Source organism: Chitinophaga pinensis DSM 2588 (genome assembly GCF_000024005.1).
GTDB classification, from domain to species: Bacteria; Bacteroidota; Bacteroidia; order Chitinophagales; family Chitinophagaceae; genus Chitinophaga; species Chitinophaga pinensis.
Genome location: NC_013132.1, coordinates 6,227,434 through 6,342,776, shown reverse-complemented (window position 1 = coordinate 6,342,776; position 115,343 = coordinate 6,227,434). Strand labels below are relative to the sequence as shown.

Annotated in this window: 113 protein-coding genes (1 of these 113 running past the window's edge); 56 read left to right on the top strand and 57 right to left on the bottom strand. The window is 46.3% G+C overall.

Translation table 11 applies throughout. The features are described 5' to 3' along the window. From CPIN_RS25250 to CPIN_RS25220, 7 genes are all read left to right on the top strand, one after another. Positions 1-2,663: the 3' portion of a SusC/RagA family TonB-linked outer membrane protein gene (locus tag CPIN_RS25250; RefSeq protein WP_012792692.1), read on the top strand. It extends 304 nt beyond the left edge of the window; only the last 2,663 of its 2,967 coding nucleotides appear in the window; its start codon lies beyond the left edge, outside the window; it ends in the stop codon at positions 2,661-2,663. A 19-nt stretch (positions 2,664-2,682) separates the two neighbouring features. Continuing rightward, positions 2,683-4,275, top strand: a complete 1,593-nt coding sequence (locus CPIN_RS25245) for a RagB/SusD family nutrient uptake outer membrane protein (protein WP_012792691.1) — start codon at positions 2,683-2,685, stop codon at positions 4,273-4,275. Between the two features lie 42 nt (positions 4,276-4,317). After that, positions 4,318-5,355, top strand: a complete 1,038-nt coding sequence (locus CPIN_RS25240) for a SusE domain-containing protein (protein WP_012792690.1) — start codon at positions 4,318-4,320, stop codon at positions 5,353-5,355. A 68-nt stretch (positions 5,356-5,423) separates the two neighbouring features. Further along, positions 5,424-7,283, top strand: a complete 1,860-nt coding sequence (locus CPIN_RS25235; protein WP_012792689.1) for a glycoside hydrolase family 13 protein — start codon at positions 5,424-5,426, stop codon at positions 7,281-7,283. A 29-nt stretch (positions 7,284-7,312) separates the two neighbouring features. Beyond that, positions 7,313-7,972, top strand: a complete 660-nt coding sequence (pgmB, locus tag CPIN_RS25230; protein WP_012792688.1) for a beta-phosphoglucomutase — start codon at positions 7,313-7,315, stop codon at positions 7,970-7,972. Positions 7,973-8,016: 44 nt separating this feature from the next. Continuing rightward, on the top strand, positions 8,017-10,341 hold the full coding sequence (locus CPIN_RS25225; protein ID WP_012792687.1) for a glycoside hydrolase family 65 protein: 2,325 nt from the start codon (positions 8,017-8,019) through the stop codon (positions 10,339-10,341). 12 nt (positions 10,342-10,353) lie between these two features. Then, positions 10,354-11,727 (top strand): MFS transporter, encoded by a 1,374-nt coding sequence (locus CPIN_RS25220; RefSeq protein WP_012792686.1) that lies wholly within the window; start codon positions 10,354-10,356, stop codon positions 11,725-11,727. A gap of 124 nt (positions 11,728-11,851) precedes the next feature. Here CPIN_RS25220 and CPIN_RS25215 read toward each other — a convergent pair whose 3' ends face one another. Next, entirely contained in the window at positions 11,852-12,724 is an 873-nt protein-coding gene (locus CPIN_RS25215; protein ID WP_012792685.1) for a DNRLRE domain-containing protein, read from the bottom strand. A 138-nt stretch (positions 12,725-12,862) separates the two neighbouring features. Continuing rightward, on the bottom strand, positions 12,863-13,741 hold the full coding sequence (locus CPIN_RS25210; RefSeq protein ID WP_012792684.1) for a hypothetical protein: 879 nt from the start codon (positions 13,739-13,741) through the stop codon (positions 12,863-12,865). 222 nt (positions 13,742-13,963) lie between these two features. Between CPIN_RS25210 and CPIN_RS25205 the strand changes: the two genes are divergently transcribed. Further along, positions 13,964-14,842 carry an SDR family oxidoreductase gene (locus tag CPIN_RS25205; protein WP_012792683.1) on the top strand — a complete coding sequence of 293 codons (879 nt, stop codon included), beginning with the start codon at positions 13,964-13,966 and terminating at the stop codon, positions 14,840-14,842. Here CPIN_RS25205 and CPIN_RS25200 read toward each other — a convergent pair whose 3' ends face one another. Both CPIN_RS25200 and CPIN_RS25195 read right to left on the bottom strand, forming a co-directional pair. Then, a complete protein-coding gene (locus CPIN_RS25200) occupies positions 14,843-15,118 on the bottom strand; it encodes a hypothetical protein (protein WP_012792682.1) in 276 nt (91 codons plus the stop codon). A 227-nt stretch (positions 15,119-15,345) separates the two neighbouring features. Then, positions 15,346-16,986 carry a carboxylesterase/lipase family protein gene (locus CPIN_RS25195; protein WP_012792681.1) on the bottom strand — a complete coding sequence of 547 codons (1,641 nt, stop codon included), beginning with the start codon at positions 16,984-16,986 and terminating at the stop codon, positions 15,346-15,348. A gap of 121 nt (positions 16,987-17,107) precedes the next feature. On the opposite strand from CPIN_RS25195, the gene CPIN_RS25190 reads away from it, so the two are divergent. Together CPIN_RS25190 and CPIN_RS25185 are read left to right on the top strand one after the other, a co-directional pair. Next, on the top strand, positions 17,108-17,659 hold the full coding sequence (locus CPIN_RS25190) for a gluconate 2-dehydrogenase subunit 3 family protein (RefSeq protein WP_012792680.1): 552 nt from the start codon (positions 17,108-17,110) through the stop codon (positions 17,657-17,659). A 12-nt stretch (positions 17,660-17,671) separates the two neighbouring features. Next, positions 17,672-19,381: a GMC oxidoreductase gene (locus tag CPIN_RS25185; protein WP_012792679.1), complete on the top strand. Its 1,710-nt coding sequence runs from the start codon at positions 17,672-17,674 to the stop codon at positions 19,379-19,381. Positions 19,382-19,451: 70 nt separating this feature from the next. Here CPIN_RS25185 and CPIN_RS25180 read toward each other — a convergent pair whose 3' ends face one another. The 7 genes from CPIN_RS25180 to CPIN_RS25150 form a co-directional block, all read right to left on the bottom strand. Further along, positions 19,452-20,426 carry a hypothetical protein gene (locus CPIN_RS25180; protein ID WP_012792678.1) on the bottom strand — a complete coding sequence of 325 codons (975 nt, stop codon included), beginning with the start codon at positions 20,424-20,426 and terminating at the stop codon, positions 19,452-19,454. 97 nt (positions 20,427-20,523) lie between these two features. After that, positions 20,524-21,324 (bottom strand): hypothetical protein, encoded by an 801-nt coding sequence (locus CPIN_RS25175; RefSeq protein ID WP_012792677.1) that lies wholly within the window; start codon positions 21,322-21,324, stop codon positions 20,524-20,526. A gap of 281 nt (positions 21,325-21,605) precedes the next feature. Beyond that, positions 21,606-22,547, bottom strand: coding sequence for a hypothetical protein (locus CPIN_RS25170; protein WP_012792676.1), 942 nt, complete (start codon positions 22,545-22,547; stop codon positions 21,606-21,608). 7 nt (positions 22,548-22,554) lie between these two features. Further along, positions 22,555-23,190 carry a hypothetical protein gene (locus tag CPIN_RS25165; RefSeq protein ID WP_012792675.1) on the bottom strand — a complete coding sequence of 212 codons (636 nt, stop codon included), beginning with the start codon at positions 23,188-23,190 and terminating at the stop codon, positions 22,555-22,557. A gap of 44 nt (positions 23,191-23,234) precedes the next feature. Next, the gene (locus CPIN_RS25160) at positions 23,235-23,663 is read right to left on the bottom strand and encodes a hypothetical protein (protein WP_012792674.1); all 429 of its coding nucleotides are present in this window, start codon (positions 23,661-23,663) and stop codon (positions 23,235-23,237) included. An 11-nt stretch (positions 23,664-23,674) separates the two neighbouring features. After that, positions 23,675-24,448: a DUF899 domain-containing protein gene (locus tag CPIN_RS25155; protein ID WP_012792673.1), complete on the bottom strand. Its 774-nt coding sequence runs from the start codon at positions 24,446-24,448 to the stop codon at positions 23,675-23,677. Positions 24,449-24,591: 143 nt separating this feature from the next. After that, the gene (locus CPIN_RS25150) at positions 24,592-25,686 is read right to left on the bottom strand and encodes a DNA alkylation repair protein (RefSeq protein ID WP_012792672.1); all 1,095 of its coding nucleotides are present in this window, start codon (positions 25,684-25,686) and stop codon (positions 24,592-24,594) included. A 125-nt stretch (positions 25,687-25,811) separates the two neighbouring features. On the opposite strand from CPIN_RS25150, the gene CPIN_RS25145 reads away from it, so the two are divergent. The 3 genes from CPIN_RS25145 to CPIN_RS25135 are packed head-to-tail and all read left to right on the top strand — an operon-like array spanning position 25,812 to position 28,900. Next, the gene (locus CPIN_RS25145) at positions 25,812-26,078 is read left to right on the top strand and encodes a hypothetical protein (RefSeq protein ID WP_012792671.1); all 267 of its coding nucleotides are present in this window, start codon (positions 25,812-25,814) and stop codon (positions 26,076-26,078) included. A 34-nt stretch (positions 26,079-26,112) separates the two neighbouring features. Next, on the top strand, positions 26,113-27,726 hold the full coding sequence (gene treF / locus CPIN_RS25140) for an alpha,alpha-trehalase TreF (RefSeq protein WP_012792670.1): 1,614 nt from the start codon (positions 26,113-26,115) through the stop codon (positions 27,724-27,726). A gap of 1 nt (position 27,727) precedes the next feature. Next, on the top strand, positions 27,728-28,900 hold the full coding sequence (locus CPIN_RS25135; RefSeq protein ID WP_012792669.1) for a DUF5009 domain-containing protein: 1,173 nt from the start codon (positions 27,728-27,730) through the stop codon (positions 28,898-28,900). Here CPIN_RS25135 and CPIN_RS25130 read toward each other — a convergent pair. Continuing rightward, on the bottom strand, positions 28,884-30,230 hold the full coding sequence (locus CPIN_RS25130; RefSeq protein ID WP_012792668.1) for an NAD(P)/FAD-dependent oxidoreductase: 1,347 nt from the start codon (positions 30,228-30,230) through the stop codon (positions 28,884-28,886). The two genes, CPIN_RS25135 and CPIN_RS25130, sit on opposite strands and share 17 nt — an antisense overlap. A 123-nt stretch (positions 30,231-30,353) precedes the next feature. Here CPIN_RS25130 and CPIN_RS25125 point away from each other — a divergent pair, with 123 nt between their 5' ends. The 4 genes from CPIN_RS25125 (at position 30,354) to CPIN_RS25110 (ending at position 33,904) form a co-directional block, all read left to right on the top strand. After that, positions 30,354-30,866 carry an alpha-ketoglutarate-dependent dioxygenase AlkB gene (locus tag CPIN_RS25125; protein ID WP_012792667.1) on the top strand — a complete coding sequence of 171 codons (513 nt, stop codon included), beginning with the start codon at positions 30,354-30,356 and terminating at the stop codon, positions 30,864-30,866. A gap of 27 nt (positions 30,867-30,893) precedes the next feature. Continuing rightward, positions 30,894-31,547, top strand: a complete 654-nt coding sequence (locus CPIN_RS25120; protein ID WP_012792666.1) for a GDSL-type esterase/lipase family protein — start codon at positions 30,894-30,896, stop codon at positions 31,545-31,547. 526 nt (positions 31,548-32,073) lie between these two features. After that, positions 32,074-32,508 carry a hypothetical protein gene (locus CPIN_RS25115; protein WP_012792665.1) on the top strand — a complete coding sequence of 145 codons (435 nt, stop codon included), beginning with the start codon at positions 32,074-32,076 and terminating at the stop codon, positions 32,506-32,508. 127 nt (positions 32,509-32,635) lie between these two features. Further along, entirely contained in the window at positions 32,636-33,904 is a 1,269-nt protein-coding gene (locus CPIN_RS25110) for a PQQ-dependent sugar dehydrogenase (RefSeq protein WP_012792664.1), read from the top strand. A gap of 180 nt (positions 33,905-34,084) precedes the next feature. Here the strand turns inward: CPIN_RS25110 and CPIN_RS39050 are convergent, their stop codons facing one another. The 3 genes from CPIN_RS39050 to CPIN_RS25095 are packed head-to-tail and all read right to left on the bottom strand — an operon-like array spanning position 34,085 to position 35,468. Further along, positions 34,085-34,222 carry a hypothetical protein gene (locus tag CPIN_RS39050; RefSeq protein WP_187294797.1) on the bottom strand — a complete coding sequence of 46 codons (138 nt, stop codon included), beginning with the start codon at positions 34,220-34,222 and terminating at the stop codon, positions 34,085-34,087. Positions 34,223-34,252: 30 nt separating this feature from the next. Beyond that, on the bottom strand, positions 34,253-34,546 hold the full coding sequence (locus tag CPIN_RS25100) for a chaperone modulator CbpM (RefSeq protein ID WP_012792662.1): 294 nt from the start codon (positions 34,544-34,546) through the stop codon (positions 34,253-34,255). A gap of 10 nt (positions 34,547-34,556) precedes the next feature. Next, the gene (locus CPIN_RS25095) at positions 34,557-35,468 is read right to left on the bottom strand and encodes a DnaJ C-terminal domain-containing protein (protein ID WP_012792661.1); all 912 of its coding nucleotides are present in this window, start codon (positions 35,466-35,468) and stop codon (positions 34,557-34,559) included. A gap of 90 nt (positions 35,469-35,558) precedes the next feature. Here CPIN_RS25095 and CPIN_RS25090 point away from each other — a divergent pair, with 90 nt between their 5' ends. From CPIN_RS25090 to CPIN_RS25075, 4 genes are all read left to right on the top strand, one after another. After that, positions 35,559-36,029 carry a hypothetical protein gene (locus tag CPIN_RS25090; protein ID WP_012792660.1) on the top strand — a complete coding sequence of 157 codons (471 nt, stop codon included), beginning with the start codon at positions 35,559-35,561 and terminating at the stop codon, positions 36,027-36,029. Between the two features lie 5 nt (positions 36,030-36,034). Continuing rightward, positions 36,035-37,879, top strand: coding sequence for a sensor histidine kinase (locus tag CPIN_RS25085; protein WP_012792659.1), 1,845 nt, complete (start codon positions 36,035-36,037; stop codon positions 37,877-37,879). Next, a complete protein-coding gene (locus tag CPIN_RS25080) occupies positions 37,845-38,588 on the top strand; it encodes a LytR/AlgR family response regulator transcription factor (protein ID WP_012792658.1) in 744 nt (247 codons plus the stop codon). The genes CPIN_RS25085 and CPIN_RS25080 overlap by 35 nt, the downstream gene beginning before the upstream one ends. 312 nt (positions 38,589-38,900) lie before the next feature. Then, entirely contained in the window at positions 38,901-40,052 is a 1,152-nt protein-coding gene (locus CPIN_RS25075) for a putative sensor domain DACNV-containing protein (RefSeq protein WP_012792657.1), read from the top strand. Positions 40,053-40,254: 202 nt separating this feature from the next. Here the strand turns inward: CPIN_RS25075 and CPIN_RS25070 are convergent, their stop codons facing one another. Beyond that, complete coding sequence (locus tag CPIN_RS25070; RefSeq protein ID WP_012792656.1) at positions 40,255-41,013, bottom strand: 4'-phosphopantetheinyl transferase family protein; 759 nt, start codon at positions 41,011-41,013, stop codon at positions 40,255-40,257. A gap of 429 nt (positions 41,014-41,442) precedes the next feature. Between CPIN_RS25070 and CPIN_RS25065 the strand changes: the two genes are divergently transcribed. Then, on the top strand, positions 41,443-41,817 hold the full coding sequence (locus tag CPIN_RS25065) for a response regulator (protein WP_012792655.1): 375 nt from the start codon (positions 41,443-41,445) through the stop codon (positions 41,815-41,817). Between the two features lie 39 nt (positions 41,818-41,856). Here the strand turns inward: CPIN_RS25065 and CPIN_RS25060 are convergent, their stop codons facing one another. Further along, positions 41,857-43,245 carry an MFS transporter gene (locus CPIN_RS25060; RefSeq protein WP_012792654.1) on the bottom strand — a complete coding sequence of 463 codons (1,389 nt, stop codon included), beginning with the start codon at positions 43,243-43,245 and terminating at the stop codon, positions 41,857-41,859. Positions 43,246-43,635: 390 nt separating this feature from the next. Here CPIN_RS25060 and CPIN_RS37010 point away from each other — a divergent pair, with 390 nt between their 5' ends. After that, positions 43,636-44,172: a hypothetical protein gene (locus CPIN_RS37010; protein ID WP_012792652.1), complete on the top strand. Its 537-nt coding sequence runs from the start codon at positions 43,636-43,638 to the stop codon at positions 44,170-44,172. 64 nt (positions 44,173-44,236) lie between these two features. Here CPIN_RS37010 and CPIN_RS25050 read toward each other — a convergent pair whose 3' ends face one another. Genes CPIN_RS25050 through CPIN_RS25040 form a run of 3 tightly spaced genes read right to left on the bottom strand, consistent with a single transcriptional unit; the run spans position 44,237 to position 46,550 of the window. Next, positions 44,237-44,461 carry a hypothetical protein gene (locus CPIN_RS25050; RefSeq protein WP_012792651.1) on the bottom strand — a complete coding sequence of 75 codons (225 nt, stop codon included), beginning with the start codon at positions 44,459-44,461 and terminating at the stop codon, positions 44,237-44,239. A gap of 47 nt (positions 44,462-44,508) precedes the next feature. Next, positions 44,509-45,012 (bottom strand): CinA family protein, encoded by a 504-nt coding sequence (locus tag CPIN_RS25045; RefSeq protein ID WP_012792650.1) that lies wholly within the window; start codon positions 45,010-45,012, stop codon positions 44,509-44,511. Next, on the bottom strand, positions 45,009-46,550 hold the full coding sequence (locus CPIN_RS25040; protein ID WP_012792649.1) for an FAD-dependent oxidoreductase: 1,542 nt from the start codon (positions 46,548-46,550) through the stop codon (positions 45,009-45,011). Before CPIN_RS25040 ends, CPIN_RS25045 begins: the two co-directional genes overlap by 4 nt. A 115-nt stretch (positions 46,551-46,665) precedes the next feature. Between CPIN_RS25040 and CPIN_RS25035 the strand changes: the two genes are divergently transcribed. Next, positions 46,666-47,199, top strand: coding sequence for an MmgE/PrpD family protein (locus CPIN_RS25035; protein WP_052306873.1), 534 nt, complete (start codon positions 46,666-46,668; stop codon positions 47,197-47,199). Between the two features lie 67 nt (positions 47,200-47,266). On the opposite strand, the gene CPIN_RS25030 is transcribed toward CPIN_RS25035, so the two are convergent. Beyond that, positions 47,267-48,424 (bottom strand): zinc-dependent alcohol dehydrogenase, encoded by a 1,158-nt coding sequence (locus CPIN_RS25030; RefSeq protein ID WP_012792648.1) that lies wholly within the window; start codon positions 48,422-48,424, stop codon positions 47,267-47,269. A 461-nt stretch (positions 48,425-48,885) separates the two neighbouring features. Here CPIN_RS25030 and CPIN_RS25025 point away from each other — a divergent pair, with 461 nt between their 5' ends. From CPIN_RS25025 to CPIN_RS25005, 5 genes are read left to right on the top strand one after another with little or no spacing between them, the layout of a single operon-like run. Then, positions 48,886-49,929, top strand: a complete 1,044-nt coding sequence (locus CPIN_RS25025; RefSeq protein WP_012792647.1) for a glycosyltransferase — start codon at positions 48,886-48,888, stop codon at positions 49,927-49,929. A gap of 14 nt (positions 49,930-49,943) precedes the next feature. Then, complete coding sequence (locus CPIN_RS25020; RefSeq protein ID WP_012792646.1) at positions 49,944-51,212, top strand: glycosyltransferase family 4 protein; 1,269 nt, start codon at positions 49,944-49,946, stop codon at positions 51,210-51,212. Continuing rightward, positions 51,209-51,805 carry a D-glycero-alpha-D-manno-heptose-1,7-bisphosphate 7-phosphatase gene (locus tag CPIN_RS25015; RefSeq protein ID WP_012792645.1) on the top strand — a complete coding sequence of 199 codons (597 nt, stop codon included), beginning with the start codon at positions 51,209-51,211 and terminating at the stop codon, positions 51,803-51,805. The genes CPIN_RS25020 and CPIN_RS25015 overlap by 4 nt, the downstream gene beginning before the upstream one ends. Further along, positions 51,781-53,265 (top strand): D-glycero-beta-D-manno-heptose 1-phosphate adenylyltransferase, encoded by a 1,485-nt coding sequence (rfaE2, locus tag CPIN_RS25010; RefSeq protein ID WP_012792644.1) that lies wholly within the window; start codon positions 51,781-51,783, stop codon positions 53,263-53,265. The genes CPIN_RS25015 and rfaE2 overlap by 25 nt, the downstream gene beginning before the upstream one ends. Continuing rightward, on the top strand, positions 53,266-54,384 hold the full coding sequence (locus CPIN_RS25005; RefSeq protein WP_012792643.1) for a glycosyltransferase family 9 protein: 1,119 nt from the start codon (positions 53,266-53,268) through the stop codon (positions 54,382-54,384). On the opposite strand, the gene CPIN_RS25000 is transcribed toward CPIN_RS25005, so the two are convergent. The 4 genes from CPIN_RS25000 to CPIN_RS24985 form a co-directional block, all read right to left on the bottom strand. Beyond that, positions 54,349-55,329, bottom strand: a complete 981-nt coding sequence (locus CPIN_RS25000) for a glycosyltransferase family 9 protein (protein ID WP_012792642.1) — start codon at positions 55,327-55,329, stop codon at positions 54,349-54,351. The two genes, CPIN_RS25005 and CPIN_RS25000, sit on opposite strands and share 36 nt — an antisense overlap. A 2-nt stretch (positions 55,330-55,331) precedes the next feature. Beyond that, entirely contained in the window at positions 55,332-56,303 is a 972-nt protein-coding gene (locus CPIN_RS24995) for a glycosyltransferase family 2 protein (RefSeq protein WP_012792641.1), read from the bottom strand. A 10-nt stretch (positions 56,304-56,313) separates the two neighbouring features. Continuing rightward, positions 56,314-58,032, bottom strand: coding sequence for a carbamoyltransferase family protein (locus tag CPIN_RS24990; RefSeq protein ID WP_012792640.1), 1,719 nt, complete (start codon positions 58,030-58,032; stop codon positions 56,314-56,316). A gap of 100 nt (positions 58,033-58,132) precedes the next feature. Beyond that, entirely contained in the window at positions 58,133-58,408 is a 276-nt protein-coding gene (locus tag CPIN_RS24985; RefSeq protein WP_012792639.1) for a hypothetical protein, read from the bottom strand. 242 nt (positions 58,409-58,650) lie between these two features. On the opposite strand from CPIN_RS24985, the gene CPIN_RS24980 reads away from it, so the two are divergent. Beyond that, complete coding sequence (locus CPIN_RS24980) at positions 58,651-59,583, top strand: manganese catalase family protein (RefSeq protein WP_012792638.1); 933 nt, start codon at positions 58,651-58,653, stop codon at positions 59,581-59,583. 72 nt (positions 59,584-59,655) lie between these two features. On the opposite strand, the gene CPIN_RS24975 is transcribed toward CPIN_RS24980, so the two are convergent. Next, positions 59,656-60,573, bottom strand: coding sequence for a bestrophin family protein (locus CPIN_RS24975; protein WP_012792637.1), 918 nt, complete (start codon positions 60,571-60,573; stop codon positions 59,656-59,658). Positions 60,574-60,708: 135 nt separating this feature from the next. Between CPIN_RS24975 and CPIN_RS24970 the strand changes: the two genes are divergently transcribed. From CPIN_RS24970 to CPIN_RS24920, 11 genes are read left to right on the top strand one after another with little or no spacing between them, the layout of a single operon-like run. Next, a complete protein-coding gene (locus CPIN_RS24970) occupies positions 60,709-61,833 on the top strand; it encodes an NAD(P)/FAD-dependent oxidoreductase (RefSeq protein WP_012792636.1) in 1,125 nt (374 codons plus the stop codon). 6 nt (positions 61,834-61,839) lie between these two features. Continuing rightward, complete coding sequence (locus tag CPIN_RS24965; protein WP_012792635.1) at positions 61,840-62,553, top strand: methyltransferase domain-containing protein; 714 nt, start codon at positions 61,840-61,842, stop codon at positions 62,551-62,553. Further along, positions 62,550-63,602 carry a type III polyketide synthase gene (locus tag CPIN_RS24960; RefSeq protein WP_012792634.1) on the top strand — a complete coding sequence of 351 codons (1,053 nt, stop codon included), beginning with the start codon at positions 62,550-62,552 and terminating at the stop codon, positions 63,600-63,602. Before CPIN_RS24965 ends, CPIN_RS24960 begins: the two co-directional genes overlap by 4 nt. Then, a complete protein-coding gene (locus tag CPIN_RS24955; RefSeq protein ID WP_012792633.1) occupies positions 63,596-64,393 on the top strand; it encodes an SDR family NAD(P)-dependent oxidoreductase in 798 nt (265 codons plus the stop codon). Before CPIN_RS24960 ends, CPIN_RS24955 begins: the two co-directional genes overlap by 7 nt. 3 nt (positions 64,394-64,396) lie before the next feature. Further along, a complete protein-coding gene (locus CPIN_RS24950) occupies positions 64,397-64,843 on the top strand; it encodes a 3-hydroxyacyl-ACP dehydratase FabZ family protein (RefSeq protein WP_012792632.1) in 447 nt (148 codons plus the stop codon). Next, positions 64,836-66,107, top strand: a complete 1,272-nt coding sequence (locus tag CPIN_RS24945) for a beta-ketoacyl-[acyl-carrier-protein] synthase family protein (RefSeq protein ID WP_012792631.1) — start codon at positions 64,836-64,838, stop codon at positions 66,105-66,107. The genes CPIN_RS24950 and CPIN_RS24945 overlap by 8 nt, the downstream gene beginning before the upstream one ends. Positions 66,108-66,112: 5 nt before the next feature. Beyond that, a complete protein-coding gene (locus CPIN_RS24940) occupies positions 66,113-66,367 on the top strand; it encodes an acyl carrier protein (protein WP_012792630.1) in 255 nt (84 codons plus the stop codon). After that, positions 66,364-66,903 (top strand): 4'-phosphopantetheinyl transferase family protein, encoded by a 540-nt coding sequence (locus CPIN_RS24935; protein ID WP_012792629.1) that lies wholly within the window; start codon positions 66,364-66,366, stop codon positions 66,901-66,903. The genes CPIN_RS24940 and CPIN_RS24935 overlap by 4 nt, the downstream gene beginning before the upstream one ends. Positions 66,904-66,944: 41 nt before the next feature. After that, on the top strand, positions 66,945-67,196 hold the full coding sequence (locus CPIN_RS24930) for a hypothetical protein (protein WP_012792628.1): 252 nt from the start codon (positions 66,945-66,947) through the stop codon (positions 67,194-67,196). 42 nt (positions 67,197-67,238) lie between these two features. Then, entirely contained in the window at positions 67,239-68,219 is a 981-nt protein-coding gene (locus tag CPIN_RS24925) for a TIGR03885 family FMN-dependent LLM class oxidoreductase (RefSeq protein WP_012792627.1), read from the top strand. Further along, positions 68,206-68,604 (top strand): DUF6766 family protein, encoded by a 399-nt coding sequence (locus tag CPIN_RS24920; protein ID WP_012792626.1) that lies wholly within the window; start codon positions 68,206-68,208, stop codon positions 68,602-68,604. Before CPIN_RS24925 ends, CPIN_RS24920 begins: the two co-directional genes overlap by 14 nt. Position 68,605: 1 nt before the next feature. Here CPIN_RS24920 and CPIN_RS24915 read toward each other — a convergent pair whose 3' ends face one another. Both CPIN_RS24915 and CPIN_RS24910 read right to left on the bottom strand, forming a co-directional pair. Then, positions 68,606-68,998, bottom strand: coding sequence for an SPW repeat domain-containing protein (locus CPIN_RS24915; protein WP_012792625.1), 393 nt, complete (start codon positions 68,996-68,998; stop codon positions 68,606-68,608). Positions 68,999-69,011: 13 nt separating this feature from the next. Then, positions 69,012-69,617, bottom strand: coding sequence for a DUF4142 domain-containing protein (locus CPIN_RS24910; RefSeq protein ID WP_012792624.1), 606 nt, complete (start codon positions 69,615-69,617; stop codon positions 69,012-69,014). 107 nt (positions 69,618-69,724) lie between these two features. Between CPIN_RS24910 and CPIN_RS24905 the strand changes: the two genes are divergently transcribed. Beyond that, positions 69,725-69,964 carry a hypothetical protein gene (locus CPIN_RS24905; RefSeq protein WP_012792623.1) on the top strand — a complete coding sequence of 80 codons (240 nt, stop codon included), beginning with the start codon at positions 69,725-69,727 and terminating at the stop codon, positions 69,962-69,964. A 186-nt stretch (positions 69,965-70,150) separates the two neighbouring features. Here the strand turns inward: CPIN_RS24905 and CPIN_RS24900 are convergent, their stop codons facing one another. The 3 genes from CPIN_RS24900 to CPIN_RS24890 form a co-directional block, all read right to left on the bottom strand. Beyond that, positions 70,151-70,822, bottom strand: coding sequence for an HAD-IA family hydrolase (locus CPIN_RS24900; protein ID WP_012792622.1), 672 nt, complete (start codon positions 70,820-70,822; stop codon positions 70,151-70,153). Between the two features lie 2 nt (positions 70,823-70,824). Beyond that, positions 70,825-71,997 (bottom strand): MFS transporter, encoded by a 1,173-nt coding sequence (locus tag CPIN_RS24895; RefSeq protein ID WP_012792621.1) that lies wholly within the window; start codon positions 71,995-71,997, stop codon positions 70,825-70,827. A 447-nt stretch (positions 71,998-72,444) separates the two neighbouring features. Next, positions 72,445-74,892, bottom strand: a complete 2,448-nt coding sequence (locus CPIN_RS24890; protein WP_012792620.1) for an MG2 domain-containing protein — start codon at positions 74,890-74,892, stop codon at positions 72,445-72,447. 118 nt (positions 74,893-75,010) lie between these two features. Here CPIN_RS24890 and CPIN_RS24885 point away from each other — a divergent pair, with 118 nt between their 5' ends. Further along, complete coding sequence (locus CPIN_RS24885) at positions 75,011-75,595, top strand: Crp/Fnr family transcriptional regulator (protein ID WP_012792619.1); 585 nt, start codon at positions 75,011-75,013, stop codon at positions 75,593-75,595. A gap of 269 nt (positions 75,596-75,864) precedes the next feature. On the opposite strand, the gene CPIN_RS24880 is transcribed toward CPIN_RS24885, so the two are convergent. From CPIN_RS24880 to CPIN_RS24850, 7 genes are all read right to left on the bottom strand, one after another. Continuing rightward, the gene (locus CPIN_RS24880) at positions 75,865-76,482 is read right to left on the bottom strand and encodes an alpha/beta hydrolase (protein WP_012792618.1); all 618 of its coding nucleotides are present in this window, start codon (positions 76,480-76,482) and stop codon (positions 75,865-75,867) included. Between the two features lie 17 nt (positions 76,483-76,499). Beyond that, complete coding sequence (locus CPIN_RS24875; protein WP_012792617.1) at positions 76,500-76,802, bottom strand: GNAT family N-acetyltransferase; 303 nt, start codon at positions 76,800-76,802, stop codon at positions 76,500-76,502. A 10-nt stretch (positions 76,803-76,812) separates the two neighbouring features. Further along, the gene (locus CPIN_RS24870) at positions 76,813-77,745 is read right to left on the bottom strand and encodes a ring-cleaving dioxygenase (protein ID WP_012792616.1); all 933 of its coding nucleotides are present in this window, start codon (positions 77,743-77,745) and stop codon (positions 76,813-76,815) included. A 17-nt stretch (positions 77,746-77,762) separates the two neighbouring features. Continuing rightward, positions 77,763-78,623 carry a pirin family protein gene (locus tag CPIN_RS24865; protein ID WP_012792615.1) on the bottom strand — a complete coding sequence of 287 codons (861 nt, stop codon included), beginning with the start codon at positions 78,621-78,623 and terminating at the stop codon, positions 77,763-77,765. A gap of 23 nt (positions 78,624-78,646) precedes the next feature. Next, positions 78,647-78,958 (bottom strand): hypothetical protein, encoded by a 312-nt coding sequence (locus CPIN_RS24860; RefSeq protein ID WP_012792614.1) that lies wholly within the window; start codon positions 78,956-78,958, stop codon positions 78,647-78,649. Between the two features lie 10 nt (positions 78,959-78,968). Next, the gene (locus CPIN_RS24855; protein WP_012792613.1) at positions 78,969-79,544 is read right to left on the bottom strand and encodes a nitroreductase family protein; all 576 of its coding nucleotides are present in this window, start codon (positions 79,542-79,544) and stop codon (positions 78,969-78,971) included. Between the two features lie 82 nt (positions 79,545-79,626). Next, positions 79,627-80,346 (bottom strand): pirin family protein, encoded by a 720-nt coding sequence (locus CPIN_RS24850; protein ID WP_012792612.1) that lies wholly within the window; start codon positions 80,344-80,346, stop codon positions 79,627-79,629. A 327-nt stretch (positions 80,347-80,673) separates the two neighbouring features. Between CPIN_RS24850 and CPIN_RS24845 the strand changes: the two genes are divergently transcribed. The 3 genes from CPIN_RS24845 to CPIN_RS24835 all read left to right on the top strand — a co-directional run bounded on the left by CPIN_RS24845 (position 80,674) and on the right by CPIN_RS24835 (position 82,358). Beyond that, positions 80,674-81,066, top strand: a complete 393-nt coding sequence (locus CPIN_RS24845) for a hypothetical protein (RefSeq protein WP_012792611.1) — start codon at positions 80,674-80,676, stop codon at positions 81,064-81,066. A 162-nt stretch (positions 81,067-81,228) separates the two neighbouring features. After that, positions 81,229-81,441 (top strand): hypothetical protein, encoded by a 213-nt coding sequence (locus CPIN_RS24840; protein WP_012792610.1) that lies wholly within the window; start codon positions 81,229-81,231, stop codon positions 81,439-81,441. 20 nt (positions 81,442-81,461) lie between these two features. After that, complete coding sequence (locus CPIN_RS24835) at positions 81,462-82,358, top strand: SDR family NAD(P)-dependent oxidoreductase (protein ID WP_012792609.1); 897 nt, start codon at positions 81,462-81,464, stop codon at positions 82,356-82,358. Between the two features lie 29 nt (positions 82,359-82,387). Here CPIN_RS24835 and CPIN_RS24830 read toward each other — a convergent pair whose 3' ends face one another. From CPIN_RS24830 to CPIN_RS24815, 4 genes are all read right to left on the bottom strand, one after another. After that, on the bottom strand, positions 82,388-83,032 hold the full coding sequence (locus tag CPIN_RS24830; protein WP_012792608.1) for a class I SAM-dependent methyltransferase: 645 nt from the start codon (positions 83,030-83,032) through the stop codon (positions 82,388-82,390). 79 nt (positions 83,033-83,111) lie between these two features. After that, positions 83,112-84,653 (bottom strand): DHA2 family efflux MFS transporter permease subunit, encoded by a 1,542-nt coding sequence (locus CPIN_RS24825; protein ID WP_012792607.1) that lies wholly within the window; start codon positions 84,651-84,653, stop codon positions 83,112-83,114. A 67-nt stretch (positions 84,654-84,720) separates the two neighbouring features. Beyond that, the gene (locus tag CPIN_RS24820; RefSeq protein WP_012792606.1) at positions 84,721-85,461 is read right to left on the bottom strand and encodes an SDR family oxidoreductase; all 741 of its coding nucleotides are present in this window, start codon (positions 85,459-85,461) and stop codon (positions 84,721-84,723) included. 63 nt (positions 85,462-85,524) lie between these two features. Next, a complete protein-coding gene (locus CPIN_RS24815; protein WP_012792605.1) occupies positions 85,525-86,109 on the bottom strand; it encodes a TetR/AcrR family transcriptional regulator in 585 nt (194 codons plus the stop codon). A gap of 274 nt (positions 86,110-86,383) precedes the next feature. Between CPIN_RS24815 and CPIN_RS24810 the strand changes: the two genes are divergently transcribed. Continuing rightward, positions 86,384-87,385, top strand: coding sequence for a YeiH family protein (locus tag CPIN_RS24810; RefSeq protein ID WP_012792604.1), 1,002 nt, complete (start codon positions 86,384-86,386; stop codon positions 87,383-87,385). 77 nt (positions 87,386-87,462) lie between these two features. Here CPIN_RS24810 and CPIN_RS24805 read toward each other — a convergent pair whose 3' ends face one another. The 3 genes from CPIN_RS24805 to CPIN_RS24795 all read right to left on the bottom strand — a co-directional run bounded on the left by CPIN_RS24805 (position 87,463) and on the right by CPIN_RS24795 (position 90,810). Next, positions 87,463-88,794 carry a S41 family peptidase gene (locus CPIN_RS24805; RefSeq protein ID WP_012792603.1) on the bottom strand — a complete coding sequence of 444 codons (1,332 nt, stop codon included), beginning with the start codon at positions 88,792-88,794 and terminating at the stop codon, positions 87,463-87,465. Between the two features lie 24 nt (positions 88,795-88,818). Further along, positions 88,819-89,877: a winged helix DNA-binding domain-containing protein gene (locus CPIN_RS24800; RefSeq protein WP_012792602.1), complete on the bottom strand. Its 1,059-nt coding sequence runs from the start codon at positions 89,875-89,877 to the stop codon at positions 88,819-88,821. Positions 89,878-90,090: 213 nt separating this feature from the next. Further along, on the bottom strand, positions 90,091-90,810 hold the full coding sequence (locus CPIN_RS24795; protein ID WP_148230636.1) for a DsbA family oxidoreductase: 720 nt from the start codon (positions 90,808-90,810) through the stop codon (positions 90,091-90,093). Between the two features lie 99 nt (positions 90,811-90,909). On the opposite strand from CPIN_RS24795, the gene CPIN_RS24790 reads away from it, so the two are divergent. Beyond that, complete coding sequence (locus tag CPIN_RS24790; protein ID WP_012792600.1) at positions 90,910-91,308, top strand: winged helix-turn-helix transcriptional regulator; 399 nt, start codon at positions 90,910-90,912, stop codon at positions 91,306-91,308. A gap of 3 nt (positions 91,309-91,311) precedes the next feature. On the opposite strand, the gene CPIN_RS24785 is transcribed toward CPIN_RS24790, so the two are convergent. The 3 genes from CPIN_RS24785 to CPIN_RS24775 all read right to left on the bottom strand — a co-directional run bounded on the left by CPIN_RS24785 (position 91,312) and on the right by CPIN_RS24775 (position 95,951). After that, the gene (locus tag CPIN_RS24785) at positions 91,312-92,610 is read right to left on the bottom strand and encodes an acetyl-CoA hydrolase/transferase family protein (RefSeq protein WP_012792599.1); all 1,299 of its coding nucleotides are present in this window, start codon (positions 92,608-92,610) and stop codon (positions 91,312-91,314) included. An 88-nt stretch (positions 92,611-92,698) separates the two neighbouring features. Beyond that, complete coding sequence (locus tag CPIN_RS24780) at positions 92,699-93,520, bottom strand: MBL fold metallo-hydrolase (RefSeq protein ID WP_012792598.1); 822 nt, start codon at positions 93,518-93,520, stop codon at positions 92,699-92,701. A 28-nt stretch (positions 93,521-93,548) separates the two neighbouring features. After that, positions 93,549-95,951: a glycoside hydrolase family 127 protein gene (locus tag CPIN_RS24775; protein WP_012792597.1), complete on the bottom strand. Its 2,403-nt coding sequence runs from the start codon at positions 95,949-95,951 to the stop codon at positions 93,549-93,551. A 173-nt stretch (positions 95,952-96,124) separates the two neighbouring features. Between CPIN_RS24775 and CPIN_RS24770 the strand changes: the two genes are divergently transcribed. Beyond that, a complete protein-coding gene (locus tag CPIN_RS24770) occupies positions 96,125-96,763 on the top strand; it encodes a pseudouridine synthase (protein WP_012792596.1) in 639 nt (212 codons plus the stop codon). 75 nt (positions 96,764-96,838) lie between these two features. Next, a complete protein-coding gene (locus CPIN_RS24765) occupies positions 96,839-99,157 on the top strand; it encodes a family 20 glycosylhydrolase (protein WP_063715338.1) in 2,319 nt (772 codons plus the stop codon). Between the two features lie 54 nt (positions 99,158-99,211). Here the strand turns inward: CPIN_RS24765 and CPIN_RS24760 are convergent, their stop codons facing one another. Both CPIN_RS24760 and CPIN_RS24755 read right to left on the bottom strand, forming a co-directional pair. After that, a complete protein-coding gene (locus tag CPIN_RS24760; RefSeq protein ID WP_012792594.1) occupies positions 99,212-101,020 on the bottom strand; it encodes a RagB/SusD family nutrient uptake outer membrane protein in 1,809 nt (602 codons plus the stop codon). 11 nt (positions 101,021-101,031) lie between these two features. Beyond that, positions 101,032-104,133, bottom strand: a complete 3,102-nt coding sequence (locus CPIN_RS24755) for a SusC/RagA family TonB-linked outer membrane protein (protein ID WP_012792593.1) — start codon at positions 104,131-104,133, stop codon at positions 101,032-101,034. A 561-nt stretch (positions 104,134-104,694) separates the two neighbouring features. On the opposite strand from CPIN_RS24755, the gene CPIN_RS24750 reads away from it, so the two are divergent. Beyond that, positions 104,695-105,099, top strand: coding sequence for a DUF5071 domain-containing protein (locus CPIN_RS24750; RefSeq protein ID WP_012792591.1), 405 nt, complete (start codon positions 104,695-104,697; stop codon positions 105,097-105,099). A gap of 5 nt (positions 105,100-105,104) precedes the next feature. On the opposite strand, the gene CPIN_RS24745 is transcribed toward CPIN_RS24750, so the two are convergent. The 3 genes from CPIN_RS24745 to CPIN_RS24735 all read right to left on the bottom strand — a co-directional run bounded on the left by CPIN_RS24745 (position 105,105) and on the right by CPIN_RS24735 (position 106,614). After that, entirely contained in the window at positions 105,105-105,653 is a 549-nt protein-coding gene (locus CPIN_RS24745) for a hypothetical protein (protein ID WP_012792590.1), read from the bottom strand. A gap of 3 nt (positions 105,654-105,656) precedes the next feature. Continuing rightward, positions 105,657-106,133 (bottom strand): RNA polymerase sigma factor, encoded by a 477-nt coding sequence (locus CPIN_RS24740; RefSeq protein WP_012792589.1) that lies wholly within the window; start codon positions 106,131-106,133, stop codon positions 105,657-105,659. Positions 106,134-106,236: 103 nt separating this feature from the next. Continuing rightward, positions 106,237-106,614: a winged helix-turn-helix transcriptional regulator gene (locus tag CPIN_RS24735; RefSeq protein ID WP_012792588.1), complete on the bottom strand. Its 378-nt coding sequence runs from the start codon at positions 106,612-106,614 to the stop codon at positions 106,237-106,239. Between the two features lie 100 nt (positions 106,615-106,714). On the opposite strand from CPIN_RS24735, the gene CPIN_RS24730 reads away from it, so the two are divergent. The 3 genes from CPIN_RS24730 to CPIN_RS24720 all read left to right on the top strand — a co-directional run bounded on the left by CPIN_RS24730 (position 106,715) and on the right by CPIN_RS24720 (position 108,415). Then, positions 106,715-107,383 (top strand): NAD(P)H-dependent oxidoreductase, encoded by a 669-nt coding sequence (locus CPIN_RS24730; RefSeq protein WP_012792587.1) that lies wholly within the window; start codon positions 106,715-106,717, stop codon positions 107,381-107,383. A gap of 178 nt (positions 107,384-107,561) precedes the next feature. Beyond that, complete coding sequence (locus tag CPIN_RS24725; RefSeq protein ID WP_044222394.1) at positions 107,562-107,942, top strand: SRPBCC domain-containing protein; 381 nt, start codon at positions 107,562-107,564, stop codon at positions 107,940-107,942. Positions 107,943-107,944: 2 nt separating this feature from the next. Beyond that, complete coding sequence (locus CPIN_RS24720; protein ID WP_012792585.1) at positions 107,945-108,415, top strand: hypothetical protein; 471 nt, start codon at positions 107,945-107,947, stop codon at positions 108,413-108,415. A gap of 4 nt (positions 108,416-108,419) precedes the next feature. Here CPIN_RS24720 and CPIN_RS24715 read toward each other — a convergent pair whose 3' ends face one another. Then, positions 108,420-108,689: a hypothetical protein gene (locus tag CPIN_RS24715; protein ID WP_012792584.1), complete on the bottom strand. Its 270-nt coding sequence runs from the start codon at positions 108,687-108,689 to the stop codon at positions 108,420-108,422. Positions 108,690-108,767: 78 nt separating this feature from the next. Further along, the gene (locus CPIN_RS24710; protein WP_012792583.1) at positions 108,768-109,664 is read right to left on the bottom strand and encodes a LysR substrate-binding domain-containing protein; all 897 of its coding nucleotides are present in this window, start codon (positions 109,662-109,664) and stop codon (positions 108,768-108,770) included. Positions 109,665-109,865: 201 nt separating this feature from the next. Between CPIN_RS24710 and CPIN_RS24705 the strand changes: the two genes are divergently transcribed. Together CPIN_RS24705 and CPIN_RS24700 are read left to right on the top strand one after the other, a co-directional pair. Beyond that, the gene (locus CPIN_RS24705) at positions 109,866-110,219 is read left to right on the top strand and encodes a hypothetical protein (protein ID WP_012792582.1); all 354 of its coding nucleotides are present in this window, start codon (positions 109,866-109,868) and stop codon (positions 110,217-110,219) included. An 11-nt stretch (positions 110,220-110,230) separates the two neighbouring features. Beyond that, on the top strand, positions 110,231-110,623 hold the full coding sequence (locus CPIN_RS24700; protein ID WP_012792581.1) for a hypothetical protein: 393 nt from the start codon (positions 110,231-110,233) through the stop codon (positions 110,621-110,623). Positions 110,624-110,840: 217 nt separating this feature from the next. Here CPIN_RS24700 and CPIN_RS24695 read toward each other — a convergent pair whose 3' ends face one another. Together CPIN_RS24695 and CPIN_RS39490 are read right to left on the bottom strand one after the other, a co-directional pair. After that, positions 110,841-114,965, bottom strand: coding sequence for a sugar-binding protein (locus tag CPIN_RS24695; protein ID WP_044219645.1), 4,125 nt, complete (start codon positions 114,963-114,965; stop codon positions 110,841-110,843). Positions 114,966-115,179: 214 nt separating this feature from the next. Continuing rightward, entirely contained in the window at positions 115,180-115,311 is a 132-nt protein-coding gene (locus CPIN_RS39490) for a hypothetical protein (RefSeq protein ID WP_272867902.1), read from the bottom strand. Positions 115,312-115,343: the final 32 nt, after the last annotated feature.

Here is a 115,343-nt window from a genome sequence, read left to right as displayed (position 1 = left end):
TGAAAGCTGACACCAAAGGTCTGAACGAAATAGTAGTAGTAGGTTACGGTACCCAGAAAAAGAGTGACCTGACAGGTGCGATCGCTGTTGTTTCTTCCAAAGACTTTAACAAAGGACCTATCAGCTCTGCTGATCAGCTGATCACTGGTAAAGTACCTGGTGTACAGATCACCTCCAATGGTGGTGCACCTGGCGCTGGTAGTACCATCCGCGTACGTGGTGGCGCTTCCCTGAACGCTACCAATGATCCGCTGATCATCATAGACGGCGTACCTGTTGACAACAACAATATCAGCGGTGCTTCTAATGCACTCGCCCTGATCAATCCAAATGATATTGAATCATTTAACGTACTGAAAGATGCATCTGCAACCGCTATCTACGGTTCCCGTGCCTCCAATGGTGTCATCATCATTACCACTAAAAAGGGACGTCTGGGTGATCAGCTCCATGTTTCTTTCAGTTCAACGAATGCCATTTCCAAAGTAACCAGCTTCTCTCCGGTACTGAATGCCAGCCAGTTCTCTGATGTTGTAAAACAGAACGGTACTGCTGCACAGATCGCACTGCTGGGTACTGATAATACTGACTGGCAGAAACAGATCTACCAGTCCGCTTTCAGCACCGATAACAACCTGGCCCTCAGCGGATCCTGGAAGAAACTGCCTTACCGCATTTCTGTTGGTTACCTGAACCAGGACGGTATCCTGAAAACATCCAACCTGGAAAGAAACTCAGCTTCCATTAACCTGTCTCCAAGTTTATTTGATGATCACCTGAAAATCAACATGAATGTAAAGGGTTCTATTGCTGATTACCGTTTTGCGGACCAGGGAGCCATTAATGCCGCTATCGCATACGATCCGACCAAACCTTTGCGCTCCGGCAACAGCAATGACTTTGGGGGTTACTACGAATGGCTGTACAACGGCAAACTGTACGACCTCGCTACTAAAAACCCGGCGGCGATGCTGGAACAGAAAATGGACAAATCCCAGGTAAAAAGGAGCATCGGTAACATCCAGTTTGACTATAAATTTCACTTTCTCCCTGAACTGCGTGCTAACCTGAATCTGGGTTACGACTATCAGAAAGGTGATGGTAATACAAACATTCCGAAGTATGCAGCACTGTCCTACTACAATGGTACCGGTGGTTCTTACAAGCACTACTCCCAGGAAATGAAGAACAAACTGTTTGACTTCTACCTGAACTATGTAAAAGAGCTGAAAGGTATTAAAAGCCGTATTGATGTAATGGGTGGTTATTCTTACCAGGATTTTATCACTGCTACTCCTGGTTATCCTACTCTGGATGAATCCGGCGATACCACCACCGCTGCGGGTAACTACAGCGAAGCACAGCACACACTGGTATCTTTCTTCGGTCGTCTGAACTATACTTTCAATGATAAATATCTCCTCACTTTCACCATGCGTCGTGACGGTACTTCCCGTTTCCGCCAGCACTGGGGTAACTTCCCTTCGGTAGCATTCGCGTGGAAACTGAAGGACGAGCCTTTCCTGAAGAATACAAAGACTTTATCTGATCTGAAACTGAGACTCGGTTACGGTGTGACTGGTCAGGAAAATATTGGTGTGGGTAAAGAATATGCAGCATTGTCCCGCTACACTTACGGCGATGCGAACTCCTCTTACCAGTTGGGTGATGTGTTCTACAAAACACTGCGTGCCGCCGGTTATGACCAGAACATCAAATGGGAACAGACAGCTACTTATAACGTAGCGGTAGACTACGGTTTCCTGGATAATAAGATCACCGGTAGCGTAGACTTTTACTACAAGAAAACCACCGACCTGCTGGCAGATGTAACGGCTCCTACTGGTACCAATCTGACCAACACGCTGTATACCAATATCGGTAGTCTGGAAAACAGGGGCGTGGAATTCATTATCAATGCTACGCCAGTAGAAACAAAAGACTTCCGTTGGGACGCTGGTTTCAACATTACCTATAACAAAAACAAGATCCTGTCGCTTTCCAAAGCACAGACAGATACTTCTGTAGGCATCGCAACAGGTGGTATCAGCGGTGGTACCGGTAACACGATTCAGATCAATACTGCCGGGAACCAGATCAATTCCTTCTATGTATACAAACAGATCTACGATAAAGCCGGTAATCCGATCGAAGGGGTGTATGAAGATACCAACGGCGATGGCGTCGTGGATGCGGATGATAAATATCGCTACAAATCATCCAATCCGGTGGTATACCTGAACTTTAATTCAAGTTTCAACTATAAGAAATGGACCCTTGGTTTCAGTATGCGTAGCAACATCGGTAACTACATCTACAACAACCAGGCATCCAACAACGGTTCTTACAAAACATTCCAGAATAGTAACTACCTGGCCAACCTGTCTACCAGCGTACTGAAAACTAAATTCAGAAACACGCAGTACTGGTCCGATTACTATGTAGAAAACGGTTCGTTCCTGCGTATGGACTACCTGAACCTGGGTTACGATTTCGGAAGAGTGATCAGTAAAAAAGTAGGTCTGCGCGCCAACTTCAACGTACAGAACGTATTTGTGATTACTAAATACAGCGGTCAGGATCCTGAGGTGTTCAGTGGTATAGATGATAAATTCTATCCTCGTCCGCGTGTATATTCTTTGGGTGTTAACCTTGATTTTTAATTAACAAACAGGAAACGTTATGACTAAGCAATTCATATATCAGGTAGTACTGGCAGGCGCAATGGTATGGGGACTTACTTCCTGTACCAAAGATCTGGACCGTACACCGATCACAGAGGCTACATCAGCCAGCGTGTATAAAGACTTTTCCAATTATAAAGCCATCCTGGCTAAATTATATGGTGGTTTCTCTGTTACCGGACAGGTTGGTCCGACAGGTAGCCCCGATATCAGCGGTATCGATGAAGGTACATCCAGTTATATCCGCGGATATTATCAGATGCAGGAACTGCCTACTGACGAAGCAGTGATTGGCTGGAATGACGGTACATTACAGGATTTTCACCAGATGGACTGGACGCCTGATGATAACTTCATCAATGCCATGTTTGCCCGTCTGTTCTATCAGATCGCACAGTGTAATGAATTTATCAGACAGACCAGCGATGATAAACTAAGCAGCAACGGTATCGCAGAAAAAGATCGCGAAACAGCACATACCTTCCGTGCAGAAGCACGCTTTCTGCGTGCATTGAGTTACTATCACGCGATGGACCTCTTCGGTAGTGTACCATTTGTGACAGATAGTAATGAAGTGGCCTACTATTATCCCAACCAGATCTCCCGTACTGACCTGTTCTCTTACATAGAACGTGAATTGTTAGCAATTGAAGGAGAAATGGCAGAAGCCCGTGCAAATGAGTATGGTCGTGCTGATAAAGCCTGCGTATGGGGATTGCTCGCAAAATTATACCTGAACGCTGAAGTGTACACAGGTACTGCCCGTTATACCGATGCGGTTACCTATAGCGCTAAAGTGATCAATTCCGGTTACACACTGGCTAATAGCTATGCTAATATGTTCAAGGCTGATAACAACGTAACCTCGGAATCAGAATTGATGCTCACGGCCAACTTTGACGGCGCCCGCACACAGACATATGGTGGTACCACTTACCTGATACATGCTGCTGTCGGTGGTAGTATGAATGCTGCTGAATTTGGTGTAAACAGTGGCTGGGGTGGTTTACGTACCACCAGTGCATTTGTGGCACTGTTCAGCGATATTACCGGCGCTACTGATAAACGCGCCATGTTCTACACTGCTGGCCAGAACCGTGAGATAGCTGATCTGGGTACATTCACCGATGGTTATGCCATCACAAAATGGTCTAATAAGACTTCTAAAAATACAGATGGTTCCAACTCCACTTTCGTGGATACCGACTTCCCGCTGATGCGTCTGGCAGAAATGCATCTGACCTATGCAGAAGCCGTATTACGGGGCGGTACAGGTGGTTCCACCAACCAGGCCGTGACATATATCAATGATCTGCGTCAGCGTGCATATGGCAATACTTCCGGCAACATTACCGCTGCTCAGCTGAACCTGAGATTTATCCTGGATGAAAGAGGTCGTGAGTTGTATTGGGAAGGACACCGCAGAACTGACCTGATCCGCTACGGACTGTTTACCGGTGCTGCTTATGTATGGCCGTTCAAAGGCGGCGTAGCAGCAGGAGCGGCAGTAGGTGATTTCCGTACGGTATATCCGATTCCAACTACTGCAAGGGTGGCTAATCCCAACCTGAAACAGAACGACGGTTATTAATTCAAGAACAGCATTTAACCACAATACCAAAATACTTGCATCATGAATGCCTGGTTGAATAAAATTATTGCAGGAAGTTTATGTGTGTTGGCGCTCGCCTCCTGTGAAAAACAGGACAGCTTCACACAGGTGAAGACAGGTACAACGCCTGCCTTTTCTGCGACAGCAACTGAATTTGTGTTTTCTGCGGATAAGGCTTCAGAAAATGCGGTAACCTATACGTGGACCGCTTCTCAGGACTGGGGATACAGAGCCGTAGTAAACTATACGCTGGAAGTAGCTGAAAAAGGAAATGGTTTCAGAAACGCTTCGGAAATATTCAGTGCTAATAACGGACTGACTAAAACCTTCACTGTTGCGCAGCTAAATCAGGCGATCAATAATATGGGCCTGGCTGCCGGTCGTGAACACCAGTTGGTGATCCGTGTAAAAGCAGCGGTAGATACAATAGGAGATAAGGTATACTCTGACAGCGTACTGCTGAATGTAACGCCTTACTATGTGCCAAAGATCTATCCGGCTATTTATGTACCTGGTGGTTATCAGGGATGGTCATTTGATAACGACGGTCTTGGTGCACTCGCATCAGTAAACAATGACAAGAAATACGAAGGCTACCTGAACTTCCCGGATGCCAATACAGAGTTTAAAATCACGCCTGCAAAAAGCTGGGACCTGAACTACGGTGATGCCGGCGGCGGTTCCCTTGTGAGCAACGGTGGTAATATCAAGGCGGCTGAAGCAGGTTATTACCGGCTTACAGTTGACCTGAATGCACTCAGTTTTACTATCAGCCGTACTACCTGGAGTGTGACCGGTAGCGCTGCAGGTGGCGCGGATAAGGCAATGACCTTTAACGCCGCAACCAAGAAATGGAGCGTTACCACTCCGCTTGCTGCCGGTAGCTTCTACTTCAGAGCAAATAATGCCAACACCATCAGTCTGAGTGATGACGATAATAACGGGGTGCTGAATGCCGGTGCTGCTGGTGTGATCAACATCACTACTCCCGGAACTTATACCATTACCATGGATCTGAGCAATCCAGGCAACTACGTTTACACATTGAGCGTACAATAAGGAATGATATCAGCTGCAACCTGGTTATACAACCGGGTTGCAGCTCTTAAAACCATAGATTAATAAGCATGTTACAGACGAGAAGATTGTTATTGACCGCTATCCTGGCATTCACTACTGTTTCGTTATCACTGGCACAACTGCCTAAGCTGGAAAGGATAGAACCCGCTTTCTGGTGGACGGGTATGCAGGAACCATTCCTGCAACTGATCATCCATGGAGATAAGATCGCTGAAAAGGAAGTTTCCCTCAGTTATCCGGGTATTACCCTGCAGGAAGTACATAAAGTAGAGAATCCCAATTATTTGTTCGTCGATCTTAATATCACTTCTTCGGCTGTTGCCGGATCTTTCCCCATTAAGTTTAAGCAGAAAGGACAGAAAGACATTGTATATACCTATGAGCTAAAGAAAAGAGAGGGCGGTATCAAAGCGCAGGGCGTCAACAGCAGCGACTTTGTATACCTGATCATGCCGGATCGATTTGCAAATGGCGATAAGAACAATGATGTTATCAAAGGAATGCAGGAAACCTCATTGAACAGAGATTCCATGTATAAACGCCATGGTGGCGACATACAAGGTATCATTGATCACCTGGGATATCTGCAGCAGATGGGGGTAACAGCCTTGTGGATGACGCCGTTGGTGACCAACGACCAGCCTTCTGCTTCTTATCATGGTTATGCCGCAACGGAAAACTACCGTATTGATCCCCGCTTTGGTTCCAATGAACTGTATAAGGTGCTGGCTGATAGTCTGCATAAAAGAGGCATGAAACTGGTTCAGGATCTGGTACACAATCATATTGGCAGTCAGCATTGGACAATGAAAGATCTGCCTATGAAAAACTGGGTACACCAATGGCCTGCCTTTACCCGTTCCAGCTTCCGCGCAGCTCCTTTAATGGATCCATACGCGGCGCCCTCTGATCAGAAGATCATGACCGATGGCTGGTTCGATCTGCACATGCCTGATATGGACCAGAAAAATCCATATGTACGCAGGTATTTTACACAAAGTCATATCTGGTGGATTGAATACGCCGGGGTAGATGCCTTTCGTCTTGATACTTACCCTTATAACGATGCAGACTTCATGTCGGAGTGGGGCAAAGCTATTAAAGCGGCCTATCCCGGTTTTACTTTCTTTGGAGAAGTATGGGTACACAGCGGTCCTGAACAGGTCTTCTTTACACAGGGCAATACCGTGAACAGAGGCTTTGATACAAACCTCCCGGGTACTACAGATTTCCAGAGTCTCTGGGCTATCTCGGCTGCCCTTAATGAAAAACCAGGATGGGATGATGGTGTCGTAAAACTTTATGCGACGCTGATACAGGATTATCAGTATCAGGATCCTATGCGTAATGTGGTATTCCTTGACAATCACGACCTGAGCCGTTTCTATTCAGTAGTAAAGGAAAATAAGAACAAGTATAAAGCCGCCCTCGCCTGGTTACTCACTACTCGTGGTATCCCGCAACTGTACTATGGCGCAGAGATTGGTATGAAGAACTTCAGCGCGCCCGACGGACTGGTACGTGAAGACTTCAAAGGTGGATGGACTGGCGATACACAGAATAAATTTACTGCCGGTGGCCGTAATGCAGAAGAAAATGAGCTGTTCAACTATGTCAGCACAATAGCCAATTACAGAAAGAATAACCCGGTGTTACAAACGGGTAAACTGATGCAGTATGTACCACAGGATAATATCTATACTTATTTCCGCTACAACGGAGATAAGACTGTGATGATCGTACTCAATCCGAACGAAAAGGAAGCAGCTGTATCGCCCGCCCGTTTTACGGAAAGAGTGAGCGGCTTCACACAGGCCAGGGATATCGTCAGTGGTAAAACCTACCCGCTTGCCGACAGTCTGCGCATACCAGCAGAAACGACGCAGGTAATGGAATTGCTCAAGTAACAATTTTTCAAACGATTTTATCTGAATATATGCAAGTATTTGAAGCATGCATTTTTGACCTGGATGGGGTGATCGTAGATACCGCTGTCTATCATTTTAAAGCCTGGAAAAGGCTGGCTAATGAGTTAGGGTTCAATTTTACGGAAGCGCAGAATGAGAAGCTAAAAGGAATCAGCAGAGTTAAATCACTCGAACTGATCCTGGCATGGGGTGGTATGGAGAAATCTGCTGAGGAGCAACAGATACTTGCTACCCGTAAAAATGAGTGGTATGTTGACATGATCCATCATATGACGCCGGAGGAGATACTCCCGGGAACAAAAGAACTACTGGATAATCTGCGTGCTGCCGGTATTAAGACAGCCCTGGGATCAGCCAGTAAGAATGCAACTGTTATACTGGAGAAAGTAGGCATTCTGCCTTTGTTTGATGCATTGGTAGATGGGAATACTGTTTCCGCTTCCAAACCCGATCCGGAAGTCTTCCTGAAAGGGGCTGAAGCCCTGGGCATATCACCGGCAAAATGCATCGTTTTTGAAGATGCCATTGCCGGCGTTCAGGCGGCTAAAGCTGCTGGTATGAAGGTAGTCGGCATAGGAGAGGAGGACGTACTGGGAGAGGCTGACCTGGTAGTCAGCAGCCTGGAGCAGATCGATCTGCAAACACTGACCAACTTATACTCAAAATAAACAATGCCGATTGCATTTAGCAAAAGGTACCATTCAGGAGAGTCATGAAGCAATACATAAAAGTAGACGGGTGGAACATCATCGAAGAAGGTTTTGTACCACATTACAATAAAATATCTGAAAGCATATTCAGTCTGGGAAATGGTCGTATGGGCCAGCGCGCCAACTTTGAAGAAACCTATTCCGGCGAAACCTTACAGGGCAATTATGTGGCCGGTGTCTATTATCCCGATAAGACCCGGGTAGGTTGGTGGAAGAATGGTTACCCGGAGTATTTTGCCAAAGTATTGAACGCGGCCAACTGGATAGGTATCGGCATCCGTATTGAGGAGGAAGAACTGGATCTGCATAAAGCCCGGGTAACTGATTTCAGTCGTGTACTGAACATGCAGGAAGGGTACCTGCAACGTTCCTTTACAGCAACGCTGGAAAGCGGCAAACAGGTAAAAGTAACTGCTACGCGTTTCTGTAGTATTGTGGATGATGAAACGGGTGCGATCCGGTATAGTATCACCCCCCTGAACTTTGAGGGTAATGTGCAGGTAACAGCCTATATCGATGGCGATATCAAAAACCAGGATGCTAACTATGATGAGAAATTCTGGGAAGAAACAGGCGCCAGTATCCAGCATACAAGTGCGTATATCACACTGAAGACAAAAAAAACCGGTTTCCAGGTATGTACCGGTATGCAGTTCAATATATACCAGGATGCGAAGCCGGTAGTAATGCACGTAACGCCGGTACAGAAAGAAAAGTACGTAGGTGTGGTGACGACCGTGAAGGTGAAAAGTCAGCAGGAGACAGTTATTTACAAATACGCCGCAAATCTTTCTTCTGAAAATCATGCAGTAGCCGCATTAGCCAATAATTGTGAAATCTCGGTTGGTAAAGCAGCGGCAAAAGGCTTTGATGCCATGCTGAAAGAACAGGCGGCTGCCTGGGCGATGAAATGGAAAGAAAGCGATATCATCATTGAAGGCGATCCGGCTGCACAGCAGGGCATCCGTTTTAATATCTTCCAGCTGAACCAGACTTACACAGGTGAAGACGCCCGTCTGAATATCGGACCGAAAGGTTTTACCGGTGAAAAATATGGCGGTTCAACTTACTGGGATACGGAAGCCTATTGCATACCGTTTTATCTCGCAACTGCGGACCCACAGGTGGCCCGTAATCTGCTGATCTATCGTTATAAGCAGTTGGGCAAAGCCATCGAAAATGCGGCCAAATTAGGCTTTAATAACGGCGCAGCACTATATCCGATGGTGACCATGAACGGAGAAGAGTGTCACAACGAATGGGAGATCACTTTTGAAGAAATTCACCGTAACGCAGCGATCGCTTTTGCTATTTTCAATTACATTCGTTATACCGGCGATACAGCTTATCTGGCGGAATATGGTACGGAAGTACTGATCGGTATAGCCCGCTTCTGGGCACAGCGTGTTAACTGGAGCGAAGCACGCGGCCAGTACGTAATGCTGGGGGTGACCGGACCGAATGAATACGAGAACAATGTCAATAATAACTGGTATACCAGCACCATGGCAACCTGGTGTCTGCAGTACGCAACAGAAGCATTACAGTACGTAAAAGAGACGGCTGCTAACAGATATGACGCTATTATTAAAACGACCTTTTTTGACGCCGGTAAAGAACTGGAAAAATGGCAGCATGTGATTGATAATATGTATTATCCGGTTGATGAACAGTTGGGCGTGTTCCTGCAACAGGATGGTTATCTTGACAAAGAGCAGATCCTGGTAAAAGACCTGGATCCTGCACAGCGTCCGCTGAATCAGAAATGGAGCTGGGATCGTATTCTGCGTTCCTGCTTTATAAAACAGGCAGACGTTTTGCAGGGATTATATTTCCTGGAAGACAGGTACGATATCGATACACTGCGTCGTAACTTTGATTTCTACGAACCGCGCACTGTTCACGAAAGCTCCCTGTCTCCCTGTGTACATGCGATTCTGGCTGCGAAACTGGGTGACGAAAAAAGAGCGCATGAGTTCTATCTGCGCACTTCCCGTCTGGACCTGGACGATTATAACAACGATACAGAAGATGGGCTGCATATTACTTCCATGGCAGGTACCTGGATGAGTGTGGTAGAAGGTTTTGCCGGTATGCGTGTAAGAGATGGACAGTTGCAGTTCACACCATTCCTGCCAGGTAAGTGGCAATCATTTGCGTTCAGCATCCGTTTCCGCGGAAGAATACTGAAGGTGAAAGTGAGCAAACAGGATGTGACCATTGAAAATGATGCTGTGAATGACATCACCGTGTACATCTACGGAGAAGCGGTGGAAGTACCAGCTGGTGCAACAGTAACGGCTAAGCAAGGAAATTTAGTTAATTAAAATATTTATCCCATGAAAGGAATGGCTAAGCCGCGGTTGTCCGCTGCGCGCATATGGAACATGAGCATGGGCTTTTTCGGTATCCAGTTTGGTTTTGCTTTACAAAATGGAAATGCCTCCCGTATTTTGCAAACCTATGGAGCGGAAGTAGAGCACCTGTCCCTTTTCTGGCTGGCAGCTCCGCTGACCGGTATGATCGTACAGCCTATTATCGGCCACTATAGCGACCGCACCTGGAATAAACTGGGACGTCGCAGACCTTACTTTCTTGTAGGTGCTATCGCTACGGCACTGGCGCTGATGTTACTGCCTAATTCCTCATTACTGGCAGCTATGCTGCCGCCGGTATTGATAGGGGCGGGTATGCTGACATTGATGGATGCTTCTATCAACGTGGCCATGGAACCTTTCCGGGCACTGGTGGCGGATAACCTGCCGGATGAGCAGCGGAGCCAGGGATTCTCTGCCCAGACCTTTCTGATAGGGGCAGGGGCCGTACTGGGTTCCTCTTTGCCGTATCTGCTGGCAGAATACATGGGCGTATCCAAAACAGCGGCGCCGGGTGTAGTACCTGATAATGTGATCTATTCCTTTTATGTAGGCGCGCTTGTATTGCTTACTACGATTCTCTGGTCGATATTTACATCATCAGAATATTCTCCGGAGGAGTTTGCAAAATTCAATCCTGGACAGGCTGCAGAGCAGCATGGCGGCGGATTGAAAACGATCCTCAAGGATTTTTCCAATATGCCTTCGGCAATGAAACAACTGGGACTGGTACAATTCTGCTCCTGGTTCGCCTTATTCTCTATGTGGGTATTTACTACACCAGCAGTCGCGCACCACATTTATAAAGTAATGCCCGGCGATACTTCGTCTGCACTTTTTGCTGATGCCGGCAATAAGGTGGGTTTCCTGTTCAGTATCTACAGTGCGGTGTCAGCAGTATATGCGCTGGTACTACCGGCTATTGCCCGCAAAACTTCCCGCAGGGCCGCACATGCTATTTCCCTGACAGCAGGTGGATTATCACTCATTTCATTTTATTTTATACAGAACCCTGATCTGCTGATCTGGCCAATGATCGGTATTGGTATGGCATGGGGTAGTATCCTGTCAACACCATACGCGATATTGTCCGGGGTAATACCGTCTCACAAAACGGGTGTATACATGGGTATCTTTAATTTCTTCATCACCTTCCCGCAGATTGTCAATGGCATCTTCGGAGGACTGATCGTAAAGCACCTGTTCCAGGGAGAAGCTGTTTTCGCACTCGTGATGGGCGGCGCATTTATGATCATTGCTGCGATAGCGGTAATGTATGTGAAGGATAGAGAAAAGACAGCTGCGGAACAATTGGTGTCAACTTATGGTGTAGCGTAGGTCCGGTGAAGGTGAAACAAATCTAAACGTCGTTTAATTCAACCAATCAACAATCAATGGAAAAGGGTACGATGTCTGTTCATGACCATCGTACCCTCATTGTTTTTGTTATTTTGTAAATCAATTAGTTGGTCTTTTGCTGCTTCACCTTAACAGGCTTTGGTGCAGCTTTTTTATCCGCCTGTACAGGCTGTTCCTTCACCGTTTCCATAGGCGCGGCATATATGGCACCTTTGGTACCTGCGCCCATACCAGCTGGAGCTGTTTCCATCATCTTCATTTCATTATTTGGATGAATTACTTCCGGTGTATCCGGGATGGTCACTGTGAATGGTGATGGTCCGCAAGACGGGAATACCAGTTTTAACTGAGGACGTAATGCTTCTTCTGCATATTCGCTGGAGGCAAACAGGAGATTGCGGTAATAAGCCTCCTGCTGCAAACGGATACAGAAACCATAGCTGCTGTCCGCCGGAAGATTGATCATATCCTGCACCATATCTGTCACATCCACCGCTACATCGTAACGCCAGGTGGCGGTTTTGGAGTCCCGAATAATAGATTCATTTGCAAAGCTGATAGACGGCTTATTATTCCAGTTGACAGTATTTTCTTCCCATGGGCTGGTCACGCGATCAATAAAGCAGGCATTCGGACTAACGTTACCCTGTTCGATAAAGATGCTGCTGGTCTTTCCATAGAGGTACAGGGTAGCGCTGTAGATGGCCATACCTCTGGGTATTTTTTTCAGATCGACGAAATCGATAAAAGAACGTGAATAACCGTCTTGTCCTCCTTGTCCGCCATATGTCCATCCAGATGCAGATATTTCATCTCGATGGCCGAAATTTTTTTCTGACCATTGAGGAAGATTGGTTTTTACAAATACAGTGGCGTCTTTACCGTTGCAGGAATCTGGTCTGAAAGAAAGGGTCGTTTGGGAATAACCGGCATAGACCGACATTAACAGGCATAATGATAGTACCTGATGTTTCATGGGTATAGGTTTTATTTGGGGCGAAAATAGCAAGAAAAACCGATAGCCCAACCCGGTGCGAAACCGGGCCGGGCAATCTGCTTATTTACAATGCTGCCGGGCTTTACACAAGTACGGCAGTATTATATAGTTATGCAGTTACGGTTGAGGAGCGGCAGCTGTAGTTGTGTAAAGAACAGGCCATACATTTGGAGTAGGAACACTCACACCTTTGTTGGCGCCTCTTACTTTAGCGTCCTGGCCAAAGTAGTACATAGGCCATCCTTTATAAGTGATCTGTTTTTTACCCAATACGGTAATGATCGCAAAATCTGTTTTGGTAAAACCGGTAGGTACATTTTTCACTTCTGATACTTCGTAGATAGGCCAGATAGCATTGTGCGTATCATCGTTGTTGGTGAAGTTGTTAGTACCAGCTTTGTCGTTGGCAAATTTGTACAGTGTCAGACCATGATCATCCACCAGGTATTTGGATGCACCAGTACCTGCTGCAATCGCGCCTGTGTTGTTCAGTACATAATCTTTACCATCGTTGCCGTGCAACTGGAAATTAGCCACCATTACAGAGTAATCAGGTTTTGCTACAAACCAGATAGCACCTACGTTATCACCTTTCACTTCTTCTGCTGCAGCATCCTGCGCATAGTAGTATAAAGGCCATCCTTTGTATGCGGTTTGTTTAGTACCGTCAGGACGGGTTACAGTCGTGAAATCAGCCTTGTTCAGGGAACTATCAACGGTGAGTGCAGATTCTTCTACGTAGAAGGTAGGCCATACAGCAGCACAGCCATCTTTACAGGTAGGAGTGCCCTGTGCATCATTAGAAAAGAAGTATAAAGTTTTGCCTGTGCTGTCAGTCATAATAGCGCCGAAAGTTGTGTTATTGGCGACTTTCACGGTTTTCTGCGGAACTTGTGGTGGCGTTGGCGTAACTCCGTCGTTGTCATCATCGGAGCATGAGGTGGCCACTGTGGCAATTAAAAGCATTGCCACCATTGATTTCTTGAATAAATGCATGGTGATTAGAAAATTTTAAATAAGCAAATTGTGAGCACTTGTGTCAATTACTTAATACGAGGGTAGAAATAAAAAGGTTGCCTGGGGGTATAAAATTTTTTAACGGCCGCAGATGAGCGCCTCCAACCAGATAAATAGGCCGTTTTCGTTTTCTTACAATACCAGGGAATCAGCTGGTCTTAGTTTTGACATATAATTAGTCAAACAAAAAAATGAAAGAACATGTCAACACAAGGACCAGCTACTATTCTTATTACCGGGGCTACGGGCAACATCGGTAAAGAACTGATCAATTTACTGTCTGCAAAAGGGATCTCTTATAATGCAATGGTACGATCCATAGAGCGCGCCAAGGAACTGGAAGTATTACCCGGTATTACATTGGTACAGGGGAATTTTGATGATGAAGTCTCGCTGGATAAGGCATTGAGAGGTATAGAAAAGGCATTTCTGCTGACTAACTCTTCTGAACATGCAGAAGAACAACAGCTCCGCTTTGTTAATGCCGCCAAAAGAGCTGGTGTAAAACATATTGTGAAGTTGTCCCAATGGGCGGCAGATGTCAGTTCACCTGTACGCTTTCTGCGTTATCATGCCGCTGTTGAAGCTGCTATAACAGCTGCCGGTATGACATATACCTTCCTGCGCCCTAATCTGTTTATGCAGGGACTATTAGGCTTTAAGGAAGTAATCCGGTCAGAGCACAAATTTTTCGCTGCTGCCGGTGAAGCAAGAATCTCCCTCATCGATATAAGGGATATCGCAGCAGTAGCAGCCGTTGCGCTGACGGCAGACGGACATGAAAATAAAGTCTATGACCTTACCGGCCCCGAATCATTGACACATCAGCAGCTGGCAACCACCTTCTCTCAGGTACTCGCGCACCCGATACACTTCATTAACGTGCCGGAAGAGGATATGAAAAATGCACTGCTGGGTGTCGGATTTCCCGAATGGCAGGCAGATGGTTTGTTGGAAGATTATGCGCATTACCGGCTCAATGAAGCGGCTGCAGTGACAGATATCGTGCAGGATGTAACAGGCGAGAAAGCCCGTACATTTAGTCAGTTCGTAACAGATTATGCGTCTCTGTTTAAATAGTTACGCCTTGCCTCCCTTGAACTGAGGAGGGAATAAACTGATCTGCTGCCATAAAACATCGGCAATCTGTTTTCCTTCCTCATTTAATGCCTTTACATCGTATTGCGGTTGTTCACTGTCATCCGATTTGATGATATCGAAGTGTTCAGGAAAGGCGACGGCAGATTTTTTATGCGGTTTAATATGATAAACAGTCGCATTGTCCTGCCGCTCAAAAGCTACATCATACATGTAGTGCTGATCATTGTAGGATACGGTGATTTGACGGGTCATCATAAGTATTGTTTTTATACAAAACAACACGCAACAACCAGACCATGGCGCATAACTGTCGAGACAGTTATGCGCTAATTAGGAATGGTCAATTAGGAATTAGGAATTCGTTAGTCTGAACAATGTTCGCTGCCGAATAGCATATTTATGAGCTTTTGAATTAAAGGACAATTGAATAGTTAATTGGCTATAATGGCTCAATTCCTATTTCCTAATTCCTAATTGTATTGTTAGTTCTCCTTATACATTTTATCGAGAAAAATATACCTCGCCTTTGTAGTCTCTTTCTTCATGGATGACTGTACATCAATATTCATATATTGTGAATTCTGCGTACCATCCTGCTCCCATTTCGGTAGTCCCGGGCCATTAGGATTACCTGTTTTCACAAAGTTGGCAAAGTAGTTCAGCATCGTATTGGAAACAGCATAATCGGCTTTTGTCCAGGCATACACCTGATTGTACTGAAGATTCCCCATAGCATATTCAATTTCAGCCGCATGTGGAGCTCCTTTTACCGGGTCCGGCTGTTTGGGCTGAGGAGCACTGGTTTTGATCACGCCGCCTGCCAGTCCGGCTTGTGCATTACCCATTTTAGGGACCATATCCGGACGTGGATGCGAGAAGATATAACGGTAGACAGGCTGCCGGGTCATTTTATGCAGATCTGCCCATTTCCAGGTGCTGTACACAATAAAGCGGTCGCTGGCCAGGTCTGTGGCTGAGGCAATCACCTGCTGTTCTGTTCCGCCCGGATAGAGCTGTAATACCTCGTCCGTGTTCTTAGGATAGAGTTCTGTTATCTTTTTGACATAATTCTCCGTTGTAGGGTCATCTTTCCACAATAAGGCCCTATAGGGCACTTCTGTGGAGTTCCAGCCTACCAGCAGGGGGATATGTGCCTGCTCGCCGGCGGCATAAATATCCACCGGTTTTTTAGGCAATACATAGCCATCCACATTACAGGCCATATGCGGTACGCCGGGACCGGAAGCTTTACGAAGTAATTCCTCTGCCGGGATCGCTCTTAATGCCTCCAGACTGGAAGCACCTAATACATTGGCCATCGCCACACCGTTCTGTTCCGCTTCCTCTTTGCTGATAGGGGCCATCGTGGGATTGATCATCGCACCACTTTCTCCGATAGCGCCATGCATCAGACCTTTGGACAGGGGAGAGGCCATCAAGGCGGAAACTGAAATAGAGCCCGCTGATTCTCCGGCGATGGTCACCCGGTTCGGATCACCGCCAAAAGCCGCAATATTCTTCTTTACCCATGCCAGGGCTGCCTGCTGATCCAGCAGCGTATAGTTGCCCGACGTATGATAAGCCGCTTCCTTAGACAGTTCCGGATGGGCCAGCAGACCAAATACGCCCAAACGGTAGTTGACCGTCAGGGACACAATTCCCTTTCTGGCCATGCTTTCCCCGTCATAACGGGTTTCCGAACCGTCTCCGGCTACCATGCCGCCACCATAGAAATAAACCAGTACCGGCAATTGCTGTTTGCCAGGATTGGCCGGCGCCCAGACGTTCAGGTACAGACAGTCCTCGCTCATACCATCTGAACGGAAGCCCATATCACCGAAAATATTGCCCTGCATCGCCCTGGGACCAAAATGATCGGCCTTCAGGATCGTATCCCAGGTTTTCTCAGGTTGAGGGGCTTTCCAGCGGAGATTGCCGACGGGCGCCTGGGCATAAGGGATACCCTTATAGCTTCTGATACCGGTGGTACGGGAAATGACACCCTGAATACGGCCACTTTCAATCTTTACCAAAGCAGGAGAAACAGCGTTCTTTTTCTGGGCCATTCCGGGTAGCCAGCCCAGCTGACAGAGCATGAGCAGCGACAAACAGTATGATTTCATAACATGTATATTATTATAATGTAGAATACCTCAATTTACTACATCGAAAATTATCAAACAATTGGCTTGGAAATATTAATTATTACGTATACCTTATCGCCAGTTATGTAAAAACCTTTTCATGCTTATAAACAGACGAACCGCATTAAAACAGGTCCTGGTCGTCTCCGCTGGTCTGGCGTTCCTGCCGTCCTGTGTACGGAAAACGACTCCAGCTTCTATTTCATTAAAGAATATAGCGGTAGATGGTGAGGGCGAGAATATGCTGGCATTGCTGGCAGACACATTAATTCCCACTACTTCGACACCTGGTGCGAAGGACGTCAAGGCGCACTTGTTTGCACTGACGATGGTGGATGATTGCTTTAATAAGGAAGACCAGCAGAAATGGACAGCTGGTATGAAGGCATTTGCTGAACTGAGTGACAAAAAGAATGGTAAATCATTCGAGAAAAGCACTCCCGAAGCAAGGACGGCCCTTTTGGAACAACTCGATAAATCCAAAGCAGAAGAAGGGGGCGCTGCTTATTTCTATCACGCTACCAAAAATCTGATCATCAGAGGTTATACCAATTCAGAATTTTATCTTACTAAAGTGCAGGTATACGAGCTGGTTCCCGGCCGTTTTCATGGAAGCGTACCTGTAAAACCAGTCGGCAGAAGAACTGCTTAACAGAGAATAGTTATGGCGAATATTAATACGAGTGCTCAGGACCGCACATTTGATGCGATTGTGATAGGATCAGGTATCAGTGGAGGATGGGCAGCAAAAGAGTTCACGGAGAAAGGTTTGAAAACGCTGGTACTGGAAAGAGGCCGCGACGTAAAGCACCTGAAAGACTATCCCACAACAAACAAATATCCCTGGGAATTTCCACACGGCGGACAAATACCGGAAGCGATCAAGGAAGAAGCGCCTGTCGTAAGCCGTTGTTATGCCTTTAAAGAGGATGCGATGCATTTCTTTGTAAAGGATAAAGAACATCCTTATGAGCAGGATAAACCATTTGACTGGATCCGTGGATACCAGGTCGGTGGTAAATCATTGCTCTGGGCAAGACAGACACAACGCTGGAGTGACTATGACTTCGAAGGGCCTGCAAGGGACGGCTTCGCAGTAGACTGGCCGATCCGCTATGCAGATATCGCTCCCTGGTATAGCTACGTAGAGAAATTTGTAGGTATTTCAGGTAATAAGGATGGTATCGATAACCTCCCTGATGGCGAATTCCTGCCACCTATGGAGCTGACTGCCGTTGAGCAATACTTTCAAAAGTTTGTAAAAGACAATTATAAAGATCGTCACGTTATATATGGCCGCTGCGCGCATCTTTCCGAGCCGCAGCAAATCCACATCGAACAGGGTAGGGTACAATGCCAGAAGAGAAATCTTTGTCAGCGTGGATGTCCCTTCGGCGGATATTTCAGCAGTAACTCCTCTACACTGCCATGGGCAGAAAAAACGGGTAATCTGACACTCCGCCCGCATTCCGTTGTACACTCTGTTATCTACGATGAAAAGAAAGGTAAGGCAACCGGCGTGCGTGTGGTAGACGCGAAAACCAAGGAAATGACCGAGTACTATGCCCGTGTCATCTTCGTAAACGCATCTGCGATCAACTCAAACCTGATCCTGCTCAATTCCACTTCCAGCCGTTTCCCGAATGGATTGGGTAATGACAGCGGGGTATTGGGTAAATACTTCGCTTTCCATAACTACCGCGCTACCATTTACGCAGACCATGATGGTCATATGGACGTTACCACCGATGGCCGTCGTCCTACCAGCGCATACATTCCCCGCTTCCGGAACGTGAAGAAACAGGAGACAGACTTCCTGCGTGGATATGCTGCCGGATTTGATACTGGCCGCCGTAAATGGAATAGCCATGATGGTATTGGTAAGAGCCTGAAGGATAATCTGTTCAACGAAGAAATGGGTAACTGGTACGTAGGATCTCATATGATGGGTGAAACCATCCCGAAAGAGATCAGTCAGCTGACCCTCGATAAAGATAAAAAGGATGAATGGGGGATGCCTGTTATCCATGTCAATATCGGCTACGATGATAACGATGAGAAGATGGTGAAGGACTTCCATGAGCAGATGACTGAAATGTACACCAAAGCCGGTTTCACCAATATCCGTACAGGCGATTCCAAACAGGCGCCAGGGCTCGATATTCATGAAATGGGTGGTGCGCGCATGGGGAAAGATCCGAAGACATCCGTACTCAATAAATGGAATCAGTTGCACGACGTGAATAACGTATTTGTGACCGATGGAGCTTGTATGACTTCTACTTCTACGCAGAACCCATCACTGACTTATATGGCACTTACTGCCAGGGCAGTGGACTATGCGGTTAGCCAGATGAAGAAAGGTGAAATATAATATTGCTGCTAAATGATAAAAGGCCTTCCTCATGGGGAAGGCCTTTTATCATTTGTAGAAATGAGGTACATCAGATCTTAATCATTTCAATCACAAATCCCCGTGTGCCATTGTTGTTTTGCAGGAACTGTATCAATACATTGTCGCCAGGTTGAAACGGCATATTGGTAATATGTACCAGCGTACCGTCTCCCAGTCTGTAGAAGGTATCCTTACTACTCGATTTCCCGCTTCTTATCCAGAACACCACCACTTCCGTGATCGTTGTTCGGATGGTTATTTTATTCGTCGCCTGCCTGGCTTTCCAGCTCATGTAGGAGATTACCCCAAAGCCAATTGCGATCATAGGTCCCACGCCGAAAATGAGAATGAGCGGAAACGTTTTACTATCAAAGCCTGTCATAAAGCCAAACACAATACCAAGAAATACCGCTATTCCAAGAATACAGCCGGCGGCACCGGCATTGCCGCTCAGACTCTTTTTCCGGTCTTCCTCGGTGATCGGTAAAACCGTCTCCGAATAGCTGTTATATTGCCTGTAAGCGATATCTAATAAGACCTTTTCTCCTGGTATATACTCCACATAGGATAATTGAACAGGTGTATTACGTAGTGTCCTGACTTCATCGATTGGACGTTTGTGCCGGAAGCTGGCTGGATGGTGGCCTATGCCACTGGCCACATAAAGCTCCAGCTCATAGCCGTTAAAACAATAACGGAGTACTTTTTTATTAATGAGTTCTACGCGCAAGAGTTGGTCATTCACTACCTGCTTCATATTGCCATGTGGCGGATTGGCGAAATAGGTGTTTGTCTTCCATCGCATCCGCGCACCTGCGAAGGTAATACCTGCTCCCATCAGCAGCACAATCAATCCCAGTATGATCAGGAATTCTTCTGAAATGGAAATGATACAGATAGCTATACCCATTATGAACAGGGCTACGCCCATTATCAGTAAAGCTTTTATAGATACACCATCGGGTTGCTTGAGGTCTTTCAGTATTTTAATGTCCCGGTCTGTTAGAAGGGTTGTTGTTTGCATTGGTTATGATATGGGCTATACTTAATGATTCGTCAGACCGGAAAGATAAATATTATCCGGCAAATGGACACACTGATCATATATGGAAGAAATTAGCTTATTTTCTTGAAATGCTTATCAGGCGATCGTTGTTACCATTTTTATGCTGCATGAATGTTACGATAACGGTATCGCCAGGTTTAAACCGTTTATCATTCGTGTAGAAGATATGTCCGTCGGCAAGTCTGTAATAAGTATCGTGTTTATTGGATTTTATGTGGGGTTCCAATACAGTTATTTTTTCACTGATAGTCGTGGTGATAATGTTCTTATTTTTTGCCTGTGTGACGGGACGTCTCTGAAAATACCAGATGGCATAAGACAGTAGCGTAATGGGTACTACAATAGCCAGCATGACAAAGATTGTCTGCGAATCGAAGCGGGATGCTGCTATACCGGTGAATGTAACCAGCAACAGGAAGCCCCAGAAGAGGCCAAAGCCCAGGTTAACCCACGTCAATAGATTTTTCCTGTCTTTTTCCGTTAACGGTGCAACGGAAGTATTAGGCAGGTATTGATCGTATACGAGATCAAGAAGTACATGAACGCCCGAAGGATAGGTGGTATAAGTCAGTTTTACAGGTGTGTTGATAAGCGATTCCGCCTCATAGAGCCTCCTGTCATAATGAACAGTATGATAAGTTTTACCACAAGGGATATGCAGATCAATCTGTTGACTGGGAAAGTGATAGCGTATGCACTTTTTGTCAATAACTTCAATACGCATCAACGGTTCCTGAATAGTTGACGCTGCGTCTGGATGTTTGTTTGCACCGGGATTCAGGACATTCCACACTATCAGCACCATCGTTTTTACAAAGAAAAGTAGTCCTGCGCCCAGGAGCAATACGCCTGCCATATCGTGTTTCTTTAGGTGTGATCCCCTGGTTAGCCAGACCAATCCTGTTCCCAGCAGGATAAAAATAATTGAATGTATAAGATCCTTGCCTAAAGCCCTGCGCTCGTTATTCCTTATGGATTGTAGCAATGAAAGGGATTTTTGTGATAAAGCCTGCGTATGCGTCATAGTATTTCAAATGAGATAAAACCAGAAAACAACCCCTGGTATTTAAACTGTTATAAGGGAAAGATAAAGATCATTTTTTAATAGTGGTGTATGCCATCCGGGATTATCATCCCTTATATCGTTATCTCTCTTATAAATGTCTCCTTACCGCCCTGACTGTTCTCCACGATCTGTATTTCTATCCTATCTCCCGGATCATATTTTCTGTTCGATACATGAAATAGCGTACCATCTGCCAGCCGGTAATAAATAAATTCATCTTCAGATAACAGGTGTAGTACTTCGGTAACTGTTGTACGTATAACCAGTTTGTTCCGTGCCAGCTTTTTCTTCGAATTGGAATAAAACATCACAGGTATGATAGCAATAAAAAAGAGAAAGATCAGCAAAGTTCTTCCTGCACTAAACCCTGTATCGAGACCCCATAATATTGTTATTACAGTAGCAGTTCCCAGGCAAATCCAGGTGTTTTTATAGTTTATGCCCTCAAATTTTTCAATGTCTGTTGCATTAACAGGAATAAGGGATTCAACATGACTGTATTCGTCATAATGGATATCCAGTAAAATATTAACGCCAGGTCTGAGTGTTAAGTAGGACAGGGTTACAGATGTCCCTGTCAGTATATCCGCTTTATCAATCAGACTTTTATAGCTGAAAGACTCATATCTGTTAAGGCTATTTGTGGTAGGGATGTAAAGTTCTACCTGGCAATCTCTGAAGGTATAGCAGATGACACCATGGCTGACCAGCTCAGCGTACACTAATATACCTGACACTTCCTGTTTGGTATTGTGCTGTGAGAGGCTGTATTGTTTGCTTTTTCGCCGCTTTATGATGGCGAAGATCGTGAAAAATAAACCAGGGATCAATAACAGCATTCCTACAGAACGTACATTGATATCATACCAGCCCGATATGGTGATCAGTACAGCTGCCAGCAGCAATATCAAACCAAATTTGAGTCTTGTTTTCCCAATACTTTGTTCCCTGGCATGAAGTTCCTCCAATAATTCGATCTCCGTTGTTGTAAGTGCAGTTGTATTCCTTTGCATCGCTTATTTATCTCTGTTGAAGCATTAAACTGGCGTCTGCGTAATAAAGCGGTGATCTGACAGTATCTTCTCTTATAAATCGCTTACTGATCAGTTTCACGTTGAATGTACTGTTGTCAATCCTATATCTCATTAGTGAGCCCCATTCTTTCACACCGTTATTTTGTGTCCATCTCATCGCGTCAGCATGGTAAATCCCTTTCTGTCGGGTGGGTGTAAAATGGTAGAAGACAGTATCGCCCCGTGCCCCGAATGCCTTCGTTACATCCCAGGTTTCCATCAAACTAAGTATGGAGAGTATATACATTGTTTGTGGACTGGCGCCCATGATACACATCTCCCGGTTGAATTTGACTGCCCAGTTTTTGCCGTATTTTTTAATGAGTGGACGGGTAGCAATTTCGTTTAACCGTGTCAATGAATCAATGGCTGCCTGGTCCAGGGTGCAGTTGCCTACCGGGTCATAGTAGAATCCCCATTTTCTCGACAGTTCATACCTGGCTTCCGCGAAGTCACCATCAGGGTACCCCCAGGCCGTAATACGTACCAATGTATCGGAAGAAGTAGCGGAGGAGCGGGAAGATTGTGCGGTACGGCAATTGCACAACAACACGACTAGTATAAAAAGGTATAGGTATTTCATCAAATATCAGGGCTCAGTTGCCCAAAGGTAGCAAAATCCCTGACTCAGAACAGCCATAATAAACTACAGCCGATTAACATGCCCAACAGGCTGATAAACAATAGCTGCTGTTGCCGTAGTATGGAAGCAGCCAGGTGGTCTTTATAGAGATAATTGCCAATCCTGATGGCAGCAAACAGGGACAATGGTATGATCGCTGCGCCTAGCAGGGTGATATGCAGCCAGCGGGCGCTGGTTACCGACAGACCAACACCCGTACCCAGCGCCACATAAGCGGCCAGACAAAATGGGCATTTAGGGATGATCGCAAGCAGAAAGGCTGGTAACAGGGGTTTAATGAACCGGATCCCTCTTTTGAAGATATTTTGTGGAGGCGTTGTTTTTACAGGCATTTTATCTCCTCCGTGGTCCTGTTGTATAGTGCAGGGAACATCCGAAGAGGTATGTTCCCCGCAACAATGAAATGCACGCATGATATCAAAGTTTAATGACTACAGCAACTATGTGCTTCCGGCATCTTGTTTTGATATTTATCGTGGTGTCTTACCCAGTCAGTCAGATTACCTTCGCCATCCCGCTCATTGCGTCCTTTAGGCGTTATATCGAGCAGATTATAGGTATTGAGCACTGTTTCAGCGCCACGGGCATAAGTAGAATAAGTATGGTAGATGTCTCCGTTTTCATCTTTATAGAATACGCTCATACCAGGCAACTCCTTTTCCGATACAGGTACCCGTTCGAAATTGTATGTCATTTCGTTTTTTGCGATCTCTTCTTCTGTCGCGGACACATTATAGTCGAAATTAAAGTCGTTCTTGTTGGAAGACACCCATTTGAAAGACCAGCCCATTCGTTGTTTAAATGGAACAATCTCGTTGTAGGGAGCGCGGGAGATAGCCACATAAGCCACATCATGATTTACCAGGTGCACCAGTCCGCTGTCTACATTGTCCGCCATAAAGGAACAACCGACACAACCTTCCTTCCATCCTGGCCCCAGCATGAAATGCTGTACGATCAGCTGGCTTTTTTCTTCAAAGAGGTCAGATAATGACACCGGGCCATCCGGACCTTCAAAAATGTAGTTTTTTTCTACTTTCTGCCAGGGCAACTCACGGCGTAGTCTGCTTATTTCATCACGCAGATGGGTTAATTCCTTTTCCTTTTTCAAAAGTTCCTTACGGGCGCTTATCCATTCTGTTTCATTGACTACAGGGTGTTCCAGCTCAAGGGCCTGATCAGTATTGGACGCTTTCATGTCTTTGAGGTTTAGTGTACTACAAATGTCTGCCGCTAAGGGGAATAATCTGCAGTGCATAATTGCCAAAATCGGGGGGTATTCCGGACATATTTGGCCATTATGCAGGTACAAGAAAGCTTTGCCAGACATCTGATGCTGCACTAGATCAGCTCAAAGCTTCTGGCGGGTTGTTCTTCTCCGTTGATGATGATAGAAAGCTGGTGTTTGCCGGGGTAGAATACCCGTGTTGTGATCAGCCGGAAGGACTGTTTACGTATAATTTCGACCTGCACTCCCGGTTTATAGGCCTTTTCACTGATCTTGAACACCTTTTTAGATAAAGTACCATTCTGTTTCAGGTAATAAATGCCATATTCCAGCCGGATGGTCTGTGCCTGCGCATCTTTATTCCTGACGGTAAACGAGAATGCCAGACTATCGCCGGTTTTCACTTTCGGAGTCAGTACTTTGAAGTTGCTGAAGGCAACATGCACGCTTTCCAGGCCATAATGAGCCAGGATTTCTTTATGTCCCTGTTTGAGCAGGGTACGGCTGCCATGTTTAATAATGGCAGCTGTTTCTTTACCAAGCCCCTTCCATTTGGAAGCGATGGCAATGACCAGACGCGGATGGTCCTTGGCAATGTCATTGAGGTTGTTGGCCACGCTACGTCTTACGGACTCGGAAGGATCCTGTTTCAGGTTTTCCAGGATAGGAAGTATGGAAGACGGATCTTTCTTCAGGAATGGTACTGCTATTGCCCAGGGAAGTCGGGGACGACAGCCCTCTGTGGACAATCTGCGTACTTTGGCGTTTTTATGCGAAGACCAGGTCTGCATCTGTTGCATCATTTTGTCGCCATATTTAATCAGAAACGGCCTTACCGCAAATTCGCAGGTAATAAACTGTGTCACAAACTCAAGGGCTTTTACGGATATATCGTAGTGTTCCAGTCCGTAAGTAGCCAGATAATCCGGAAAGAAGATAAATTCCAGCGCCTCTCCATAACCCGCCTTTCTGAGCGCGTCGATACTGTCTTTGATCAATGGGACCGCCTTTTTGTAGTCAGCAGGCAGAAACTCATGTAATACCTCCGTGGTGTGTTTCATCCGCTCTTTCAGCTCTTTTTCTTGAAAACCTGGCTGGTAGATCCGTTGGATGAATTTTTGTTTATTGAATGCAGGAATCGTTTTTACCAGTATATTGGCCAATCCGTCGTAAAAGGCAGGGGAGTAGAGATCTTTCAGCAAACTCATTATCTGTAAATTTTCGGCTGCGGCAAAAGTACGGATTGTCCCGTTAGGGTAGAAAAGGGATAAATTTATCGCTATCCCCTCGTAATAGCGTAACTTTGCACTTTGTTTGCTTGAAAAGTGTAATTATGAAAATAAGTAATCCGGATATCATACGACTCGCAGAGATCAAATCTTATTTCCTTGACCCGCCTTACACCTTCAGGATTCACAGCTATGCAATGCCACAGGTAGATGAAGCCATTACTATCCTGAAAAAGTATAACATCTCAGCAGAATTGATGCGACAGATGGAAGATCTCAGGCAATTACTTGTTGGTGCGGAAAGTGATGTCAATACAACGCGAGAATACATGCGATCTTTCGCTATACTGCTGAACCGCGTCAACCGGTAACCAGGGTAGCCTTTAATATAGAAACCACGTAAATATGAATGGAAAACTTTTGCTCATCACCGGGGCTATAGCCAGTTTTATGGCCTGTAAGCACCAGGAGCAGCCACTTGTAAAAGAACGTTCCCCACGTCAGGAATTCCCCGGATTATTTGAAGAGGTACAGACAGCGCGTATCTTCCCGGACAGTAAAACATTCGCAGACTGTGCGCCAAAAGCTTCGCCGGCCAGCGTACTGCAATCTTATGCAAAAGAACGTACTGCCGTTGGGTTTGACCTGTCGACGTTCGTACACAATCATTTTTACGTACCGGCTGCCGCAACCTCCGCTTATGTAACGGATACCGCCCAGGACGTGATCGCTCATATCGAATCCTTGTGGAATGTCTTAAAACGTTTACCGGATACCGCTAATACCTGGGGTTCCCTGATACCGCTGCCAGATCCTTATGTGGTGCCGGGGGGACGTTTCCGTGAGGTCTACTACTGGGACAGCTATTTTACCATGTTAGGACTGAAAGAAAGCGGCCGGATCGATCTCATAGAGCATATGATTAAAAACTTCGCTTACCTTATCCGCACATACGGCTTCATTCCCAACGGCAACCGCACCTATTACCTTACCCGCTCTCAACCGCCTTACTTCGCACTCATGGTACAATTGCTGGTATCGGCAAAAGAAGACCATAAACAGGAGATCCTGACCACTTATCTCGACGTCCTTGAAAAGGAGTATCACTTCTGGATGAAAAAACCTACTGAAGGACAACATACTGCAGAACACCTGATTACGCTGAAGGATGGTACGACGCTAAACCGTTACTGGGACCGGGGAACCTGGCCAAGAGAAGAATCCTGGCGGGAAGATATCCTGACCGCTAAAAAGTCGCCTTTACATGATGCCGTGTACCGCGAACTCCGGACCGGGGCAGAATCGGGCTGGGATTATAGCTGTCGCTGGTTTGAAGACGGAAAATCACTGGAAACCATCCATATTACAGATATCATCCCCGTTGATCTGAACTGCCTCCTGTATAACCTGGAGCAGACCCTTGCCGATGCCTATAACATGAAAGGCAATACGCTGAAAGCCCTGCAATACGAATCCGCTGCCGCTACCCGCAGAGACGCCATTCTCCGTTACTGCTGGGATCCGAAAACAGGTTTCTTCCGGGATTATGATTTTAAGAAAGAAAAGAGAACATCTGTACTAAGCCTGGGTGGCATGTACCCCTTCTTTTTTGGTATTGCCAGAGCAGGTCAGGCGGATAGTATGACCCTGGTGTTGCAGAAAGAATTTCTGTATCCCGGCGGACTGGTCTCCACACCTTTCGAAACCGGCGAGCAATGGGACGCACCTAATGGCTGGGCGCCGCTGCAATGGATGGCTATCAATGGACTACTCAATTATGATAAAACAACCCTGGCCTCAGAAATTGCAGATCGCTGGTCCCGTCAGAATATCAGGGTATTTAAACAGACTGGTAAACTACTTGAAAAGTATAATGTAAAAGATACCTCGCTGACAGGAGGAGGGGGCGAATATCCCAACCAGGATGGATTCGGATGGACAAACGGGGTGCTGTTGAAAATATTGCATATGCAACAGCAGGGACTATTGAATAACGGAAAAAATATTGATACCTTATAGCATGCTTAAACCCTCCCAACGCCTTTTGTCAATCGACGCATTCCGCGCCCTTACCATGCTTACCATGATCTTTGTCAACGATGTAAGCGGTGTGAAAAACATCCCTGAGTGGATCGACCATGTTAAAGCCCAGGATGATGGTATGGGCTTCGCCGATACCGTATTCCCGGCTTTCCTGTTCATTGTCGGCCTCTCCATTCCATTTGCGATCGGTAAACGTATCAGCAAACAGGACTCTTTCTTCAGTATCGAATCACACATCCTGTTAAGGTCCCTGGCCATGATCGTCATGGGATTCTTTCATGTAAATCTCGAAAGTTACAGTGCCGCCGCAGTCATTCCTTACGCTTTGTGGGAACTGCTGATCACCATCGGCTTTTTCCTTGTATGGCTCGATTATCCGCCAGATATGAAGGCAGCTCGTAAATATACCCTTACCGGGGCAGGTATTGTCCTTTTAGGGCTATTGGCGGCCCTCTATAAAGGGGGTTCTGCAGAAGATCCTCACTGGATGCAGCCATCCTGGTGGGGTATCCTGGGTATCATCGGATGGGCATATTTGGTTTCCGCTACGCTTTACCTTGTGGTAAAAGGCCGGTTTGCAGCGATTACGGCTATTCTGGGCCTTTTTCTGCTGATTAATATACTGACGCACGCAGGCATATTACATGTCGATATACCGATAATAGGCGATGCTTCTTCGGTATCCCTGATTGTGGCTGGTGCGGTGATCTCTTCCCTGTATACGCTACTCGACAAGAAAGGTAAACAAGGCGCTGTGCTGCCCGTTTTCCTCGGATTGGGCATATTGGCGATTATTGCCGGTTTCGTATTGCGTCCCTACACAGAAGGGATCTCTAAAATACGTTCCACACCCGCCTGGGTATTCATATGCAGTGGAATCAGTATACTGGTATTTACAGCGATGATATGGCTGGTCGATATCAAAGGAAAGATGAACTGGTTCAAGGCCATACGTCCGGCTGGCACCAGTACGCTGACCTGTTACCTGATACCATACCTGCTGTATTCACTGCTGATGCTGGCCGGCTTTCATTTTCCCGCGTGGTTGAGTGAAGGCATGACGGGGCTGCTCAGGTCAGTAGCAATTGCTTTCCTGGTAATTCTCCTGGTAGGATGGATGGAAAAGAAAAAGATCAGGTTGAAGATTTAACAGCGGCTGGTTCAGCTGCCTTCACTTCAGGTTTTACCTCTGGCTGGCGCAGGATCGGTTTAATGATCATGCGTAATGCCTGGTCCCTGGTGAAATATGCCACTGTCCAGTTGTACATAGTCTTCAGTCTGTTACGATAGTTAATAAGCGCCATGACGTGTACAAACAACCACATCGCCCAGGCTATAAAGCCATTAAAGTGCAGCTTGGGCGATGGTATATCTGCCACCGCATTGTTACGGCCAATGATAGCCATGGTACCTTTATCTACATAACTGAAAGGCTTCAGCTGTTTATTATCCACCATCAGCGAGAAGTTCTTAGCCAGGTTACGTCCCTGTTGCAGGGCTACCTGTGCCAGCTGTGGATGGCCTTCAGGGAAGTTACTGTCGGTTTTGGTAAGACAGGTATCGCCGATAGCATAAATATCATCTACACCGATGACCCTGTTAAAGGCGTCGGTCATCATCCTTCTGCCCGGACCTGTACTGGCAATAGGAATTCCCTCATGCAGATAAGCGGTTACGCCGGCTGCCCAGATCAGGGTGCTGGTATGAATCGTATCGCCATTGTTCAGGATGACCTGATCGTCCACAAAGTCCTTTACCCTCGTTTTTAGCTTGATTTTCACTCCCAGTCTGCGTAATGCGTTATAGGTGTGTTTCTGCGATTTGGGGCTCATTGGCTCCAGCAGACTCTCACCACCATTCACTAGGTAGATCTCACCGCCCTGTCCTTCCAGTTCGGGATAGTCTTTCCTGATGACATATTTCCGTAATTCAGCGAGCATCCCGGAGACTTCTACCCCGGTAGGTCCGCCCCCTGCGATCACGATCGTGGTCAGCTTTTTCCTTTCAATAGGGTCTTTGGTAATAGACGCTATTTCCAGTCGCTTGAGCAGCCTGTTACGCATTTCTAAAGCATCATTCACGGTTTTCATCGGAATGGCTCTCTTCTTGATATTGTCGTTGCCGAAGTAGTTTGTCTCTGTACCTGTGGCAAATACGAGGTAATCGTACTGTAATTCACCATTGTTCAGGTAGATTGTATGTGCAGCCGGGTCCACCTTCTGAAATTCGCCCATATGAAAGTGCAGATTGGGCTTATCTCTGAATAGTTTCCGGAAGGGATAACAGATACTTGACGTTTCAAGAAATCCCGTCGCCAGCTGATAAATTAAAGGGGGGAAAAAGTTATAGTTATTTTTGTCTACTAATGTGATGTCAAAGCGTTTGTCACGTTGTAATTTCTGTGCCAGATTGATACCTGCGAATCCTCCGCCTATTATCACGACCTTAATTGCTTGTTCTCTTGTTTCTGAGCTTTCCATTGTAAACATAATTTCCTGGTGTGTAAATATAATCAATCTCGCTTACATGACTCGTGACATATGTCATAAGTGGGCGAATATTGATGCCGCTTTCATGGTTTGATTTTCTATTTTTGCAGGCATATGAACGGAATTACTTTTATATCAGACTTTGTAGCTGCCCCTGAAGCCTTATTTATTTCACTGAAAGATAATGTTTTATGGGATGAAAGGATGACTGCCCGCAAAACCGCAAGTTTCGGGGTCGCCTATAATTATTCGCAGATAAGCTATCCTTTTCAAGCCTTTACGCCCGAATTGCAGGAGATCGTCACTGCCATCACTGCCACCCTCGGATTTACCCCTAATAATTGCCTGATCAACTACTATCCGGATGGAAAGTCCAAAATGGGCTATCATGCCGATCAGACAGACATACTTGAAGCCGGAACAGGTATCGCGATTGTTTCTGTCGGCGAAACGAGAACCCTGCGTTTTAAAAATATACAAGACCCTACAGAACTGGTTGATTTTCCACTCAATGCAGGTTCGCTGATCTATATGACACAGGCCGTACAGGATGAATGGTTACACGCCATTCCCGCTGCAGATACTGGTCAGGGAAGAATGAGCCTGACTTTCAGATCTATTAAATAATTATTACCTTTCAATATAACCATGTTTATGAAGAAATTAATCTACCTTTTAGCACTGTCACTGACTGTTTGTACCATATTACATGCGCAGAAATACCAGGAGGATGTCAATACCATTCTGAAGTATGATAAAATGTATGCTCCTCCTGCCAATCCTATTCTTTTTATCGGTAGTTCTTCCATCCGTAAATGGGATGACCTGGAAAGGACATTTGCCAGCTATGTCGCTATGAACAGGGGCGTAGGTGGTGCTGTCACCAATGATATTATATATTATGCCAATGATATTATATTTCCCTATCATCCACGTGAGATCGTAATATATGTAGGAGAGAATGACCTCGTCGAAAAAGGCATTACTGCAGATAGTATCTTCAACAGATTTAAAAATCTCTACAGTACTATCAGAACGAAACTGCCTGAAGTGCCTATCGTTTACATTTCTATCAAACCAAGTCCCAGCAGAGAACAGTTCCTGCCTATTGCAAAGGCTGCAAATGCGTTGATAAAAGACTACATTTCCGGTCAATCTCATATCAGTTATGTGAACGTTTTTTCTTTGATGCTGGATAAGGAAGGGAAGCCACGGGAAGAGCTGTTTGTGGGAGATATGTTGCATATGAATGCACAGGGGTATGCGATATGGAGGAAGGCGGTGGAGCCGTATCTGAAGAAGAAATAAAGCTTCGATGGTTTGCTGTTATTGTGTCATAGATAAGGCGTTTTGCTGTTGAAGCTTTTTGAGGTGTTATTAGAAAAGAAATGTGAGTTGATGATCAACATGTCCTGAGGGTGGGCAGTTTGCTGCGGGTTGGGCTGGGACGCCGGGCGCCCAACACGTCCCCCTAAGCTGCATATATAGCAACTTCAAAGAGCGTCAGCCAGAGGTCCCATCTGAAACCGCAGCGTAAGACCCGGCCCTGAAAATAATGACCGCAAATTAAAACCAGGCCAGCCCTGTCATCATCAAATAACCGCATTTCTCTTGAAACATCATGGCATATCGGCAGTTAACCGCAGCATAAAACCCGACCCGGGAAAATAATCGATGTCCAGGCAATTTTTATGAGCATTATCATTTTTGACCTTGATTAAAGTAAGTACCTTGCAATTACAAAACTGATTCATCGTATCCCTGTACAGTATATAACCCAATAAAAGTGATTATCTATAATCACACATTACAGTCCCTTACCTAAAATAAAACCATGAAAAGGATCTTACAAAACACATTTCTGGCGGTCGGCCTTGTTATGATCTTACCTTTTGTCATCACCCTGGGTTCGTCGTCATCACTAGTAGCAGCTATAGTGATTTCGTTGTTTTTTCTCTTTTGCGCGGTATTCCCTACTTATCTCTGCGTCTTAATTTACTACTATGTAAAAAGGAAAATTGCCACCAATAAAGTTTACACTGCTATAATAGGTACATTACTACTGCTCTTCATTTATCACATCTGCTTGTTATTGTTTTTTATTATCATTTGGAGGGGGCCCTGGTCTGACTTTCTATCGACAGTGATGCTTGAATATACCGACGAGCATGGCATTCTCAATATCCTGGCGATTCTTTTGGCGATTGCTGTGCCAGTAGCGGACCTGTTAATAGACAAAATAGAGAAGGACTTAAAGGAATACAAATAGTCTTGTGTAATAGCTCAAGGGACAATAAAATAGCGCCCTTGTAGTTGAAATATGGCAGGATATCATCAGAAAGAAGCGCCTTCCCCAGGGCATGCCTTTTGCATCCTCTTCCTATAAAGGTCTTCTTATGCGAATAATTTTCCTGCTGCTCTTCGGGGCCACTGCCTTTGCGCAGAAAAAAAGCCCCGAATTGCCCCCTCCGCACGCGACAAAATCCTACATGAAGTATAGTAACGTAAAAGGGTGGGAGAACAATGAAAAGCCGGTAGCGCCGGAAGGGTTTATGGTCAACATGTATGCAGAGGGATTGCAGAATCCCAGATGGCTATACGAACTGCCGAATGGAGATCTGCTGGTGGCAGAGTCCAATTCTCATTATAAGTTCTTTAAGAAGATAGGGGCTGCGATTGTGGGTGCTACGCGATCGAATAGTATGAAGAAAAGTGCCGACAGGATCACCTTACTGAGAGATGCGGATCATGACGGTATCCCCGAGACGAAGACCGTTTTCCTGGAAGGACTGAATCAGCCATTTGGAATGTTGCTGGTAGGCGACCAGTTTTATGTGGCGAATACGGATGGATTGCTGCGGTTTCCATATATGAAAGATGCCACGAGTATTACGACGACAGGAGAGAAGATTGCCGCTTTTCCTGCGGGAAAGGTCAATCAGCACTGGACGCGGAATATCATTGCCAATAAAGACAAGACGAAATTTTATGTAGCTGTGGGCTGTGGTACGGATCATGGTGAAAAGGGAATGGATAAGGAGGCTTTACGCGCAAATATCCTTGAAATGAATCCGGATGGTAGTGGTATGCGGGTGTATGCATCCGGATTGAGGAATCCCGTAGGCATGGATTGGGCGCCCGGTACCAATACGCTCTGGGTCGCTGTGAATGAAAGAGATAAGCTGGGTAATGACCTGGTGCCCGACTACATTACGGGTGTGAAGGAAGGTGCTTTCTATGGATGGCCGTATAGTTATTTCGGACAACATCCGGATCCCCGTGTACCCGAGGCACCTGCCGGGCTGATTGAAAGTGCGATCGTGCCTGATTTCCCATTAAATGCACATACGGCCTCCCTGGGATTGGCATTTTATACCGGCAATGCTTTCCCGGAAAAGTATAAAAATGGGGCGTTTGTTACACAACATGGTTCCTGGAACCGTAAACCGGTGTCGGGCTATAAAGTGCTGTTTGTACCGTTTAAAAATGGCAAACCTACAGGACCACAGGAAGACTTCCTGACCGGCTTTGTAAAAGACAGCGTAAAGGGTGTGGTGCGGGGCAGACCGGTAGGTATTACCGTCTCCCAGACCGGAGCGATGTTTATTACAGACGACCGTACCAACAGGATCTGGCGTATCAGCTATGCCGCTCCTAAACTCTGATGAATTACTTGCATATATTGCTATAAATAACGGGGACGCTTCCATATCGGAAGCGTCCCCGTTATTTATACATTAAGCATATCGTCTTCATCCTACCCGGTCTCCACATAAATGCCGTCGTTAACTGCAAAAGGTTGCATACTGCTATACAACCTTATCTGAAGAGCTGCTATTAATCGTTTAGTTACAATGGCCCAATGCCCAATAGATAATGATAAACACTACAATGGACCCCAGACAGCCCCCGCCGAATTTCTTTGCGCCCCAGAAGGCGATAATAGCTCTGAAGAATTTGTTCATACCTGATAGTTGTTTCATCCTATAAAACAATAATCAGGCCCGGACGGTTTATTGTCCGTCGTACAATTGCAGGCGTTGACGTAAACTGATTATCTCCAGTTGCATGTGCCGGACCCTCTCCAGCAGATGTCTGATCACATCAATACCGGCGGTATTGACACCCATTTCGCTATACCAGCGCGTATATAGCTCCAGGTCCTGTAATTGTTCCTCTGAAATAAAACTGTTGCCTTCAACGATGGTAATGGCGATCAGTCCTTCATCAGCCAGTGAGTCAATGAAATTGGATTCAATCTCATGAACGCTGCAATATTGCTGGATGGCTATCAATGCTGCTTGCATAACGGGAATTTTAATGTGATGATTGAGCCAGTTTTCTGAATAATTCTTTCTGTTCTTCCGTCAGGTTAGTCGGCAGTAAAACGGAATAGCTAATGATCAGATCTCCGAAAGCGCCGTCCTGTTTATAGACAGGGAAGCCTTTACCTTTCAGTCTGACTTTGGTACCATTCTGTGTTTCCGGTTTCACTTTCAGTTTGACCTTGCCGCTCAGTGTATCTACTGTCAGATCGCCGCCAAGCATGGCGGTGTACAGGTCTGTTTCGACATTCATATACAGGTCATTATCGACCCTTTTGAATGCCGGATCTTCCGCTATGACGAATGTAATATAAAGATCTCCGTTCGGGCCTCCGTTGCCACCAGGCGCACCATGCCCTTTTAGTTTGATAACCTGTCCGTTAGCAATACCGGCAGGTACCGTAATCCTTACCTGTTTGCCATTTACGTTCAGGGTGTGTTGATGGGTAGTATACGCTTCCCGCAGCCCTACATGCAGTTCTGCATTGTAGTCCTGACCACGGAATTTACGCTGTCTGCCACCGCCTCCGCCACCACGGTTGCCAAAGAGTGATTCAAAGAAGTCGGAGAACTGTCCCTCAGAGAAGTTCCCTTCAAAGCCTTGTCCGCCAAAGCCTTCATATCCCTGCCCGGCATAGGGGTTTCCACCCTGTTGCCTGGATTGTTCAAATTGGTCGGCGTGCTGCCAGTGTTCTCCGTAAGCGTCATATTTTTTACGCTTTTCCGGATCACTCAGTACCTCATTCGCCTCATTTATCTGCTGAAATTTAATATTAGCCTCCTTATCATTGGGATTCATGTCAGGGTGATGTTTCCTGGCCAGTTTCCTGTATGCCTTTTTAATGTCGTCTGCGGAAGCTTTTTTATCTACTCCAAGTATCTGGTAATAATCTATAAAAGCCATATGTATAGTGTATATCTAGGTGCAGCACAAAATCTTTGCCATCTCTCATTATAATTATTTATTTATATTTGGTATTTAAACCCTTATCCCTTGGACACACAACATTCTTCGACCGGCAAAGCGCCCGGTATTATTGATGTTACGCCACCTTCGGAGGCCACCATTAAGACCCAGAGCATCAGATTAATCGCTACTGGTATTATGGGACAATTTGCAACTATGTCACCACTGGTGTCATTACGTAAGTCAGCCGACTTTTACAACTGCTATGATGTCAGGATGCACATCTATCTCCCTGATCAGTCCAGAAACCTGAAATTGGGTGAAGACATCTCTCAGGCTGGTACTATCGACATTGAAAATGGTCCTATTGAGGTAAGAGAGATTGACGTTATATACGACAATCCGGAGATCAAACCGGAGATCTATGCTTATTCTCTCTGGGATATCAGTTTCCGTTACTGTGTAGAAGGACGTGAACTGCCGGCTATCCGTGTACGTTATGTTATTGATGATCCTGAAACCACACACGGTACAGTTACCAGTGTTGAGAAGACCTGATTTGCATGTTTAAACACCTGTCTTGTCAACTTGTTATTTTATTGTTCTGCTGCGCCGGTCTGCTGAATAGCGCTGCTGCGCAGAAAATTAATTTGCCTCCTGCCATCCGTCAGTTGATTACACAACAATGTAGTACGTGTAGTCGGCTGCCGGCGGGGCAGGACAGCGTCGTGTCCCGTTATTTCCACCAGTGCCATGTGGCCGTGGACAGCGGGAACCTGGATGATGGGTTTAAATATGCCGCGACTATCAACGCTATCACTGATAGTACGGCCATCGTTCCACGCCTGCTGACCGTCCGCTTTCTGAAAGCCAAGATCCTGTATTTCAAGGATTTCTATAAAGAAGCCCTTTCCGAATACCTGAAACTGGTAGAAGTTCCTTCGCTGGACAGTAATATACAGGCCAACATTTATCCCAATATCGCCGAAATTTACCTGGAGCAGGGCCAGTTTAATAAATCCCTGGAATACCTTAACCTCGTCAAAAAACATTACTTCCATTTCTATGAGCCGCCGGTGGCCAGAAAGATCCTGAATAACACAGGTGTTTGTCTGCTGCACCTGGAACGCCTCGATGAAGCGGGAGACAACTTTGAAAGAAGTATCGCGATAGCCGCCTCCTTAAAAGACACCACTGCGCTGGTGAACTCCTATCTGAACATTGCCTTATTATATGATCAGCAGTTCCGCTATCCGCAGGAATGGAGCTATCTGCAAAGGGCCCTGGCCCTGGTAAAGAATGCCAGTGATCTCAAGATCCGGAGTAAAGTGTACCTGAACCTGGCTATTGTGGAAGAGCGGAGAGGGAATCTGAAAGAAGCGCTGTTATACAGAAAAGAGTACGAACAGCTGGAAGCACAGATCGCGAACAGAGATAAGATCTGGGAGCTGGCGGAACAGGAAAAGAAGATCGCTATCCAGCAGCAGGAATATAAAATGCAGTTGCTGCGTCAGGAGAATAAATTACGTGCCGCAGAATCTAAAAGAAGAATGTGGCAACGCAATACATTTTTTATCTTGTCCCTGTTTTTCCTGTCCTGTGCAGGGCTGATCTATTTTGCCTACCGGCATACGAACAGACAGCGACGCATTATTGCAGAACAGAAAGACAAACTGGAATTGCTGAACGAAACCAAAGACCAGCTCTTTTCTATCGTGGCACATGACCTGCGTTCACCGGTTCATCACCTGAAGATCAACCTGTCTTATCTGAAGGATACCCTGGCGCGCAACAAGATCAGGGAAGCAACCGCCTTGTCGGAGAATATTGAAAAGATCTCAGATAATACATATGCCTTGCTGAACAACCTGTTATACTGGTCTTTAGGCCAGACAGGGCAGTTAAGTCTGCAGGCAGAACAACATGACGCCCACATGATCATTGCACAGGTAGCGTACGACTTCAATGCCGGCGCTGCACTGAAAAGGATCACGATAGCCAATGAGGTGCCAAAAGGAATGTTCTTTTATGTGGACATAAACACCGCCAAGATCATTTTCCGTAATCTGATCGATAACGCGATCAAATACACGCATGCAAACGGATCGATTACTATCAGTGGTCGCATTGTTAACAATACCTGCGAGGTAACCGTACAGGATACGGGTATCGGGATGGATGAAAAGATCATCCAGGCCATTTATAAGCGGGATACAAAACGTATACAACAGGATACGGCAGGCAGTAAAAGTACAGGCCTGGGCCTGTGGCTGGTGAAAGCCATGACCGAAAAGAACGGAGGCGCCCTGCGCATCACCGGAAGCGTTGGCGCCGGTACGAGTATCGTAGTTTGCCTGCCGGTAAACGAACATTATGATTCATTTGAAAGTGCTGATCCTGGAAGATAGCCCTGACGAAGCAAACTACCTGGAGAATTTTTTACGTAAACAGGGATGCTCCGACATCCGGATCACAACAAACCTCAAAGACGCAGTTACTGCCTATGATGCGGAACTGCCTGATATTTGCCTGATTGACATTTACCTGGCCAACAAACCAGACGGAATTCTATTTGCCGAAACGATCAACGAGCACCGGGAACAAAGACGTCCTTTTATCTTTCTGACCAGTGCAGGGGATAGTACCACGTTCCGTCTCGCCAAATTCACGTCTCCGTACAATTACCTGTTAAAGCCCTACAATCCGCTGGAACTGGAATATGCCATCGAACTGGCCCTTTCCAAGTTCAAACAGGAAGCTGCCACTCCGCCTGCCCAGACCATAACGCCGGTCTCGGATACGCTGTTTATCAAAAAAGGGAATCTGCTCCAGCGGATCGCTTTTGACGATATCAGGTATATTGAGGTGGACGGGAAATACAGTAAGGTGGTTTGTCCGGCGGAGAAATTTGTCATCCAGCAGTCCCTTAAGGACCTGCAGGCGCAGTTGCCCCCCGTACAGTTCTGCCGGGTACACCGTAACTATATTGTTAACGTGAAAGAGGTGACCAAGATTAATACCTATAATAACGAGATCTTCTTCAAAGACGGGGAATCCCTGTTTTTCAGCCGCCGGTACATTGATGAATTCCTGCAGGCGTTTAAGATCTTCAAATAAAAAAGAAAGGAATGCCTGGGGTTGGGGCATTCCTTCTCATGACCATATCCATATCCTATACTTAAAGAGGATTCGAATATCCTGATTATATCCCTGCTCCCGGGTAAAAATGGCATAAGATGCACACATCAGGCATAAGCGGTATTTTTTAGGGCATAAAATGAATAGCTTTGCGCTCATTTTATAATGGATGGGTCATCTCCCGATCCACTGTAATTCATAACGCCGTTATGGAAGTTCCGTATCACTGCGGGCCTACCGACGGAATAAAAGATTAATTTTGAATCGACATTTGGCGCTAATTGATAAGGTATGGATTTGACTCTTGACTCGACTTACCAGGCTGCCACGAAGGTAGCCGACCAGATAGAAAACCATTTTTCCAAACATCTGGCTATTGCTGCTGTGAGTGGTGAGGAAGACCTTGCCACGGTACCTCATGCGAAATTTATTGAAAAAATGCTGGACGTGGCCTTTTGGGCCAGTTTACGCCGGGAGGAAGGAGTTCCTACCCGTATATCCCTCGCATTCCTCAATCCCTGTCAGGCAGGTAAACCCTTGAAATTTGCCCAGAAACTGCCCTTTGACGTCCGGGTGCTCACCAAACTGGCCCCGGGGGTAGAGAGAGCAGGCGTACATGTAGGCGTCTGGTATGAAGGCGATAACCTGTTTATATGGGGAACGACCCTTAAACTGCCTAATTTCTGCTTTGTACTGGATGTATCTGAACCGGGACTGTTGGTGGTAAAACACCGCCGCAGCGTCGGACTGGGTAAATTTGCCAATGTGGCTGTACTGAAAGGGGATCAGGTGAAGATTGTGGATGAATCCTGCGGTTTGCTGCCGGACAGTCCTGAAATTGTAACCTCCCTGTTGGGACTGACCTCTTCGGCTGTCTGGAATGACCCGGTGAACGTCCTGATACAGATCGCCGTTTCTATGCGGGCGCATAAAAGAGGGGGCATTCTCCTCGTGGTACCTGCCGGAAGTACAAAATGGAAGGAATCGATCGTACATCCGCTAACCTATCCGCTTTCCCCTGCATTTTCGGGGGTGGCTGACCTTGTACGTCAGGACGGCGGAAAGGTAACAGAGATTTATTGGCAGAACGCGTTGCGCCGGGAGGTAGACAACGTCACCGGACTGACCGCCGTAGATGGCGCCTCTGTGATTACTGACCGTCATGAACTGATCACCTTTGGGGCCAAAATTACCCGTGCGCCCTGGTCAAAGCATGGGGTAGACAAAGTGGTCATGATCGAACCTGTTATCGGGGGTACGCCTGAACTAATGCATCCTTCAGCTATCGGTGGTACCCGTCACCTGTCAGCCGCACAGTTCGTTAATGACCAGCCGGAGGCCATTGCACTGGTCGCTTCCCAGGATGGTTATTTTACCGTTTTCTCCTGGTCTGAACAGGTGCAGCTGGTACAGGCACATCGTATTGACACCCTGCTGTTGTAATCAAGCATTTTCCTTTTCCGGATAATAAAGCCAGTCATCGACCGATGACTGGCTTTTTCGTTAACATATATTGCTACTGTGCTACATAAAGTCCGGACATAATCTGATTATACTGCTTTTACGTTCAATGCTTCGTTTTGAAGGTAGCATTAACGGAAGATAAGTATAGTCTAACTATAGTTTAAACAAGGGTAGACGCTATTCAACGGATATTTTCCATTGTTGCGGCAGTTGCCTGACGGAATGCCTGCCAGTATTCTTCCAGGTCAACAGTAGTCTTACGCGGAATAACAAGCGAGCAGACATAAGGTCCTGATAAGCAGGATATTGCCTTGTATTGAATAAGATGTTTAAAATAGCTGGTATACAGGTCCGGGCCTTCTTTTACAAGTGATTGTATCTCCAATACTTTCATGTCCATGGTCAGGCCGGTACGAAGTATTTTGGATAATGCTTCCTTCATGGTCCAGATCATCGTACAGGAGGCATCGTCTGATAAGGAGACGGCCTGGGTAAGAATTACTTCATCGGGAGTTAATTGCCCTTTAATGACGCTTATATTCGCTTTATTGGTCTTTTCTATGTCGATCCCCAAAGGATGTACTTCAGGATAAGCCAGCGCGATACCAAGGTTATCGCAATGCGTGATACAGACCTGAAGATTACGGGTAACGGCATATTGCACCACCGGAAACTGAAAGATACCAGCTGTTATAGCGATCTTCTCCAGATCCTCATATACTGCAAGTGCACCGATTGCTTTTTTAGCGGAGAGACGACCTAAAAGATAACTCTGTTTTCTTCTGTCGAACGTGAGCTGATCATAATACGTTCTCTCCTGAGCATGTAATAAGTTAAATTTGGAAATCAGCTCCTGCAAGTCTGCCCGCAGTACACAAAATCCTGCCTGATGGGTACTGTTTTCCCGGCTTAAAACTATTTTCCCTCTTTGGAGTAACATGTTGTATCTATCTGATTTTCAGTTTATAATAACTGATGCCTGCATTTCAGTGTCAATGTTACAAGTGTATCTGTAAGGCTTGCTGAAGTGCTACATCAATGATACAACATTTTACAGGAATTATGCCGCCGTTATACGCGCAGCCCAGATATGAAATAAGACGCAATATACTATTGCATCATTGTCAAACGAAGTCTGCATATTACCCGTCATTCGTGTATGTTTTTTGGTCTTTCGGCAAAATAGCAGTAGATTGAACATAAGTAATTAATTGATTCAGACCATTAATCGTTCGACTTTTCTTACAGGTTCTCTCTGATGTAATCACATCCATTTTCCTTTCATTCGACAGGATTGTTTATCCCCAATTTATACGAGAATGAATGGGTGCTGTCCCTATTTTTATTTACCTCTTCAAATTTAATTGTAATGAAATCTATCTTATTAATTGATGATGATGCAGATGAAATTAGTATCCTGAATGAAGCCGTGGAAATGAGTGGTACCGATAGCGTATGCGATTGGGCACAAGGTTTCGAAGTCGCTTACAGTTTATTAAAAGGAAATCAACCTGACCTGATCCTGCTGGATTATAACATGCCGGGGCGGGATGGTTTATTTTGTCTTGAGGAAATAAAACGGAACCAGGACTTTCGTCATATTCCGATCGTGATGTACTCCACTTATATTGATTACGGTTTGCGACAGGAAGCCATGAAGAAAGGTGCGTTTCGTTGTATACAAAAGACTACTTCTGTGCATGATCTTGTAAGGGAATTACAGAACTTATTAATACAGGTCTGATACCCCGTTCTGTTGATATCAGACCTGCATGGACAGTTACTATTTTTTGTTTCTCCTGGATAACACTGCCGGCACACTGACCAGCCGTGCTTTAAAAGACAGCAGCATTTCTTCCAGTACGATTCCCTTTCTTTCTTCCCCTGATTCTGCTACTTTTTTAAGTAGACGGGTAGATAGCATCGCGAGTATGGCACTCATAACAAAGAAGAAGTTCCACTGGCTCTTCCATACCATCATCCATATCTGCTGATGATGTGCAAAGAAATCAGCTAGTATGCCGCCCAACAGGGGAGCAGCGGCAGAACATAACGCAATCACCATATTCTTTGCGGAGAGGTATACCATCGCATGTCCGGAAGGAGCGAGTTTTATACCCAGATTATTCAACGAAAGATTAATACCGGAGTTGGCAATACCTGTCAATATATTGATCAGGGTCAGCAATGCAACCGTAAAATGAACAGAAGCAGAGACTGCTGTAAATGCCCATGCCAGCATCGCCGCTACATATAATGGTGCACAGATCAGAATTACTGTTTTGTTGCTGTACTTATCTGAGTACCTGCCCCAGATCCTTACAAACAGGATACCGCTTAACTGACCTACAATGGCCATTACCGTCACCATAAATACCGACAATCCCATCGTCTTTAACATATAGACCGTCAGGAAAGGCGTTGCAAGATTCACAGCAAAGATCCAGCTGCCATTGAAAAATAACAGGCGTTTAAAGTTGGTGTCCTTCAGTGGCAATGTATACTGCCTGATGAGATTATTGGGCTGTACAGTCGCTAACGGTTCTGGTGTGCGGATCAGTAGCCACAAACTGGATAAGCCGGCCACACTACCTGCCAGGAACAGTGCTGTTAATGCCACCGTTTCGTATTCGGGAAAACGCGTTTTTACAAAATCAATTAATAAGGAAACTGTCAGACTCAACGTTACGTTTAGTATCTGTGTCAGTCGTGTTCGCTGTGCATAAAAACTCCCCAATTTTTCTCCCGGTAAGAGGTCTTTCATCCACGAATTCCAGGTAGCGCCCGCTAAAGAGCCAAAGAGATAATGAAAGAAAAGTAAAGAGATAAGTGTGTGTATCGTCGTGCCTGCTGAAAACACAAATGGCATCAGCCCTATCACGATCAGTGGTATTCTGGCAAAGGCAGTACAGGTAACCGTAATGACACGCCGGTTATTATAACGTTGCGCCAGCCATATAGCAAAGAGCTGGAAGATATTGGTCAGCGTAGGCAACGCTGCCAGTAATCCTATCTGAAAATTGGAAGCGCCGAGTTTTAGCGCAAGTGCAGTCAGGAATGTACCTCCGGTGAGTACGACCATTGTTTCTACTGCTAGTCCATCTTTGGTAACCAGGTCCATGCCTGTGTTCACCTGTTCTTCTGTTAACTGTGTTGCGGGTGTAAGTTTCATTGATTCTCCTTCCCGTCATTCACTGACGAGCCAAATTGTTGCGGTGTTTTTCTAAAAGTCTGATTCAGGATAAATAGCTGTCTTTGTCAATAAAGCCTTGCTGTACGCAGATCCGGTGTGTTGTTTTTTAAGACGACGCAAAATTAATTCATCGCAGCTGATATTTCTTATCTGCCATTATACCCAAAAAGTAGTAGGTTCCTCTATTTATGGGACAATCGCTTTTTCGGCATGGCAAATTATTTGTAATACTATTTCTATAAATGATCGTTATGCTGGTACCATTAATAGCACTTGCTGTCGTAATTGTAGGCGTCGTGATTTACCTGGTACTTCAGGCTGGTAAGAAAACCAGGGATCAGGGAAACAGAAACTAAAAAAATTATTCATATGGAAAAAGCATTCTCACGCGTAAAAAGCAGCGACGAATATCAGGACCTGCAGGATAGTCCGCAGGATGAAAAGAAAATGCAACGGGAAGACATAGAAATGGAATTACCTGATGTGTCTGACATCCCGGGGCAGGAACACATCCATGTCCCGCCATTAGGGGAATTGGCGGACACAACTATTTCTTCCGATGATGAAGAAGGAAAAGGTATCCTGGATGATGAAGAAGAGGATGATATCGACAACGATACAGATGTCACAGAAGAAGAACGCAATGACCTAGATACCAGCGCGAATGTAACGCCTGGTGATGAGGATGCGGAAAACCTTAGAAAGGCGGCACTGGATGATATGGACGAAGATGGTGAATCATTAAACGAAGGTAGTTTCGGTGAGGAAACATCTGGTAAAGACCTGGATATTCCTGGCGCAGAATTGGATGATACAAATGAGGATATCGGTGCCGAAGATGAGGAGAATAATGCCTATAGCAGGGGAGGTGTGAACAATGATAATATGACGGAAGGTACTCCTTGAGCAATCTCAATAATTAGTGAATAAAATGTGGTCCTCCTGTTTATACGGGAGGACCTTTTTATGGTTATTTCCTTTTCTTTTCCTGATAGGATTTATCCCACTCCCTCATGGCTTCATCAACCGATTTTCCACTGCCGAATACCCCGGTTTGTTTATCTGTCCCGAGTATACAATGGTACATTTCCCCGTCTCTGTAAATAGAAGGACGAAAATTTTTAACAGATTCCGGAATACCTTCTTTGGTATAATCTGTATGTATGATTTCTTTATCAATAGATGTCTGCTTCATAACAAGCGTTTATGAATAGTGCGACAAAGATTATTCCATGCCATCCTTCAGATGTGGATCTGACTGCAGGCTTCACGAAATTTTTGTAATACGGTGTTGGCGAAATGTGTCCTTACGCCCAATACCTCACCAACAGGCGCTGTGATACGTCCGCATTTAATGCAGTTTTGCCGATGATAGATAGCGTAATGGGCAAACAATTCAAAGATGTTCTCTTCAGGCACTGGAGACGCATAACCGGTAATGGCGATACCCCAGTCAGCAGCAAATAACTGCAGTACTTCCGCTGCCATCTGGTCTGCTACCTTTTGCGAAACGCAGTTTGTATTACCCGCATGAACCGGGTCAACTTTAAGGTGCCGCGCTTTCTGTCCGATATTGTAAGCGGTAATACCTCCCTGTAAGATCTGCGTGGCTCCGTCTGCAAGAGAGAAAGCCACCTGCAGCTGACCGGCCGTTACGCTTTCCGCGATTGCAAGTGTTTCCTCTCTTTGCTGAAGGATAGTAGATATATTATTAATGATGTCTATGTCGTAACCTGATTCGATCATACCACTTTTGCATTTTCTGAAGATAAAACAAGGGCTTCCAGGTCGGCATCAGCAGGACCTGTAATGACTTTACCGTCGTAATTGTACCGTGCACCATGACAAGGGCAATCCCAGGATCTTTCTGTCTGGTTCCATTTTACATCACAGCCCATGTGTGTACAGGTAGGATTCAGCGCATAGAATTTGCCGGCATCATCCCTGTATAATGCTACTTTCTTATCATGGTAACTGACCAGCTTTCCTTCTCCTGGTGCAAGGTCTCCCAGCTGTCTGAGTTCATCTGCAGAGAACAGCTTACCAAAGATTTCTTTAACAACGTCTGTGTTATGTGTCACAAAATTCGTAAAGCCTGCTACGGGTTTGATCCTGTTAGGGTCGAATAGTTTTTCCAGCGTCGCATTTTCCTTCAAAATGATACACTTCAGTAATTGTGCAGCAACAGTTCCGAATGTCATACCATTACCGCCATATCCGGATGCGACATATATATGATCGTCATGACCCGGAAGATAACCGATGTAAGGTAATCCGTCTGTTGGTTCGAAATACTGTGAGGACCATCTATATGCAACTTCTCTGATCTTAAAATGTTTTCTCGCATGGGCTTCCAATGTGCGAAAACATTTCTCTGTATTTTCTTCCATCCCTGTTTTATGGTCTTCACCGCCAATGATCAGATAGGGTTGACCCTTCACAATCTGTGTACGATAATAATGGTATGGATCATACATATCATAACTAAGGTCTTCCGGATAAGCATCGTCTTCCAGTGTGACCGCCATGGCATAACTTCTATAAGGGGCACAACGGAGGTGCAATAAATTGATACCTGGCGGAATATGTGTCGCATACACAACATCAACCGAACTGAACACACCGGCAGTTGTCGCTACTTTCATCGTATCGTCTTCCGTTACATTGATCACCCGGCATTGTTGCAAGATGGTACCACCAGCGGCCTCAAAGGCTTTCGCAATGCCATGTATGTACTCCAGCGGATTAAATTTTGCCTGTCCCGCAGCACGTACCGCTTTTGTAAAAGGCACATTCACCGGAATGTCCTGTATATAGTCTATTTGTAGACCGGCGTCGGCAGAAGTTTGTCTTATTTTTTCCAGTTCCTTTTCCTGATCAGCATCCTGGGCAAAGAGAAAAGCATCCGCCTCCTGGTATCCGCAATCAATATTGAATCTGTTTACGTTATTTCTTATCAGATTGAGGGCCTCTGCAGTTGCGTGTGCAACATGTTTTGCATTGTCCTCCCCGAAATTCTTTGCGATCACGTAGTAAGGAGTGTCCAGCAGGGTGTTCAGGTGGGCGGTGGTGCCTCCCGTGGTACCGAAACCCAGATCGTTGGCTTCAACAATCAGGCATTGCTTCCCGGCCTCCTGTAGCAGCAGTCCCGTCGTCAATCCTGTAATCCCGCCCCCTACGATCACTACGTCGTATACGGTCTTTCTTTCGGCTCTGCTGGTAGTAATGTAAGGTGGTACATTACCCTGCCATAAACTGGTTTGTGCGCCATCTCTCTGTATCATGTCTTTTGGAGTTTTTGTTCGCTTAAAAAAGATCAATTAACATGCCCGACGGGTAATATCAGAATGGTATGTAACTTGTTCGCCTTTTGTAAAAACTATATGGAAGGGAAGTGAAGTGAAGTCTATTGACGTCACTACCTTCGAAACAGCTTATGAAATTGTGGGAGGCGGTCATTATGGTGATCGTCATAATGTGCAGACGAAAGAGCAGGCGGATCATAGTATGGCTTATGTTATCGCTGCCGCATTGATAGATGGTCAGCTGATGCCGGACCAGTTTGCAAAGGAACGGATACGTCGTGCGGACGTACAGGAATTGTTACAGAAGGTAAAAACACATACTAATTTCCCATTGAAGACACCGCGTAAAGTAGTAGATCACCTGGATCCGTACACCGCTGTTTATCCGGATAAAGTACCTGCTAAAGTGACGATCACCCTGAATAGCGGACAGGAACTGGAGCAGAAATGTGAGGACTTCAAGGGATTTTTTACCAGACCATTGAGTTGGGATGATGTCATTACCAAGTTCAACGTACTTGCTGAAGGGATTATAGACCGGCAGCTGCAACAGCTGATCGTTCATGTTGTACAGCATATTGAGCAGGAGAGTGCGACTGCACTGACCACATTGCTGACCAGAATATAAATATGGAAGTGATGCAGCCTGTATAAGAAAAAGGCGTCGCGCCAAATGGCGGACGCCTTTACCATAATTACGGTTTTAATACAACCTTCACACAACCGTCTTCTTTCTTCTTGAAAATATCGTATGCATTGCTTGCCGCAGATAATGGCAGCTTATGTGTAATGATATCATGCAGTGTTACCTTTCCTGACGACACGAGTTCCATCAGATGATCGATATACTTTTGCACAGGCGCCTGTCCGGTTTTGATGGTAATCCCTTTGTCGAAAATGCGATGTACAGGGAAATTATCGTATGGACTGCCATAGACGCCTACTACTGTCACGGTGCCTCCACGCCGTACTGCTTTGAAGCAGTTTTCAAGCACTTTAGCCGTACCTTTCTCTACATTGATCACTGCCTTTACTTTTTCAAGGAAGCTCCTGTCTGCTTCCATGCCTACAGCATCCACACATACATCTGCGCCCCTTCCATGTGTGAGATCATATATTGCCTGAACAGGATCTGATTCAGAAGAGTTGATAACCTCAACGCCATTGGTGTTTTTGGCCATGTCCAGTCTGTACTGCACGGGATCAATTGCGATCACCCGACCAGCGCCCTGTATCCAGGCGGCTTTCTGTGCCATCAATCCCACAGGACCTGCACCGAAGATCGCGACTGTTTCTCCTCCTCTTAGCTGTGCCCAGTCAATAGCTGACCAGCCGGTAGGAAAGATGTCCGTAAGGAAGAGGGCCTGTTCATCTGTAAGATTGTCCGGTACGACCCGCGGACCAAAATTAGCAAAGGGAACACGCGCATATTCTGCCTGTCCGCCGGCATAGGCGCCATAAAGATCTGTATAGCCAAATAGTCCGCCGCCTTTTCCGGAAGTCATATCTCCCTGCGGACCATAGTTTTCTTTGTTACTGTTTTCGCAGTGAACGGGTAGCTGATGATCGCAAAAATAACAATGGCCACAGGCAATGGGGAAGGGAACAACAACCCGGTCGCCTCTTTTCAATTTACTGACACCTGATCCGGCATCTTCTACTATACCCATGAATTCATGTCCCATCACCTGGTCTTTCAGCTGGGGAAAGAACCCGTCATAGATATGTAGGTCCGAGCCACAGATGGCAGTTGAGGTCACTTTCACAATGATGTCTTCCGGGTGTTCAATACGCGGATCTTCCACGTTGTCTACACTTATGTCTCCGATTTTATGGAACACAGCTGCCTTCATAAGATAAATTTTTATGTGATGAGATGAATAAAGGAGAGGGAGTGGATAGAACAGTTAAGCGTGTTGCAAAATCGTGCCATGGCGATGTGTATGAAGTTTAGATACAGCTTGTTGCTGTGATGTGAATAGCATACATCAAGTGTAGAACTCTTGGGGCAATATGTATTTTTATCTGTTACACCATAAGACTGTTGAAACATTTACTCATGCAGCGGCAGCGTCCGCCGGGGAAGCGCTTCAACGCAGTGCTTTACAACGAATAAGAATTGCTCAAAATAAAATCCTATAAATCAATTATTTCAGAACCGTCACAATTGGTTTGTTTATTGATCTCCCTTTCTGCGAGCCCATTTTAGATTATTAGATAAGTAAGAATAATTGTCTGGTGAATAGAAAGACACATCGGGGAAGGTCATAAGCACATTTTTGTTACCAACTGTCAATCCTATTTAAATATATATATGGCGACTACACAGCAGAGGCCCAGGCTGAAAATTTTTACTTGGCACATTCACGGAAGTTATCTGTATTACCTGTCACAGGGCAATTTTGATATCTATATTCCTGTCAACGAGCAGCGCACACCTGGGTATTATGGAAGGGGGAAAACGTTTCCATTCGGAGATAACGTGCATGAGATTCCGGTTAAAATGGTGAAGGACTTTGATTTCGACGTCATCCTGTATCAATCTACCAAGGATTACCTGGTAGACCAGTATGATATCCTGTCTCCTTCACAACGCAGATTGCCCAGGGTTTATCTGGAGCATAACACACCTGCCAAAAATCCAGTAACAACAAGGCACGTCGTAAATGACCGTCGTATCTGTCTGGTACATGTAACCCATTACAACCGTCTGATGTGGGACAATAACCGGACACCGGCTACTGTCATCGAGCATGGGGTAAATATGCCAGATGTGCCTTATACGGGTGAACTTGCAAAGGGCCTCGTTACAATCAATCATCTCCCTCAGCGCGGAAGAGGACTTGGCTGGGATATTTTCCAGCAGGTACGGAACATACTGCCGGTTGACCTGGTAGGTATGGGGAATGGAGAAGATGGGCTGGGAGAGATCCTGCATCCGCAATTACCATTATTCAGGAGCAGATACCGTTTCTATTTTCATCCTGTGAGGCATACCAGTCTGGCACTGGCAGTCTGTGAAGCGATGATACAGGGCCTACCTATCGTCGGATTGGCCACTACAGAGCTGGTTACTGTCATCGAAAATGGTAAGAACGGTTTTATACATACTGATATTAATTACCTCATCAAAAAAATGAAGCTGTTGCTGAATGAACCTGAACTCGCCGCACAAATGGGGGCAGAAGCAAAGGCGACCGCGATGAAGCGTTTCAACATCGATCGCTTTATTGCTGACTGGGAAAGGTTATTTCATAACGTGTGTAACGGGAACATGAATGAGTTGATCTATACTGACCAGCTTTTCGGTAAACAGACAGCAGACGCTGACCGGAACACTATTGCCAGCGACATCTGATAAAAATCAAATTTATGGGACGGAGAATTGCATTTATCAGCGAGCATGCCTCGCCACTGGCTGCTTTGGGCGGTACTGATGCGGGAGGACAAAATGTATATGTAGGGGAGGTAGCCAGGCAACTGGCCCATAAAGGATATCAAATCGATATTTTTACCCGGCGGGATGAGAAGAAGCTACCAAAGGTTGTCATTTTCAGCGACATGATCCGGATCGTACATGTAGATGCAGGTCCGGCAGAAGATATTCCCAAAGAAACGCTCTTGCAATATATGCCTGCTTTTACCAGCGATATGTTGCAGTTTATACAGGAAGAACAGCTGTCTTATGAGCTGGTCCACGCAAATTTCTTTATGTCAGCTCTCGTAGCGATGGACATAAAGGCGGCACTCGATATACCGTTTGTGGTCACCTTTCATGCATTAGGTCACATCCGCCGTATTCACCAGGGTAATAATGACGCCTTTCCAGAGGAGCGGATTGCCATTGAAGAAAGGGCAGTAAGAGAGGCTAGTCTGATTATTGCCGAATGCCCGCAGGACAGAGATGATCTTATCAACTATTATCATGCACCGGTAGATAAAATTACCATCATACCTTGTGGGGTCAATACGGAAGAATTCTACCCGCTGAATAAGTCCGTTGCACGTTCCCTGCTGAAGCTATCACAGGATGAGCGCATTCTGTTGCAGCTGGGAAGAATGGTACCGAGAAAAGGGGTAGATAATGTGATCGTGGCCCTGTCCAAACTGAAATTCAGGGACCTGAGAATGAAACTACTCATAGTAGGAGGAGACGCTGATACGGTGAATGAACTGCACAGACTACGTTCGCTGGCGGAAGAGCTGAATGTCAGTGAGCGGGTTGTTTTCGTCGGACAGAAGGAGCGGGAAGAGCTTAAATACTATTACGCGGCAGCCGATCTGTTTATTACGACACCCTGGTACGAGCCATTTGGTATTACGCCATTGGAGGCGATGGCCTGTGGAACGCCGGTCATCGGAAGTAATGTAGGCGGTATTAAATTCAGCGTGCTGGAAGGAAAGACAGGAGCGCTTGTACCGCCCAAAGATGCGGATGCACTGGCTGCAAAGATCAATTCATTGTTGCGTTCTCCGGTGAGACTACGGGAGATGAGTGCGAATGCGGTCCGGAGGATCAACAAACTGTTTACCTGGGAACTGGTAGCCCAGGATATGCAGGCGGTATATGAAAAGATCATCGGGCGTAGCCGTGTTGTCTACGCAAAAAATTCCGGTAAAGGCGAAAGGCTCAGTTTATGAAGAAGGCAATTTTCATAGATAAGGATGGGACACTGATCAGGAATGTTCCTTACAATGTGGATCCTGCTAAGATAACGCTTGAATACGGCGCTGTTGAAGGGTTAAGGTTACTGCAGCGTAAGGGGTACTCCCTGATCGTGATCTCTAATCAGGCAGGAATTGCACATGGCTATTTCAACGAAGAAGACATGCAGCCTGTGATTTCCATGGTAAGGCAATTGCTTGCCGATGCCGATATCCGGCTTGACGGTTTTTATTATTGTCCGCATCATCCTGCAGGAAAAGTTGCCGGATATGCGTCAGCATGTATCTGCCGTAAACCCGCTCCCGGGATGATATTAAGGGCCGCAAGGGAACTGGGTATCTCCCTTGGAGAGTCCTGGATGATAGGGGATATTTTGCATGACGTAGAAGCCGGTAACCGCGCCGGCTGTAAATCGGTATTAATAAACAACGGAAATGAAACGGTATGGGAGATGAATCAACATTCCCGGCCTGAATATATCGCAAAAGACTTGCTGGAAGCAGCCGCGTTGATTGCCAGTCATTCAATAGAAAAATCAAAGACATGGAACTCATATATCAGACATTAATCAGGTCTTTTGTACAACCGGCTATCCTGGTAGTAGGAGACTTGATGATAGATACGTACCTGAGAGGGGCGAGTACCCGTCTTTCTCCGGAAGCGCCGGTACCGGTTGTTGATATCAGTTCCCAGACTTCGGTATTGGGTGGAGGCGCGAATGCGGCTGTTAATCTGCGCAACCTGGGTGCAAACGTTACTTTCGTCAGCCTGACAGGTGATGACTATGCTGCAGGACTCGCCGCTGAATTACTGGAACGGGAGGGGATCAGCAATGAAGTGATCCGTTGTAATACAAGGAGGACGATTACTAAAACGAGGGTGATCGCCGGACAACAATTACTGACCCGCTACGACGAGGGAACCGAAGTGCAACCGGACGAAGATTGCGAAAGGCAACTGATAGCCATGCTGGAGCAGCAGTTGCCATTGCATGATGCTATTCTGATCGCTGATTACAATAAGGGACTGATCACAAAAGGTATCATCGATGCATTGGAACAGATGAACCATGTACATAAGAAGTTTATTGCCGTGGATGCGAAACAATTGTCCCGCTATAAACAATTACAGCCTGACCTTGTAAAGCCTAATTATAAAGAAGCTGTTGCATTACTGGGATTACAGGAACTGGCGACCTGCAAAGCCAGACAAATGGAGGAAATGGGCGCCGCTATCTTCGACGCGACGAATGCCCGTATCACAGCGCTCACATTGGATGAGGAAGGCGCATTGATCTTCAGGGAAGATAAACTGCTGTGTCATACTGCAGCGCGTCCGGTAAACAATCCAAACGTGTCTGGTGCAGGCGATACTTATATCAGTGCATTTATGCTGGCCTGTCTTGCCGATGCCATGCCTGCCACCGCGGCAGAAGTAGCCGGTGCAGCAGCAGCGGTAGCTATCGGAAAGCGTAATACTGCACATTGCAAACAGGGAGAACTGATCGCTTATTTCTCTGCAAAAGATAAATACGTCCGTAACAGTGAGGAGCTGGAAGCCTTGTGTAACATGTACAAAGCCCAGGGGAAGAAGATCGTTTTCACCAACGGTTGTTTTGATATCCTGCACAGCGGGCATGTCAGTTACCTGGAAAGAGCGGCAGCACTGGGAGATGTATTGATCGTAGGGGTCAATACAGATGAAAGCATTAAACGGCTGAAAGGCACGGAGCGTCCAATCAATAGCCTGAATGATCGTGTACAGGTGCTGGCTGGTTTAGGCGCCATTACGCATCTTATATCTTTTGGCAGCGAAGAAAATGATACACCGGAACCATTGATCAGGATTGTCCAGCCTGCGGTATTCGCAAAAGGTGGAGATTATAGCAGGGAATCGCTGCCGGAAGCCGCCGCTGTGGAGGCGTATGGAGGAGAAGTCGTTCTGTTGCCACTTGTACCGGACCGTTCCACCACTCAGATCATTAAACGTATCTATACAACGCCTGTTTTAAAAGTAGCGGAGGCATAAATGAAAAATGAATGGCATTCCTGCCGCCGTATATTGTGTATACGGCCGGATAACATAGGAGACCTGTTAATGACTACACCGGCAATCAAAGCCCTGAAAGAAACGTTCCATTGTCATATTACCGTACTCGTGTCTACCCTTGGGGCGGCGGTCGTTCCCGAAATTCCCGAAATAGACGATGCCATTATTTGTGATGTGCCCTGGGTACAGACAAATAATATCCCGCTTCCTTCACAGTTTCATGAACTGGTACAACGGTTGAAAGAACGTCACTTTGACGCAGCAGTTATTTTCACCGTATACAGTCAGAATCCCATGCCATCGATTCTGTTGGCTTACCTGGCGGAGATCCCGCTCCGGCTGGCTTATTGCAGAGAGAACCCATATCATTTACTGACGCACTGGATACCGGATGAAGAGCCATATAGTTTTATCCGGCACCAGGTCTTACGTGATCTTGAACTGGTTGCGCGGGTGGGATGTATTATAAAAGACCGGCAGCTCAGTATACGTGTACAGGAGCGATTGTGGCCACTGGTCTGGAACAAATTGCAGTCACTCGGTATCGATCCGGAACAACCCTGGATCATACTGCATCCGGAAGTATCTGAACAGAAAAGGAAATATGCGGTATCGGACTGGATTGCAGCAGGAAGAAAGATCCTGACGCAAAGGGATTGTCAGTTGCTGATCACAGGTAAAAACAATGAGACGGAAGCTACAGCTATTGCAACAGGTATAGGAGAGAAGTGTTTTGCAGCAGCAGGCGTATTTGATTTACAGGAGTTGATCGTACTCATTGCACATGCTTCTTTGCTGGTATCTGTTAACACCGGTACAGTGCATATAGCTGCGGCTGTTCAGACGCCTGTATTGGTATTGTATGCGTTGACCAACCCGCAACATACGCCCTGGTGTGTACCTAACGATGTATTATATTTTGATGTACCTAAAGACCTGCAAAGTAAGAACGAGATAGTGAAATATGTTTATCGGTCTTTCTCACGGGAAGAGTTGCCGCTTGCCACATCCACGCGTATTGCTGAAACAGTATCAGCGCTGCTGGCTATGCGCGGTGCCTCTTCAGGTAGTCTCGAGAAGCCTCATACCCTGCCTTAGCACTATATCGTAATCAGGTGCTGTTGTCCAGTCTATTGTATAATGCAGTTGTTTGTTCAATGGCGCCCATCTGCCAGGCTCTCCATCCATACTGATGATTACACTCGGCGTTTCAAATGCAGCGGCCATATGCGAGACGCCGGTACAGTTGGATAATAAAGCCCGTGCATTTTTAATCAATACACCCAGGCTACCCAATGTAGTGAGGCCTGCAGTATTCATAGATTTGTGTTTCATTAATTCTGCAACGGCTTCTGTTAATGGCCGTTCGTCTTTTGTGCCTGTCAGCACAATTTTCCATCCTTTCTCTGCAAATTCATCTGCCATGGAAGCAAACATATGTGGTGGCCACTGCCGCCAGCTACCTCTGGATCCCGGATGTACACAGAGATATTCCTGCGCTTCCAGCGGAAGACAGAGCTGATTAAAGTCTGCCATATCTTTTGCAGTAACAGGGAATTCCAGTTGTGTACCCTGGCGGGGAATATCCAGGTATTCCATCAGCAGCAGATGTCTTTCTACTTCTGATACCTGTTCCGGATATTCAAGAAAAAGGCCGGCATCCGGACAACCGTCTTCACGGCGCCAGTAGCCGGCCGTATATCGTCCACCTAACAATGCAACCATTGGATTGACAATAGACCCGTTTCCCTGCATCTGTAATACAAGATCAAACTGCCTTTCCTGCATTGCTGTCAGGAAAGGAGGAATCTGTGCAGCTACCACCGGCTGTTCCGGTAAACCGGGATAACCGGGGAAGTGTACAAATTCATCAAGGTAATGATGAAACCGTTCTACGAACGATGCTGCCCAAGGCAATCCGAGCAGCGTAATGTGCGCTTCCGGGAAAGCCTTGCGTAAGGCACGGAATGCAGGTACGCTGCATAACATATCTCCCAGTTGTAAGGCACGGAAGATGGCAATTTTTTTAATAGCTGTTTGCATGTTTACAGATAAAGTACTTTATAACGCCATGACCCGTACAAACTCCAATAGGTAGCTGCAAAAGGAATGGCTGCTGATGTAATGATCATTTCAAGCACATGCGACGTGCTATGCGATGTATGCCGCAGCCGCCTGCCTGCAAACAATCCTATCAGCAATAACCATGCACCAAACGAAACGGTGGCAGTGGTATAATCGCCTGCCAGCAGGAAGCCCGCACCCAATATGAAGAACAGGATCATCATATAGTAATTCCAGGCTGGCCGTTTCTGAATACGTTTCCTGTATTCCTGCGGGAACTTTTTATACAGTAATGCATTAAAGATATTTTTCTTTTGTTCTTTAATACTTACGCCCCATCCGGCTTTGCGCACCGGATGTACTACAATCGCCTGTTGCAGGTGATAGATCGGAATATGATGTTGCAGCAAACGGAATTCCAGATCGCTATCTTCCCGCCATGCAGCTTCAAACAATTCATCGAAGCCGCCGACTATTTCAAGGGCTTCTCTCGTACAGGCACAATTGGCGGTGACGAAGTCCGCCTTTTCCAGTTGAGCCGTATTCAGTTCATAATCTGTGGGGCGTCCTTTTATCGGGACTACTACACGGCCTGTGTATACGATGGTGGGTTCCCCTTTCCATGCGTTCCAGATACTTTGTATCCAGAAAGGATCCGGTTGCGTATCATCGTCCGTAAATGCGATTAAAGGTGCTTCGCTCGCTTTCCAACCGGTATTTCTTGCTGCTGCCGGACCTTTTTTATTTGGCAGTGCGATGTACCGTACATCGACCAGTCCTGCGTATTTCCAGCTACAGGCTACCTGACGGGTATATTTATCAGGGCCGTCACTGACGACAATCACTTCAATTGCACTGAGATCAAATTCCTGTGCCTCTAATGCCTGCAGGCAACGGGAAAGTAATTCGGGGCGTTGATAAGAGGGAATAACAACGCTTACTTTTTTTTCCATAGCGACAGTTTTATTTCTGAACAAGAAAAGAACCTATTACAAGAGCGTCAAAAGGGGATGACCAGAAGCATTCTACTGCATCCCGCGGTGTACATACGATGGGTTTACCTAACGTGTTAAATGAAGTGTTGATCAATACAGGTACGCCTGTCTGTTTGTAAAAAGCCTGTAAGAGATCATAATAACGCGGATGTTGATCCCGGTTAATTGTTTGTATGCGGGCAGTACCGTCTACGTGTGTAACTGCCGGAATTTTATCTTTTTTATCCTCCTTTACATTGTATACGAACAGCATAAAAGGAGAGAAATGAGCATCTTCAAACCACTCAGCAGCGACGTCTTCCAGTACAACAGGCGCTACGGGACGGAAGTCCTCACGATCTTTCACCTCATTTAGTCTGGCCTGCATATCCGCAGAAATAGGAGAAGCGAGAATTGAACGGCTGCCTAATGCACGTGGACCAAACTCCATACGTCCCTGATACCAGCCAATGATTTTATCCTGTGCTAACAGTGCGGCTGTTTCTTCCGCTACATTCTCCAGTTTTGTATAAGGTGTTTTTGTCCAGTCGAGGAAGGCTTTTATCTCGTCATCGCCATATTCCGGGCCCCAGTAAGCATGATCCATGTGGAAGGTTTTTTCCTGGCTGCCACGTTCTTTTGCATCGGTCCATAAAGCAGCACCGAGCGCTGTGCCAGCATCTCCTGATGCGGGTTGTACCCAGATATTTTTAAAAATACCTGCGTCTCTGATCTTTGCATTCAATACACAATTTAAGGCAACTCCGCCTGCAAAACAAAGATTATCTGCCTGCGTTTCTTTGTATAGCCAGTCAGTCAGTTGCAGTACGGATTCCTGCAGCACAGCCTGTAATGAATGCGCGATATTAAAGTGATGAGCAGTGAACTCATCACCTTTTTTCCTTGCAGGGCCAAGTAATTCAACCATGCGCTCGTCTTGGATAGCATACTGTCCATTGTCCAGCATATTGATCATTGAACGGAATGCATTGACGAAAACCGGTTTACCGTATGATGCCAGCGCCATTACCTTGTATTCATCAGAAGAATGCAGGAAGCCAAGGTGAGTTGTGACTTTCTCATACAATAATCCGAGCGAATGCGGCATATCCACCTGACTGAGGCGCTGCAGGTCATTTCCTTTACCCATGCTGAACGTAGTGGTAGCTTTTTCACCACGCCCATCAATTGTCAACACAGCGGCTTCATGATAAGGTGAAGGCAGAAATGCACTGGCAGCATGACATAAATGATGTTCTACAAAGTGCCATTGATCATCGTTAAATCTGGCGCCACGGAAGCGTTGCTGTAAATGATGCGGATAGCCGTCCGTCAGTTGGCCGGGTGCATTGATAATGGCAGAGAGAAATAACGGATCCCATGGAGAGACCCATTTTTCCGGTACAAATTGCGAAGGTTGTCTCAATGGTATATCGATCAGACTTTTTGCTGCGTCCTCTTCAGGAAGCAGAATAAACGGATCGAAAGAATAAGATATGTGATCAACATCGCTGAGATGAATGTTCGCCGTTTTTAAACAATAGTCTATCGCATGATAAGGAAGCTCATAAGCTGAAAAAGGAATGGGTCTTTTTCCATGTTTGACATGCGTAAAGCGTTCATCTTCTGCCGCTGCGATCAGCTGGCCATCTTTTACCAGACATGCTGCGGAGTCATGAAAAGCAGCATTGATTCCAAGAGTATACATATAGAAATGTGTTTTGTCGTTCGGATGGGTCATTAAGAAGGGCAATGAATGGTGATGTTCATTCATTGCCCCTGTCTGTCATGCGTAGCTACGCTACGGGTTAACTATTTTTTGGAGATTCCCACTGTACTTTATCTGCGTCGTCTTCTGATAAATCATTTTCTTCAAGATCTTCTTCATCGAGTTCAGGCGTATCATCCATGTCTTCTTCTTCATCTCCTTCCAGGTCTACATCGCGGTCAACGTCGTTGACATCATCTGCTTCGAGGCCATCCTGGTTGATATCATTGGCATTCTCCTGTTGATCTTCTGCCAGGTTTGCATTTAATGGATCTTTTTCATCCCCTGGTAGCTGAATATTTTCTACTGCTTGCATAAAATTATTTTTAGTGGAGTGAAATAATAAGGCTGTACAATATATGTGGCTCAAAGATTACGCCACTAGTGTATACAGGAAGAGAATTGTTATCTACCCCATAAAGGAGAAAGCTTGTCTACACACGTATGTAATATGAGAAACACTTTCATAGAAACGCTTACGGGAAATATTTCATGGCATACTTATAGTCCTCTCATCAGTACATCTGCACTTATTACTTACCATAAAAGAACAACATCATGTTTCATCACGTAAAAGATTTACAGTTTAATGTGCGTGTATCGGCACCTGATCCTCGTTTTGCAGCCTTATTACTGGAACAGTTTGGTGGCGCCAACGGTGAACTGAAAGCAGCCATGCAATACTTTGTTCAGGCTTTTGGCGCAAGAAAACCATATCCCGATAAATATGACATGTTAATGGATATTGCTACGGAAGAATTCAGTCACCTGGAGATAGTAGGCGCTACCATACAGTTACTGTTACAAGGGGTAAACGGGGAATTAAAAAATGCGGCAGATAACTCAGAGATCATGGAGACGATGCAGGGCACTGCAAGAAAAGAAGAGTATATTCATCAGGCGATGATGCATCCCGAGTTTCTGGTACATAGTGGTGGCGGTCCAATGCTTACAAATTGTCAGGGAGTACCATGGACAGGTGCATACATAAATGCGAACAATGATCTTACAGTTGACCTGCGTTCCGATATGGCAGCAGAGTCAAGAGCTAAAATTACTTATGAATATCTGATGAAGTTTACAGACGATCCTTATGTGAAGGAAACACTCACTTTCCTGATGACAAGAGAAATTGCACACTTCCAGATGTTTGAAGCAGCGCTTGATACCATACAGCCTAATTTTCCTCCGGCAGTATTGCAGGGAGATCCGCGATACAGCAACAAGTATTTTAACATGTCGGATACAAATAAAGTACGTGGTCCATGGAATGAAGGTGTCAGCACGCAGCTGGGTGAAGAATGGCAGTATATTGACAACCCTGTTGCTTATGTACGGGAGACGCAGGGCATGACAGGCATTCAGCCGGAAGGTACTAACCGCACATTGAAGGATGTAAATGCGCTCGATCAGCAACTCAGTGAACTCCGAAGTACGGAAGTAAATGCCACTGCTCAACCGGGAGAAGCCCAGTGGAGCAACTATAAATAAGTGTTTATGGTTTTATCAGATAAGGGTGGAATGGGGTCGGTGAAAGCCGGCCCCTCTTTGTTTGTGGCTAGGTCAGCTAATGTAATAGTCAGTGGGCGCTGCATCAGGTACAACTGGTTTACCGGTCATTTCCAGTAAGGTATTTTCTATCATCCTGCTCATAGCATCCAGTGCCAGGTCGTTCGGGGCCAGGCCGAAGGGTTCTTCCAGTTCATCGGCAATAGCTTCCAGCGCTACGAAAGTATAAGCGATAAAGGTGACGATAATGGGAGTCATCCAGCCGAGGCTGTCCACAAAACCAAAAGGTAATAGCAGACAGTATATATAGACGGTACGATGTAAGAGTACGCTGTAAGTATAAGGAATGGGTGTGCCTGCCAGTCGCTCACAACCACCGACGATGTCTGAGAGTTTATTCAGGTTTTCATCAAATGCGGCCTGCTGTATGGAATCAATCTTTTCATCCTGTTTAGCCCTCTGTACCCATTCGCCCATTTCTTTCATCAGCATGATGGGCTTATAATGTACGTTTTTGATGTTATTTGCCAGGGAAGCAGGTAATAGTCTGTCGAGATCAGCGCTTGCGTCTGTCCGGCGTAACTGATGTTTCAGGCTATATGTAAAGGCAATCAGGAATTGGATGAAGGCCTTGGGTTCGGCCGCATCTTTTGGATAAACGCCCAGGGTCAGTGCCTGTCTGGCGAGGGAACGTGTATCGTTAAGCAGTGCGCCCCATAATTTCCTGCCTTCCCAGAAGCGGTCATAACTGGCATTATTCCTGAATCCAAGAAAAAGTGCCAGCGCTATGCCGAAGAGGGTGAAAGGGGCGGGGTTCAGTTGTATTTTCATATGAAAGAAGGAGCCCCGTGCATATACTACCAAAAAAGATAGTACAAGCAATAACAGGAGGCGGGGAAATACCCGTGGCAGCACAGAACCTTTCATTACGAACAGCATCTTGAACCAGTTCTCTTTCTTTCTGATAATCATGGGACGGATTTGGGCACAAAATTATGGATTCGGTAGTATTCCGGGTTCGTCATTTCAGGAATTTGACGTACACTTGTTGCAACATATAGTTTGTCGTCTGATGTTCGGAAGTTTAAAATCAATTAGTTAAGTCCAATGCCGGTAAATGATATCATCATTGTGGGAGGCGGGCTGGCCGGATTAACCAGTGCTTTGCACCTGTTGCGTGCAGGGTTGCGCGTTACTGTCATTGAAAAAAACGCCTTTCCGAAACATAAGGTTTGCGGAGAGTATATCTCCAACGAAGTACTGCCTTACCTGCAATGGCTGGATGCCGATCCTGGCGTTTTGCAGCCTGCCCGTATTGAAAGGGTTAGTATATCAACCGTTTCCGGTAAAAGTGTGGAATCTGTGCTTCCCCTGGGCGGTTTTGGTATCAGCCGCTATGCCCTGGATCATTTCCTGCTGCAAAAGGTATTGGCAGCTGGTGGGACGATACTGGAAGATACGGTCAATGACATTGTCTTTGCGCACGACGCTTTCCAGGTGAATACGGGAGCCGGCAGTGTGTTGAGTGCCCGTTTTGTCATCGGCGCCTATGGTAAAAGGTCTGCCCTGGATCAGCAGCTGGAAAGGGACTTCGCTGTACAGAAGTCTCCCTGGCTGGCGGTTAAAAGCCATTATGAAGGCAGTTTTCCCGACGGACTGGTGGCATTGCACAATTTTATGGGCGGGTATTGTGGCGTCTCCAAAGTGGAGAATAATATCATCAATATCTGCTACCTGGTTAGTTATGATACTTTTAAAAAGTATAAAAATATCGATGCGCACCGGGAGGAAGTATTATACCGGAATCCGCATTTAAAAGCCGTTTTTGAAAGCAGTACACCGCTTTTTGAACGACCGCTGAGCATCAGTCAGGTCTCATTTGCAGAGAAACGGAAGGTAGACCGGCATATTCTTATGACGGGCGATACCGCCGGACTTATTCACCCGCTCTGCGGGAACGGTATGGCAATGGCCATTCATAGTGCCAAGATCGCTTCGGAACAATTATTGTCTTTCTTTTCCGGGAATGTCTCTTCAAGGGAAGAACTGGAAAGAGGGTATAACAGCACATGGCATGTGGCATTCGGGAAAAGAATGGCAGCTGGCAGACTATTATCGGCCATATTCAGGAAACAGCAACTAGGGGCGGCAGCTATGAGGGGATTGATGCTATTTCCCGGCTTATTACCGGTGATTATCCGGCAAACACATGGAAAACCTTTAAACAACTAGTTACACATGTTTGTCAATACAGAGCAGCGGACCCTTGCTCCCGAAATAATGGACGATTTCTATATGGAAGGAGAAACGCTGCGAAAAACCCTTGACCAGATCGCTTATATCAACAGGTTATTGGGAGGGAACAGGATTACACTGGACGGCGTCTGCGCATTGATGGAACATGTACCTAAAGGTAAAATGATCACCATTGCCGATATCGGCTGTGGTAATGGGGATATGCTCCGGTCAGTGGCAAAACTGGCCCGTAAATGTAAATGGCGGGTAAGGTTACTAGGTGTTGACGCTAACCGGTTCACTGTAGATTATGCGGGGGAACTATCCGCAGAATATCCGGAAATCACTTACTATTGCATGGATATTATGCAGGACGGGTTCCGGAATATGCAGTATGACATCGCTTTATGTACGCTTACGCTCCATCATTTTGAGGAAAAACAGATCCTGAAACTGATGTCACTCTTCAGAAGGAATGCAGCCTTAGGCATCGTGATCAACGACCTTCAGAGAAGTGCTGTAGCTTACCGTTTGTTCCAGGTATTCAGCCGGATCGCCGGATTGGGTAATATGGCAAAGAGTGATGGCCTCATTTCCATACTCAGGGGATTTAAAAGAAAAGAAATTGAACAACTGTCACAAAAACTTAATTTCAATCAATATACACTCAAATGGAAATGGGCTTTCCGTTACCAATGGATAATTACTAATGTATGAGCGTTAAAATAACCGCAGTTTCGAAAGCCTTACCTCCTTATACCAGAAGTACAGATGAGATCATGCCTTTTCTGGATGTCTGGTTGTCCGGCCAGGAAGACCGTTTCGCAAGAAAAGTTAAAAAGATCTTTGAGAATGCAGCTGTTGACAGACGCTATTCTATCATGAGCCCAGAAGAAGTATTTACCAGTACTTCTTTCGAAGAGAAAAACGATATCTATATCAGAGAAGTGGTGAAGCTCGGCCGTCAGTGCCTGGAAGGTGCATTGAATAAAGCCGGACTGGCGCCACAGGACCTTGACTATATCATCACCGTGAGTTGCACGGGTATCATGATTCCTTCACTGGACGCTTACCTGATCAATCTCCTGCAACTACGCCAGGATATTGTACGTTTGCCAGTTACAGAAATGGGCTGCGCGGCAGGTATCTCCGGTATGATCTACGCAAAGAAATTCCTGCAGGCCAATCCCGGAAAACGGGCGGCTGTTATTGCCGTAGAATCCCCCACTGCTACTTTTCAGCTGGAAGATTATTCCATGCCCAATATCGTGAGTGCCGCCATCTTTGGTGATGGCGCCGCCTGTGTGATCCTGTCTTCACATGAAGAGGATGAGGGGCCGCAGATACTCGGTGAAGACATGTACCATTTCTACGAAGCAGAACATATGATGGGCTTCCGGCTCACCAATACCGGTCTGCAAATGGTACTCGACGTTGAAGTACCTGACACGATTGCCGCTCACTTTCCAGCTATCGTACATCCATTTCTGGATAAACACGGTTGCCGGATAGAAGACGTGGAACACCTGATCTTTCATCCCGGTGGAAAGAAGATCATCCAGACCGTAGAGCAGCTGTTTGGCGATATGGGAAAGAATATAGACGATACCAAGGAGGTATTACGTTTATATGGTAATATGTCCAGTGCGACCGTCCTGTATGTACTGGAACGCTTTATGGACAGAGGTGTACCGGCAGGTGATAAAGGACTGATGCTAAGTTTCGGACCCGGTTTTTCTGCACAGCGAATATTGTTACAATGGTAAAAGAATTTCTTGCACACCAGTACTGGGCGCTGATACTTGGCGGCAGCAATGGGCTTGGACTGGCTACGGCCCGTAAACTGGCACAGCATGGTATGCATATCTGTATCGTACACCGCGATCCACGCGTGGATATGGAACGGATTAACCAGGCATTCGATGCGATACGCGCCAATGGTGTGGAAGTAATCAGCTTTAATGCTGACGCATTGCAAGCAGCAAAAAGAAACGATATTATACTGGCTTTGAAAGCCGCAATGGGGCATGAAGGACGTATCAGGACACTGGTACACAGCATAGCAAAAGGCAACCTGAAAGCGATGTATCCTGCAGATAACGCCGTACTAAGTAGCGATGATTTCCGCATCACGCTGGACAGTATGGCGATCAGTCTATATGACTGGGCACAGGCATTAGTACAAGCGCAGTTATTTGCTGCCGATGCCCGTATACTCTCTTTCACCAGTGAAGGTAGTAGCCGCGCCTGGGCACATTATGCTGCCGTAGCAGCTGCCAAAGCTGCACTGGAAGCAATTACCCGTAATATGGCCCTGGAATTTGCACCACTCGGTATACGGGCAAACTGTATTCAGGCTGGCGTGACGGACACCCGTTCCCTGCAGGCTATTCCCCGTAGTGAAGCATTGATCGCATACACAAAACAACGTAACCCATTTCACCGGCTGACAAGCCCCGAAGATATCGCCAATGCTGTTTACCTCTTATGTAAGGATGAAGCAGCCTGGATCAATGGCGCGGTGATACCGGTGAACGGCGGTGAACATATCAGCTGATATATGACTGTACAAGCAATCCTGGACAAGCTCCCTTTTACAGCTCCTTTTCTTTTTGTCGATGGACTGGACCATATTGACAGCGATAAAGTAAAGGGACATTTTACTTTCCGGGAAGACCTGGATTTTTATAAAGGACATTTTAAAGGTTATCCTGTAACGCCAGGTGTTATTCTTACGGAAGTGACGGCACAGATCGGACTGGTCTGTCTGGGTATTTACCTGATGGGAGAAGAGGAGTTGGGAGATAATATGAGCTTCGGACTCACCTCCACCGAAATAGAATTTATGCGTCCTGTTTTTCCGGGAGAAAAAGTAACGGTGGAAGCAGATAAAGTATACTTCCGTTTCGGTAAACTGAAGTGCCGGGTGACCATGAAAAACGAAACACAGGAGGACATATGCAGTGGCGTTATTGCCGGAATGATCATTACCAAACCACATGAATAAAAGAGTTGTTGTGACCGGTCTCGGCGTAGCAGCGCCTAATGGCGTTGGCATCCCTGCGTTTACGGAAGCGATCAAAACAGGTACTTCCGGTATCCGTCATGATGCAGAGCTCGCGGCTTTGCAGTTCTCCTGCCAGATTGCAGGAAAACCCGAAGTGCCGGAAAGCCTGCAACTGCAATATCTTGATCCGCTGGAACTGAGAAGTTTTAACAGCAATGGTATTCTCTACGGACTGATAGCCGGTATGGATGCCTGGAAAGATGCACAATTACCTACAGGCCCGGAACTGGCGCCAGACTGGGATAGTGGTACCGTTTTCGGCGCAGGTTCTGCCGGTGTAGATAAACTGCGGGAAGCGATCTACAAAGTGGATGCTTTAAATGTACGTCGCCTGGGTAGTACGGTCGTACCACAAACGATGGCCAGTGGTATCAGCGCATGGCTGGGAGGTAAATTAGCTCTGGCCAACCAGGTAACAACCAATTCGTCTGCCTGTACCACGGGCGCGGAAAGTGTACTGATGGCTTATGACCGTATCCGCAATGGTTATGCAAAAAGAATGCTGGCAGGTAGTACCAGTGATGCAGGGCCATATATATGGGGTGGTTTCGACGCATTGAAAGTCTGCACATTCAAACATAACGATCATCCTGCGGCGGGCTCCCGGCCTATGAGTGCTTCTGCCAGTGGTTTTGTACCCGGTAGCGGCGCAGGTGCATTGTTACTGGAATCCCTGGACAGCGCACTGGAAAGAGGCGCTACCATCTATGCGGAAGTATTAGGAGGGCATGTCAATTCAGGCGCACAACGTGGCGATGGTTCTATGACAGCGCCCAATAGTATTGCCGTACAGCGTTGTATCCGGGAAGCCGTGAAGGCGGCAGGCATTGATGCTGCAGAGATAGATGCTATCAACGGTCACCTGACCGCCACGGGTAAGGATGCACTGGAAGTAGAGAACTGGCGTATTGCACTGGATAGAAGAGGGAAGGACTTCCCCTACCTGAATGCGCTGAAAGGTATGATAGGACATTGTCTGAGTGGTTCCGGCAGTATCGAACTGGTAGCAGCCGTACTGCAATTACACGAAGGATTTTTATTCCCCAATATCAACTGCGAAGACCTGCACCCGGAGATTACGGCGATTGTAGACCCGGAAAAAATACCCCGGCAGTTGATCTATAAAGAACTAAATTTGATCGCGAAGGCCAGCTTTGGCTTTGGAGATGTGAATGCCTGCGTGATTTTAAAGAAGTACAAATAAAAACGATGGATAAAGAAACGCTGATCGCACAATTAAAAGAGATCGTCAAACCGTATGCGAAAGACCAGGATGCTTTACAAAACATCAACGAACACACGGATTTTGTAAAGGACCTGAAAATCAACTCTGCTAACCTGGTAGATGTGATACTTGATGTAGAAGAACAATTCAACATAGTGATAGATAATGAAGCGATGGAACATATGCTGAATGTGAAATCGGCGATGGAGATCATTGAAGCCAAACTCGGCGGACAATGATCGGCAATGACATTGTAGATCTCCGTCTGGCCTGTCAGGAAAGTAACTGGCAGCGCAGGGGATATCTGGGCAAGATCTTTACAGCTGCCGAGCAGGAGATGATCTGCGGGGCCAGCGAGCCTTCAGATATGGTATGGTTGCTCTGGAGCTGTAAAGAGGCGGCTTATAAGATTGTTAACCGCGTAACGAATGTCAGAGTATATAATCCCGTCAAATTTGACTGTACATTATTACATCAGCAGGGGCATTCTGTTACAGGCAAAATATTCCACGAATCAAAAAGCTACGCTTTTATCAGTAACAGACAGGATAGCTGTATACATACCGTGGCAGTCGCACACGAGATCTTCTTTGATAGTCTGGATATTTATACAGGCAGTAGTTGGCCAATACATTTGTTTGAAGAATGTGCGCTGATGAAAAACCAGGACGGCATCCCTTACATCATGAACTGTTACAATGATTCCCCTGTACCTGTTTCTATCAGTCATCATGGTGAGTACTATGGCCTTGTCAGAAAAAAGGCTCAATTGTAAAAGGTGCAGTTTTTGAAGCTGGTCATGTAAAGACATGACATATGAAACTGAACGACGATCTTATCAAAAAACTGGAAAAACTGTACACGCCTTCAACCATGGTAGACATGGAATTCAGAGGAAATGACCTCTCTTTTAAAACAGACGAAGAAGGCAATCCCATTTTACTTTTTATCGGTAAAAGAGCTGCTGACGGCAATGTCCGGGGGGAACGTTATGCCCGTACCCTGAAATATGACCGTGAGGGCAATCGTATCAAGGACCATTGGGAGCTGAAGGGCAAGGCAACTTGATGTATAGGGTGAGTTTGGTATGGAGATGGTAAGGTGTTTTATATGGCACAGATCACCTACCATGCGTCTCACGAGCAACACCCGCCTTCTGCTTTATTACAGTATGCTATCGCAGCTGAGCAGGCCGGATTTCACGCCGTTCACTCTTCCGATCATTTCCATCCATGGAGTGAGCGGCAGGGGCAGAGCGGCTTTTCTTTTTCATGGATCGCTGCTGCCATGCAGGCGACTACCTTACCCTTCAGTATGGTATGTGCACCCGGACAACGGTACCATCCGGCAATCGTTGCACAGGCTATTGCCACATTGGGAGAAATGTTTCCTGGCAGGTATTCGGTCGAACTGGGCAGCGGTGAAGCGCTGAATGAATGTATTACGGGCGATATATGGCCACATAAAGAGGAGAGGAATGCACGGTTACTGGAGTGTGCGCAGCTGATACGACGCCTGTTACAGGGAGAAATGGTGACGCATAATGGTCTGATCCGGATCAAAGAAGCGAAACTTTATACACTTCCCGTCATTACACCACCCTTGATGGTTGCGGCGCTTTCAGTTAAAACCGCTGCTTGGGCAGGAGCCTGGGCAGATGGTCTTATTACAGTAGATGCAGCCGAAGAACAGCTGACACAGATTGTGCAAGCTTTTCGCAATAATGGTGGCGCAGGAAAACCCGTTTATCTGCAAATGGCATTTTCTTATGCAGCAACAAAAAAGGAAGCAATGGATGCCGCTTACGACCAGTGGCGTACAAATTTCTTTGCACCCGAAGTCCTCAATGATCTTAGCAGACCTACCCAATTTGACAGTGCTGCTGATTACGTGAAACCGGAAGATGTTGCGGAGAAAATGCTTATTACGGACAGTGCCGAAGAGTGTATGAGCGCCATTCAACGTTACGTGGATCTTGGTTTTGATCGCGTCATCCTACATAATGTTCACCGCGACCAGGAGCGTTTTATCCGTGATTTCGGTGATAAAGTTCTACCCCATATTCGTTTACCCAAAAATGAAAAATCATGACTACAGGTACAAAGAAGTATTCCATCTGGAAAGAAAAGGCTATTTATGGTTTACCCTGGCTTTCTTCCTGGTATCGGCTGTACTGCACTGGTATTTTGGCTGGAAGGTGTTTGTAGATGAACAGCTCTCGCACGGACAGCCGGTAGAGACAGCTAAGTATATTACTGAGATGATGCGGGACACAATGGAGAACTGGCAATCTGAATTCCTTCAATTAATATGGCAGGTAGCCGGGCTTGCTGTCCTGTGGTATTGTGGTTCTTCCCAGTCAAAAGAGGGGGATGACCGGCGGGAAGAAAAGATAGACTTTATTATCCGCCGGCTGGAACCGGAAAAAGCAGAACAAATGCTCGCCGCCTGGAAGGAAAAATATCCGGAGCAGTGAATTATTTGAAATGATGTGCCGTTCTTACTGACATTTCCTTTCCCAGGAGAAATGGAGTCCGGTCGGTTAGTAATCCGATTAACACTTCAAAGCTTCCAATAATCAGGTGTGGCAGAAATATCCTGTCGGCGAAACCTAGTAACCATGGCGATGCCATCAGCAGTATACCTGCAATGACGTCTATTGTGAGGTGGGTTCTCATACTGATGATGCGGAGGAAGCCTCCTTCATAGTTGGTGATAACAGATATCAACAGGATCGCGATGCCGTAGATAACGGATATCCAGTGGGCGGTAGATCCATCATGGAAAGCAAACACCCAGGGGGTGGCGACCAGCAGTATCCCGGATGTGTAGTCGAGCAGTGCGTGTGTTTTGGTGCTGATGAATGGCATATGGTGTAATTTACTATTGATAAGATTCTACATCGTCAAACTGATCGGGCGCATAGTTTTTACGCACGTCTTCCAGTATGTTTCTAGCTTCTTCCAGGTGCGCCGTGACGATGGGCAATGTTTTCTGCGCATAATGCTGCAGGGCGGTATCTTTCAGGTCATGCGCAGCGACATCCAGCTTTTCCATTGTAGCCTGGTGTTCTTTCACCATGGCTTTGATATAGGCCCGGTCAAACGCCTTGTCTTTTTTCTTTGCCATATCGTCAACATCTTTATGGTCCTGTTCAGATAACCCGTTCGGTAAAGTAACACCGGCGCTAAAACAGGCTTTTTGCAGCTCTTCGTTCGATTGGGTATGTGCCGTAATCATCTTCTGTGCAAAATCTTTTAACCGGCTGTAATTCGCATTCTTTTGCGCGAGTTTTCCCAGTTCAATTTCCTTCAGATTGGCATTAGCGACGTTTGTAGCGAAGTTAACGGCTGCATTGCTGATATGGTCCATGCTTTCCGACATTGCACTGGTGCTGTCTTTACTGGCTTCCTCCTGGCTTTTGCTATCATTTCCGCCGCATGCATAAAGTAACATGGCAGTAATCAGCCCAACGGTTAGTGTTTTCATCTCTTTTAATTTTACAGATGTGGCTCAAAAAGGGTACCATCACTTTGCTGGCATAGTTTTATCAACTGATAATCATAACATGATTCTATCACCAAAAAACCATGCATATGAGTTCAGTACTTAACCAGGGCCATGAAGAAGGGAAAGTGGCAAAGGCAATAGAGCAACAGACAGCCAAGCTGCCATCGGATACTTTTTTGTGGGCAGCAGTAGGCGCTATGGGCGTATCACTGGCATTACAATGCCTAAAACAGAAGCATGTCAGTCTGTTTGTAGGACAGTGGGCTGCGCCGTTTTTGTTATTAGGTATTTACAATAAGATCGTGAAGACAGAAGGACATGACTAAAAGGAGAACAGTAGTGTAAAAAGTCCGAAGCTGTAGGAGCTCCGGACTTTTTTTTATGAGAGATATTTACATAGAAGTGTTTCCTTGTGTACACGTATCAGCTGACTGCTTTAGTGGTTTCATGTGTGTAGTGGCAAGGATTCGTCTGTTACAGCTGTATGCCGGACTGATGGCGAAAAATATAGTTTAAGGGAGTTGTACCGCCGTATTATTTAAGTGAAGGATGTTTAATAATTCCTTCATATCATAAAAAATGGTGGCCCCTTCTTTTCTGAGTTCTTCGCCGTTGAATGGTTTTGCATAACCATATACTTTGAATCCGCCTCTTTGTGCTGCAATCACACCTGCCTTACTGTCTTCGATCACGACACATGCTGCAGGAGAGAAGCCCATTTGTTCTGCTGCATACAGGAAGATACCCGGATCCGGTTTCCAGCTATTGATCTGATAACCGCTGAAGATCCTGTCACCTTCTTCAAAATAGGGTAGCAGGCCGGTAATTGTAAGATTCAGTTTCATCTTTTCTAGGGGGCCGCTGGAGGCAACGCAGAAAGGCATGGTAAGGCTATCAAGTATGGTTTTAATACCATTTACAGGGCGCATTTCCGTCTTAAAGACTTCATACGAACGTTTACGGAAGGCCTGCTCAAAGTCCTCAGGAAAGGGGCTGTGCGCTTTTTGCTGTAACATTTTGATCCCTTCTTTCAGCCGGATGCCGCTGAATTCTTCTACAGCTTCCTGCAGGTCCATGGTCACGCCATATTCGGATGCCATATCTAAAAGTACTCTTACGCCAATCACTTCACTATCTACCAATACGCCGTCACAGTCAAATATGATACATCCGGGCTTTTGCATGTTTACGATTTTAGATTATCTGTTAATGTAGTTTTTTGTGTTGTTTCTTTTATCTGTAATATCAGGACGGTGATCAGTACACCAAAAAGGGCCATTACGGCGAATGCCCATCTGATACCTAAACCTTCGGCCAGAAAACCGACTACAGGCGGTACCACCAGGAATCCCATATAGCCTACGGTAGAGACGGCCGCAATGGCAGCACCACTGCTCAAGCTGGTGTTCATAGTGGCCATCCGCAGTACCAGCGGCACCACACAGGAAACACCGAAACCGATCATCATAAAACCGATACTGGCAGAGAGCGTATGCGGTAACACAGCTGACACCAGGAATCCGCAGAGAACCAGTATGCCGCTGTACCTGATCATGGTTGGTATACCCAGGCGGTTGACAAGCCTGTCTCCGGTAAAACGTCCGGTACTCATGGCAATCATGTAAATGACATAGCCGGCGGCGATCAGTTTCTCCGGCGGATGTACTGCTTCCTGGAAGAAGATATTGCTCCAGTCGTACATTGTCCCCTCACATGCCATGACGGCAAATGATATCAGCCCATACTTCATCAGGTGTTTGTCGGGCCAGATAAAACGTTTGGTATCGGCCTGTTTCCTGGGCGGTTCATGCGGACTGTCCGGGAATGCCAGAAAACCCATGATGGTCATCAATATCGCCACTACCAGGAAATGCCAGGCCGGTGTTATCTTCACATCGACCATCACAGCACCTACTGCTGCGGCAGCAAAACCTGCCAGGCTCCATACTCCATGAAAAGTAGTAATTATTGACCGATTATACAATGCCTGGACGGCAACAGATTGTGCATTTACAGAAATATTCATCAGATTCCGGGAGGAACCGAAGCAGAAAAGCACCAGCCCCAGCTGCCAGGGCTCATTTACAACCCCGATCATTGCCAGCATCAGATTGAAGACCAATACCCCGATCATCATAATATTCCGGCTGCTATGCCGCTGTAAAAGGTAACCGGTAACCGGCAGCGTCAATACCAGGCCGATCGGCAGTGCAAACAGGTAGAAGCCTAATTGGGCCTTGTTTAAGGAAAGTTGACGTTGAATATCAGGTATCCTGGACGCCCAGCTGGAAAAACTGAAGCCGGAGATGAAGAAAAAGGCAGCGGTCGCGAGCCGGGCGGACCTGGGAGTGGTTGTCATAGGGTAAAATTAATTAGGAATTAGGAATTAAGAATTAAGAATTGGAATGCAGCGGAGGGAGGATGGAGAGGATGTATAGGGAAGATATGGGGAATAATCGGAGGAGTGGTTGTTATGGGGTAAAATTAATTAGGAATTAGGAATTAAGAATTAAGAATTGGAATGCAGCGGAGGGAGGGTGGAGAGGATGTATAGGGAAGATATGGGGGAGTAATCAGGGCTGGGCGGAGCGCAGGTTCCCTGATGGGTAAGGGGAGAAGGTTTCGGATAAAAGAACGTAGATAAATATGCCCTTGGAGCAAGCCGGCCCTGATGAACTGATATTGTAATAAAGGCAACGGGCGCCTCATTACCGAAGCGCCCGTGTATTATTCATTTAAGAAAATCAGATCGTAAACAGGCATTTGCATGCCAATTCTTAATTCCTAATTCCTAATTCTTAATTGTCTAAAAGACCTGTTCCACACGTCCCACACGTCCATCCGCAGTAATACCTTCTACTACAATACGGAAACGTTTAGAGAAGTCATTATTATAAAATTGGATCGTCCTGGCATAAGTAATGGAATCTACAGAAATGTAAGGGTTCCAGTACAGGGTCAGACGTTTGTCAGGCAGTTCATGTACTTCTTTCTTCACGGCGTAGTCAGGTGAATAGAACTCTTTCACCAGGCTGTAACCTGCTTTCTTCATACGCTCGAAACCACGGATGGTCTGATCGCCCTGGTTATCGCCACCTTTCTTGGTGTATACGGCAATTGCACCACCGGCGCCACCACCGAAACCACCCATAAACGGCGGACGGAATACTTTCACCAACGCAATGTCATTGACGTTCACGTTTGCCAGCATACTTACGTCGGTTGGCATTTCGTTCAGGTACAATGAAGGCTTACCCCCGCGCCATGACAAGGCAGGGTTGTTAAGATCGCCGGTGATATTCAGACCTGCCACTCTGGATTGCAGGTACTGGAATACGTTCAGCTGGAAAGGTGTTTCTTTGGTCAGGTCGAAGGTATAACCATCGCCGGAAGAGAACATCCCGGAGGTATAACGCTGCTCGGTCGTCTGCTGTGGCGTGATCTTTTTATCACGGATGTTCACCTCTTTCAGGTAAACGGTTTTATTGGTGATAGATCTGTTGACCTTATTGCTTTCATTGGCAGTGATCAGGAAACGGCTCATGGCTGCGTTATCCAGTCCCAGTGGTACACGGACAGGATAAGGCGTGCTTACCGGCTGATTGATATCGAAGAAGTGTTTATCGAAGGTCACCTGCACATCTTTTTTGCGCTGTTTGTCATTCCCCTGGAAGAATACCAGGACGGTATCCATGAACTGGATATTTGGAATTTCAAACTCTCCTTTATCATTTACTTCGGCAGAAGAGAAGGAGGTGCTGCTATCCAGCGGGTTTTTGAAGATAAAGTCCACTTTACCACCTGCTGCCGGATAACGGCCGGTATTGGTTACGGCTGTACCCTTGATGGACATGCCCTGTTCATAAGGGAACTTCAGCTGTGGCATGTCATTATTGAGGATCTTTTTCCAGCTGAATCTGCTCCATCCGTTTGTCAGCATCACCAGGTCGATCGCATCGACTGTTGCTTTGGCGGTATCTCTGAAGTACCAGGCCGGATTATAGACATATCCTTTCAGGTCGGAAGTCATCAGGAAGGTAGACAGGATATTGTGTTCATCCGGATCTTTCAGTACCTGGTCGGCATCTGTAATAGAGACGGACATGGTACTCTGCATACTATCCGGTGCAAACAGCTCGATGGAGCTCTTTCCTCTCGGCGTAGTAGTGATCTCCGCGTTCATGAAGCTGAGGTCAATCTGGTCTGCTTTCCGTACAAAGGCCAGTCGCTCGGAAACCGGCAGTCCTTTGTCGCTGAACAGGGTCACGTGTACGATACCAGTCGGCAGTCCCTGTGTAGGAATGAAACCGCTGATACGGCCTTCTCCTACATCGAGGAGTGCTTTATATACAAGCTGGTTCTGTACCTGACCGATGACCATCATCCTGCGGTAGGTGGTATCATCCGGGTTGGCCAGGGTAGCCTGGTAGAAAACACGGTTACCTCTGTTGTAGAGCTTCAGGGCTACACCCTCGGTGCTTGCTGCGGGGAGGTCAAATGTTTTCTGCTGACCGGCGCCTACTTTCACGACCGCACGGTATTGTTCACCAGCGGCGGGCGTCAGTTCGAACGTACCCATACCATCATGGATGGTTTTGATCTCTGCTACGGTTTCTTTCCTGCTGTTCTGTACCGTACCGGCGATGGCTACCGGGAAGCCATTCTGATCAATGGCTTTGAAGGCTACCAGACCAGCATTGTTTGCCAGCATATTACCCCCTTCCGGGAAGAACTGTACCGCAAAGTCGGCTTTGGCCGTATCCTTTGCCGGTACTGTCACCTTTTTAGAAGGGTCCAGTATTTCGATATTCTTGTAGAAAAGGAAGGACTGGTCATAGTTCAGCATCCAGGCAGTATATGCCCTGACCTGGTACTGACCGGATTTCAGGGTTTCGGGCAACTCAAAGTCACCAGCTGCGGCAGCGCCCTGAGCAGGCAGCCTTTTTTTAGTGACTACATTCCCGTCCTTATCCAGCAACTCCACATACAGGATGGAAGCCGTCAGAGAGGGCTGATTCTGAAGCATGATATATGCCTTGAACCACATCGTTTCGCCGGAGGCATAGATGTCTTTGTCAAAATGCAGGTATACTTTTTCCTGTGGGTAACGCTTTCCAAACAGTGCCAATGCATTTGTAACCTTATCCTGCCAGTCGTCAGCCGGCAACAGGGAGAATGCTGTAAGCACGCCTGCAGAACAGATAGGGATAATCCATTTTAGTCGGGTGTACTTTCTTATTGATGAAAATTCCATGCGGGACGATTTATTAATAACTATCTAATTTACGGTCAAAAACTAAGTGCTTTGCTTATTATTGCGGATGAAAGTAAGCATTTAAGTAAAATTTAAGAAAACCGCCCATCAATTTACTATGTTCGGCCCAATTGACCAATTCGTTGCCAGGTTTATTCAGCTCACGCCGGAAGAGCTGGAGATCTTCCATTCTCTCCTGGAACACAGGAAAGTGAAAAAGAAAAGTTTTCTCCTGAGAGAAGGGGAAGTCTGTGATTATGAGGCATATATCCTTAAAGGGTGTGTGCGTACCTTTTATGTGGACAAACAGGGCGCCGAAACCAATCTGACCTTTGCTATAGAGGACTGGTGGGTAGCTGACCTGGCCAGTTTCTCTGAGCAACAGCCCTCAAGACAAAATATTGAGACGCTGGAGGACTGTGAACTGCTGACCATCACCTTTGAGAATAAAAACCTGCTGTATCTGAAAGTGCCTAAGTTTGAAAGACTGTTCAGGATATTGTTACAACGTACGGCCAGTGTGATGCAGCAGCGTATTTATGCTTCTATCTCCCAGACGGCAGAGGAACGTTATCTCGCTTTTATGGAAAGATATCCTGCTATTGTACAACGTATTCCGCAGCATCATATTGCACGGTATATCGGTGTATCGCCGGAGTTTTTGAGTAAGGTGAGGAGTACGATGTACAGGAAAGGAAATTAGGAATTAAGAATTAGGAATTAAGAATTGGTTGAAAATGTGTGTTTATTGATTTATTTGCTCCAATTGAAATAGTGAAAATTAGGATAAATACAAAGGGTGTCCGCCATATGGCAGACACCCTTTGTATTTATAGTCAAAATCAGGATGCAGGGAAAAACGCCGGTTCAACAACACATTACACTCAACTCGCTTCACCTACTCAACGATCTCCCCTGCATTTGAATTCTTAATTCTTAATTCCTAATTCCTAATTGAAAGATGCGTCTTCCTTATTTAAAGACGAGTTGATTCGCCCAGTTTATCTCTTCCTGACTGATGGTATGTCCCATGTTATTATACACATTGACCGTAATATCAGCGCCCATGTCCTTCAGCACTTTCTCTGTGGCTTTTACACGGTCAACCGGTACATGCGGATCGGGATTACTGGTACCAATAAATACCGGGCTTCCGTTGAAATTCCCGCTGTAGTTCTCCGGATAGAGCTGATCGCCGATCAGTCCACCGGTAAAGGCTACCGTACCACCATATTTAGCCGCGTTACGGGTGATGAATTCCAGGGTCAGACAGGCGCCCTGGGAGAATCCGAGGAAATAGATATTTTCTGCTGCGATACCGTCTGCCACTACATCGTCCACCACTTCTTTCAGCACACTCAGTGCGGAAGACAGCCATGGTTCATTCTGAGCTGGTGGCATGAGGAACGAATAGGGGTACCATGTATGACCGGTAGCCTGCGGGGCTAACAGCGCATAGTCCTTTACGTTCAGGTAGTTGGCCAGTGTGAGGATGTCTTCCGCACTACCACCACGACCATGTATCATGATCAGCGCTTTCTTTGCTTCTGTCGTCTTTTTCCCTGCTGTTATTATATTCTTGGTATGCATAAGTTCAATTATCTGGATTATTCTCCTTCCTGTTTCAGCCAGATGTCCGCAAACTCTTCGGGATGTTTTTTGAACTGTGCGTGCACATAAGCACACAATGGTCTGACTTTCAGGTTGTGTTCACGGGCGTAGGTCACCATTCCATTCATCAGGATTCTGGCCAGGCCTTTACCTTCGACCTGGGGCATTATCTCTGTATGATAGGCGGTGAGTACGTCGCCGTCTATACCGATCACCATTTCACCGGCCTGTTCACCTTCATGCATTAGATAGAAGGCGCCGTGTTTTTTGGCATTGAGCCTGATTACTACTTCATCCATTTTATTCAGATTAAAGCGCTGGTAATACTTTTTCGATATCTGCGCGGATAGATTCATACTGTACCGGCAGTTTCAGGTTTTGTCCCAGTTGTTCCAGCGGTTCGTCTACGGTAAAACCGGGGTTGTTGGTCGCCAGTTCAAACAGTACGCCGCCTGGTTCTCTGAAATACAGGGAGTAGAAATAATCGCGGTTGATTTTCTGGGTGATATTGAGACCTTTTTTCAGGACTTTATCTCTGAACTGCATCAGCACCTCGTCATTTGCCACACGGAAAGCAACGTGGTGGTTAGTACCGCCACCGCCTTTACCGGCAGATTCTTTCGGAGATTCGATCAGGTCTACGATAGCAGCTTCCTGTACGGCGTCAGTAATGAAACGGTGACGGTTACCTTCCTGTTCCAGGAATTTATAACCCAGTACGTCTGTCAGGATATTAGCTGTCGGACCGATACTTCTGAGGTTCAGTACGATGCTGTGGAAGCCTTTGGTGGCGTGGGCCGCTTTTACTTCCGCCGTTTCCCAACCAGTACGGTTGTCTGCATTTTTAGGCACGATCAGGTTTAATTTCAGTCCATCGGGATCTTCGAATGGCAGGTACAGTTCACCGAATCTTTCTGCTACAGGACCATGTACCACATTTTTAGCGGCGAAGCGGTCAGCCCAGAAATCAAGGCTGCCTGCTGGAACGGAATAACCGATCTCTGTGGCCATACCGGTACCGGTGTTACCGCGACCGATGCCTTCCCATGGGAAGAATGTGAGGATGGTGCCGGGAGTACCGTGTTCGTCACCGAAATAGAAGTGATATGTACCGGGATCGTCGAAGTTCACTGTCTTCTTTACAAAACGAACCCCTAGTGTATCTGTATAAAACTGAAGGTTTCTTTTAGCATTATCAGCAATCGCTGTAATGTGGTGCAGACCTAATATTCTATCTTCCATAATAAATGTTTTAAAAGTTAATACGCCAATGTGCCAAAGCGTCCGTTCTTATAATCTTCTATTGCCTGGTCAACTTCTTCTTTCGTGTTCATCACGAAATTGTCTTTAGCAGCCACTGGTTCGTCAATTACTTCAGCAGAGAGGAACAGGATCTGACTGTCCTCATTGGCAGCTACAGAGAAGGTGCTGCCTTCCCTGTTGAATACGATCAGATGATGTTCTGCAACAGGGGTGATATCGTCGATGGTCACACGTCCATGTGCGACGTAGAGCAGGGTCCAGTAGTTTTCTGTGACGTTAAACTCTATTTCTTTTCCACCGGCGATTTCACCTACTGCTGAAATAACAGGTGTAAAAGAGATATTCACCGGCCCTGTCTGGCCTTCGAATGCGCCGCTTACAAGCCTTATGTTGACACCGTCCTGTTCAAAGATCCTGGGCATGTCTTCTTTCCGTACAAACTTGTAACGGGGATCATCCCATTTATGTGCAGCGGGTACATTGATCCATAACTGCAATATTTCTATTGTACCGCCTTCTTTATGCATCTGCTCTGAAGGGCCTTCACTGTGGAGGATGGCCTTTCCTGCAAACATCCATTGCGCATCGCCCGCATTCAGTAACTGGTCATTACCGGTGGTATCCTTGTGGTGTGCCTGTCCCTGTAACTGGAAGGTTACGGGTGCAAAACCACGGTGAGGATGGGGATGGATCCTTTCATCAGATCCCGGAGGAATGATGTCTGGTCCGCCGTGGTGCAACACGATAAACGGGTTGGCAAAACGGAAATCCTGGTGAGGTAATGGTTGTAATACCGTCTGTGTAGGGGTGATGTTTTTTGCTCTTCCTGCAAGGATGTGTGCAATATTCTTTTTCATAGCAGCTATTTTTTACCGGAGTGTTATCTGTGCTCCAGGGCGTATAATATTTCGTTCTTTAATAAACCACTGCCGCCACCAAAGTGTCTTTTCACGATGACATCGGGAGCGTGTTGTAAGAAGTGGGCGGTCAGTGCCGCTTCTTCATCAGGTGTGACCCCTGCGCACAACAAAACGATATCAAATGATGTCTGGTCAAAGGCAGCCAGTGCGGCTTCGTCTGTCGTCACCGCCAGTCCTTTCCAGTTCTCCGGTGCGTTCAGCAGGCGTTGCATTACTGTCATGATCTCGGCATTTCTTCCTATCGCAAGGATGTGCAGTTGTTGCGTATCCATATCAGTTGATTTAGTCGAGGTGAGCAGCGATCGTTGCAATCGGATTACGGCTTCTGGCAGTTAATTCCCTTGTTTTATAAGGTTCTTCCAGTTTTTCCGCGCTGTCGATATAACCCAGTGCTACAATGGATACGGCTTCTTCGTTAGCGCCCAGACCAGCGGTTTCAGCAAACTGCTGTTTATTGAATCCTGCCATTACGTGCGCATATATTTCCATGTTCAGTGCCTGTAACAGCATGAAGGAGGTAGCCATACCGACGTCGTGCATGAAGTAATGATTCTTCTGCTGGGTGTCAGGCGTTTCACGGATACCCACGGTTGCTACCAGTGCGGCTGCATTTTTTGCCCAGGGTTGGTTACCCTGTGCTAATGTAGCCAGCAATTTGTCAAAACCAGGTGTACCACGTAAAGCATATATAAACCTCCAGGGCTGGGTATTGTTCGCACTTGGCGCCCATGAACCGGCTTCGAGGATGGTCTCAAGCGTTGCCGCACTTATATCTTTTGTAGAGAAGGAACGAGGGCTCCATCTGTTTTTAATCAGATCAATTACATCGTATTGTGTATTGGCAATCTTAATAGACATGTTCTTTAGTTTATATTTAATGTTTACGTTAAGCAAAGGTATATGTAACAAATCATGCTTTTCAGGCAATGACTTGTCGATTTCAACTGAATAAAGGTATATCTATCACAAGCAGCTCGGCATTTTTTTCCAGTGCGGTGATATTGAGTTGCCCAGGATCAGTTATACCGTATCCATCTCTGGCGTTCAGTTCCTGTCCGTTGACAGCAAATGACCCGCTGATCACGAAGAAATAGACGCCGTTGCCCGGTTTTTTCACTGCGTACTCTGTAGTGATGCCTTTATCGAAGCGGCCCATATAGAACCAGGCATCCTGATAGAGCCAGGTACCTTCTCCGTTTTTATCAGGAGAGATCAGCTGTTGCAGGATATTCTTCCTGTCAGCGATATTGATCTTCGCCTGGTCATAGCGGGGTGTTACGTTCAGCTGATTGGGAAACAGCCAGATCTGCAGGAAACGGGCGGTTTTATCAGGATAGGCATTGTATTCACTGTGAAATACACCGGTACCGGTGCTCATTACCTGTATCTCTCCGGCTTCAGTGATTACGGTATTGCCGAGATTGTCTTTATGTTCCAGCGCGCCTTCGAGCGGAATGCTGATAATTTCCATATTATCATGAGGATGGGAATCAAAACCCCGTCCTCCGGCTACCACGTCATCATTCAATACTCTCAGTGCGCCAAACTGCATCCTTTCGGGATTATAGTAATTAGCAAAACTGAAGGTATGGTGGCTGTCTAACCAACCGTGGTCTGCATGTCCGCGGGTGTCTGCCTTATGTAATATCGTATTTGCCATGATTCGGTGTTTTATATGTTGCAACAAATATACGCCGGTATCTCACAGCAATCCATTAATGTAGCTTAAGAAATCGCCGGGGAGGAAGGAGCTGAGGGACAGCCGGTGTGGCTGTAGGGGCATAAGGGCCTGATTACAAATATATTTGCGCCTGATGGCCATCATTGGCCCTCGGGAGTACATGCGCTAATTTTATCCTGCAGCCGGTCATAAGAAAAGGTTAATTCAACAGGATTTAGAAACCAATCAACATTTCATTTGTTTAACTCAAGGAAGGAACAGGCCTGGCCGACTGGATAGACATTTAACTTGCTAAAACACAACACGATGGAAATCTACATCAGCGAAGAAGACATTCTTCTCAATATCCAGAATAAGTTTCGCGAGGTATATCCCTATCTGAAACTCGAATGTTATCTCTGTCCGCATACTACAGAAACGGTGAGTGCCAACAGTCAGAAAGTAGCGGCGGATACGCCTATTGAAGATATCCGGCTGGTGCATAGCTTTGGCTGGATAGATATCGGTGAGCAACGCACCGTAGCAGAAGTAGAAAAAGACTTCTATCGTGATATGGGACTCGCGATCCAGGTATTCCGCCGGCATAAGACCGGCTGGTTACAAACAACAAGAACAGATAACCTTACGCTTGCGGAGCAGAATGAACTGGGCAGGGAAAGTGTGACTGCAGAAACAGCAGACACGGAAATAGATGCCTAGTTCCGCCTGCTAAGACCCGCCTTTATGCAGCAATAAATTCTACAGTGGTGTTTCAGCATGTATACAAATATACTGGCTGACCACGCTTATGTTTATAGTATATTATCCGTGGCTTATTCTTTGTTCCTGTAATATTATTACTCACACTTAAAACTAATAAACATGGGACAAAATAATAACGACCAGAATGAACTCCATAATGATCTGACAGGTAAAGCGGAACAGTCTGAAGCGGAACTGGAACAAGCAGGAAAAGATATTGACCAGACTGAAGATGAAAGTCAGAATAAGGGCGCTGAAGATGTAACACCTGAAGCGGATAAAGAACATCCGGAATTGAAGGAAGCACCTGAAAGCCTTAAAAATTCTCATTAACAGACTTAAACAGCAAGCTTATGCCAGTAGTGAACGTGAATAATCGCAATCAATATGCACTGATTACCGGTGCCACCAGTGGATTCGGATATGAATTAGCAAAATTGTTTGCCGGAGACGGTTATAGTCTGATACTTGTGGCGCGCTCTGAAGAACGTCTGCAGGAAGTCGCTACCGAACTGAAACAGCAGTATTCAGTGGAAGTGACACCTATTTCCGCAGACTTATTCAGACCGGAAGCTGCAAAGGAAATATATGACGAAGTACAGGCAAGAGGTATTGTGGTAAATTACCTGGTGAATGACGCCGGACAGGGAGAATGGGGTAAATTTATTGATATAGATCTGCAACGAAGCCTTGATATCATACAATTAAATATTTCTTCGCTGGTGGCGCTAACAAAGTATTTTGCTACTGATATGGCGGCACGTGGAGAAGGGCATATTTTACAACTGGGTTCTGAAGCAGGGAAGGCGCCTATGCCACTATTATCAGTATATGCGGCAACAAAAGCATTCGTTATCTCTTTCAGCGCTGCCATCAGCAATGAACTGGAAAGTTCCGGTGTACATGTAACCGTACTGCTGCCCGGAGCTGCGGACACCGACTTTTTCCATAAAGCAAATATGGAACATACGAAAACTTATAGGGAAGAGTCTTTGCAGACGCCGGAAGAAGTGGCCAAAGATGGCTATGAAGCTTTGATGAGTGGCGAAAGTCGTGTAATATCCGGCGGCAAGACAAAGATGCATGTTTATATGGCTAACCTGATGAGTGATGATGCAAATGCGGTAAACATGCGTAAACTAATGGAGCCGTCAACTAAAGAAGACGGTAGAGAACATGCAGATCATGGACCATCCCGAAGGGAAAGAGAAGCGATTGGACATGCGTCGGGAGATCTGGAAGAGAGATAGGCATTATGCCTATCTCTCTTATTTTATGGCTACTGTTGCCGCTTCCGGTAAACAGCCGACCAGATAAACTTTTTGAAATAATATACTTCCTGTTCCAGGGTATATCCTGCGGATGTAAATAAGGGTCTTACATTCGCCAATGCGCTGGCCTCTACCGCACACAGAATTCTGAAGAAAAGATACATTGAATTTAACAGCAGCTGTTGCCAGTATGGCGCCTGTTGGCGGTAATGAAAATCCGTAAACAACCATCTGCCGCCCGACAACAATAAGCTATCCAGATGCCGGAATACATCTGGTATTCTTTCCGCTTTAAAATTATCAAAAAGAAACGGTGTGATGATAATATCAAAGCCGGTAATATCTGTTTGAGCGAGATTAAAATCTTCAATAGCCAGATGAATAAAATGTACCTCATTGGGTTGATAAGGCTGCTCTTTTGCCCTGGCGATCATATTCGCAGAAATCTCTACATAATATATACGTTGACCCGGAGCACATTTTGCAGCGATCCTTTCCAGTATCCATCCGGTACCGCCACCGGCAATAAGGATGTTGCTGTCAGGTGGAATGTATGACAACAATGCCGTCTGCGCATCCTGCTGCGCACTGCCGAATACTACGCCACTCAGCAAATCATAGTACCGGGCAATATTATCATAGTTATTCTTCATGTGCCTGTAAATTAACAGAAAAGGGTCAGGGCGCCAAAAGCAACCCCAACCCCATATACACAAAACGAGACAAGTTGTATCAGTGATCAGCCAGCACTACTTTTACCTGCTGTCCTTTCTTCTTGGGCGTTGCCAGCAGGAGTAGGGGCAGCGCACAAAGGAATACAATGCCTACCAGCAGATAAGCGTCATTGAAGCTGAGTAAAGATGTTTGTTTGACAATATTGGCATCCATCAGCCGGAGGGCTTTTGTATGTGCTTCCACCGCCCCTGTGCCTTTGGATATAAAGAATTGCGTGTAATCGGCCAGGCGTTTTACAGCAGCAGGATTGTCGAGCGTGATATTGGATACAAGGTCTGAGCGGTGTACTGCATTACGGTTGGCGAGATAAGTATTCACCATGGCGAGTCCGAAGGAACCACCCAGCTGACGCATCATATTATTGAGCGCTGCCCCCTGTGCAAAATCTGCCGGAGCGAGTGAAGATACCGCCAGTACCGATAAAGGCACTGTAATCATCGCTAGTCCGACACCTCTTAATATCAATGTATTCGTCAGACCGCTTGCACTGACATCCAGGTTATATCCTGACATCTGCCAGCTGAAAAGGATGAACATGGACATCCCCAGGGTGATCATTACTATCGGAGAGATGCCCCGTTGTAACAGCCGGGCAGAGATGATCAGCCCTCCGATCGCGAGAATCGCCCCTGGTAACAACAGCAAGCCTGTTTGCGTGGGGGTGAAATTGAGTAATCGCTGTGCAAATACCGGTGTCAGAAATACAGAGCTGAACAACCCTACGCCTGATACAAATGTCATGACGGCTGCCAGACTAAGATTCCTGCTTTTGAGTACCCGCAGATTGACGACGGGGGTAGGTGTGGTCAATTCCCACCATACGAACAGCAACAAGCCAAAGAATGCGGTCACACTCAGAAAAATGATATATCCGGCTTCAAACCAGTCGTCCGTTTCACCTCTTTCCAGTACTGTCTGCAGCGAACCAATACCTATTGCCAGCAGAATGATGCCGGCCCAGTCGATGCTACTGGCTTTTACCTTGATCTCCGGTTCTTTCAGCAGCGCATAACAGATACTGGCAGCTACGATACCGATAGGAATATTGATATAGAATATCCATGGCCAGTCATAAAACTCAGTGATATAACCACCCAGTGTCGGACCGATTGTCGGTCCTACGAAAACACCCACCCCAAATAATGCACTGGCGATATTCTGTTTCTCTTTTGGAAATAATTCAAATACGATCACCTGGGATACGGAGAGCAGCGCACCACCACCTATACCCTGCAAGAAGCGGAATGTAACCAGGAGCCAGATGTTGCTGGCCTGTCCGCACATAAATGAAAAGAACGTAAAAGCAATAATAGAACCGATATAGTAATTCCGTCTTCCCAGTTTGTTGACAAGAAAGCTGGTGATCGGAATGATGATCACATTGGCGATGGCATAGGCCGTGATCACCCAGGAAGTATCCTCAAGGGTGGCGCCGAGATTACCACTCATATGCGACAGCGCCACGTTGACGATAGAGGTGTCGATCAGCTCCATTACCGCAGCAGCAATAACGGTGATCAGCAGGATGATCCTTTTCATGTGTAGAGGTTATGAAAGGACTATAATTATACCATTCGGTATAATTATAGTCCGAAAAAGGGAAAGATTAGTTCCTTTGATTCAGTACGGCGTATGCGTCAGCTGGAGAAGAAAGGAAGAGTTTATAGAAGTCGGCGGTATTGCCTACATGTATTTCGTAGTTGTCAGTAGCAAATGCATCCAGTAAAGCGCTGGCTACACCAGCTGCCGGCATACCATTTTCACCACCGATCTCTTTGGAGAACTCTGTATTTACCAGTGGCGGCATCAGTTCGAATACTTTGATATTAGTATCGGACAGTGTGAAACGGAGTGTCTGTGTATAGGAGTGGAGCGCAGCTTTGCTGGCGGCGTATCCTGGTAATCTGTGACCCGGTGTAATTGCTACGATAGAAGAAACGTTTACGATCGCTGCTTCCGCCTGTTGAGATAACAATGGCAACAGTAATTCATTCAGTCTGAGAACAGACAGGTAGTTGGTGTGCATTTCATGTGCCGCTTTGCTGAATGCATCTGCACCTGCTTCCAGTTTATATACCTGTGCCGCTGCTGCATTATTGATTACGACATTCAGTGCCGGGAAGTCCTTTTTCAGTGTATCTACCAGTGCCAGTACATCTGCTTCTTTTGATACATCTGAAACGATCGCTGTCACATTTTTCAGCTGAGCCACTGCTTTGTTAAGTGTATCTGCATTTCTACCAGTGATGATCACCTGGTTACCACTTTCTGATAATAATTTAGCTGTTTCAAAACCGATACCGGCGCCACCGCCAGTGATTAATACGGTATTATTTACTGTTTTCATTTTCTTTTGTTTTATGTGTTATATGGATTATACCGATTGGTATATTTATATGTAAAAAAATATTTAGAGTGAATCAATGTATCGTTGTGTCGCTTCCATGATACTCTTACCATAGCTACGTTTGGCGGTAGTCCGGGCGATCATGATAGCGCCCTGTACCATGGCCATTAGTGTCAATGCGGCTTGTTCCGGATCAGTACCTGCGGAGATTTCTCCGCTCTGAATACCTGTTTCGATCAACCTGACAGCCCTGTCTTTTATTGCTTCCAAGGCATCTGCTACTCTTGCTCTCAGTGCCGGATGTGTATCATCTGCTTCTGTAGCCGTATTTAAAAGCGGACAACCGCCTGTCGGATAGGCAACAGGACGTTCGTCGGCGAAGATCCTGGTACGTACTTTCAGTTTGTCTTTGATCGTTATTGCTTTTTCTTCTTCCGCGTTGAGGTAGGACCTTAGTTTGAGGAGATTGTAATCAAATGAGGCCAGTGCCACTTCATCCTTGTTAGCGAAGTTGCCGTAGATGCTACCTTTTGTTAATCCGGTAGCCTCTGTCATGTCAGATAGGGAAGTACCTGCGAATCCTTTTGTGTTGAAAATGGGTGCGGTCTTCTCTACAATAAACTGTCTTGTTTTTTCTGCCTTGCTCATAAGTGTTTTGATTAAGACAATACAAAATTATACCAGTTGGTATTATCTACCAAATAAATTAATTCCTTCAGAAGTGATTGTTTGTAATTTATTGATAATCAATAAATAATGTAATTATGCAAGCAGGTGTAAAATGTGGACAAGTGCCTTAGTATAACCTGATTTGCTGTCTATTTATAACTTAAAGTTATCCGTAATCACTTATGATGATTTCCTTTACACCCCGGAAGAGCTGACATTTGTGTCATCAAAAAGAAAATAAAAGACTAGCAATATGAATACAATCGTGCACAATGAAGGGGTCAGACAGGAGGGGCTCCCACATACAGGCAGAAAGCATTTCCTGGACAGGAGTATTACGACGCGTGAAGTGATTTTTATACTGGCACTGGCTGTATGTATGACACCCTGGATCTCTGCTCCGGTTGCACTAATGGGTGGACTGATCATCGCACAGTTTATCGGTCATCCATTCCTGCATCTGAATCATAAAGCCACGCATATATTGTTGCAGATTTCTGTTGTAGGACTTGGTTTCGGGATGAATATACACAGTGCGCTGAAAGCGGGTAGTGAAGGTTTTATATTTACCATTGCCTCTATTACGGGTACATTGCTGATCGGTTATGTGACCGGAAAGTTGTTGAAAATAGATAGCAAGACTTCTCACCTGATATCCTGTGGAACTGCCATCTGTGGTGGTAGTGCCATTGCCGCAGTATCTCCGGTGATTAAGGCGGAAGAGAAACAACTCTCTGTTGCACTGGGCACTGTATTTATCCTCAATTCCGCGGCCTTGTTCCTGTTTCCTTTTGTCGGTCATCTCTTACATCTTTCACAGAATCAGTTTGGCTTATGGAGTGCGATTGCCATCCATGATACCAGTTCAGTAGTAGGTGCAGCCGGTAAGTACGGTCCGCAGGCATTAGAAGTAGCGACTACCGTTAAGCTGGCCCGTGCTCTCTGGATCATTCCTGTGACCCTGCTGACAGCCATCTGTTTTAAAACAGGTAAGCAGAAAATGAAGATCCCTTATTTCATCGGCTTGTTTATTCTCGCGATGCTGGCACATACCTATTTCCCTATGGAAGCAGCGGGTGAGGTGGTGGTCCGCGTAGCGAAAACAGGTCTTACCATCACCTTATTCCTGATCGGAGCAGGACTCTCCCGGGATGTACTGAAAGGGGTTGGTGTGAAGCCGCTTATGCAAGGAGTATTCCTCTGGGTATTGATCTCCGGCGCGGCTTTGTGGGCGGTGATGACACTTGCAGCCTAAGCCTTTTTATCATCAGCAAAACGCTTACACGATCATTCGTGTAAGCGTTTTGCTGATGTAGCTGCGATATCCTTGTACTATTTAAGTGCTTGTGTCCATTGTAATGCTGCTTCCATCACTTTGTCATCTTGCTGCATGTATGCGTCAACAGTCATTTGTATCGGTTTATGAGGAATGATACCATGGCCGGCGTGTTTCGGCGGACGCACATCCATGGCATATTTGACGGTGGGAATCCATATGCTGACTTTACTGAATGGAAGCACTGTTTCTATCAGTTGTCCGGAGTGATTGCCTTCATAAGCGCCACCGGTTTCTTCTCCGAAGAAAATCGCTCTGTCATTGCTATATGCAACGGCGCAAAATTCTGCAGCAGCAGAAAAGGTTTGTCCGTTGATCAATACTGCGACCTGATAATCATAGTGTAGCACGACGGGATGTTGTAAGCCCAGTCCTGGTTTGCCGCTGAGTTTCTTTTTATCTTTTTCCAGGTAGCGGTAGTAGTGGAATGGTTGCCTGGAAAGATAGCTGTACAGCAGTACGCCATAGGCATCCCTGCCGCCACCATTATCCCGCAGGTCAATGATCAGTTTTTTAACACCTGCTTTCTTTAACTGCCGGAATGATTGTTCGAGAAAAGCGGGGTAGTCCAGTTTAGCTTCCTGCAGATCACTATAACCGAAAGTCTTAATAGTTAAGATGCCGGTTTTAGCATTTGTGATGAAAAAAGACAATAGCGTCGTCGTGGTGGACGGTGTTTTTAATGCATTGATGGCGGTTTCTTTTGCGGCCGTCAGAGAGACTGTTTTTGTTTGTCCGGAGGGTGCTGTATATGTTACCGTGAAGCCCCCGGAATAGCCGTAAGCGAGGTAATAGTAAAAGTAAAAGATCTGGTTCAGTACAAGATTTCTCTTTGTCGTGTTATAACCGTCAGCCATCAGGTATCCCCGCATTTTTTCCAGCATGACATTCGCAGGATGTGAGTTGACACTGATCAGCTGACTACCTGCCGGAATGGTATTGTCTACACTGCTGGTGATGAAAATGCTGTCTTCCGTAATGTAGGTCAGCAGGGGCAGATAACTATTTTCTGTATGAATGAATTGTGCGAACGGGGCGGGTGCGCCGCTGGACAGGTGTCCGTCACCTACAGCACTCAGCAATATTTTCACGATACCATAGAACTGCCGTTCGTCTGTATCATCATTGATCTGCTGGTAACAGCTGTCGAATAAATCTGCCCATTTATTTTCAGGTATGTAAGCATATATATCGGGATGTGTAGCGAGCAGTTTTGTTTTCAGTAGTTGCAGGTCTGCCTTCAGCGAATCCGCACGTTGCGCAGAAACGGAAAAACAGCAACAGTGCAGGATGATGACTGTCAGCAGGGTTGTAATACGGGTGAACATATACCCAAGGTAACATATTTATTGTTAGTTGTAGAACTGTTTGAAGCGGGCTATTTCCTTGTCCAGTTTGCCTTGTGTGCTTTTGTTGAAGGGGGTGATGGGGTAGAGGTCGATAAGCACTTCTTTCTTTTTAAATGTCCGCTTCCAGGTACCCGCGATCTGTCCTTTGACAAGGATGATATTGCTGAAGAGGGGATTGCCGTCCCGGTTCAGGGAGGATGCGCTGTCGCCACTGTGTATCACTTCCCTGTCTTTGTAGGCAACAAGATATTCGTCATAGTTAGGAATGAGCAATACGTCATTGCCCGTGGATGTGGCTTCCGTTGCTTGTGCCGGACCATAACAGGTTAATTCGCCGAAGGGTGCTGTATGCAACTGATCCTGTACGAGTTGTAATCCTTCGCGGGCGGCTGTGACGGGCAGTCCGCTCCAGCCGGTAAAATCTTTCAGGGTAGCGGGACCGTGGCTGTTGAAATAGCGGAGTGCCAATGTAGCCAGGGCTTCCTGCCGGTTTTTGCCGGGCGCGGGAGCTACACGTTCTTCAAACAGGGCATAGGTGATCTGTTTGTCACGTTTACCACCGTTACAGATGATCATATCCTGTTCTGCCTGTATCAGCAGGAAGTTCATACGGAGATCATCGGTAGCGATCTTTGCTTTTTGGAGTTCGGCTGTAAGTTCGGTACGGGTCAGTTGTTTGCCGTCTTTAAGGGCTTTTTCGAAGACTTTATTGCTTTTCCGGTATATTTTATCATCCAGTTCCAGTTTGCGGTTATAAGTGCCCATTGACTGCTTTATATAGGGACTGCTCAGTTCCAGCATCCAGCGTACATCGGAGGGGTGTACCAGGTGCCAGGTGGGGCGCAATATGTGGGTACGTACCAGTTTACCGTCGGCAATACATTGTTCTATTTCCCGGTGATTGGCCGCAGGCAGTCGCATACCGACCGCCCACTTGGACATTTCGTAGTCCTGGGCCTGTACTGCGCCGCACCAGTGTACCAGATCCGGGGCGTTTTTAAAAGCGGGTGTTGCAAGTTGTTGATTAGTAAGGCGTTGCTGCAGGAGTTGTTTGGCTGTCATCAGTTGTTGTTTGTTTCCGTGGACAAAGGAAAGATACGAAGATGACAACAGTATGTCAGCAGCTGCAGATAATTGTTCGTTCAGATAGTCTTGAATGTCCCATTAGAAGGGCATTATAACGTCATTACGCCGTTACCGCTCCGTTCCTGAACGAAGAGATAGCGGCGTAATAGCGATGTAATATGGGGATACATCGAAGAAAAAGCATTTATACTAGCAATCTCCGTCTGGTCCGCAGGTTTGACCTTCTATGATCTCCAGATCTGAAGGCTGCGTACTTTTCCATTCACCTACAGATTTCGTCAGCACTTCCAGGAAGGTTTCGGAGGCCTGTGCGCCGGAAACACCATATTTCCTGTCAAAAACGAAGAAAGGAACGCCTCTGATACCCAGTGTTTCTGCTTCATCGATATCACGACGTACTTCCGTTGTAAATGACTGACTACCAACCAGGTTTTTTAATACGCTTTCTTCCAGACCGATTTCCTTACCCAGGGCCACCAGGGTATCCGGATTACTGAAATCCTTTCCTTCGGTGAAATAAGCCTTAAATAATCTTTCTTCGGCAGCATCGCCCAACTGGTGTTTTTTAGCCAGCTGTATCAGCCTGTGGGCGTCAAAGGAGTTGGCTACAACCGCCTGTTCCATATTGTAAGTCAGTCCGAGGGTCGCTGCTAATCCTGTTACCTGGTTATTCATCTGTTCTGCCTGTTCGTAAGGGATGCCCTTTCTTTTGGACAGGTAGGTATACAGGTTGTCGCCGTGTCCTGACTCGATGGTAGGATCCAGCTGGAAACTGTGCCATTCTATTTCTACAGATCCGGCGTCAGGAAATTGTTCCATAGCGGCTTCAAACCGGCGTTTGCCGATGTAGCACCAGGGACACATGATATCTGACCAGATCTCTACTTTCATTTTATTCGCTGTGCTCATAGTATCGTTTTCTTTTGTAAAGTTCCTAAACATACTTTACTTTTGAAAGTGGTATCCCGATGGAAAGTACTTTCATCGGGGAAACTATAGGGAAGTATTATGAACAGGAAAACACAGACATCAGAGAAGTCTGAAACTTGTACGGAGCATCTCCGTGCCATCCACGATACGATGGACGTGCTGAATGGTAAGTGGAAGATCGCTATTATCGGGTCTTTACGTTTTGGAAAACGCCGCTTTATGGAACTGCAGAGGGAAGTAGAGGGAGTGGGTTCTAAAATGCTCTCCAAGGAGTTGCGGGAGCTGGAAATGAATGAGCTGGTGAGAAGAACGGTTTACGATACCAAACCTGTCACTGTGGAGTATGAACTGACTGATTATGGTAAAACCCTGGAAAGCATCATTGACGAAATGGCGAAATGGGGTCATTCTCACCGTAAAAGGATTATGCATCCCGTAAATCAGTTAGACCTACAGGATGCACTAAGCCATCTTTAACCTTCAACCTAAAACTGAAACTTTCTTTACGAAGCGATCGAAATATGCTTTTTCCAGCGCCTCCCGGTGGTCTGGGTGGGCGATCTCTATCAGTGCTTTTGCACGTTGTTTAAGACTTTTCCCAAACAGATTGGTTCTGCCGTATTCGGTGATCACCCAGTGCATATGTCCACGGGTCGTCACTACACCTGCGCCTTCTTTCAGGAAGGGGGTAATGCGGGAGATGCCTTTACTGGTTACGGACGGCAATGCGATGATGGGTTTACCACCCTCTGAGAGGGAAGCGCCCCGCATAAAGTCCATTTGTCCGCCGATACCGGAATACTGATAAGTACCAATAGAATCCGCGCATACCTGGCCGGTCAGGTCTATTTCGATCGCACTATTTATAGCCGTCACTTTAGGATTCTGACGGATAATGCTCGTATCATTCACATAGCTGATATCCATGACCCTAAGGGCAGGATTGTCATTGACGAAGTCGTATAATTTTCGTGTGCCCGCCATAAATGCGGTCACTGATCTGCCCCTGTTCAGTTTTTTCAGACTGTTATTGATCACGCCATTTTCAATCAGCGGAATCACCCCATCTGACAACATCTCGGTGTGTAGTCCCAGGTTCTTGTGTTGCGTGAGGTTCTTCAGCACCTGGTCAGGAATATTACCGATACCTAATTGCAATGTCGCCCCATCTTCCACCAGTTCGGCGATATTACGGCCGATCTGTTCTGTTACTGCTGTGGCTTGCTGAGAGTAATCTACTTCCGGCAATGCGGCTTTTTGCCATACCGCCGCATGAAAGCGGGAGAAGTGTATGAAGGCTTCGCCATGTGTACGCGGCATCATGGGATTGACCTGTGCAATCACATATTTAGCGACGTCGATCGCTGCTCTGGCAATATCCACAGAAGTACCAAGGGAACAGTATCCGTGCGCATCGGGAGGGGATACCTGTACGATAGCCACATCCGGTGGTAAGATATTATCTCTGAACAGCTGTGGTATCTGACTGAGGAAGATGGGTACATAGTCGCCGTCGTCACTGTTTACGACGGAGCGGTTGGCGGCGGAAACAAACAATGAATTGACATAAAAACTTTTACGGTATAGCGGGTTGTCGAAGTCAACATCTCCCAGTGTGGTGATGCTGACGAGTTCTACATCACTGAGGTCGGCGTGCCTGTTCTGTAATGCCCTGAGCAGGTGAACGGGTGTAGCTGCGCTACCATGAATAAATACACGATTACCAGACTCAACGCACTTTACGGCTTCCGCCGCGGTGATATATGAAATGTCAGACATAGTATTGTATTTTAAGAACGATGCCCCAAAATTATGCCTGCCTGCCAAGATAAAACATGACAAAGATTAGTCGGAAAGATGATATATGTTAGAATGCGAGTTGTCCCTGTACGTATTGTACCTGGGGGACAATGACCTGTGGAATGGCGCTGATGTGGTATACAGCTGTTTCAACGTCGCGGGAAGCGACGATGACTTCGGTTCTGCCTGCGTGCGGACGGAAAAGCTCCAGCACCAGTTCGGGGTTATTATTATCCCTGGAAAGATGGGATAACAGGAGGTGTGTCATATATGCCGGCTTATGCGCTTTAAAGACTTCCAGCGCCTGTGTATTAGAAAGATGACCTTTCCCTCCCCGGATGCGCTTCTTCAGGAAAAACGGGTACCGTCCCTGTTCCAGCATCTTTTCGTCATAGTTGGCTTCCAGGAATGCCGCATGACATTGTTTAAAATGCCTGATCAGGTTACTACAGGGCACACCAATGTCTGTAAACACACCGATACATATTTCATCTGCTGTGATCATGAAACTATGTGGTTCTATAGCGTCATGCGCTTTAGAGAATGCATGTACCGTCAATGTACCGATGATTACGGGCGTTGCTTCATCAAAGACCTTTACGTTATCTGCATGGAGGTTCAGGCCACCGTGCAGCATGGTTTTCTCGGTGATATAGACCGGGAGACTGTATTTTTTAGATAATACTTCCAGTCCGCGGATGTGATCGGAATGTTCGTGCGAAATAAAGATGGCTTTTACTATATCCATCTTCAATCCCAGCCTTTTCATCCGTCTCTCCGTTTCCCGGCAGGAGATACCCGCATCTATCAGAACGGCTTCTGTGGCGTTTCCGATATAATAACAGTTTCCGTTGCTGCCGGAGTTGAGTGACGTAATTTGCAGTGACATAGCACCGCAAGTTTACTAAAAATTTTAGTTATTTTACAATCCATTCATGAATACCTGCAGCATTTTCTACCGGAAGCTGTATTTCCAGCTTTAAGGCGCTTGTTTTTACCGGTTCAAACTGTACGCTATCGTATTTGTCTTTCTGTACGGAATAAGGCGTTGTATTCTTTACAGGGATCCATTGGTCACCTTGTTTGTACAGTATTCTCCAGGAGGCGGGTATGCGGCAACCACCAAACGGACTGTCGTCATACCAGTAAACTTCGGAACCGGACACCGTGTATTCCTGGTCAAAGTCATACTGTACCCATTCCAGTGTATTGTGTTTCGGCCACCAGTGCAGGTACATGGAATTGTTATCCTGCGAGTTCAGCGGCTGGTACTGGTCGTTTAGTGCGAGGTACATCCTTTTATTGGGCGTAGAGGCGCTTACTTTACTTTTGGAGGCGATGGTCGGAGCGGGTTTTGGTCTGGCGGCGGAAGCTTCATAAGGAATCCATACGGTCATTTCTGAAGGGCCGCGGTTCGCCCATGTGTAATAGGGAATGGCGGTGACCATCTGTGTGGTACTGATCAGCTGATCGGTGTTTAGTTGTCTGCTGGCAGCAGTACCCTGCATTTCCAGTACGGTTACGCCGTTCAGCATGCTGGGTTTATAAACGGCATTGACAACAGCATTTTTATCCACTACGATATTCTGTACGGCGGCGTCTTTGTTGTCCGGGCCTTCCAGACAATACATAAGCGGACCGCGTTGTAAGGCGAAGCGGTCTTTGTCACTGGTTACAGATGTACTGGCCAGTACTTTCTGTACCTGCATGGGGAATTCAAAACTGATCTTATCGCCGGCTTTCCAGCTACGTTGCAGTACGGCGTATCCTTTTTCTGTTTTATAGGAGAGTGGTTTGCCATTCAGGAGAATGACCAGCGCCTGCTGTGCGCTGCTGTCTGCATCGAAATAGAGATTGCCGGGAACAGGTTTGTCATTGGCCCATTCAGGTATGCGGATGTGCAGGGTGAAAGGTGTTGTTTTAGCCGGATTGACAGTGATGGCTACTTTACCATCCCAGGGATAGTTGGTTTGCTGTACCAGCTGTACTTTGCCGGCGGGGAGCGTTATATTGGCTGTATTGCCTGCAAACAGATTGACGTAGAGATCGTTTTTATTCTGCGCATATACATATCCCGGCATGGAGGGTAGGAAGCGTGTCATATTGGATATACAACAGGCGCAACCAAACCAGGCGCTACGCTGATGCTGGCCCATGGACATCAGCGGGTTGGGGTAAAAGAACCTGTCTCCGCTGAGCGATACACCTGACAGGAGTCCATTGTACAGTGTACGCTCCAGAATGTCGATGTATTTCGCATCGCCATGAAGGAGAAACATCCTGCTGTTCCAGTATACGTTGGCGATAGCCGCGCAGGTTTCTGCATAAGCAGACATATTCGGCAGGTCATATGGTTTCCCGAAAGCTTCTCCATTACCGGTAGCGCCGATACCTCCTGTGATGTACAATTTCTTTTCTACCACATCGTGCCAGATATCGTCTATTGCATGGAGGTATTGCCGATCGCCGGTCAGGGCGGCTACATCTGCCATGCCGGTGTACATGTAGGTGGCTCTTACTGCATGTCCGACAGCTTCGTGCTGGTCTACTACTTTTTTATAAGACTGATTATATTCACCGCTATGTTTTTTACCCGGACCGCGTACATCGAGAAAGAACTTCGCAAGGTCGAGGTAGGATTTATTACCGGTAACACGGTACATTTTAGTCAGACCCGTTTCAACGATCTGGTGACCAGGGAATCGTTCTTCTTTACCAAAACCGAATGTCTGCACCAGCAGGTCTGCGTTTTTAACAGCGATATCCAGCAGGTTGCGTTTGCCGGTAGCCTGGTAATGGGCGACGGCGGCCTCAAAGAGATGTCCGGAGTTATATAGCTCATGACTGAGATCTTCTTCTTCCTCCCATCTGCGGGATCCTATCCATGCGTGCGGTTGTGCGGCGTTGACGGTCCGGAAGGTGTAGAGATAGCCATCTTTCTCCTGTGCGGCGCCGATAATATCGATCAGTGTATCCAGGTATTTTTCCAGTGCAGGATCTTTTTTCATCTGGAGACTATACGAGGCGCCTTCTATTACTTTATAGACGTCGGTATCATCGAACGTATACTCTGTCATTTTATCACCCGGCAGGGTATGTGCCGCACGTTTGAAATTATCAATCCTGCCGGTTTTCTGACATTGTTCCAACGTATAGGGTATTGTTATGTCCGCATTTACTCTTATTTTTGGCGCCCAGAAGTTATCTGTTACCTGTACCTGAGTAAACGCAACCGGCTGAATGGGATAATCTCTTTTCAGCTGTCCCTGTACCATTGTACTGATGCCTGTCAGTGAAAGAATAACGAAGCATAATTTCATAAAATGAGAATGAGTTTTGGCAATGGCTAAAGTTATGTATTGTCGTGTGACATCATTTGAAATATATTAATCAGCATTAATCGGATTTTATCTGAAATTTGCACCTCATCAGACTGGACGAGGAGAATCGTCAGCTGAAGGAAGAAACTTGAAAAATTGAAAGTATCGAAGTGATGAGTGTAAGCGGACATCGTTATTTTGCTATTAACAAACCGTATAATATGGTTTCCCAGTTTATCAGCCCTGATAAGGTCCGGTTACTGGGGGACCTCGATTTTGACTTTCCGGAAGGTACACATGCCGTGGGCAGGCTGGATAATAATTCAGAGGGGTTACTCCTGCTGACGACCAATAAAAGGGTGACCCGCCTGCTTTTTGAAAGTGAACAACCCCATAAAAGAGCTTACCTGGTGATGGTGAAAAATATTGTCACCCAGGAGACGATTGAAAAGTTAAGAAATGGCGTTACCATCCGGATCAAAGGAGGTGTAGACTGGGTCACTACGCCCTGTGAAGCGGAGATCGTTGAGAAACCCGCTTATATTGCGCCACGCGAACATCACCCCGTTAAGGAATTTCTGCCTCATTCCTGGCTGCTGATCACTCTTACAGAAGGAAAATTCCACCAGGTCCGTAAGATGACCTCGGCTATCCATCACCATTGCGATCGTCTGATCCGCGTATCCATAGAAGATATGGAGCTGGGCGACCTGCCTCCAGGAGGGGTGCGGGAAATAGAAGAAGAAACCTTCTTCCGCCTGCTGAAAATAGAGAACTGGCAACCGGAAGCGTCAATATTACCGCAGGAATGAGCAATATGCCATTAGTTTGCTGCTGAGATTCTTGGTATTTTGCCTGCTTCCATTATCATGCTTAAAGAATCTATTATGTTTAAACCATTCAGGCTTATGGGTGCGGTCTTATTCAGCGTATTGCTGAGTATATCTGTAGCCCGTGCGCAGGAGGCGGACCCTGCACGTTATGCAATTGTCCCTTACCCTCAGCAACTGGTGCCCGCTGCAGGCGACTTTGTGATTACTTCAAAGACCAGACTGGTATTACCTTCCGACAAAACATTTTTCAGCAAGGAAGCCGCTCAGTTACAGGCACTGATCAGACAGGGGCTCGGACAGGCGTTACCTGTTGCCGCAAAAGCAGGCAATGGTACCATCGTGCTGAAACAGGACACTCAGCTGGCAGGAGAAGAAGATTATACATTAGCGGTAACGCCACAGCAGGTGACCATCGCCGCGAAAACACCGACAGGTATGTTCCGTGCGGTGCAGACGCTACGTCAGCTGATGCCTGTCGCTATTGAAGGGGTGAAAAACGCAAAGCTGGCGAAGATGGCGATACCTGCAGTAAAGATCACAGATCATCCTGTATACGGATGGCGTGGTATGCACCTGGATGTGTCCAGACATTTTTTCTCTGTAGATTATCTGAAAAAGTTCATCGACCTGCTCGCCCTGTACAAAATGAACAAGTTTCATATTCATCTTACGGATGACCAGGGCTGGCGTATCGAGATTAAAAAATATCCTTTACTGACAGAACAGGGCGCCTGGAGAGAATTTAATAACCAGGACTCTGTATGTATGGAAAAGGCGAAGACCAATCCGGATATGGCGATTGATCAATCCCATATCATCCGGAAAAATGGCAAAACGTTGTATGGCGGTTTCTATACCCAGGCACAGATGAAAGAGGTGATCGCCTATGCAGCGGCACGTCACATCGATATGATCCCTGAGATCGATATGCCGGGTCATATGATGGCGGCTATCAAAGCATACCCTTATCTGAGCTGCGAAGGCGGTTCTACCTGGGGGCCATTATTTACCACACCGATCTGCCCATGTAATGAGAAGACTTTTGAATTTGCAGAGAATGTTTATTCAGAGATCTTCGCTTTATTCCCTTCTGAATACGTTCACCTGGGCGCTGATGAAGTAGAAAAAAGCAGTTGGGCAAAATCTCCGCTTTGTGAAGGTGTGATGAAGGCTAATAACCTGAAGACTGTTGAAGAACTGCAAAGCTATTTTGTCAAGAGAATGGAGAAATTTTTCAATTCAAAAGGCAAAAAGCTGATCGGCTGGGATGAGATCCTGGAAGGTGGTATCAGTGAAACCGCTATACTTATGTACTGGCGTAGCTGGGTACCTGATGCGCCTGTAAAGGCAGCGAAAAACGGGAACAAGGTGATTATGACACCAGGTAATCCATTGTATTTCGATGGTATTCCTGACCGCAATTCCATCTCTAATGTATATCACTTCGACCCGGTACCAAAAGGACTGACAGCAGATGAAGCAGCGCATATCATCGGTGCACAGGCAAATACCTGGACGGAATGGATTCCTTCTGAAAAACGTGCCGACTTTATGATCTTCCCTCGTATGACTGCACTGGCAGAAGTACTCTGGACACATCGTCAGGATTACGATAACTATCTGTTGCGTCTGCATCAACAATACAAGCGCCTGGATCAGCTGAAGGTGCATTACCGTATGCCTGACCTGGATGGTTTTACGGATGATAACGTACTGGTAGGTAAAACGGTATTGAAATTACAAAAGCCGGCTCCGGATATCAGTATCCGTTATACGACGGATGGAACCGCGCCGACGATGTCTTCACCTGAATTACCGGAAGCGTTTATCGTACCGGGGCCGGGTACCATTAAACTGGCTTCTTTCAGTCCGTCCGGCAGCAGCAGCGATATTTATACGCTGAACTACCGTAAGCAGTCTTTCTTCCCTCCGGTGAATGTGGAGGGTTTACAGAGCGGCTTACAGGTACAGTATTTTGGTAGCTCCTATAAAGGCGTCACCAAACTGCCTGATACTGCAGACAGCATCGTTCATGTCAGCAATGCGATCATTCCGGAAGGAATGGGTAAAGGCGGTAAAGCTTTTGGTGCGAAACTGGTAGGGTATATTGAAGTGCCTGAAACAGCGATTTACAGCTTCTTCCTGACAGCAGACGATGGTGCAAACCTCTATATCGAAGGAGATAAAGTAGTAGATAATGACGGCTGGCACGCGCCTGTACAGAAGAGCGGACAGGTAGCCTTGCAGAAAGGGTTGCATCCGTTTGAACTGAAGTTTGTAGAAGGTGGCGGCGGATACACGTTGAAACTCGAATACAGGGTGAATGGTGGTAAAATCCAGGCAGTGCCGGATAGCTGGTTCAAGAGAAAATAAAAGAGCTATATAATAGTAAAAAAGCGGTCGCCATAGGTGACCGCTTTTTTTATTTTAATAATTCGGGTTCTGATAATAGCTGCCTCCTTCCTGTAAAGTATTCAGGAATGCAGACGGAATAGGACGTACTTCATGTTGATTGTCGATGAAATACTGTCCGACGTCAGGATTTGTTGACAGGAGATACGCTTTGTTCAGCTTCTTCGTACGTTTAAGATCATAGAAACGTACATATTCTCCGCAGAGTTCCCGTGCTCTTTCATCGAGGATGGCTTGTATGTTTACACTTCCCAGCGGAACGGCGCCTGCCCTTGTTCTGATCCTGTTGATGTATTGCAGGGCATTCCCACCGCCAGCATACAATTCGGCTTCTGCCGCGATCAGGTAGACTTCCGACATGCGCATTATAAAGGTGGCATTCAGATTACCATAGCGGTTGTTGTTTGGATTATTAACGTAGTAGTTGCTGCTGTTATGTTTGGTGAGTGAAGGGTAGAAACTGAAGAAGGGATTGGTGGTAGTGGTACCTCCGCCATCGAGTGGTCTGTTTACCCGGTTATATTGCATCTTCACGGATTTTGTACCGGCATCGTATACATCGGCATAGTCAACGACGAGATAGGGCTGCGACAACTTCGTTGCTACGCGGGCGCTATAGTCCGGATCATTGGGATGGATGAATGCGATACCGGGATCTCCTGTATTGAGGGTTGTACCCGTGCTGATATCATTACTCCGGTCAAATATTTTTAGTGCAGCGTCTGTCCAGCTATAAGTCGGCTTGTTGACCGTCCAGGAGGTCTGGAAGGATTTATGATAACGGGGATCCAGTGAGCCGTCCGGTTGTACAAACAAGCCAAGGAGATAGGCGCTGGGCATGAATTGTCCGCCGGAACGATGTCCCCAGGTTGTATAATCTGTCCCTACCTGTTGCATTGCGCCAAAGTCGGTGACTACACAATAGAACAGTTCATTGTTCATATTCATGTTCCAGGCATTATTGCTGACGCCTCCCACGACAAAACGGTGTGACCACAAGGACTCTTTGTTTGTGTAGTTATTGGTTTCCAGAAATACGTCGTCGAAGGTGGGATAGAGGTAGGTGTTGTATTTACTGCCACCACTTTCGCAATCATCGATCAGCAATTTAGCTGTTTCCAGTGCTTTAGACGCCATTGCCCTAGTCTCGTCGTATTCGACTGTCTGGAGGCAGGCACGGGCCAGGAAACCCAGGGCAGCCTTCTTAGACGGTTTGGTAGTGCCATTATCAACAGGTAACCATTTAACAGCAAATTCCAGGTCAGGAATGATCAGTTGTTTATAGGTATCGAGTGCGGAGGTTCTGACAGGATGCAGATCAACCGTAGCTGCAGGAACGGTTGTTAAGGTAACGCCGCCGAATTGCTCTACCAGGTTGTAGTAATACATGGCGCGGAGGAAATAGGCTTCTGCTACTACTTTGTTTCTTTCTTCTTCGGTTGTGAAGGGCGCGATTGCTGCATATCTGATAGCGGTATTACAGGAACCGATACCATCGTAACAGGAGTTCCAGACACCATTGCCGACTGTGAGATTGGAAGCGGCGCCGGCATTGTATTTAAAGAACTGCGACCAGGAAACGCCATTCTTCTGATAGGTCCAGATATCGGTGCCTGCTTCGCAGAACATCATCCATTGGTTATAGCCGTATAACTGGCGTTCCATGCCGAAATAGCAATTATTAACAAGGTTTCTGTAGCCATCGACAGAAGAAGCGGCGACCGATTCAATGGTGAATCCGGACGGATTGACTTCTTCCAGTGAGCAGGCGCTGATGCCTGTCAGCAAACTAAGTAGTAAAGCAGGTAATATATTCTTTCTCATGATTGCCAGGATTAAAAAGTGATGTTCATACCAAATACGTAGGTCGCGAAGAGCGGAAAGGTATCAGAACCATTTGTTTCAGGATCTGTCCCTTTCAGATCGCGATTCCTGGTAAAGATCAGCGGGTTGTAGGCGCTTGCATAGATCCTGCCCTTGCTGATATGCGCGTATTTCGTCAGATGGGCAGGGAAGGTGTAGCCGAGTGTAATTGTTTTGATCTTGATAAAAGAACCGTCTACATAACGAAGTGACTCTATACCCGTAGTGCTGTTGATACCGGGACGCGGATAGCGTGCGGATTGATTTTCGGGCGTCCAGTAACTGATGCCGGCCGGCTGACCGTCATCCGTTGTAGAATACCAGCCCAGCAGGCTACTGCTGATCATTTGTCCCCAGCGCATCATGGTGAATACGTTGAGATCGAAGTTGCGGAAAGTGACATTGTTATTGACGCCCAGGAGCCATTTAGGCACGGTTGAACCCAGTACCATCCGGTCGTTGATAGAGTAGGGGTGTACGCCTTTATCGCCTGTGCCATTGGCATCAAATTTCTCATTGGTAGCTACTTTCACAAAACCAGGTTTAGCGCCGTAAAGCGTGGCGGTAGCTTCATCGGCGGTGGCCCAGATACCCTGGTATTTGTAATCGTAATGGGCACTGATGGGTTGTCCGATGAAGAGTTTTTCTGATATCACGTCGCCATCCGGCAGGTATACGATCTTTTCTTTATTACTGGTGAAGGAGAAATTGGTACTCCATTCAAAAGCAGGTCTCACAATGTTACGGGTGCTGAGTGTGATTTCTACACCTTTGTTGTTGGTTTGCCCGATGTTCTGCCAGGTCTGTAAAGGAGAGGCCCATGCAGTAAGACCGGAAGTGACCGGCAGGGAGCGTTTGAATAAGAGCCCTTTGGTGTCTGTGTTGTAATAATCTGCATTCAGGGTGATACGGCCTTTTAATATGGTGAGGTCCAGTCCGATGTTGGTATTGTAACTTCTTTCCCAGCTGATAAGGGGATTGGAGTAGGTACCAAAGTTCTGGACGTTAGGAACGAGTTTACCATCCAGGGAGATCGCCTGGTAGGTAGCGGCCTGCGTCTGAGAGGAATAGGCGGACATACCACCGGAGTTACCCGTTACGCCATAGCCTGCACGGAGTTTTAGTTCATCCATCCAGTTGCCTGCACCCTGCATGAAGCTTTCGTCCGATACACGCCATGCGACTACAGCGGCGGGGAAGGTGCTCCATTTATGCCCTTTGGCGAGATGCGATACGCCGTCCCATCTGTTGGTGAGCGTCAGCAGGTATTTGCCTCTGAAGCTATAGTTGATCCTGCCGGCAAAGGACAGACGTTGACGTTGTTCGTAGGAGGAGGCGTTCCCTGTTTTCTGTGTGCCATTGCCCAGGTTGTAAAACTGGTAGTAATCCAGCTCCTGACCCTGACCTAGTGAGTTGTTGTAATCAGCACTGTTCTTCGCCCAGGAGGTGACACCGGTGACGGTGAGCTGATGATCTGTGGCGATCGTTTTATTGTAGGTAAGGATATTCTCCCAGGTATATCCGTAAGTGAATCCGTTATAGATAGCAGCCAGCGGCGCTGCATAGCCGGTTACGACGTTAGAAACGGCTTGTCTGCCCCAGTATTTACCATTGCGATAATTGTTGAGCGTGACACCTAATACGGAACGGTAGGAGAGATCTTTCCAGGGCTTGATATCCAGGTAGCCGTTCATGTATGCGAAGGTGGTGCGTGTGTTATCCGCATACTGATTAGGCAGCTGATCGCCAAGCGGTGTGGTTTCGCCCTGTACAAATACCGGGTTGATATTACCATTGGCATCATAGGCATCACCCAGTGGCAATGCCGATAATGATTTGGTAAAGATGTTTTTGCCCCTGGCATTCTGGATGGAGTAGTTGAGGTTGATATTGGTACCGACTTTCATCCAGCTGGCCATGTCGCGGTCCAGGTTCATACGTAATGCATAGCGGTTGAGGTTTTCATTGCTGAGAATACCTTCTTCCTTTGTATAGGTAAAGGAGGTGTAGACTTTTGTTTTTCCGGTGCCATCAGAGAGGGAAAGGTGATATTTCTGCTGCGTGGCGGTGTTGTCGGTAATCAATCCTACCCAGTCAATCCACTTCCCTTTGTTGTAGGCATCCAACACCGGTTCGGTGGTGAAGATCTGAGACATATCCTGTGGATATTCTCCGTTGGCGGTACGGTATAATTCTTTACGGTAATTGGTGTATTCATCCCCTGTCATCCCGTGAAAGAAGTGCGGACTACCGGAGAGGCCATAGAATACATCCAGGTTCACCGAAGATTTGCCCGTCTTCCCTTTTTTCGTGGTGATGATTACTACGCCATTGGAGCCGGCGGATCCGTAGATGGCGGTAGAAGAGGCATCTTTTAAGATATCGATAGAGGCGATGTCAGAAGGGTTGATCTGATCGTAGCTGCTTTGTATACCGTCTATGATAAACAGCGGACTATTATCACCATAAATGGAGCGGCTGCCACGCAGAAGGATATTGGGGTTGGTACCTACGGCCCCTGATCCCCGCATGATATCCATGCCGGCTACTTTACCCTGTAATGCTTCCATGGCATTGTTAACAGGCGTAGCGGTGATATCCGCTTCTTTGATTGAAACAACAGCGCCGGTCAGGTCGCGTTTTTTAACAGTACCATAGGCAATGACTACACTTTCCCCCAATTCCTGTACGGATGCAGTGAGGGTGATATTCAGCACAGGAGACGGCCCTTCCGTCAGCCGGATGTTCGCTGCATCACTTGCTTTTGCAGGCGTCGCGGCAATGCCTTTTTCAGTTGGTTTGAGTGTGCATTCCATGGTGTTGTAACCCATGCTGGAGATGACAAGGACCGCATTATCTGCAACGGAGGTCAGTGTAAATACGCCATTGGCATTGGTAGTAGCGCCGGCGGATGAACCTTTGACACGTATGGTAGCTCCGATGATGGGTGTACCATCGCTGCTTGTAATTTTCCCGCTGATGGTGATGGGAGGGCCGGAGGAGTGAATGGCTGCGAGTGAGATATGCGCATGGAAGGCGCAAATGAGCAACAGCAGCATTGTCAGTGTTTTCATAAACGTTTTTTTATAAATGCGTGAAATGTTCTCAGTGGAAACCGCCAATGATAGTATGGCTGGTCGGGCTATTCTCGTGGAATTGTAGCAATTGTGTATGAACGCGTTGTACAGGTATGTGCTATAACATGGAAGCGTCGATGGTTGTCGTTTTTATGGATATCAGGTCATAAAAGTATAAAATAGGTGTTATAATGACACTATTTGATTAGTATAATAGTGTAATACTACTTATTTGTAATTGAATATTGGTATGGGACAGTATAGGACAGTTGGTACTTAGAGGTGATGACTGCCTGGGGACATAGGCTGATATTGAGTCGTTTGCGATTTGTTGAAGTCTATTCACAGGATACAATTTATTTGTAACTTGCGGTCTGATCCCTGTACTATGAGTGTGCCTGTAGAGAATACCCTGATATTTTAACCCGCCTGATTAGTACTTAAAACAAGTGTAGTTATCATGATTCATTATGTTGAATACGGAGATATCTTTCAAGTGGAAGGTGTTGTTAATTATGCCCATGGCTGTAATTGTGCCGGGGCGATGGGGGAAAGCTGATGGGAAATAGTAAACCGTATATACCGAAAACAAAGTTTGACGATAAGGCTGTAGCGTTGCTACGGACCATGACGCCGGCGCAGATCCGGGAGGATGTACCTGCATTGCTGACCTGGTTGCAGGATCTGAACTGGCCGATTGCTTCAGACGTATCTGATTACCTGATACCCTATGTTAATGACATAAAAAATGAAATACTGGACGTCTTCCGGACATACGACGAGACCTGGAAACGTAATGTTTTATGTCTGTTGGGGGATGTTCCGCATCAGCTGGATGAGATGCTGCTCCTATCTCTGAAGAGAATGGCATCAGCACCTACACCCGGCGAAAAGGAAGAGGAAATTGATCTGCTTGCGATAGATATATTACTGCGACAGGCAGAGCTGCGTCAGCAGGATTAGGCTGGTTATTCCGGAAGCAGCGTATCAAAGTTTGCAATGTCGCTTTTTAGTTTCGTGATTCGTTTTTTCCAGACATGCCGGAGCAGGATGATCTGAACAGAAAAAATAGCGAGTATCAGCAATAGCAGCAGGTATTTATGGTTGGTGAAACTGATTACTGATGTAAAGAAAATCAACAGGCAGGCTGCGGCTATGATTCTGCTGCTGACTGATATGACTGCGTATCTCTGCAGGCGTAAAAGGGATTGCCGGAGCGACTGTGTGATTGTATCTGCATGTAGTGTTTTGGTGGCTAGTTTGTATCCCAGGATGCTGTGTATGATGGCAAACAGCGAAGCGCTCACCAATGCGATATTCGCATATATGGGCTTTCTGTCACCATCAAAGAAATCATAATAGACAATAAGGAATAAGATAAATGCAATTGTCTCTATGAATAGTTGTCTGCGCATCTTACGGAAGCCAGGTGCAGATAACATTGTTTTAAGTGTTTGTTGATCTTTAGGCGTATTGCCCAGGTTGTTCCACATTGATTTTAAAGGATCGTTTTGCATGGGTCATTTTTTTTGCTGTAATAGTTGATGCAATTTGTTTTTTATCCTGTTGATCTTCACGCCGACATTATTCTCCGTCATGCCTGTAATAGCTGCTATTTCCTGGTAGCTGAGTTCTTCGAGATACAGCGTGATAATTGCTTTGTCTGTATCATTTAACTGCCGGATTGCTATCCGGAGGCGTTCCATTTGTTCATTGTCATCCGGTATGCCTGCCGGCATATCAGGAAGGACGGAGGGGTATCTGAGATCAGGTTGTTTCCTGCGGAAGGCAGTCAGGGCGGTATTGATAGCAATGCGGTACAGCCAGGAACTGAACCGGGATCTGCCTTCAAATGAGGGAGCTGATTTCCATAACTGGCATACAATCTCCTGAAAGAGATCTTCCCTGTCTTCCGGGGAATCCCGGTAGAGCCAGCAGATCTTATGAATGATCTGTTGGTGTTGTTCGATTAGCTGTAAAAACTGCGTTTCATCCATGTGTTTTTATTGATGATGATATTCGTTCTGCTTTTCCGGCGGCGTTAATGCCTGCTTTACGAAACTGTTAGTTGCAGCTTTTTCAGAAAACTTACAGGAGGGCTTACAAATCGGGGATATTTTTATCCATGAGGGTCTTATGGTCTATGGCCCATTCTTCCAGTTGTTGCCAGATAGGGGTTAGTTTCCGGGCACTGTCGGATAGCCGGTACTCCACCCGTGGAGGAATTTCGGCATAGGCGGTCCTGATGACCAGGCCGTTCTTTTCCAGTTCCTGTAAATGTAGGGTGAGCATCCGGTCGGAGATTTCGGGGATAATGGCTTTGAGTTCGCCGAAACGAAGCGTTTTCTTTTCCAGTTTATACAGGATGACGAGTTTCCATCTTCCTGCCAGCATGTCGACGGCATACATCATTCCGCAGAAGCCGATCAGCTTTTGCAGATTGAGCGAATTGCTGGATGTGATTTTTCTTTTTCCCATTACTTACACTTTTGTGTGCTGCATACAATAAGCTGCACTGGTACCTGGTAATGTGCAGCAGTATAATTTTGCTGCTGTTACCATAAAACGGGATAAAAATATGAAAATACTGATTGTACTAGCCCATCCGGAATTGAAGAGTATGAATGGGGCAATGTTTGAAAGGGCGATAGCGGTACTGACCACGGCGGGGCATGAGGTGCAGGTATCTGATCTCTACAGGGCACAGTTTAACCCGGTGTCTGACCGGAATAATTTTACCACTACTTATGATGCGGCATTCTTTAAACAGCAGCTGGAAGAAATGCATGCGGTGGAAAGTGCTGGTTTTGCGGCAGATATTGCGCAGGAGCAGCAGAAAGTGGAATGGTGTGATCTGATGATCTGGCAATTCCCATTGTGGTGGTTCACGGTACCGGGTGTATTAAAAGGCTGGGTAGACCGCGTATTTGCGATGGGGCGGTTTTATGGCAATAGCCGCTGTTATGAAACCGGTATGCTGCAAGGGAAGAAGGCGCTGTTGTCACTTACGACGGGAGGCTCGGAGGAAAGTTATCTGAAGGATGGATTACATGGGGATCTGGCGGGTATTCTGAAACCGGTACACCGTGGTATGCTGGAATTTGTAGGGTTTAGTGTGCTGGCGCCACAGGTGGTATATGCGCCGGTCAGACAATCTGTGGAGGAGCGGGAGACGCTGTTAGTTGACTGGGGCACGCGTTTAGAAGGGATTTTTGAGGAACAGCCCATCGTCGTAGGAGGGTATTGAGCATTATGCTGGATTTTTTTTCTTATACCTATGTTCGTTTATGCTTCCCGATCAATTAAAGAGGCCATCTATAAGCATCCTGCCGCTGTTATTAACGATTTCTCCCTGGATATATACTGAAGACTTTCCCGCTTACTATCAAGTAAATTATAGCTGTTTATTCCCTACCTTCGCGCCCATGAAAGACTACAAAAAACACTTCATCATCCCGGCGCCGCCGGAAGACCTCTATAAAGCGCTCACCAATCCGGTTACTATTCAACTCTGGACGGGCGAGCCTGCGGAAATGTCTACCGAGCCTGGTACGGAATTCTCCCTCTGGGGCGATAGTATTGTAGGGATGAACCTGGAATTTGAAGAAGATAAGAAAATTGTGCAGGAGTGGTATTTCGGTGAACAGGAAGATGCGTCTATTGTGACGATCATCCTGCATCCGAACAAAAAAGGCACCGACGTTGAACTCAGGCATACCAATATACCAGACGAAGCTTACGAAGACATCGTAGGTGGATGGAATGAGACTTACTTTGGCGCACTGATTGACTTTTATACTGAATAGTGATGAAAGCCGCCAGTGTCAGCGAATTAAAGAAAGAATTGCAGGAGGTTCCACCGGCACAGCTGGTGGAACTATGTCTGCGTCTGGCTAAGTTCAAGAAGGAGAATAAGGAACTGCTGAACTATCTGTTGTTTGAATCCCACGACCTGCAGAGTTATATAGAGTCTGTCAAGCAGGAGATGGACGAAGCCTTTGCAGAAGCTCCTAAACAGCATATTTATTTTGTGAAGAAGCATCTCCGCAAGATCCTCCGCGCTACGAACAAGCATATCAAGTATACCGGCTCTAAACAGGCCGAAGTAGAATTGTTGTTGTATTTCTGTACGAAGGTAAAGAAAGCGGGGTTCAAGATAGGAGAGAGCGTAGCGCTCACAAAGCTATACGTGCAACAGGTGAAAAAGATTGAGAAATCTATTTCACTGCAACATGAAGATCTCCAATATGATTACCAAAGGCAGCTTGAGCGGTTGTAAGCTGCTATTCAGCGCCTTCAGACATATCCATTTCCAGCAATTTACTCATACCAGCATATTCTGCGGAGGCTTCCGGGCACAACATGGTTCCTAAAGAGGCAACTGCCTTCTTTGCAAGCGTTTCAATGTCGGAACTGGTAGTAAAGAAAGTTGGCGTATGTTCCTTCATTTGTCTAAGCAGGTTGTTCTTGTGTTGTATAGAGAGACCAGCTAACGTTTTCAATCTTTCAGTAGTCGTATTATACAATTCTTCGTAGTAAAAAAGGATGTTCATAAAAGCACTTGTTTGTACGACAAATGTAGCCCTTAGGTTATAATCAAAGCCATATGGAAATCTTATGAGCCATAAGATTTAGTTATAGATAGATTTTGCTAATTTGATGAAACGCTTATTCAGTTCGCTGGTTTCACCTTTGCGCTGAATAAAGTAAAAACTACGTTCGATACGCAGGCCTTCGAACTGTAAAACCGCCAGTTCTCCAAGTTGTAACTCCTTGACAATCGAACGCGTAGACAAAAATCCTACACAACCGGATTCTACCAGGAAATTCTTTAATGCTTCCGTTCCGCCAAGCCGGACGTTAATTTTGAGATCATCAAGGCCGATCTTACTTTTCTTCAACCCCTGTTTGATTGCTTCCAGGGTACCGCTGCCGCGTTCACGGATGGCGAGGGGCATGTTCAGGATCTCTTTAAGGGGGTATTCCTTCTTTCTTACCAGGGGATTGTTATGACTACATACTGCTACGATCTGATCCTTTAAAAAGGGCTGATAAGTCACATTACTGAGCTTACCTTTTTCTTCGGTCACCCCGATATTTATTTCATTGTTCAGGAGGGCATCCAGCACGATTTCGCTGTTCCTGTTCAGCAGGGAGATCTCCACCCTGGGATATTCCTGGTTAAAGGCGGACATTACCCGGGGTAGTATGTATAGGGCGGCTGTAGTGCTCGCGCCCAGGTTCAGTCTGCCTGTAGCCTGTAATTTGTCTTTCATGACGGAAATGTCGAACTCCGTCTCCTGCTGGATCATTTTTACTGTCAGCAGCCGTTTGTATAATAACTGCCCGGCTTCTGTCAGCTCTATATGGAGTCCTTTTCGCTCAAATAGTTTCGTCTGATACTGTTCTTCCAGGCTTTTAATATGGCTGCTCACTGCGGGCTGTGAGATGAATAATACTTCGCTTGCTTTCGAAAAACTCCTTTCACGGGCCACTTCCATAAATACCAGATGCCGGGTCGATAACATAGGCTTTTATTTGTATCCAAGGTATTTAAAATACCAGTCTGTTCCAAAAGAGTTCATCAGGCGGAAAACTATCAAATAGAATATCAGTTACTTATGATTTTTACACAATGAAACTTTCAGAATATTTTGAAAGTTCGAATATTAATACCTAGGTTTGTATCACAAAAGCAACCTTCTGCCAGTCACCTGAATGTACCCGGTATGAACACACTCGCTTACATCATTTATCTCCTGATCACCTACCTGATAACTGTGCGTGTTGGCCTTGTATTCTTTCGTAACGGCAGGGTTTTTATACTCGGTCTGCTGAAGGATGATGTGTCTCTCACTGACGCTATTAACCGCATATTACTAATCGGCTATTACCTGGTCAATCTGGGATATGCTGCATTGATGATCAGTACCTGGAGCACAATTCACAACTGGGTGGAACTGTTTCTGTCCATCACCGTGATGACCGGAAAGATAGTGATGACACTGGCTGTTATGCACTATATCAACATGCTTGTTATTTACTTTATCAGTAAACGAAATAAAACAATTCTTCACCCTTAAAACACTGTTGTATGGCTAGAACGCTCAATTTCACCGCTTACCTGATCTATCTGCCGATCGTTATTTTTCTAACATGGTATGTAGCGCATACTTTATTTAAGAACAGTAAAGTATTCATGCAGGATATTTTTAACGGCAAGTCTGATATCGCATTGGCCACTAACAAACTCTTTGAAACAGGATTTTACCTGATCAATCTGGGTTTTGCTTTCTGGGTAATGGAGATCACGCGTGGTTTGCTTGACAACCGGGATATGGTAGAAGCGCTGAGTACTAAAATAGGCGGTTTCTGTATTAACCTGGGTCTCATGTTGTTCCTGAACCTCTATCTGTTCTTCAGAGGCAGAAGAAAAGCAAAAGCACGTTATACACCACTGAGTGCAACACCTAAAATAGAAGGATGATCCGCGGTCTGTCATTATCCCTATACCGGATCAATTAAGAATTAGGAATTAAGAATTAAGAATTGATGTGAAAGGGCTGCCAGGTTAGATATGGAGGGGCTGTAGGAAATGTAAAAATATCGAAATTAAATTATGAGTTCATCCTTTGTTAAATACCTCAAACTACAACGCCTGCTTTATTTAGAAGCAGGTGTTGTAGTTTTAAGTATCTGGTGTTTTATTGTATCAATAGTTTTTTCGTAATTGCTTTTTCACCATAGGTGAATTTTACAACGTATACGCCTTTGGGCAACTGCGGAAGGTTCAATCTTACTTCCGGCTGTGCTTTGGCCGCATATACCTGTCTGCCGCTCAGATCATAGACAAACAGGTGTCCCTGACCGCTGTAGTTGGAGATGATCACTTTGGCCTGACCATCCGTAGCAGGGTTAGGTAAGATCTGTATAGCAGGTTCTTTCAGCTTTGCAATAACTTCATTGGCGACTGCTGCCGCTACGGCTGCCGGTGAACTGTTGGCCAGTATCACCGTACCATATCCTGAAGTATTTTCATAGTTGAATAAGGAACCAAACCATACTGCCTGACCGTCACGCGCTCCGCCATTATCATCATCGTCATACGCTGCGTCAAAACCGAAGGATACGCCTGCAGCAGGCGTAATATTCAACTGTGACCACGGAATACTCATCTCTATGGTGTATCCGCCGGTGATAGCAGCATAGGCGTGTTGTATGCCTGTTACAGCTGTTTTACTGAACAGGGAACTGCTGTTGTATGCTTTGATGAACTGGTTATCGCGTCCGTCAAAAGTGCTTCCTTTATTGTTGTTGGCGTCGATGAAGATTTCAACGGCATCATTATCCCATGGATCAGGAGAATCTGCATAGAGGGAGCCGTCCAGCACTTTTACACCGATATACAGGTTGTTTGCATCCCAGAGTACGCCGAAGGTGGCTGTGTTGTTAGGCGAACCGGTGGTTACCTTGCTGATCGACTGTGATAGATTCCAGCTGCTTTCATTCAGATTACCATTTACGGTGATCGTACCGGCAGCAGGACTTGCCTGTATAGTACCCGGTTGATTCGGATCAATGACTGAGCCTACTATCACCTGTACCTGGTCGCTGGAAGACGATGTACCATCATTTACGGTCAACTGGAACACATAAGTGCTGCCGTTTGTCAGACCGCTGATAACAGGATTGGCAATGGCTGTATTGCTGATCGTAGCGGCAGGACCGCTTACTTTTGTCCAGCTGTAGGTCACTGCATTCCCTTCAGGATCTGAGCCTGTACCCTGTAAAGTAACCGTTGTGGTATTAGCCGCCAATGTAATGTCTGCGCCGGCATTTACCACAGGCGGCTGATTCTGCGGACCGCTGCAGGTGGTGAGGTATACGGTACCAAATACGGAAGGATTGGAGAATGCCGTGGTATTCGTGGCAAAAGAAGCGATCTGCGCATCCCGTGTACCATTGTTATCATCATCGTCGATCTGTATGTCGAGTCCGATAGGTTTACCTACAGCTGGTGTTGTTCCGATGGTTGTCCACGGAATAGCCACTTCCAGGTTATAACCGGTTGCAGTGGTATATTGTCTGAAGTTGATACCTGTTGTTCTCGTTGCAGAATTGGAGCCGGTGTGTACTACATTGTCATTCCAACGGAAGCCCAGCTGGAAGTCGTTTGCTCCATCGTAGGCACTTCCTTTACTGTTGTCGCCGTCCAGGAATATTTCTACAACATCATCTTCCCACCAGCTGGCGCCAGAGTCGGAAATGCGGGTTGCATCATTGACTTCTATCAACAGATAGAGGTTGGTATTATCATACATGGCTCTCCATTTACCAGCATAATCGGAAGGTAGTCCACCTAATATGACATTGCTGATATTCCTCACCGGAGCAATAGACCATGCTGCATCGATTGTATTGTCAATGACAGGGGCCGTACCGGATACCTGTGCGATGACAGGTGATATGCAAGGAGGATTATCGTTATCGGCAATCGTAATGGTGGCGATGGTATCACCGCCCAGTTTATAGGAAGCATCCGGTTTTAAGGTCAGGCGTAATGTTTCCGGACCTTCAAACACGGCGTCATCCACTGTTGTAATGTTGATGACTGCGGATGGTTGTGCCGGCGTTAGTGTGATTGTGCCACTCAGTGGAGGGTTGGCATTGTAATCATTGGCGCTGGCGGTACCGGATACCGCATATTTCACATTAATGCTTTGTGACAGGGAAGAGGTGCTGACTGTAAATCTGCCTGCTGCGCCGCCTTCAGCTGCATTCGGTAAAGTCGCAGTGATATTCACGCCGGGTAGTATTGTTACTTTACGCGTAGCGGTGAAATTACCGCTGGCCGTAGTCACAGTGATATTGGCTGTACCGATACCTACAGTGGTCACTTTACCGCTGGCGTCTACTGTTGCTACAGAAGGATTAGAACTATTCCAGGTGACGTTTTTGTTGGTCGCATCAGCAGGGATGATATCAGCTGACAGCTGCAATACCTGGCCTTCTGTGAGGGTGGTATCATTCGCCGGTTTGATATTCACGCCTGATACGGGAATGTTGATGTTCTGGATGATCAGCTGGAAGCTGTTATTCCGGTTAAGGTACGCGCCTGATTCAGCATTGGTGACTGTCAGGTTGTTGAATGTGGCCGTCTGCGATCCTGCCTGGACATATAGTCCGAAACCGCCGTATACGTCAGAAGGCACATCTCTTACAACAGGATCGAGGCCGGTACCGTCGATGGTGGTGTTATTGAATACGAGGTGATGCAGATTATTGCCGTAGATCTGGATACCGTCGCGTTGCGAGCGCAGAATGGTATTGTTGTCAAATTGCATGTTGAAAATACCGGTACCGCCTGCATAGAATTCGATCGCACCTCTTTTCTGGTCCCACAGGTCATAGCTCGTGCCACAACCGATCATGGTGTTTTCATATACTTTGATAAGATCACCAGGATATTCAAACGTAAAGCCGGGGAAGTCGTTGGTAAAACGGATTGCGGAACCGCCCACGCCGTCTTTGATCAGGTTGTGATGGATCTCATGTCCGGTACCGCCGAACAGGGCGATACTGCCTGCGCGCCAGTTGTTTTCGATGGTATTGTACCGGAAGATGTTGTTACGACAGGTAGCGTTATTGCCTGCTGCGTTGGCAGGCCATACGGCCAGACCATCATCACCGTTATTCCGTACGCTGGATTGTTCCACTACGGAGTTCGAAGTACCCTGACAGAAGTTTACACCGTCTGCATAGTTGTTGCGGATACGACATCTGGAAATAACCAGGTTGTTAGTGATGTCGATCGGATAAGGGGGATCGTAACCAGCTATCCAGAAACCGCATTCGAAGTGCTCCACCCATATATCGTGTATACGGGAGCCGGTGCCATAAGTACCCATAAAACCTTTATAGGTTTTGTACATTTCACCAGGGAGTCTCGGATTGGATTCGTCGTATTTCAGCCGGTCATTGTTGATTGTACTGAGTGTAAAATTAGAGATCTCTACATTGCTGGCACGGCCCATAAAGCCGCCATAAAATTGTTTGTCGGTGGAGAAATTAACGTCTGTGTACCAGATGCCTGCGCCCTGGATTTTCATGTTGCTGACATTCAGGGCCAGTTTATCGCTCAACAGGAAACGACCTGCCGGGATATACACGTGTTTACCCTGTGAAGCCGCTGCGGCGATACAGGTATTGAACGCCGCAAAGTCGTCTGTCTGGTCGTTGGCGGTAGCGCCATAATCTGCAACAGACAGGAAATTGGCTGGTAGCGGCAAGGCTGCAGGGACAGCTTCTACTTCCACAAAGTCGATACCATAAGTAATGGCGTCGTTGTTGTCTTTGCGGATGCTGAGTTTGTCGCCTGCATTCATGGGCGCATCGAGCCGGAAATGGACTTCATCAAAACGCATGAAGGTTTTTCCTCCGGGCGTCTGCACTGGGTCGGCAGCCGGGAAGTACTGGTAGGCCCAGTAGGAGGAAAGGTTGATCGTACGTACTTTAACGCCATTGACATACAAACCGAGGCTACCGGTACGGCCTGCGCCTGTATTGTCATCAGGCATGGTGAAACGCAGGTTCACCCCTTGTGCGGGCTGCGTAAGGGTCCATTCAACACCTGCGCCATTTGTAGCGAGACTGACATACTTCTGGTCAGATGCTTCGGAGGCGATTTGTGTCTGAATGAACTGAGGTGATTGCTCCAGGGCTGCACCTCCGTCTAAGGCTGCATTTTCTGCTTCATAACGGGTGTAAGGCATCTGGTATGCGCCGCGAGGTAAGCCATCGCTTTGCGCCAGCAGTACGCTACTTTGCATCAGTAACAGTAAAAAGCATATCGTACGGTACCAGCAAGGAATTTTCCTCAGGTACCTGAGCCGGGCAGGACCAGCCTGCGTAATTGACGCGGAATGTTCCGCTTTCGAGGGAAAAGAAACGGGTTTTCTCATTATGGTAGGTATTTAGAGACAGGAGTGTTTTCCAGGGGCCTCTCATTTTCAACAACGTGGTAATATTTTCATCCGTGGTATCTCAAAGGAAAAGAAGTCGGCTGAAATGGGCAAGTAGTACGGAGAAAATATAGAAAATACGGGCGGTTGCAAGCAGGTCTTCTTCTTTAATTTTCTCATTATCAGTAGGCTGCAGATATATAACTACCTTCATTGATATAGGTGTTCTGGAGGGGGACTGCCTTC

Bases quoted from the DNA above. Each gene is read 5' to 3' on its own strand.
- CPIN_RS25025 (WP_012792647.1), top strand. From the start codon at position 48,886: ATGGCGACTACACAGCAGAGGCCCAGGCTGAAAATTTTTACTTGGCAC.
- CPIN_RS24745 (WP_012792590.1), bottom strand. From the start codon at position 105,653: ATGCAAAACGATCCTTTAAAATCAATGTGGAACAACCTGGGCAATACG.
- CPIN_RS25100 (WP_012792662.1), bottom strand. From the start codon at position 34,546: ATGCAAGCAGCATTGATAGCCATCCAGCAATATTGCAGCGTTCATGAG.
- CPIN_RS24935 (WP_012792629.1), top strand. From the start codon at position 66,364: ATGATCGGCAATGACATTGTAGATCTCCGTCTGGCCTGTCAGGAAAGT.
- CPIN_RS25240 (WP_012792690.1), top strand. From the start codon at position 4,318: ATGAATGCCTGGTTGAATAAAATTATTGCAGGAAGTTTATGTGTGTTG.
- CPIN_RS25040 (WP_012792649.1), bottom strand. From the start codon at position 46,550: ATGATACAGAGAGATGGCGCACAAACCAGTTTATGGCAGGGTAATGTA.
- rfaE2 (WP_012792644.1), top strand. From the start codon at position 51,781: ATGGAACTCATATATCAGACATTAATCAGGTCTTTTGTACAACCGGCT.
- CPIN_RS24710 (WP_012792583.1), bottom strand. From the start codon at position 109,664: ATGTTATCGACCCGGCATCTGGTATTTATGGAAGTGGCCCGTGAAAGG.
- CPIN_RS24975 (WP_012792637.1), bottom strand. From the start codon at position 60,573: ATGATTATCAGAAAGAAAGAGAACTGGTTCAAGATGCTGTTCGTAATG.
- CPIN_RS24885 (WP_012792619.1), top strand. From the start codon at position 75,011: ATGTTCGGCCCAATTGACCAATTCGTTGCCAGGTTTATTCAGCTCACG.
- CPIN_RS24715 (WP_012792584.1), bottom strand. From the start codon at position 108,689: ATGAACATCCTTTTTTACTACGAAGAATTGTATAATACGACTACTGAA.
- CPIN_RS25110 (WP_012792664.1), top strand. From the start codon at position 32,636: ATGCGAATAATTTTCCTGCTGCTCTTCGGGGCCACTGCCTTTGCGCAG.
- CPIN_RS24965 (WP_012792635.1), top strand. From the start codon at position 61,840: ATGTTTGTCAATACAGAGCAGCGGACCCTTGCTCCCGAAATAATGGAC.
- CPIN_RS24910 (WP_012792624.1), bottom strand. From the start codon at position 69,617: ATGAAAACACTAACCGTTGGGCTGATTACTGCCATGTTACTTTATGCA.
- CPIN_RS25070 (WP_012792656.1), bottom strand. From the start codon at position 41,013: ATGTTACTCCAAAGAGGGAAAATAGTTTTAAGCCGGGAAAACAGTACC.
- CPIN_RS24775 (WP_012792597.1), bottom strand. From the start codon at position 95,951: ATGAAATTATGCTTCGTTATTCTTTCACTGACAGGCATCAGTACAATG.
- CPIN_RS24940 (WP_012792630.1), top strand. From the start codon at position 66,113: ATGGATAAAGAAACGCTGATCGCACAATTAAAAGAGATCGTCAAACCG.
- CPIN_RS24840 (WP_012792610.1), top strand. From the start codon at position 81,229: ATGGGACAAAATAATAACGACCAGAATGAACTCCATAATGATCTGACA.
- CPIN_RS24835 (WP_012792609.1), top strand. From the start codon at position 81,462: ATGCCAGTAGTGAACGTGAATAATCGCAATCAATATGCACTGATTACC.
- CPIN_RS25245 (WP_012792691.1), top strand. From the start codon at position 2,683: ATGACTAAGCAATTCATATATCAGGTAGTACTGGCAGGCGCAATGGTA.
- CPIN_RS24705 (WP_012792582.1), top strand. From the start codon at position 109,866: ATGAACACACTCGCTTACATCATTTATCTCCTGATCACCTACCTGATA.
- CPIN_RS25190 (WP_012792680.1), top strand. From the start codon at position 17,108: ATGCTTATAAACAGACGAACCGCATTAAAACAGGTCCTGGTCGTCTCC.
- CPIN_RS24990 (WP_012792640.1), bottom strand. From the start codon at position 58,032: ATGTATACTCTTGGAATCAATGCTGCTTTTCATGACTCCGCAGCATGT.
- CPIN_RS37010 (WP_012792652.1), top strand. From the start codon at position 43,636: ATGGAAAAAGCATTCTCACGCGTAAAAAGCAGCGACGAATATCAGGAC.
- CPIN_RS24955 (WP_012792633.1), top strand. From the start codon at position 63,596: ATGGTAAAAGAATTTCTTGCACACCAGTACTGGGCGCTGATACTTGGC.
- CPIN_RS25060 (WP_012792654.1), bottom strand. From the start codon at position 43,245: ATGAAACTTACACCCGCAACACAGTTAACAGAAGAACAGGTGAACACA.
- CPIN_RS25220 (WP_012792686.1), top strand. From the start codon at position 10,354: ATGAAAGGAATGGCTAAGCCGCGGTTGTCCGCTGCGCGCATATGGAAC.
- CPIN_RS25000 (WP_012792642.1), bottom strand. From the start codon at position 55,329: ATGCAAACAGCTATTAAAAAAATTGCCATCTTCCGTGCCTTACAACTG.
- CPIN_RS24860 (WP_012792614.1), bottom strand. From the start codon at position 78,958: ATGGATACGCAACAACTGCACATCCTTGCGATAGGAAGAAATGCCGAG.
- CPIN_RS25215 (WP_012792685.1), bottom strand. From the start codon at position 12,724: ATGAAACATCAGGTACTATCATTATGCCTGTTAATGTCGGTCTATGCC.
- CPIN_RS25205 (WP_012792683.1), top strand. From the start codon at position 13,964: ATGTCAACACAAGGACCAGCTACTATTCTTATTACCGGGGCTACGGGC.
- CPIN_RS24985 (WP_012792639.1), bottom strand. From the start codon at position 58,408: ATGCAAGCAGTAGAAAATATTCAGCTACCAGGGGATGAAAAAGATCCA.
- CPIN_RS24730 (WP_012792587.1), top strand. From the start codon at position 106,715: ATGAAAATACTGATTGTACTAGCCCATCCGGAATTGAAGAGTATGAAT.
- CPIN_RS25145 (WP_012792671.1), top strand. From the start codon at position 25,812: ATGAAAATAAGTAATCCGGATATCATACGACTCGCAGAGATCAAATCT.
- CPIN_RS25015 (WP_012792645.1), top strand. From the start codon at position 51,209: ATGAAGAAGGCAATTTTCATAGATAAGGATGGGACACTGATCAGGAAT.
- CPIN_RS25180 (WP_012792678.1), bottom strand. From the start codon at position 20,426: ATGCAAACAACAACCCTTCTAACAGACCGGGACATTAAAATACTGAAA.
- CPIN_RS25155 (WP_012792673.1), bottom strand. From the start codon at position 24,448: ATGAAAGCGTCCAATACTGATCAGGCCCTTGAGCTGGAACACCCTGTA.
- CPIN_RS24970 (WP_012792636.1), top strand. From the start codon at position 60,709: ATGCCGGTAAATGATATCATCATTGTGGGAGGCGGGCTGGCCGGATTA.
- CPIN_RS39490 (WP_272867902.1), bottom strand. From the start codon at position 115,311: ATGAAGGTAGTTATATATCTGCAGCCTACTGATAATGAGAAAATTAAA.
- CPIN_RS24855 (WP_012792613.1), bottom strand. From the start codon at position 79,544: ATGTCTATTAAGATTGCCAATACACAATACGATGTAATTGATCTGATT.
- CPIN_RS24760 (WP_012792594.1), bottom strand. From the start codon at position 101,020: ATGAGAAAGAATATATTACCTGCTTTACTACTTAGTTTGCTGACAGGC.
- CPIN_RS24735 (WP_012792588.1), bottom strand. From the start codon at position 106,614: ATGGGAAAAAGAAAAATCACATCCAGCAATTCGCTCAATCTGCAAAAG.
- CPIN_RS25150 (WP_012792672.1), bottom strand. From the start codon at position 25,686: ATGAGTTTGCTGAAAGATCTCTACTCCCCTGCCTTTTACGACGGATTG.
- CPIN_RS24950 (WP_012792632.1), top strand. From the start codon at position 64,397: ATGACTGTACAAGCAATCCTGGACAAGCTCCCTTTTACAGCTCCTTTT.
- CPIN_RS24825 (WP_012792607.1), bottom strand. From the start codon at position 84,653: ATGAAAAGGATCATCCTGCTGATCACCGTTATTGCTGCTGCGGTAATG.
- CPIN_RS24880 (WP_012792618.1), bottom strand. From the start codon at position 76,482: ATGCATACCAAGAATATAATAACAGCAGGGAAAAAGACGACAGAAGCA.
- CPIN_RS24925 (WP_012792627.1), top strand. From the start codon at position 67,239: ATGGCACAGATCACCTACCATGCGTCTCACGAGCAACACCCGCCTTCT.
- CPIN_RS25195 (WP_012792681.1), bottom strand. From the start codon at position 16,986: ATGAAATCATACTGTTTGTCGCTGCTCATGCTCTGTCAGCTGGGCTGG.
- CPIN_RS24820 (WP_012792606.1), bottom strand. From the start codon at position 85,461: ATGAAAACAGTAAATAATACCGTATTAATCACTGGCGGTGGCGCCGGT.
- CPIN_RS24740 (WP_012792589.1), bottom strand. From the start codon at position 106,133: ATGGATGAAACGCAGTTTTTACAGCTAATCGAACAACACCAACAGATC.
- CPIN_RS24795 (WP_148230636.1), bottom strand. From the start codon at position 90,810: ATGAGCACAGCGAATAAAATGAAAGTAGAGATCTGGTCAGATATCATG.
- CPIN_RS25225 (WP_012792687.1), top strand. From the start codon at position 8,017: ATGAAGCAATACATAAAAGTAGACGGGTGGAACATCATCGAAGAAGGT.
- CPIN_RS25170 (WP_012792676.1), bottom strand. From the start codon at position 22,547: ATGCAAAGGAATACAACTGCACTTACAACAACGGAGATCGAATTATTG.
- CPIN_RS24695 (WP_044219645.1), bottom strand. From the start codon at position 114,965: ATGCAAAGTAGCGTACTGCTGGCGCAAAGCGATGGCTTACCTCGCGGC.
- CPIN_RS24810 (WP_012792604.1), top strand. From the start codon at position 86,384: ATGAATACAATCGTGCACAATGAAGGGGTCAGACAGGAGGGGCTCCCA.
- CPIN_RS25095 (WP_012792661.1), bottom strand. From the start codon at position 35,468: ATGGCTTTTATAGATTATTACCAGATACTTGGAGTAGATAAAAAAGCT.
- CPIN_RS25085 (WP_012792659.1), top strand. From the start codon at position 36,035: ATGTTTAAACACCTGTCTTGTCAACTTGTTATTTTATTGTTCTGCTGC.
- CPIN_RS25175 (WP_012792677.1), bottom strand. From the start codon at position 21,324: ATGGCAGGCGTATTGCTCCTGGGCGCAGGACTACTTTTCTTTGTAAAA.
- CPIN_RS24785 (WP_012792599.1), bottom strand. From the start codon at position 92,610: ATGTCTGACATTTCATATATCACCGCGGCGGAAGCCGTAAAGTGCGTT.
- CPIN_RS24765 (WP_063715338.1), top strand. From the start codon at position 96,839: ATGTTTAAACCATTCAGGCTTATGGGTGCGGTCTTATTCAGCGTATTG.
- CPIN_RS24875 (WP_012792617.1), bottom strand. From the start codon at position 76,802: ATGGATGAAGTAGTAATCAGGCTCAATGCCAAAAAACACGGCGCCTTC.
- CPIN_RS24700 (WP_012792581.1), top strand. From the start codon at position 110,231: ATGGCTAGAACGCTCAATTTCACCGCTTACCTGATCTATCTGCCGATC.
- CPIN_RS24945 (WP_012792631.1), top strand. From the start codon at position 64,836: ATGAATAAAAGAGTTGTTGTGACCGGTCTCGGCGTAGCAGCGCCTAAT.
- CPIN_RS25160 (WP_012792674.1), bottom strand. From the start codon at position 23,663: ATGCGTGCATTTCATTGTTGCGGGGAACATACCTCTTCGGATGTTCCC.
- CPIN_RS25130 (WP_012792668.1), bottom strand. From the start codon at position 30,230: ATGGAAAGCTCAGAAACAAGAGAACAAGCAATTAAGGTCGTGATAATA.
- CPIN_RS24815 (WP_012792605.1), bottom strand. From the start codon at position 86,109: ATGAGCAAGGCAGAAAAAACAAGACAGTTTATTGTAGAGAAGACCGCA.
- CPIN_RS24850 (WP_012792612.1), bottom strand. From the start codon at position 80,346: ATGGCAAATACGATATTACATAAGGCAGACACCCGCGGACATGCAGAC.
- CPIN_RS24770 (WP_012792596.1), top strand. From the start codon at position 96,125: ATGAGTGTAAGCGGACATCGTTATTTTGCTATTAACAAACCGTATAAT.
- CPIN_RS24805 (WP_012792603.1), bottom strand. From the start codon at position 88,794: ATGTTCACCCGTATTACAACCCTGCTGACAGTCATCATCCTGCACTGT.
- CPIN_RS25075 (WP_012792657.1), top strand. From the start codon at position 38,901: ATGGATTTGACTCTTGACTCGACTTACCAGGCTGCCACGAAGGTAGCC.
- treF (WP_012792670.1), top strand. From the start codon at position 26,113: ATGAATGGAAAACTTTTGCTCATCACCGGGGCTATAGCCAGTTTTATG.
- CPIN_RS25050 (WP_012792651.1), bottom strand. From the start codon at position 44,461: ATGAAGCAGACATCTATTGATAAAGAAATCATACATACAGATTATACC.
- CPIN_RS24720 (WP_012792585.1), top strand. From the start codon at position 107,945: ATGAAAGCCGCCAGTGTCAGCGAATTAAAGAAAGAATTGCAGGAGGTT.
- CPIN_RS25135 (WP_012792669.1), top strand. From the start codon at position 27,728: ATGCTTAAACCCTCCCAACGCCTTTTGTCAATCGACGCATTCCGCGCC.
- CPIN_RS24905 (WP_012792623.1), top strand. From the start codon at position 69,725: ATGAGTTCAGTACTTAACCAGGGCCATGAAGAAGGGAAAGTGGCAAAG.
- pgmB (WP_012792688.1), top strand. From the start codon at position 7,313: ATGCAAGTATTTGAAGCATGCATTTTTGACCTGGATGGGGTGATCGTA.
- CPIN_RS24890 (WP_012792620.1), bottom strand. From the start codon at position 74,892: ATGGAATTTTCATCAATAAGAAAGTACACCCGACTAAAATGGATTATC.
- CPIN_RS25030 (WP_012792648.1), bottom strand. From the start codon at position 48,424: ATGAAGGCAGCTGTGTTCCATAAAATCGGAGACATAAGTGTAGACAAC.
- CPIN_RS24920 (WP_012792626.1), top strand. From the start codon at position 68,206: ATGAAAAATCATGACTACAGGTACAAAGAAGTATTCCATCTGGAAAGA.
- CPIN_RS24845 (WP_012792611.1), top strand. From the start codon at position 80,674: ATGGAAATCTACATCAGCGAAGAAGACATTCTTCTCAATATCCAGAAT.
- CPIN_RS25200 (WP_012792682.1), bottom strand. From the start codon at position 15,118: ATGATGACCCGTCAAATCACCGTATCCTACAATGATCAGCACTACATG.
- CPIN_RS25235 (WP_012792689.1), top strand. From the start codon at position 5,424: ATGTTACAGACGAGAAGATTGTTATTGACCGCTATCCTGGCATTCACT.
- CPIN_RS25210 (WP_012792684.1), bottom strand. From the start codon at position 13,741: ATGCATTTATTCAAGAAATCAATGGTGGCAATGCTTTTAATTGCCACA.
- CPIN_RS24755 (WP_012792593.1), bottom strand. From the start codon at position 104,133: ATGAAAACACTGACAATGCTGCTGTTGCTCATTTGCGCCTTCCATGCG.
- CPIN_RS24865 (WP_012792615.1), bottom strand. From the start codon at position 78,623: ATGAAAAAGAATATTGCACACATCCTTGCAGGAAGAGCAAAAAACATC.
- CPIN_RS25165 (WP_012792675.1), bottom strand. From the start codon at position 23,190: ATGAAATACCTATACCTTTTTATACTAGTCGTGTTGTTGTGCAATTGC.
- CPIN_RS25065 (WP_012792655.1), top strand. From the start codon at position 41,443: ATGAAATCTATCTTATTAATTGATGATGATGCAGATGAAATTAGTATC.
- CPIN_RS24995 (WP_012792641.1), bottom strand. From the start codon at position 56,303: ATGGAAAAAAAAGTAAGCGTTGTTATTCCCTCTTATCAACGCCCCGAA.
- CPIN_RS24930 (WP_012792628.1), top strand. From the start codon at position 66,945: ATGAAACTGAACGACGATCTTATCAAAAAACTGGAAAAACTGTACACG.
- CPIN_RS24800 (WP_012792602.1), bottom strand. From the start codon at position 89,877: ATGACAGCCAAACAACTCCTGCAGCAACGCCTTACTAATCAACAACTT.
- CPIN_RS25005 (WP_012792643.1), top strand. From the start codon at position 53,266: ATGAAAAATGAATGGCATTCCTGCCGCCGTATATTGTGTATACGGCCG.
- CPIN_RS24900 (WP_012792622.1), bottom strand. From the start codon at position 70,822: ATGCAAAAGCCCGGATGTATCATATTTGACTGTGACGGCGTATTGGTA.
- CPIN_RS24960 (WP_012792634.1), top strand. From the start codon at position 62,550: ATGAGCGTTAAAATAACCGCAGTTTCGAAAGCCTTACCTCCTTATACC.
- CPIN_RS24780 (WP_012792598.1), bottom strand. From the start codon at position 93,520: ATGTCACTGCAAATTACGTCACTCAACTCCGGCAGCAACGGAAACTGT.
- CPIN_RS25020 (WP_012792646.1), top strand. From the start codon at position 49,944: ATGGGACGGAGAATTGCATTTATCAGCGAGCATGCCTCGCCACTGGCT.
- CPIN_RS24790 (WP_012792600.1), top strand. From the start codon at position 90,910: ATGAACAGGAAAACACAGACATCAGAGAAGTCTGAAACTTGTACGGAG.
- CPIN_RS24830 (WP_012792608.1), bottom strand. From the start codon at position 83,032: ATGAAGAATAACTATGATAATATTGCCCGGTACTATGATTTGCTGAGT.
- CPIN_RS25115 (WP_012792665.1), top strand. From the start codon at position 32,074: ATGAAAAGGATCTTACAAAACACATTTCTGGCGGTCGGCCTTGTTATG.
- CPIN_RS24750 (WP_012792591.1), top strand. From the start codon at position 104,695: ATGGGAAATAGTAAACCGTATATACCGAAAACAAAGTTTGACGATAAG.
- CPIN_RS25080 (WP_012792658.1), top strand. From the start codon at position 37,845: ATGATTCATTTGAAAGTGCTGATCCTGGAAGATAGCCCTGACGAAGCA.
- CPIN_RS25185 (WP_012792679.1), top strand. From the start codon at position 17,672: ATGGCGAATATTAATACGAGTGCTCAGGACCGCACATTTGATGCGATT.
- CPIN_RS24870 (WP_012792616.1), bottom strand. From the start codon at position 77,745: ATGGAAGATAGAATATTAGGTCTGCACCACATTACAGCGATTGCTGAT.
- CPIN_RS24915 (WP_012792625.1), bottom strand. From the start codon at position 68,998: ATGCCATTCATCAGCACCAAAACACACGCACTGCTCGACTACACATCC.
- CPIN_RS24895 (WP_012792621.1), bottom strand. From the start codon at position 71,997: ATGACAACCACTCCCAGGTCCGCCCGGCTCGCGACCGCTGCCTTTTTC.
- CPIN_RS25125 (WP_012792667.1), top strand. From the start codon at position 30,354: ATGAACGGAATTACTTTTATATCAGACTTTGTAGCTGCCCCTGAAGCC.
- CPIN_RS25045 (WP_012792650.1), bottom strand. From the start codon at position 45,012: ATGATCGAATCAGGTTACGACATAGACATCATTAATAATATATCTACT.
- CPIN_RS39050 (WP_187294797.1), bottom strand. From the start codon at position 34,222: ATGAAACAACTATCAGGTATGAACAAATTCTTCAGAGCTATTATCGCC.
- CPIN_RS24980 (WP_012792638.1), top strand. From the start codon at position 58,651: ATGTTTCATCACGTAAAAGATTTACAGTTTAATGTGCGTGTATCGGCA.
- CPIN_RS24725 (WP_044222394.1), top strand. From the start codon at position 107,562: ATGAAAGACTACAAAAAACACTTCATCATCCCGGCGCCGCCGGAAGAC.
- CPIN_RS25120 (WP_012792666.1), top strand. From the start codon at position 30,894: ATGAAGAAATTAATCTACCTTTTAGCACTGTCACTGACTGTTTGTACC.